Here is a 113,191-nt window from a genome sequence, read left to right on the forward strand (position 1 = left end):
ACTGCAGGGGGGACCCTGTGGGAGAGTAGGACGCCGCCGAACTCCTTTTACGGAGAAGCCCCGTGCCCTTGTGGCACGGGGCTTTTCTGCGTTCACAGCGTCTAGGCTCGAACCATGCGCTACGAACTGGTCATCTTCGACAACGACGGTGTGCTCGTGGACAGCGAGCCGATCTCCAACACCATCCTGTCCGAGTACCTCACGGAGCTCGGGCACCCGACCTCGTACCAGGAATGCCTTCGCGACTACATGGGGGCTGCCGTGCACCGGGTGCACGACCTCGTCGAGGAAAGGACCGGGGAGAAGCTGCCCGCGGACTTCGACGAGACGCTTCACTCGCGGATCTACGCGGCGTTCCAGCAGGAGCTGGAGCCGGTGGAGGGCGTCGATGACGTGCTGGGAAAGCTTGTCGCCGACGGCGTCGCCTACTGTGTCGCGTCCTCCGGCAACCACGAGCGGATCAGGGTCGGACATCGCAAGACCGGACTCGACCAGTGGTTCGAGGACGAGTGGATCTTCAGCGCGGAGGATGTCGGGCACGGGAAGCCGGCGCCCGATCTCTTTCTGTATGCCGCCGAACGGATGGGTGTTCCCCCCGAGCGGTGCGTCGTCATCGAGGACAGCCCGCTCGGCGTGGAGGCGGCCCGGGCCGCGGGGATGGATGTGTACGGGTTTACGTCGATGATGCCGGCGGACCGGCTCGCCGGGGTGACCGGGCACTTCTCCGACATGAGTCAACTGCGGGAATTGCTCGCCTGATCCATCTACCCATGGGTAGAGACTGGCCTTACGCTCGCGGCCATGACAGATGCTCGTTTGCGCCACGGCAGGGCCTCCCTCGCGTTGAGCTTCTTCGTACAGGGAGTCACCTTCGCTCTGCTCGTGACACGGATCCCCGCCATCCAGGACCGGTACGGGATATCCGACGGGCTGTTGCCGGTGTTCCTGGCCGCGGTGCCGATCCTGGCCGGTGTGGGCAGCGTGGTCACCGAGAAGGTGGTCGCGCGGGTTCGGCCGGCCGTCGTACTGAGGTGGGCGCAGCCCGTTGTGCTGCTCGCGCTGCTCGGTGTCGGGGCCGGGAGCACGTTGTGGGAGGCGGCGCTGGCGCTCGGGGTGTTCGGGCTTGCCGTCGGGTCGCTCGACGCCTCCATGAACATGATGGGGGTCAGCCTCCAGCGGGCGTACGGGCGTTCCATCATGCTCGGGTTCCATGCCACGTACAGTCTGGGCGGGATCGCCGGGGCGTCCATGGCGTGGGCCGGGGCGCACTGGGACCTTTCGCTGTTGGTCTCCTATCTGCCGGCGGTGGTCGTGCTGCTGCCCGTCGCGTTCATCGGGAGCCGGTGGTACGCCGAGGGCGTGTCGGCGGAGGCGGGCACGGGGGAGACGGCAGGGAAGGGGGCCGCGTCGGTCTCCTTCAAGTTGCTGATGCCGCTCTGCCTCGTGATGAGCTTCGCCTACATAGGGGACTCGACGGTCTCCAACTGGAGTGCCAAGTATCTGCAGGACGTGCTGGGGAGCTCGGAGCAGCTGTCGACGGTTCCGTACAACGTCTACATGGTGACCACGCTGCTGGGGCGGGCTGTGGGAGATCTCGGGGTGCGGCGGTTCGGGGCCGTGGCCGTGGTGCGGTCCGGGAGTGTGGTGGCCGCTGTCGGGTTCGCCGTTGTGGCGGTGGCCGGTGGGGCGTGGGTCGGGATGCTCGGGTTCACCCTGCTGGGTCTCGGGCTGTGTGTGATCGTGCCGCAGACGTTCGCCGCCGCCGGGCGGATGTTCCCCGGGGCGAGTGATACGGCCATCGCGCGGCTGAACGTCTTCAACTACGTCGGATTCCTGGTGGGATCGCCGTTGGTCGGGGCGCTCGGGGACGCCTGGAGCTACCGGGGCGCGATGCTCGTGCCGATGGTTCTGGTGCTTGCGACGCTCGTGTACGCCAGGTCGTTCGGCGCGGAGCCTGCCCGATACGGTGGCGGGCATGAGCGGCCGCGCACAGTTGATGTGGGATGACGCAGTAACGGGTTACGACTTCGGGGAAAGTCATCCGATGAACCCCGTCAGACTTGCTCTGACCATGGGGCTGGTGCGGGCGTTCGGGCTCGACGGTGCGGTGGACGTGGTGGCGGCCAGGCCCGCCGGGGACTCCACGTTGCGGTTGGTGCACCGTGAGGACTACGTGGCCGCCGTGCGGGCCGCCTCTGCGGATCCCCGGCACGCCGATCAGAAGTACGGGCTCGGGACGGTGGACGATCCCGCGTTCGCAGGGATGCACGAGGTGTCGGCGCTGATCGCCGGGCAGTCGGTGGCCGCGGCGGAGGCGGTGTGGCGTGGGGACACCGCGCATGCCGTGAACTTCGCGGGCGGGCTGCATCACGCCATGCCCGGTGGTGCGGCGGGGTTCTGCATCTACAACGATCCGGCGCTCGCCATCGCGCGGATGCTGGAGCTGGGTGCCGAGCGGGTCGCGTACATCGATGTGGATGTGCACCATGGTGACGGGGTGCAGGCGGCGTTCTGGGAGGACCCGCGGGTTCTGACCGTGTCGCTGCACGAGCACCCGCGGACGCTCTTCCCGCAGACCGGCTGGCCGGAGGAGACCGGCTCCGGGGCGGGCCAGGGCAGTGCGGTGAATGTGGCGCTGCCGGCCGGTACGGGGGACGCGGGGTGGCTGCGGGCATTCCACGCGGTGGTGCCGGAGCTGCTGGCGGACTTCCGGCCGCAGGTGCTGGTGAGTCAGCACGGGGCCGATACGCATTTCGAGGACCCCCTCGCCCATTTCGCGGTGTCGCTCGACGCGCAGCGCGCGGTGATGGCGGCCTGTCACGATCTCGCCCATGAGTACGCGGAGGGCGGGCGCTGGGTGGCGCTGGGCGGGGGCGGCTATGCGGTGGTCGATGTGGTGCCGCGGTCCTGGACGCATCTGGTGGGGATCGCCGCGCACGCGCCGGTGGACCCCGAGTCGGTGATTCCGTCCTCGTGGCGTGACGAGGTCTTTGCCCGGACCCGGCAGCTGGGGCCGGCCCGGATGACGGACGGGCGTACTCCCGCCTGGAAGTCGTGGGAGCTGGGGTACGACCCCGCGGACCGGCTGGACCAGGCGGTGTTGGCGACCAGGCGCGCGGCCTTCCCGTTGCGGGGGCTGCTGACCTGAAACGGGCGGGGACGGTCGTGGAGCGGCCGTTTCGTGTGCTGGTGAGGAACGGTTACGCCAACTGTGGGGCGTGACCGGGCTTCTGGCCCCCGTCCGGGTGATCGGGGGGAGCATCGGTGGGGTGTTGAGCACCGGAGCGCTGCGTGCGCATCTGCTGGCGGCCCGGCTGGCCGGGCCCGTGGCCACATCGAGGGAGGCGAGCCTGCGGAGCTATCGGCTCTTCGCGGCCCGCGACCCGAGGGTGACACTCGGTCTCTCCCCCGAACGGGGCTGGGAGGAGCAGGACCTTCTTCGCCTCATGGCCGACAAGTGCGGGGTTTCCGGCGATCCTGCTCATGTTTCCGGCCCTGACGTGATCGATCCGGAGCGCACCCTGGCAGGTCTGGAGGCTTTCGCCGAGCGGTTGTCGCATGCCGCGATGCGTCGGGCGCCGGTGCTGTTCGGGACCGGTCATCCGCATCGGCTGCTCGGTTTCTACGCAGAGTTGGCAGACGCCTTGTCGGCGGCCGGGTGTCCCGTACTCACTCCCGCGCAGGGGCGATGTATCGACATAACGACCCGGTTCGGCGTACGCATGTACCGCCTCGGCTACGTACGAGGAGTCGCGATGGTGCGCGAACCCGGCGTGCGGGGTGCCGGTGGTGACACCGGCGCACACACCCATTCACCGTTGCCGGTCCGGGTGGCGCTGGAGGCGGTGGCTGAGGGGGGTGGGAGGCTGCCGGAACTGGTCGTGGGGGACCACGGATGGGTCTGCGGGGCTGGTCAGCTGGGCATCGAGGCGATCGGGCTGGCGGATACGGACGATCCCGCGCTGTTCGTCGGGGAGGCCGAGGGGCGGGTGGCGGTCGCTGTTCCGCTCGACGACGCCGTGCGGTCCGCCTACTACCGGCCGCTCACGCGCTATGTACTCAATCGGGCGTGTCTGTCACAGTAGGCGGCCGATCGCCTCTCCTCTTCCCCACTCGCATCACCCGCCCCTAATCTGGGGAGTGAGCGCACAACGACGAAGAGTCACCGGAGGGGAAGCCGGTGGGCGTCTCGTGCGGAAGGTACAGGTGGGTCATGGCTGCTGGCAGCGAGAGGCCTCTCAACGAGGTCAAGTTTCTGACCGTGGCGGAAGTCGCCTCGGTCATGAGGGTGTCGAAGATGACCGTGTACCGCTTGGTGCACAGCGGTCATCTGCCGGCGATCCGGGTGGGCAGGTCCTTCCGGGTTCCGGAGCAAGCGGTTCACGAGTATCTCCGCGAGTCCTTTGTGGGGGTGGAGTCCGCCTGAGGTTCACCTCGGATTACGCCCCTCACGCGGTGGCGGGTAGGCTAGGCCGACGTAGGTCGTGTGGGCCCAGACGCCCCGCACCAGTGAAGAAGAAGTGAGCGAGGGTAGTCGTGGGCTCTGTTATCAAGAAGCGGCGTAAGCGGATGGCCAAGAAGAAGCACCGCAAGCTGCTCAAGCGCACGCGCGTTCAGCGTCGCAACAAGAAGTAAGCGAACGCGGTTCGTGCATCCGCAGCCCTCCCGCCGATACGGCGGGAGGGCTGCGGTGCGTTGTGCCGCGGCGGCGGCGCGCTGTGCGGTACCCGCATTCGGGCCAAAGACTCGGCGGAAGGCCGCCGTGCGGTCATCACAGGGCAACATCCACCCGCTACGGTGACGGCCAGGGGAAACCTTTCGACGGGAGGCGCTGATCTTGGGGAAGGTCGTGCTGGTCACCGGAGCCGCCCGGCAGCTGGGCGGCCGCTTCGTGCGGCGCGTCCAGCGTGATCCGGAGGTGGACCGGGTGGTCGCCGTCGACGCGGTCACGCCCGGACACCCCTTGGGCGACGCCGACTTCGTCCGTGCGGACATCCGCCAGCCCGCGATCGCCAGAGTCCTCGCCGAGCACTCCGTCGACACGGTCGTCCACCTGGACGTCTCCGCCAAGTCGGTCGGTACGGGAGGTCGGACGACGGTCAAGGAGACCAACGTCATCGGCACCATGCAGTTGCTCGGGGCCTGCCAGAAGGCGCCGAGCGTGCGGCGGCTGGTGGTCAAGTCCAGTACGAACGTCTACGGTTCCGCGCCCCGCGACCCGGCGGTCTTCACCGAGACCACCCCGCCCAAGTCCCTGCCGAGCGGGGGGTTCGCCAAGGACGTCGTGGAGGTCGAGGGGTACGTACGGGGCTTCGCGCGCCGCCGGCCGGATGTGGCCGTGTGCGTGCTCAGGTTCGCGAACATCCTGGGGCCGGAGGCGGATTCGCCGCTGGCGGACTATCTGTCGCTGCCCGTGCTGCCGACGGTGTTCGGATACGACCCGAGGCTCCAGTTCGTGCACGAGGACGATGTCGTCGAGGTACTGGGAATCGCCTCGCGCGAGCCGAGGCGCGGGACGCTGAACAGCGGCACCTTCAATATCGCCGGGGACGGCGTGCTGCTGCTCTCGCAGTGCTCGCGGCGGCTGGGGCGGCCGACGATGCCGTTGCTGCTGCCCGCTGTCACCTGGGTCGGCCAGGCGCTGCGCAGGGTCGGCATGACGGACTTCTCGCCGGAGCAGATCCGGCTGCTCACCCACGGCCGGGTGGTCTCCACCGTCCAGATGCGCGAGACCCTGGGTTTCCATCCGCGGTTCAGCACCGCGGGGACGTTCGCGGAGTTCGCGCGCAGTCAGGGGCCCGGACTGCTGCCGCCGGAGGCGGTGGGCAGGGCGGTGGACCGGCTGGCCGCCATGCCGTTCGCCGGGGCGGCCTGCGATGTTCCGGGGTTCACCGGGGCGGGTGGCACACACCCGACCTCCAGCGCCAGGTAGAGGAGCCACCGACGATGGCGGATGCCAAGGTCATTCCGTTCGACGACGACCGTTCGCGATCGGGCGGCTCACCGCGCTCCGCGCGACGCCGGACCACGGGGAGCGGCAGCCGGGGCCAGGGGCCCGTGGCGGCCTCCGTGGTCGGGACCGCGGCTGTCAGCGCCCTTCCCGGGCAGCAGGACGCCTCGTTGCCGCCCGAGGAGCCCCAGCGGACGGCGCCGCACTCGGAGGAGGCGGGGCGTGGTCACTGGGACCGGCGGATCGCCGGCGGGCTCGCGTTCCTGCGGCGGCGGGTCACCGGTGAGTACGAGGTCGATGAGTTCGGGTACGACAAGGAGCTGACCGATCAGGTCCTGATGTCGACGCTGCGGCCGCTGTACGAGAAGTACTTCCGGGTCGAGGTGAAGGGCATCGAGAACATCCCGTCCGAGGGCGGGGCGCTCATCGTGTCCAACCATTCGGGGACGCTGCCGCTCGACGGGCTGATGCTCCAGGTCGCCGTGCACGACAACCATCCGGCGGGCCGTCATCTGCGGTTGCTCGCCGCCGATCTCGTCTTCATGCTGCCGGTGGTCAACGAGCTGGCCCGCAAGGCCGGGCACACGCTGGCCTGCGCGGAGGACGCGGAGCGGCTGTTGCGGCGGGGTGAGGTCGTCGGGGTGATGCCGGAGGGTTTCAAGGGCATCGGCAAGCCGTTCGGCGAGCGGTACAAGTTGCAGCGCTTCGGGCGGGGCGGCTTCGTGTCCACGGCGCTGCGGGCCGGGGTGCCGATCGTTCCGTGCTCGATCGTGGGGGCGGAGGAGATCTACCCGATGATCGGCAACTCGAAGACGCTGGCGCGGTTGCTGGGGTTTCCCTACTTCCCGATCACGCCGACGTTTCCCTGGCTGGGACCGCTCGGGGCGGTGCCGCTGCCGACGAAGTGGACGATCCAGTTCGGGGAGCCGATCTCCACGAGCGGTTATCCGGTGGAGGCGGCGGAGGATCCGATGCTGATGTTCAATCTGACGGATCAGGTGCGGGAACAGATTCAGCACACGCTGTACAAGTTGTTGGTGCAGCGGAGGTCGGTTTTCTTCTGACCAAGGGCTGCCCGGTGGGTGTTCTGTCGCTGATCGGCGGACGGGCTCCGGGGAGCCCGTCCGCCGATGGAAGGTGCGCGAGGGTTTGGCCGGCCTGATCCGGCCCGGCCCGAGGGGACGGTCCCAGGTCCTAGTCGCGCAGATCCTCGCTGTTGATGCCCAGGCCCGGGAGCAGGCCGGGGAGGAGCGGGGGCAGGGTGACGTCCGGGGCGGGCGGGGGGCTGACCCGGGTGTCGGCGGAGGGTGTGGTGCCCTGGGGCGGGGGGCCGAAGAGGCCGTCGGCGCCGCCGATCAGGCCGTCGGACGGGGCGCTGCCGGAGCTGGACGGTCGGGGCGAGGCGCTGTCGCCCGTGTGGTCCTGCGAGGCTTGCGGGGAAGCGGGCGTGGAGTCGTGCGTGTCCGGCGATCCCGCGTTCCGCTCCGTGGCGCCCGAACGGTGGGAACCGCTTCCCCTGCCCGGGGTGGGGGGCAGCAGCGACTGCAGTGGTTCGACCTCTTCGTCTATGGCGTCGAAGACCGAACTGACCTGGTCGCCGACATCGGTCAGCTGTACGGGCAGCCGGTTGCGCAGACTGCTCCAGCTGTCCCGGTGCGAGCGGGAGAAGGATTCCAGGGTCCGGATCGGGCCGATGGCGCCGTCCCGCTGGTAGGCGGCGTGGAGCAGACGGTGGCCCTCGGTGGCGTCGTGCGTCATGCCGTTGAGCGTGCGCCTGACTTCGCCGAGCTGTTCGTGGTCCAGGTCGCCGGAGCGGGCGCGCTCCATCAGACGCCGGGCTTCGCTGAGACGGGTCGAGGCCTGGTCGAGATAGACCTCGCCGCGGTCGGCGTCGCCGTTGGCCATGCCGAGATGGATGTCCTCCATGCCGCGCTTGAGCCCGTACAGCGAATCACCCGGCAGGGCGTCGGAACTGGCAGCGGCCACTCCGCCGAAGGCTCCTGCCGCCACACCGACGGTGAGCCCGCCGGCCGCGAGCCCCTTCGTCCAGCGCGAGCGCGGACGCAATTTCCGGAGCGGGGAGGCCCGATGGGCTCCCTTGGTCCGTTGTTCGGGCACCGTAGGGTCCGTGGCCGCGCCGCCCTCGGCGAACATGGCCTCCATGGCGGCGACGAGCTGGGCTCGCTGCACCACTTTGACTTCGGGATCCATTTCCGGCCGCGGTAGCTCACCGAGGCCGTTCGCCAGGGCCAACAGCGGTCCGTGGTCGGCCGGTTCGGCCGGTTCCTCGGGCTGTACGGCCGCCGCACCGCGGAGCGACTGCTCCTCCAGGGCCTGGGCGAAGGCGTTCGCCCGCCGGTGTGCCGAAACGTTTGCGATCACTGGCGGCACCTCCTCTCGTCATGACGGTCGACTCCCCTGGTGGTCCGGAAGGTTGCACACCTTGAGCGCTTCCACACGAATGAGTGAGTGTCGGCGGACATGGGGTGACGACAGGGGGCCTGCAACCGGCACAACGAGGGGCGCGGCACTTGGGTTACGCACGAAGGATGATCGGACCAGTGCGTGAGGGACATGTCGCCGAGGGTGATTCGGCCGGGGGCGGTTCAGCGGGCATCGTCCGGCAGGAGCCGGGCCAGGGTGCGGACGGCGCGGTACTGCAGGGTCTTGATCGCGCCCTCGTTCTTTCCCATGACCCGGGCGGTCTCGGCGACCGAGAGGCCCTGCAGGAAGCGCAGGGTCACGCACTCCTGCTGCTGGGGGTTGAGGCGTCGCACGGCCTGGAGCAGCGCGGCGTTGGAGAGGGACTCCAGGACGGAGTCCTCCGGGCTGCGCTCGACCTCGTTGGCGTCGAGCATCTCGCCGGTGGTCACCTCCAGCCGGAAGCGGCTGGACTTGAAGTGGTCGGCGACCAGGTTGCGGGCGATGGTGACGAGCCAGGCGCCGAAGTCGCGGCCCTGCCAGGTGAAGGTGGAGATGCGGCGCAGGGCGCGGAGGAAGGTCTCGCTGGTGAGGTCCTCCGCCGTCGCCTTGCCGCCCACGCGGTAGTAGATGTACCGGTAGACGGTGTCGCTGTACTGGTCGTAGAGACGGCCGAAGGCGTCGGCCTCGCCGGCCTGCGCGCGCTCGACGAGTTCCATCATGCGCGCGCTGTCGCTGTCGGCGGTGGGCCGGCGAACGGTGGACGTAGTAGTTGCGCCGCGGTTGCTGCGTCTTCCGACCGCCGCACCGCGTTCGGCCATGGCGTAGCAAGGGCCGACAGGTGCAGGGGTGGCACATACGGGTACGGCGTACGCGGTGGGGACGAAGCCGCGCAAGCGGTCGGCGACCGTTGCGCGCAGCGTAGCCAGGCCCGAGGCGTCAACCCCGACGTGTGGGTACACGGGACTCCCAGAGGCAGAGCTTCCATCACGTTCAGTGCGGAGCCGTCACCCGTCGTAGTGAGTGGTGGGCTCCGGAATGCGTCTGAGGAGAATAACGCTTCGTACAGGCAGTGCTACACCCAGTTGCTCAAATCATCGATTCCGTCGCTTCTGTAGCGACTAATCGACGCATCAAGTAGCACATCGTGACCGTTTATTGATCGGATTACTTCGCGATCTGCCTGCGTGCGCGACGGATTGTGGTCGGGTGCGGGCAACCCGGCTGGCGGGAGCGGTGGCCGGGCAAGGGGTTCCGATCGGTGGCCGTCGTCCGGGCGTGGCTCGGCGGCCACCCGGCGGTGGGCGAACGGGTGTGCGTCAGCGGCGGCGGCGGTGCAGGGCGACGGCGGCCGCGGTGCCGCCCGCGATGGCGCCGACGCCGGCCGCGGCCGGGATGCCGACCCTGGCCGCCTTGCGGCCGGTCCGGTAGTCCCGCAGCCGCCAGTCGAGCGCGCGGGCGTGCTTGCGGAGCTTGGCGTCCGGGTTGATCGCGTAGGGGTGTCCGACCAGGGACAGCATCGGGATGTCGTTGTGCGAGTCGCTGTAGGCCGCGCAGCGGTCGAGGTCCAGGCCTTCGGCCGCCGCGAGGGCGCGGACCGCCTCGGCCTTCGCGGGCCCGTGCAGCGGCTCGCCGACCAGGCGGCCGGTGTAGACGCCGTCGACGGATTCGGCGACCGTGCCGAGCGCGCCGGTCAGGCCGAGGCGGCGAGCGATGATCGTGGCGGTCTCCACCGGGGCGGCGGTGACCAGCCAGACCCGCTGTCCGGCGTCGAGGTGGGCCTGCGCGAGGGCGCGGGTGCCGGGCCAGATGCGGTCGGCCATGTACTCGTCGTAGATCTCCTCGCCGATGGACATCAGCTCGGAGACGCGATGGCCCTTGACGATGGACAGGGCGCTGTCGCGGGCGTCCTGCATATGGCCCGGATCCTCGACGCCGGCCAGCCTGAACCATGCCTGCTGCCAGGCGAACCGGGTCAGCTCGCGGCGCTGGAAGAACTTCCGCTTGTACAGACCGCGGCCGAAGTGGAAGATCGCCGCGCCCTGCATGACGGTGTTGTCCAGGTCGAAGAAGGCGGCGGCCCGGTCGTCGCCGACGACGGGGAAGGCGGGTTCCTCGGCCTCCGTGCGGACCGAGGTGTCCTGGTCGGCGACGGAGGATCGGTCGTCGGGGAGTTCGGCGGGGAGGGCGGTCTTCCGCGCTGCCTCGGCTGCGGCCTCGCCTGCCAGCACGCTCCGTGCTGTCGCGGGGCGCCTACGGGGTGTGAGCCATCCAAGTGCGGCCATGTCGTGAGCATAGCCAGTCGGTCCGTCCGTTCCCGAGCTGCAGGGATGCCGTGCCGTGAACTCTTGGCTGCGGTTTTGTTGAACGGGCGTTTCGGGGCGTACCGGATCAAGGGGGGAATCGGCTCCCTTCCGGCCCGGGAGGCCGGTCGGCCTCGGCGCAGAATGTAGGCATGAGTGCACTGTTGCGACGTAGGACGAAGAAGCCCGCGGACCGGGTGGTGACCCTGGTGGGGAAGCCCGGATGTCACCTCTGCGACGACGCGAGGGCGGTGGTGCGGGAGGTCTGCGAGGAGACCGGTGCGTCCTGGGAGGAGAAGGACATCACTCAGGACGAGGGGCTGCACCGGGAGTACTGGGAGCAGATCCCGGTCGTCCTGATTGATAACGAACAGCACACGTTCTGGCGGGTGGACCCGGCGAGGCTGCGCAGCGCACTGCTTTCCTGAGTGAACCCGGCTACCATCGTGGGCGTTTTGAGTGGTCTCGGGGGAGTGGTTGTGAGGAGTGTGTACCGCTTTGCCCCCTTCGGCCCTGCAACGGGTTGATGCGATCCTTGGTTCCGGGATCGCACGACGAATGTGCGTGACCCCGGTCACTTTGACCGGACAAAACGGACACTATCTTTGTGCACGTGTTCACAAAGACATAGCCTGCATTCGACGGGGCGGTCTTGTGATGCACGGCCGCCTGCAGCCCCGCTCATCCCGCAGGAGCACCGTGGCAACTGGCCGAACTCACCGACCGGCGACCCGTAGCCGAGGAATTCCCGAGGCCACCGTCGCCCGGCTTCCGCTGTATCTACGCGCACTGACCGCGCTCTCCGAGCGCTCGGTCCCCACGGTCTCGTCCGAGGAGCTCGCCGCGGCGGCGGGGGTCAACTCTGCCAAGCTGCGCAAGGACTTCAGCTACCTGGGGTCCTACGGGACGCGCGGTGTCGGGTACGACGTCGAGTATCTCGTCTACCAGATCTCCCGCGAACTCGGGCTCACCCAGGACTGGCCGGTCGTGATCGTCGGCATCGGTAACCTCGGCGCCGCGCTCGCCAACTACGGTGGCTTCGCCTCCCGCGGTTTCCGCGTCGCCGCACTGATCGACGCCGACCCCGCGATGGCCGGAACGCCCGTCGCCGGGATCCCCGTGCAGCACGCCGACGACCTGGAGAGGATCGTCACCGACAACGGCGTGTCGATCGGTGTCATCTCGACCCCGGCCGGTGCCGCGCAGCAGGTCTGCGACCGGCTCGTCGCCGCGGGCGTCACCTCCATCCTGAACTTCGCGCCGACGGTGCTCTCCGTGCCCGACGGCGTGGACGTCCGCAAGGTCGACCTCTCCATCGAGCTCCAGATCCTCGCCTTCCACGAGCAGCGCAAGGCCGTCGACGACGCGGTCGAGAGCAGTCCGGATCCGGCCGCACCGCCCGTGCGCGCGACCACCGGCAATCGGAAGGGACCCGACGGGGACATGCCCGCCGTGATGCCGGCATGAGTCTTCTTGTCGTAGGGCTGAGCCACCGCAGCGCTCCCGTCTCCGTACTGGAGCGGGCCTCGCTGGCTGCCGAGACGCAGGCCAAGCTGCTCCAGGACACCCTCGCCGCGGAGCCCGCGGTCGAGGCCGCCGTGCTGGCCACCTGCAACCGCATCGAGCTGTACGCCGACGTGGACAAGTTCCACGCGGGCGTCGCCGAGCTGTCCACGCTCCTCGCCCAGCACAGCGGCGTCGGGCTCGACGAGCTCACTCCGTATCTCTATGTGCACTACGAGGACCGGGCCGTCCACCACCTCTTCTCGGTGGCCTGCGGACTGGACTCGATGGTCGTCGGCGAGGGCCAGATCCTCGGCCAGATCAAGGACGCGCTGGCGCTGGGGCAGGAGCTCCACACCGCCGGCCGGCTGCTGAACGATCTGTTCCAGCAGGCCCTGCGGGTCGGCAAGCGTGCCCACAGCGAGACCGGGATCGACCGGGCCGGGCAGTCGCTCGTCACCTTCGGCCTGGAACAGCTCTCGGCCGGTGCGGACGTCACCGGCTGGGCCCGGGGCAAGCGTGCCCTGGTGATCGGGGCCGGCTCGATGTCCTCGCTGGCCGCCGCCACCCTGGCCCGTGCCGGCGTCGCCGAGATCGTCGTCGCCAACCGGACCCGGGCCCGCGCCGACCGGCTGGTCGAGATCCTGCGCCAGCCCGGCGGCACGGGAGTGGCCGCCCGAGCCGTGGAGATGGCCGCGGTCACCGGCGAACTGACACGTGCCGACGTCGTCGTCTCGTGCACCGGGGCGACGGGTCTGGTGCTGACCGCCGAGGCCGTCGCCGGGGCGCTCGGCCTGGCCCTCGACCCCGCGTCCGAGGCGCCCGCCGCGTCCGTCCCCGCACCGCCCGCCGACCCCGACCGGCACGCCGCCTGGGTGGAGAACGGCTCCGCGGGAACGGTGCGCCAGGCCGTGCGCCGGGCCACGGTGCCCGCCCAGGGTGCCGGTCCCGTCCGCCTCGCCCTGCTCGACCTCGCCATGCCGCGCGACATCGACGGTGCCACGGCCCGTCTCGACGGTGTGCGTCTCGTCGACATCGAGTCGCTCGCCGAGGCGTCGGCGGACGCCCCGATGGCCGCCGATGTGGACCAGGTGCGCACCATCGTCGCCGACGAGGTCGCCGCCTTCGGCGCCGCGCAGCGTGCCGCCCACATCACCCCGACCGTCGTCGCTCTGCGCACGATGGCCGCCGGAGTGGTCGCGGGCGAGATCGAGAGGCTCGACGGACGCCTCCCCGACCTGGACGAGAAGCAGCGCGCCGAGATCTCGCAGACCGTGCGCCGCGTCGTCGACAAGCTCCTGCACGCGCCCACCGTGCGGGTCAAGCAGCTCGCCAGCGAGCCCGGCGGCGCCGGGTACGCCGATGCGCTGCGGGAACTCTTCGACCTCGACCCGCAGACGGTCGCCGCCGTCTCCCGGGCAGACCTGAACGACCCGAATCGAGGGCGGTCATGACCGACAACTCACCCCTGGGCGAGGGGACCACCGAGCCGCTGAGGCTGGGCACCCGGCGCAGCAAGCTCGCCATGGCGCAGTCCGGCCTCGTCGCCGACGCGGTCAGCGAGGTGACCGGGCGGGCCGTCGAGCTCGTGGAGGTCACCACGTACGGCGACATCTCCCGCGAGCACCTCGCGCAGATCGGCGGCACCGGCGTGTTCGTCGCGGCCCTGCGCGAGGCACTGCTGCGCGGCGACGTGGACTTCGCCGTCCACTCGCTCAAGGACCTGCCGACCGCCCAGCCCGAGGGCCTCGTGCTGGCCGCCGTACCGGTGCGCGAGGACCCGCGCGACGTACTGGTGGCCCGGGACGGGCTGACCTTCGAGCAGCTGCCGTCCGGTGCCCGTGTCGGCACCGGCTCGCCGCGCCGCATGGCGCAGCTCAACGCGTACGCCCGCAGCCACGGCCTCGACATCGAGACCGTGCCGATCCGGGGGAACGTCGATACGCGTATCGGATTTGTCCGAAGCGGGGAGCTGGACGCGGTGGTACTCGCCGCGGCCGGTCTCAGCCGCCTCGGCCGGACCGGTGAGGTGACCGACTTCCTGCCGGTCGACACCGTCCTGCCCGCTCCCGGCCAGGGAGCACTGGCGATCGAATGCGCTGCTACCAGCGCCGACCTCGCCGCCGCGCTCGCCGAGCTCGACGACCCGTACACCCGGGCCGCCGTGACCGCCGAGCGTGCCCTGCTCGCCGCCCTGGAGGCCGGTTGCTCCGCACCTGTGGGTGCGCTGGCCGACCTCCTGGTCGACGGACAGGCTGTCAACGAACTGCGCCTGCGCGGTGTCGTCGGTTCCACCGACGGTTCCTCGCTGGTACAGATGTCCACCACCGGTCCCGTCCCCACGTCGCACGACGACGCGGCGGCCCTCGGTCGCGAACTCGCGGCCGAGATGCTCGCCAAGGGTGCGGCCGGTCTTATGGGGGAGCGAGCACTTTGAGCCCCACCGGCCCCGCCGCATCCGACTTTCCGGCCCTGTCCGCCCAAGGGCACGTCACCTTCCTCGGCGCCGGTCCCGGCGACCCGGGGCTGCTGACCCTGCGCGCTGTCGAGGCGCTCGCGAGCGCGGACGTCCTTGTCGCCGAGCCGGAGGTTCTCGGCGTTGTTCGCTGCCATGCGCGGGCAGGGGTGAGCACGCCTGAGCTGGCGATTGTTGACGCGCAGTCAACAGCCGCCGGTGTTCCCGTTCTCAGGGATGCGGTCAATCTTGTCATGGAGGCAGCGAAGGGCGGCAGGCGGGTCGTCCGTGCCGTCTCGGGCGACCCCGGGCTGGACGGGAACGCCGGGGCCGAGATGCTCGCCTGCGCCACCGCCGGCATCCCCTTCGAGGTCGTGCCGGGTGTGGCCAACGTCGTGGGCGTTCCCGCGTACGCCGGTGTGCCGCTGCGTGACGCGCAGGGTGCCGACGTCCGGTTCGTCGACGCCCGTACCGCCTCGGACCGCTGTTGGACCGAGGTCGGCTCCAGCGATGCCACGGCCGTCGTCTCGACGACGCTCGACGCGGTGGCCTCGGCCGCCGGTGAGCTGGTCTCGGCCGGCCGCAAGCCCGACACCCCGCTGACCGTGACGGTGGCCGGCACGACCACCCGCCAGCGCACCTGGACGGCGACCCTCGGGACGATCGCGCAGGTGCTGAAGCAGGCGAAGATCCTGCCGTCGCCGGACGGGCACCAGCCCGTCATAGCCGTGGTCGGTGAGCGAAGCGCCGCCGCCCAGCGCGACCAGCTCGCGTGGTTCGAGTCCAAGCCGCTGTTCGGCTGGAAGGTACTCGTCCCGCGCACCAAGGAGCAGGCGGCGTCGCTCTCCGACCAGCTTCGTTCGTACGGTGCCGTGCCGCACGAGGTCCCGACGATCGCCGTCGAGCCGCCTCGTACGCCCCAGCAGATGGAACGCGCGGTCAAGGGCCTGGTCACGGGCCGTTACGAGTGGATCGCCTTCACCAGCGTCAACGCCGTGAAGGCCGTCCGGGAGAAGTTCGAGGAGTACGGGCTCGACGCCCGTGCCTTCGCCGGGATCAAGGTCGCGGCCGTCGGTGAGCAGACCGCCACCGCGCTCGTCGACTTCGGTGTGAAGCCGGATCTGGTGCCGTCCGGTGAGCAGTCCGCCGCCGGTCTGCTGGAGGACTGGCCGCCGTACGACCCGGTCTTCGACCCGATCGACCGTGTCTTCCTGCCGCGTGCCGACATCGCCACCGAGACACTGGTGGCCGGGCTCATCGAGCTGGGCTGGGAGGTCGACGACGTCACCGCGTACCGCACGGTCCGCGCCTCGCCGCCGCCCGCCGACACGCGTGAGGCCATCAAGGGCGGCGGTTTCGACGCGGTGCTCTTCACCTCGTCGTCGACCGTACGGAACCTCGTCGGCATCGCCGGCAAGCCGCACAACGTGACGGTCATCGCGTGCATCGGCCCGGCGACGGCGAAGACCGCCGAGGAGCACGGTCTGCGCGTGGACGTCCTCTCCCCGGAGCCGTCGGTGCACAAGCTGGCCGAGGCCCTCGCCGAGTTCGGTGAGCGGCGCCGGGAGGCGGCGAAGGAGGCCGGTGACCCGGTGACGCGGCCGAGCGAGCGGCGTCCGGGGGCGCGGCGGCGCCGTACGACCACCTGACCCGTGTGACGCGTGTGGACCGGGCGGTCCGGCTGCTTCGGCGGCCGGGCCGCCCGTTGTCCGTGGGACGCTTTTCCCGGCACCGGTGTCGGTAAGAAGGTGATGTGTACGGGTCTAGTCTCGAAGCATGACTGTGTACGGAAACTTCCCCGGTTCCCGCCCCCGGCGGCTGCGGACGACCCCGGCGATGCGACGCATGGTCGCCGAGACACGGCTCGACCCGGCGAACCTGATCCTGCCCGCGTTCGTACGCGAGGGCATCGGCGCCCCCGTCGCCATCTCGGCCATGCCCGGTGTCCAGCAGCACACCCTGGACACGCTGCGGAAGGCCGCCGTCGAGGCGGTGTCGGCCGGGGTTTCCGGGATCATGCTCTTCGGCGTTCCCCTGGACGAGAAGAAGGACGCCCGGGGCACGGCGGGCACGGACCCGGAGGGCATCCTCCAGGTCGGTCTGCGCGCGGTGCGCGAGGAGGTCGGTGACGAGCTCGTCATCATGTCGGACCTGTGCCTGGACGAGTACACCGACCACGGCCACTGCGGCGTCCTGACCGAGGACGGCCGCGTCGACAACGACGCGACGCTGGAGCGGTACGCCGAGATGGCCCAGGTCCAGGCCGACGCGGGCGCCCATGTGGTCGGCCCCAGCGGCATGATGGACGGCCAGGTCGGTGTCGTCCGTGACGCGCTCGACCAGACGGGCCACGAGGACGTCTCGATCCTCGCCTACACGGCCAAGTACTCCTCGGCGTTCTACGGGCCGTTCCGCGAGGCCGTCGGCTCGTCGCTCCAGGGCGATCGCAAGACGTACCAGCAGGACCCGGCGAACGCCCGTGAGTCCCTGCGCGAGCTGGCGCTCGACCTCGAAGAGGGCGCCGACATGGTGATGGTCAAGCCGGCCGGACCGTACCTCGACATCCTCGCGAAGGTCGCCGACTCGGTGGACGTGCCGGTCGCCGCGTACCAGATCAGTGGCGAGTACGCGATGATCGAGGCCGCCGCGGAGAAGGGCTGGATCGACCGGGACGCGGCGATCATGGAGAGCCTTACCGGGATCCGGCGGGCCGGTGCGCAGATGATCCTGACGTACTGGGCGACGGAGGTCGCGCAGCGGCTGGGGCGGCGCTGAGCAGAGGCGAAGCAGGCGTCGGGTGCCAGCCGTTCCCGCCTCTGCCCTCGGTCTTCCGTGCTCCACCACCGGTCGTCCTCGAAGTCGGCGTCAGCCTTTGAGCGATCGCTGTCCTGAGCGGTCGCTGCCGGTCCGGTGAGTCCCCGTCCGTCCCGATGCCGGGACGGACGGGGACTCTTTTTGGTTCAAGCCCTTGACGGTCATCCGACGTATTTATAGCTTGCGGCGCGGTAATCCCCGTACAACTCACAGAAGTTGGGCATAGACATTGGATGCCTGGCTTTCATGGAAGCCGATACGACGCGACCGTCGATGAGGAGTGCCCGTGCGCACCGTCCCAGGTTCGAGTTCCAGCCGCCCGACTCCGTCCCCGGTGCTGACCGCGCTCGTGGCAGCCGCGACGGGGGTCGGGCTGGCCGTCCTGCCCGTCGTCCCCGCCTCCGCCCACGACAAGGACGTGAAGCCGGTCGTCCTCCATGTGTCGGTCACCGGCAGCGACCGGGCCGACGGCTCGGCCGCCCGGCCGTTCCGGACGCTGGAGCGGGCCCGGAAAGCCGTCCGTACGTCGTCGCGCAAGGGGGTGGCGCAGCGAAGACCGGTCGACGTCGTGGTGCACGGTGGTACGTACCGGCTGCGGTCCGCCCTGAAGTTCACCACGGCCGACTCCGGTACGGCCGGGGCTCCGGTCCGGTACCTCGCGGCGCCCGGTGAGCGCGTCGTCATCAGCGGCGGCCGTTCGCTCGCGCCGCGTTGGAGGTCCTTCTCCGGTTCGATCAAGGTCGCGGACATCGGAGCCGGCCTCGACTTCGACGGGCTCTTCGTCGACGGGCAGCGGCAGACGCTCGCCCGCTACCCTGACCACGACCCGGACACGGCGATCCTCGGCGGGTACGCGCCGGACGCCATCTCCCCCGAGCGCGTGGCCCGTTGGAAGAACCCGACGACGGCACTCGTGCGCGGTCTGCACGACGGGATGTGGGGCGGGAACTCGTTCGAGGTCACCGGTGTGAAGGCGGACGGCACGCCCGAGCTGGCCTGGGTCGGTGACAACAACCGGGGCAGTGGGCTGCACGCCACGTACCGCATGGTCGAGAACGTCTTCGAGGAGCTCGACGCGCCGGGCGAGTGGTTCTACGACAAGCCTGCCGGGAAGCTGTACTTCTATCCCCCGGCCGGGGTCGACCCCGCACGGGCCCGGGTCGAGACGGCCGAGCAGAACGAGCTGATCCGGGTGGAGGGCAACGGGCCGGGCGACGCCGTCCGCGACCTGACCTTCTCCGGATTCACCTTCACCCGGACCCACCGCACCCTGTTCAACCAGCCGTACGAGAAGCTCCAGCTCGGCGACTGGGCCCTGGCGAGGGTGGCCGCCGTCCATCTGAGGAACACCGAGAACGTCTCCGTACGCGACTCACACTTCGACCAGCTCGGCGGCAACGCCCTCCTGATCGACGGGTACAACAGCCACGACATCGTCTCGGGCAACGAGTTCAGCCACTCCGGGGCCTCCGACATCGCGGTCATCGGCAACCCGGACGCGGTCCGTGAGCCGTCCACCTGGGACAGCATGCGCAGGACCATCAGCGACACCCGGCCCGGACCGAAGAGCGAGGACTACCCGCGCGACATCACCATCCGCGACAACCACCTCCACGACAACGGGCAGTTCGAGAAGCAGACCTCCGGTGTGCAGATATCGATGAGCCGCCGCGTCACCGTCGACGGCAACACCATCCACGACGGTCCCCGCGCCTGCGTCGACATCAACGACGGCACCTGGGGAGGCCACCTCATCGAGAACAACGACATCTTCAACTGCGTCAAGGAGACGTCCGACCACGGCCCCTTCAACTCCTGGGGCCGGGACCGCTTCTGGCCGCTGTCCGCCGACGACGCCACGAAGAAGTCGTACGCGAAGCTGGACGCGATGGAGACCACCGTCATCCGGCACAACCGGATCAGGCACTCCTCGCACTGGGACATCGACCTCGACGACGGCAGCTCGAACTACCTCATCGAGGACAACCTGCTGCTCAACGGCGGGGTCAAGCTGCGTGAGGGCTTCCACCGGACCGTACGCAACAACGTCTTCGTCAACGGCGGCGCGCACTTCCACGTCTGGTTCGCGGACAGCGGCGACACCGTCGAGAAGAACGTCTTCGTCACCGACACCCCCTACAGCCTGATCCAGGTCGACATGGCCAGGAGCAGGCCCGTCATCAACGACAACCTGTTCTGGAACAACGGCAGAGCCGTCCAGGGCATCGGAGACGCCTGGCGGGCGAACGGGCTGGACACCCGCTCGGTGATCGCCGACCCGAAGTTCACCGGCACTTCCCCGTTCGCCGATCCGGCCAAGCTCGACTACACCGTCCGGTCCGACTCGCCCGCCCTGGCCCTCGGCTTCCACAACATCGCGACGGGCGGCTTCGGCAAGGCCGGATCACCCACTCCGCCGCCGCTCACCTGGCCCACGGAGACTCCCGACACCGATACCCTCGACGCGCTCGGGGAACCGCTGCTGGGTGTGCCCGTCACCCGGATCTACTCCGACACGATCAAGTCCGCCACGGGACTGACCGACACCAACGGTCTGCACCTCGCTTCCGTGCCGAGCACCTCGGAGGCGTACCGGCAGGGGCTGCGCGCCAATGACGTCATCAGGGAGATCGACGGCCGGCCGGTCACCGACCGCGACAGCTTCTGGCTCGCGTACAACCGGACCGCTCCCGGGGCCGATGCCGTGCTGAAGGTCTGGCGCAATCAGGCGTCCGTCGAGGTGACCCTGCGCAAGCCCACCGGGGTTCAGCAGATCAACAACACCTCCGGTGTCGTCTACACCGGAAGCGGCTGGGACTGGAAGAACAGGTACCGGGGCGGCGCGGGCGGCTGGGTCGACGACGTGCACGCCACCCAGAACAAGGGGGACTCCTTCGCGCTCGCCTTCAACGGGACCGCGATCGATCTCGTCACCCAGGTCAACACCGACGAGGGCGAGGTCGAGCTCTTCATCGACGGCCGGTCCGTGGGCACGATCGACAACCACAACGCCACGCGCGTGCACCAGAAGACCGTCTTCAGTGCGGCCGGGCTCGCTCCCGGTGAGCACACCCTCAAGGGCGTGATGAAGACGGGTGACTACATGATCGTCGACAGTTTCAGGATCCAGTAGCGGCCACCGTCCGCACGGTCTTTCGTTCGGATCACGTCGGATCATGTCGAATCGCGCTCAATTGCGTCGGGAAACTCCGGCCCGGGTCACCGGGCGTCGGACTCCCGGCCCCACTCCCTGAGGGTGCGGGCCGCCGCCACGCCCAGGTCCGGGTCGTGGGCGAGGGCGCGCAGCAGGCCGGTACGGGCCTCGCTCGGGCCCGCCTCCTCGACGGCGGACAGGGCGTTGTGCCGTACGAGCGGGTCGTCGTCCTCCAGCACGGTGGCGGTCAGGGCCTCGTGGACCGATGGCTCGTCCGCGTAGGGGCCGAGGGCCGCGGCCGCGTACTGGCGGACCAGGTCCTCCTCGGGGTCGCGCAGTGCGGCCAGCAGCGCCTGGGCGGCGGTGCGGGCGGCGACCGGGTCGGACGGAGGCCACAGCCGCAGGAGCGTGGCCGCCTCGACGCGGGCGAGGTCGTACTCCTGCGGGTCCGCGACGACGGAGATGAGGAAGGGCAGCGCCTCGACGTCGCCGTCCAGTTTCGCGACGATCTCGCGTCTGCGGTCGCTGTCGGCGGGCAGGGCGCGGAACTCCTCGATCAGGTGCTGGAGGTGGTAGGGGCGGGGGTGGGGGTGGTCCGGGCTCGGGGCCGGGGGCATGCCGATTTTCCTCTCGGGGGTGTCGGGTCGGGGCCACAGACGTTACGTGGGTACATGTGCACGTGTGGGTCGAACGTGGTGCCGGGGTCCGGCGCTCGATGCCCGGGCCCCGGGCTTCGAGACCCGGGCCTGTCGGTTCACTCGTGCGGGGGACGAGGTGGGGCGCGGGGTGGTCGCACAGGGCGGTTGAGCTTCGGGACCCGAGCGTCGGGATTCGGGTGCCGGGCTTCGAGCCCCGGGCTTCGAGCGCCTTCGTCAACCGGTAGGGAGAGAAGGGTGGTTGGGACAACCTTCCCCACCTCCCCGCCCCGTCGCGGCCAGCAAGTATGACTAATCGTGACAGCTTGCGACGCGCCGACACGGCTGCTTACGGTGCCCACAACGAAACGACCCCAGCACGGTGTTAGAGCACCGGGCCGGGGTCTCACCTCCAAGATCGAAGAAAGCGATCCTGTGGCTACCCGGAACCTTAGCCCCGCCCTGCGAGGGCCCGCATCCTCCCCCGCCTACCCGATGGCCAACCCCGGCTACGGCAAGCGCTCCGCGCCGGACCAACAACCCCGCCGTCCCGATGACTTTGCGCTGCTGCCCGAGCGGGAGCGGTATGTCGCCGGGTTCGTCGACCATCTGCCCGACGGTGCGGCGATGAATGTGAAGGCCCTGGCCAAGCAACTGCCGCTGTACGGGCAGCAGGCCGTCGGCAGCGCCCTGACCGCCCTGGCGGTGGCCGGTCACCTGCGCCGCGTGCGTCGCCCGGTGGGCGAGGGTGACCAGGTCCGCTGGGTCTTCCGTACGTTCTGGTCCCGCACCGCGCGGGACAACGAATGGTGGAACGCCTATCTGGACGCGGAGGACGACCGCGCCGGGGCGGACGCCGGTGCCGGGGCCGACGACAACCGGGCCGGGGCGGACGCCGGAGCCGGAGTCGGGGCGGTCGGTATGGGTGCCGGGGCCGGGGCGGTGGGCGAACCGGCGGTGGGTACGTCCCCGCCGTCCTGGGCGCCCATGGAGCCCTCGGTGCCGGTGTCCCCGGCCGCCGTCGAAATGCCGTCCCCGGCCGCCGCTGTCGACTCCGCTGCCGACGCCGTGTTCGCCGGGGCCGTCGCGCCCGGCGCCGGGCCGGACGCGGGACATCCCTCGCCCGCCTACCTGGCGCTGGCCCAACTCGGGCGCAAGGACCATCGGTTGGCCCTGTCCGCCGCAGACTGCGCGGCGCTGGAGGGGCGTGCCGCCGAATGGCTCGCACGCGGCGTGAGCACGGACTACCTCACCCAGGCCCTCTCCGCCGGACTTCCCGCCCGGGTCGATTCGCCCGTCGGATTCCTGCGCCGTCGGCTCAATGACAAGATCCCGCCCGCTCTGCCCGCCGCCCGGGAAGTGTCGGCAGCACCCGTTCGCCGCGTGATGGTGGAATGCACCCGGTGCGGCATCCCTGGCCGCCCCGACGCGCTCCCCGACGGCGTCTGCCGCCCGTGCCGCCCGGTCGTCGACGGCACAACCGCCGGCCCGGACGCCACCACCGGCCCCGCCATCGCATCCGACGCCCGTGACCGTGACGTCCGCACCCACGTGAGCGAACTCCGAGACCTGCTCAAGGCCCCCTGACGCCGCAGGAAGCCCGGGGGCCGCTCGGGCCGATGCGGTTGCTTCCGGGCTGCGCAGGACGGGAAGCCGCGACCAGGAGGACGCCGCCCGCCCATGGCACACAGGGAGACCATGTCTTCGCCTACCTGATGAGGTCGAGCCAGTAGCGGTATGCCGAGGCGAAGGGTTCGGCGCCGTCACCGCCTCGACGGCCCACCGTCATCAACCACTCGCAGGTCTGTCGGGCCTTGCTGACGAGGCTCTCGGGGTAGCGGTACATCACCTGGTGTTCGGCGAACTCGTCTTCGTCCTCGATCCGGGCTTCGCCGCCACGGGGTCGCACGACATCGAGATCGAGGTCCACCATGCGCAGGACGGTCCCGTCCGTGTTCCACTCGGGCACCGTGCACACGTCGCAGTACATCTCGGGGCCCGGATCCACACAGAACGTGGCCGTCCACCACTCACCCCGCGGGACCGACATCACGTACGCGAACCGGCTTGTCCAGCCGCCGGTGGCCGAACCGACAAAGACTCCCTGCGCCGTGCCCAACCACACGCCGTGCTCGTCTTCACCGAGCCAGTCGGCAGTCCACCGCGCACTCAGGCTGCCGTCGTACTTCCGAATGTCGACCAGCACGGAGGTGCTCTCTGTGATCACACCAAGACGCTAACGCGACAGCGCCGACCAGGAACTCGGGATGGGAAGCATCACTGAGGCAACCGCATCGGGCCGCTCAGGCCCCAGGATTCGCACGCCGCTCAAGGCCAGTCGACCAGGGACATGAACACCACCCAGGTGAAAATCACCGTGCCGGGGGCGAGTACGGCGAGCACGACACAGGCCGGCGGTCTGCTCCGGTTGAGCGCCCAACTCGCGACCAGCGCGATCAGGGACAGGATCAGGCCGCAGCAGAGCACCGTCCACGCCGTGTCGAAGCCGGCGTCGAACCGGTCGGATTCGGCCTCCGAACAGGAGTCGCAGGCCATCGGCGAGAGCCCGCCGAAGACCAGCACGATGAACGCGAGCGGAAGCGTCACGATCGTGGAGAGCAGCGAGGCGACCCAGGTGCGCCGGGGGCGGCTGTCGATGACGTTGTCGGGCATGCGTGCGATTCAACCGGGCGGCCGAATATGGCACATGAGTCGCCGTACTCATCCGCCGGGCGCCGGAGCGTGAGGCATCGTACGGTGGCCCGCCCCGCGTCAGGACAGGGCGATGCGCAGGGCCTGCAACTCGGCCTCCGTGGCGCCGTGCGCCAGGAGGTAGCCGTGCGCGGACCCGTAGTGGCTGCGGATCCAGACCAGGGCGTGGAGCAGGTGAGTGGCGGTGACGGGGCGGGCGCCGTGTCCGGTCCGTGCGTCGGCCGAGGCGTCGGTGAGTCCCAGGGAAGTGTTCGAGCGGAGGAAATCCTCCGTGATCTCCGCTTCGGAGGCGTTCAGAAGAGTCTGAAGGACGGCGACGGTCACACCGGTGCGGTCCTTGCCGGAGGCGCAGTGGACAAGCGCGGGCAGGGCTCCGGGAACGATGAGCCGGCGGATGGTCGCGACGGTCGAACGCCCGGCGTGCTCGGCCATGGCCGGGTAGAGCTCTCGTTGGTCCTCGGGCCACCGCTGCTCGGCGAAGACGGGAAAGTGACTGTGCTCGTACCCGAGGTCGTGACGCAGGTCGGGCCTGGCTGCCAGCTCCGGCGTACTGCGCAGGTCGATCACACTGCGCAGGCCGAGTTGCCTCAGGTGCTGCGCGCCGTGCGGTGGCATGGCATCCAGGGCACCGGAGCGGTAGAGAACCCCGCGGCGGAGGGACCCGACACCACCCGCATCGCGGAAGTTCCGGACACCCGGGATGCCGTTGAACGTGCGATCGGGCTGGTCGGTACGTGTGGTCACAAAGCGAATATATGAGACCCGGTCCGGCGTTCTCCCGCCGCAGGGCGCTGCGCGACCCGCTACCGGTTCGTGCTCGGGGAACGACGCTTGCCCCGCTTGAGCGCTTGTGCGGTAGATCACGGTGACCGGTGCGCGTGACGCTCCATACGATGCGTGACAGATGCAGCTGTCCCATGTGTACCTGTATCCCATGTGCACCTGACCTGCCCAAGGAGACGGATCCTGTGACCGCAGGCGTCATCACGCGCGAGAGCTACTACGAGCGAACGGGCGAGCACCACTACAAACCCACGGCTCATGCAGGTGGTGCCTGGAACACCGACGAACAGCACTTCAGCCCGCTCGCGGGGCTCGTCGTGCACGCTGTCGAGCGGCATCTCGCGACGCGGCCGGGGAAGCTCGTACCGGCGAGGATCAGCTACGACATCCTTGGCCGGATCGCCCTCGACGAGTGCGAGATCACCGTCGACACCGTTCGTCCCGGCCGGACCATCGAACTCCTCGAGGCGACCGTGGTCATCGGCGGCCGTCCGGTCGTGCGTGCCCGTGCCTGGCTGCTGGCGGCACTGGACACCGAGGTCGTCGCCGACAGCCCCCACGAGCGGCTTCCAGCCCCCGAAGAGTGCACTGCCTGGGCGATGGACGAGGAGTGGGACGGAGGTTACGTCTCGTCCATCGACGTCCGTCGAGTGCCTCCGACCCGCAAGGGGCGGACGGCTGCCTGGGTGTCCTCGCCCGTCGACCTGGTCGCGGGCGAGCCGAGCAGCGCCCTTGCCTCGTACATCGCGCTCGTGGACACCGCGAACGGTATCGCCGTCCAGCAGGACCCCACCGCGTGGATGTTCCCGAACCTCGACCTGACGATCCACCTGCACCGGCAACCGGAAGGGCCGTGGACCGGGCTGGACACCACCGTCGCCTTCGGCCCGTCGGGGCAGGGGCTCACCAGCAGCGTCCTCCATGACCTCCGCGGGCCCGTCGGCCACGCCGAACAGATTCTCACCGTCCGCCCGCTGGAACGTGATTGAGCCGCGAGGGTGTCTGCTCGCTGTCCGTCACGGCGTACGGGGCCGCCGGAGGCACCGGTCGGTACGGGGTGCCGGGCGGCAGGGGAGCGCAGGTGAGGGGTCGGTCCGTGCCGGTTTGCCTCGGGGTCAGAGAGGCGCCGGCTGCACCCTGCCCGTGAACCGGCCACCCACTTGAGCGGCGAGCCAGTGGACACGAGCGGTCTGTGCACCGCTCCGGTCTCGAACGTGCACGTGGACGGTGTGATCCTGCGACGGCTCCTCCTGGTGGAGGTCCCGGGAATTCACCGTCAGCGTGAGGTACGCGTACTTCTGCGAGATCTCCTCCAGTCCCGCCTCAGGAACCGCGGGCCATGTGTCCAGATCCCACCGCACAGCCGCGAGGTCCGATCCCAGGGCGGCGATGAAGGGCTCGGCGCAATCCAGCGGACGCCACCAGTCGAATACGCGGATCGGCAGACAGTCCGCAGGGTCGTCGCCGGCCTCCGACGAGCCGTTCCCGCGCCGGGCGCGACCGGCCGTGCGCACTCGGCTTCGAGGGTGGCGAGGCGATCTTCACCCGCGAGCCCGGTGCCGACCCGCACGTCACGATGCAGCCGCTCGAGCACGGGAAGGGACGGCCGATTCACGGGCGCGATCAGCTCCGCGCGGAGGTGAGGCGCGTGGCGCGGGCGGTGAGGTGGCGTCGTTCCGTTGCGCTGGTGGCGCGTCGGGCGGCGTCGCGATAGCCGTCCGAGGCCGCGGTGTGGTCGCCGAGCAGTTCCAGCAGATGGGCGCGGGTGGCGAGCAGACGGTGGTGGCCTGCCATCCGCTTGTCGCACTCCAGGGCGGCCAGCAGTTCCAGCCCGGCGGCCGCCCCGTGCACCATGGCGACGGCCACCGCGCGGTTGAGGGTGACCATCGGATTCGGTGCGAGCTGCTCCAGGAGTCCGTACAGCGTGAGGATCTGTGGCCAGTCCGTGGCCTCCACGTGCTCGGCCTCGTCATGGACGGCGGCGATGGCCGCCTGCAGCTGGTACGGGCCGACCTGTCCCCGGGGCAGGACCTCGGTGAGCAGGGCGATCCCCTCGGCGATGAGCCCTCGGTCCCACCGGCCGCGATCCTGCTCGGCCAGCGGCACCAGGTCTCCGCCCGGCCCGGTGCGCGCGGGCCGACGTGCGTCGGTGAGCAGCATCAGCGCGAGCAGCCCGGCCACTTCGCCGTCGCCGGGCAGCAGACGATGCAGCAGACGGGTCAGGCGGATCGATTCGGCGGACAGCGCCGGCGCGGTCAGGTCGTTGCCGTCCGTTGTGACGTAGCCCTCGTTGAAGATCAGATACAGCACGTGCAGCACCGCCTGCAGCCGTTCCGCGTGGTCCGCCGCGTCCGGCATGCGCAGCGGCGCGCCGGAGGACTTGATGGTCTGCTTGGCCCGGCTGATGCGCTGGGCCATGGTCGACTCGGGAACCAGGAACGCCGCGGCGATCTGAGCGGTGGTCAGGCCGCCGACCGCGCGCAGGGTCAGCGCGATGCGGCTCGACGAGGTCAGCGCCGGGTGGCAGCACAGGAGGAGCAGCGCGAGGGAGTCGTCCCGGTCCGCGTCCGGTTCGGCGTCGGCGGCGCGGCTCAGCAGCTCCGCCTGCGGTGTCGCCAGGGCGATCCGGTCCTCCCGGCGCCGTCGTGCCTGCTCATTGCGCACGTGGTCCACCAGCTTGCGGGAGGCGATGGTGACCAGCCATCCCCGGGGATTGTCCGGCGTTCCTTCGGTGGGCCACTGGAGGGCGGCCGCGAGCAGCGCCTCCTGGACGGCGTCCTCGCACGTGTCGAAGACGCCGTACCGACGGACCAGCGCGCCGAGGACCTGCGGCGCCAGCTCGCGCAGCAGGTCCTCGACGTCACGATCCACGCTCACATGTCCGCCGCGGACTCGTGCAGGACCGGCCACAGCTCGACCGGATCCTCGGAAGCGAACGGCATGTCCGCCGCGATCTGCTGCGCACGCTCCTGGCTCTCGCAGTCGAGCAGGTAGAAGCTGGCGATGTACTCCTTGGTCTCCAGATACGGCCCGTCCGTGACCGCCGGAGCCCCGTTCTTGCGGCGAACCAGCTTGGCGTTGACCGCGTCCGCCAGCCCGTAGGCGCCCAGCAGCTCCCCGCTCTCGCGGTACTTCCTGTTGAACGCCTCCTGCTTGGCGATGGCCTCCGGCCACGCCTCGGCCGGGAAGGAGTCCCACTTCTCCTGGTTGCCGTAGATCATCGCGATGTACTTCATCTCGGGTGTCCTCCCGGTTCCGCGCGCCCCGTCGGCGCGCTTTCACCCCTCAGTCGAGGCGGGAGCCGGGCCCTCGACATCCGGCGACAAACTTTCTTCGACTTTTCTTCCGTGCCACCGACAACCGGCACCTCACGCACGCCCTGTCTCTACGTCGGCTTCAGGAGCCGACGACCCGACACGGCCCAAGGGCTGTCCCGTAATCCCTGGTCGATCAGCGCGCGGCGTCAGCTACGGCACCTCGCCGCGTTGTCGGAACGTCCACATACAGGACAGCCCTCAGTCCCACCAGAACGACCAGGTCTCCTGCTTCAGCACCATCTTCTCGGCGTAGACGTCCAGGTCGTACGGCGGGCTCTGGTCGATGTTGTCCGGGCAGAACGCGAAGTGCTCGGCGGCGAGCGCCCGTGCCTCCGCCAGGGTGGTGGGCGGCCGTCCCACCGAGACGGTCAGGGTGTCGAAGCCGATCACCACGATCCGTATGCCGAAGCGGTCCTCCCAGGAGCGCAGGACCGCGCAGAGCCGGGCCACGTCGTCCTCGTAGTTCACCGGGCCGGACCAGCCGATCGCCGCCGGGATGTCCGCACTGCGCCGGGCCGGGACGAGCGCCGCCCGGGTGCCGGGGTACCAGCCGTCCGGGCCGGTGCACTCGTCCGCTATCGCGGCCGCCAGATCGTCCGGCTCGTCGGGCCCGTCGGCAGCCGGGGAGGGTGCCAGCCCCGGCCACTCGGCGGCGGCGCCGAGTTCGTCGGGTGCGCAGTCCGCCCAGTACTCGCCGAGCACCTCCTCGGCGTCGTGGTCACCGGGGTACGACGCGCTGTCCGGCATGAGATCCCAGTCCTCGGGCCACTGGTCGCTTCTCCCGCCGTCGAGCAGCACGGGGAGCAGCCCGACCGGCCTTCCTGCGGCGCGCATCGCGGCCCATGTCCCGGGGGACGCGGGCTCGTCGGCGTACCAGAGCAGCGGCTCGTGCCACGGCCCGTCGATCGTCGCGTCGACCATTGCGCCGGGCGGGAGTTGGGCCCCGGAGGTGGCCAGGGAAGGAAGCGGATTCGGGAGCGTCGCCATGACCGCGACTCTAGACGCGGCCACTGACAGAGGCCGGGGCGCGGGTGGGCCTCCGGAAGACCACAGCCTCCCTACGGCCGCTCGTGGGCGGGCCGCAGGGACGGCAGGGCGGTTCGGACTAGGGGTGTGCGTGGACGACGACGAACGCGGTGCGTGCCGAAGTACCGTCGGGCAGCGGCACGTCCGCGGTCACGTGACCGAGCGCCTGCTCGTCGGTGTCCTGGCCGGGTCGGAGAACGCGGTTGATGTGGATGGTCAGCCGACGTCCGTCGGGTGCTGTCTCCACGAGGAGGTCCGTACCGTCCGGGTCGTCGGTCACGGTCGTGGAGACGAGCGCGGCCTTGATGCCGGTCTCCGCGAACCAACCGGTCACGGACGGGTCGGGGGTGTCGCTCGTGCTCTGCATCTGCGGCTCGGCCTCGCCGACGATCAGCGCGAACAGCTGAGTGACGAGGACCGGGTCACGCGTTCCGTCGTACGCCCACCGCTGCCCCAGCACCCCGTGCTCGGTGGTGCCGACGAGCGCTGCGTCGGCGCCCGCGATGGGTGCGCTCCGGTAGGTGAACGGCACGTGATAGGTGACCGGTTGGTCGCCCGATGTGTCGGTGACCGCCATGAACTCGATGCCGACTTCGCCCTCCGGGTCGTCCAGCCGGAATCCGCCGGACTTCACCAGCTCGGGCTGCTGTCCCGCCTTGCCGCGGTACCAGGGCTGCTCGGGCAGCCAGGTGGTGAGCAGTTCCAGCTTGGTGGGCGTCAGTGTGGTGCGGTGGATGACAGCCATGGCGGTGGTACCCCTTCCGTGGGCTCAGACGAGACGCCGGCCGGCGGCGAAACCGGCGAAGGCCGTCCAGGTGGTGGGCGCGACGGTGAGCGTGGGGCCTTCGGGGTTCTTGGAGTCGCGGACATGGACGGCGGAGGGGTGCGCGGCGATCTCGACGCACTGACCGCCCTCGCTGCCGCTGTAGCTCGACTTGCGCCATTCGTAGGCGACTTCGAGGCAGGCGCCGCCTTCGCTTCCGCTGTAGCTGGACTTGAACCACTCACGTGCAGTGCTCATTGCTCTCCCAGCAGACGGTCCAGCAGGCCCACGGTGTCTTCGGGGCTGAGGGCCTGGGCTCGCAGCATCGCATATTTCTGGGCGAGGATGCTGACCTCGTCGGGGTCGGAGACGAGCAGGCTGCCACGTTGTGTTTCGGAATACGCGACGTGTTGGTAGTCCGGTGTTTCCAACAGGATGAATGGGCCGTCGAGTCCGGCGTGGGTCCGGCTGTTCAGCGGCAGGACCTGGAGGCAGATGCCGGGGAGTGCGGCACACATCCGCAGGTGGCGTAGTTGCTCTGCGTGTTCATCGCCGTCCAGGAGTTGAAGCATCAGGACCGGTTCCCAGACGACGAAGCTGATGGTGGGGGGTGTGGTGCGGTGCAGGATCTCCTGGCGTTTCAGACGGCCCGTGGTCTGGATGGCGATCTCGTCCTCGGCGAAGACGGGGATTCGGTTGCGGAAGACGGCCCGTGCGTAGAGCTCCGTCTGGAGAAGCCCGGGGAGCACCTGGTTGTCGTACCAGGACAGGGCCAGGGCTTCCCGTTCCAGGTCCAGGTACTCCTCGACCCACGCCGGAATCAGGTCCACCTCCGGCATGTTTCCCACCGCCGTCTCCAGCGCCCCCTTGGTCGGCAGCAACTCGTCCAATCGACGGGCCAGGTCCGGCAGCAGCGCGCGTCTGCCCTGTTCGATGGAGGCGATCGTCTCCACCTGGTGGCCGACCCGGTCCGCGAGTTGGGCCTGGGTCAGACCGGCCGCAGTGCGGAACACGCCGACCAGCTTGCCCACGAGTTTCATTGCCGACGCGTTCTTGCGCTGCCGCTTTCTGGGGTGCATACGGATCGAACTCCCACCTACGTGCGTACGTCACGCGCGCACGACCCGTACAAGAAATCTGTACGGGTGTGCAAACTGCGGCAACGTGGTCACGGAGTGTGACTCTCGTCCCATGAACGAGACGATGCAACTCTCGCTGCTGAGTCAGCGGTTCTACCGGTCTGAACGCCGATCGGTGCCTGCGGCAAGGGAGTTCGTACGGGAGGCCGTCACCGACTGGGGGTTCGGTGTGCGGCTGGACGCAACAGCTTTGGCCGATGGCTGATCTCCGTTCTGGAGTACCACTTGGGCATGGGGGCCCGGCTGTTGTGTCGGGTGGCGAGGATTGGCTCGCGTGGCCGAAAATCATTTGAATTGACAGGTCGTGACGATCCCGCGCTCCGAATTCTTCATTTTCCGGTAAAGGGGCCCACTGGGGATGGAGAATTCCTTCATGAGCCCCTCACACACACGAGTGCCCGCGCGCAGGGCCATTGATCGTTTTGTCGAGGCGTGGGACGCCGTGGTCGTGGAGTCGCCCGACCGGCAGAACGCCGCCGTGCTGGTGCTGCTCACCGCGGAGGGAGCGACGGTTGCCACGCACTCTCTGCTGTACTCCCTGCGGGCCCGACTCGTGGCGGACAACACCGAATTGGCGCCGCACGCGCTGATCGAACCGGGGAGGGCGTACCACGAGGGGCCCCTGACCATGCTCTACGAGGACATCACGGAGGACCTCGCCAGAACGATGCCTGCCGGTACCGGAAGGCTCACGTTCCCTTCCTACTGGCTGCTGCGTGACATCGTCGCCGGCGAGGAGCCGGCCGAGAGCGGTCTCGGCCGGGCCAGGGCGGTGCGCCGGGCGGTGTACGCCGAACATCTGCGGCGGACCGGCCGGGGGCGGCTGCGCGAACAGTTGCGCGAGCAGGCGTCCGGGTGGGCGCAACCGGTCAAGTTCTTGGTCGAGCTGTGGATGGACTGGCTCGCCGAGCCCTGGTACGGGTACCGCATCGGCCACCGGATGCTCCGGGCCCGCAACCGGAATTGGTACGCGACCTGGGCCCGGCAGTTGCGCGGGACTCCGGTGCGGGACTTCTTCGCCTCGGTGCAGGATCTCGCGCCGGGCGGCCGGGACGCGGATTCGGAGGTGGTCGAGCAGGTGCTCTTGCGGGCGCTGCTCTCCGACCTGGACAACGCGTTGCGGCACCGGGTGCTGTCGCCGTGGCGCCGTCGCCGGGTCACTCGTTTCGTCCTGTTCGTCGAGGACGCGGGGCCGGTGGATCGCCGACCGCCGGATGCTCCGCCGGGCGGCCCGGAAGGAGCCCATCTGCGGCGCTTCCTCGCGGAGTACCTGGTGGCCGCGGAGGAGTTGCGCAGCAGGTCGACCCTGGTGGTCGGCTGTGTACAGCGGGAGTTCGTGGCGGAGCTGGAGGTGGCGGCGCAGGCGGACTTCGAGGCCGCAGCGGGGGAGCTTCGGTCCCGCATGCGGTCCCGGAGCGGACCGGTGGCCCTGGCGGTGCCGGTCCGCCCCGAGGCGGAGGTGACGGAGTGGTCGGCCGGGGACCACCGCAAAATCACGCCGAGGTTCTTCCGGTGGGGGCCGGTCGCGGGCCTCACGCTGCGCTGCGTGACGGTGGCGGCGGTAGGCGCGGCGCTGATCGGCGGGGGGTACTTCACGGGGGCTCTTCCCTTCACCGGGAGGTGCCCGTCCGGTCAGTTCGGAAATCCGTACGGCGCTGGATGCCTTGGACTGAGTGACGGAACCGGACCCCAGCGATTCGAAGGAATGCCGGAGGAGTTCGATCGGCTTTTTGGAAAGATCGCCGAAAACAACGGAGCGGTCGAAAAGAATTCGAAGGGACGCGATGCGGCGGTGGTCCGTACCGTCGTGTACTTCAGCCCGATGACCGCCGGTTCCGCGACCGATCCGGAGCTGGGTGGCTCACTGCCCGAGCTGCGTGGAGTGGCCCTCGCCCAGCACGACATCAATATCAACGAGGCGAAGAACAGCAACAAGGTGGTGCAGCTGAAAGTGCTGCTGGCCAACACTGGACCAGGGTTCAAGGGCGCGGAGCGGGTGGCTGAAGAGATCGTCGCACGAGCCGAGAAGGAAGACATCGTAGGTGTGATCGGCTTCGGGCAGAGTCAGCCGGGGACCTATGACGCGATGAAGGTTTTTGACGAGGCCAGCATCCCGATGATCGGTACCTCCGCGACCGCGGACGACATGCAGGACCAGTCCAACCAGTACTACCAACTGGCGCCGACCAACGACCGCGAGGCTCGCATCATGAATGCCTTCCTCCAGAAAGAGTCCATCATCCTGTCAGAGAACGGCAAGATGTCGCGGGCCAAAAACGCGATTGTGATGAGTGACCCGAAAGACAAGTACAGCAGTAATCTCGCCAAAGACTTCACCACGGCATTCGGGAAGAGCAACATCACGTCCATCGAGTACACGCCGTCACACGAGGGAAAAAGCCTGACGGATCAGGCGAATCAGGTCTGCAAAAAACTGACCGATGACCCGGAAACCGCAGTCGTCTGGGCCTCTCGTGCCAGAGAGCTGAAAGCATTCCTCGACGAGTATCGGGATACGAACTGTGACGGCAGAGTGACGGTACTCGGCGGGGACGACGTGACCAACTCGCTACTCGGTGACAATAAATCGATCATTGCCAACAACATCGGCCTCTCCCTCTACCACGTCACTCTTGCACTGCCCAAACTCACCCACACCAACAAAGCGAGCGAATTCGTCAACAAATACAATGCCTACTACAGCACGGAGACGGATAATGACGAGATGCTCCAGGACAGTCACTCCGCACTCGGTTGGGATGCCATGGCGGCCCTCTCGCACGCGATCGGGAAATCGTACAGCGACTCCGGGGACAAAAACTTCGGCAAGTCCACGGTAGCCAAGTCGCTGGATGGCGACTTCCGGGGAGCTGAGGTCCAGGGGGTCACTGGGATCATTGACTTCAGCGGAGAATCGCGGGTACCCACCAATAAACCCATGTACGTGCTGCATGACACCGAACCCAATTCGCCCGGCACCGACGGCAAGAGTAAGTATGCTCCCGTCGAGGTTCTGAAATGTGGGTATTTCGGCACCGGGACCCAAAACTTGAGTTGGTGGGGGCCCGGCTTTAAATACAGGTGCCCGGTGGACTCCGACTGAGCTCCGACCAGCAGGTACAGGTACCGGAGCGAGACCGGGCACTACCTGGAGAAGGCCTGCGAGATCCAGGTCACCGCCCAGGCGGGCGGCGCCTGCGAGGCGCTGCGAGGGCGGCGGGATCCTGTGAGGGGTGGCGGTCAGGGTGTGGCGTCGCACGGGTTGGATCGGACGAGTGGTGCCGCGTCCAAAAACCATCGACCACCCTTCTGTTTCACCTGCCAAGAAGTGCAGATTTTCCCGCCCTCTTTCGTTGTTCCTGAAAGGGTCAGCACGTGGACTCCTCGATGGTCACCGATGGACACTTCCAGCCGACTCGGCTTGGCGTCCTCAAGGTGAGCCAAATAGTCTTTCGTGTAGGAGTCGCCGACGCTGCTCTCGGTGAACAGGTCATTCAGGGCGTCTGAATTTCCCTCGTTCATGTATTCCCATGCCTGAGTTTTGAGGTCTCTCTGCGAAGGTGCCCCGGAAGGCGCTTCGCGAGAAATCTCGAACACGACCCCTCCGACCCATGCGAGGGTCACCCCGAACACGACGTACGGTATCCAGCGTCCCTTCTTCTTGTTGAGGGTCCGGGGCTGTGACTGAGGCATGTCGATGACTGATCCCTTTCCGAGCCGACGGCGGCGGGTCGTTGCCGGCAGCGGGCGGTGTGAAGTGGCGGAGCTCCCGGTGGACGGGTTCTCGACCGAGATCACCACGCCTCCCAGGAGCTTCGCGTGCCTGCCTACCCTTCCTCGACCGGTCTGTCCAGCCGACCCACATGCCATCTGGCCGCGCAACTCATGGCGCGGCGGGCGCTCGTGGAGGTGGCGACCACGGTTCGCGTGGCGGTCACTGCCGGGTGCCGGAGCGCTCCGACATGCGGGCGTACAACACCTGGCCGAGCGCCAGCATGCTCAGCCCGAACATCAGGACGCCCAGGGGGACATGGAGCGACGGCTTGTGCGCGATGCCCAGCACCACCTGCACCGAGGCGAGTACGAGGAAGCCGGACGCGTACAGAATGGGGCGTGGTGATCTGCCGCCCGGTCGCCATGCCAGGATCGCGGCGAGCACGTACAGCATCGACGCGCCGTACATCACGCGTGCGCCGACGCCGTGCAGTACCTCGCCGTGGGACGAGGAGAGCAGCAGTCCGGCGGTGACCGCCTGGAAGAAGATGGCCAAGGTCTGCAGGGCGATCGCGACCTGCAGGAACGAGAAGCTGCGCTGTTCTGCCGTCGTCTGTACGGCCATGGTGCGGTCCCCTCTTCTGCCTTGCGGCGGTGGATCGGTAGCGTCTCGCTGGTCCGACGACGTGGGCCCGCGAAATGTGAGGTGAGGGGCCGACCTCACAGTCCGGTGCGCTGTTTCGTCGTCATGACAGGAGCGGAAGCGGACGAGACGACGAGGGAGCGGTCGCGACCATGAACACCCCATCCGAGCCAGGGCATGACGGGGCCGAGCCGGACCTGAGCGTGATCGTCGGTGAGCGGCGTCAGCTGATCAACCTCGCCTATCGGCTGCTCGGTTCGCTGGCCGAGGCCGAGGACGCCGTGCAGGAGACCTACGCCCGCTGGTACACGATGTCGCGGCAGCAGCAGGAGGCCATCGAGTCGCCCGGTGCCTGGCTGACGACGGTGGCCACCCGCGTCTGCCTGGACCTGCTCGGCTCGGCGCGGGTCCGGCGCGAGCGCTATGTCGGCGCCTGGATACCGGAGCCGCTGCCCGACCGCACGGAGTGGATCAGCGCGCCGACGGGGGGCGGTGGGGCCGCTCAGGCCGACCCCGCCGACTGGGTCACCTTGGACGAGTCGGTGAACATGGCCTTCCTCGTCGTGCTGGAGTCGATGACACCGGCCGAACGAGTGGCGTTCATCCTGCACGACGTCTTCCGGTACCCCTTCGCCGAGGTCGCCGAGATCGTCGGCCGGACGCCGGCGGCCTGCCGGCAGTTGGCGTCCTCGGCCCGTCGACGTATTCGCGCCGCGCAGGCCCCGGCGGTTTTGACGGCCGGGCAGGCCGGTCTGGTGCGGCATTTCAAAGAGGCGTGGGAGGCCAGGGACATCGAGGCCCTCGTCGACCTCCTCGACCCCGACGCCACGATGATCGCCGACGGTGGCGGACTGGTCGGTACCGCCCTGCGCCCGGTCGAGGGCAGCGAACGCATCGCCCAGTACCTGATCCACATCGCCGACAAGGCCCCCGGGCTGACGCTCCTGGAGCGGACGGTCAACGGTCTCCCCGGCCTGGTCGCCCAGCACGCCGGTGTGACCATGACCGTGGCGGCGTTCAGCCTCACCGGCGGCCGCATCACTCGCATCTGGGCGGTCCGCAACCCGGAGAAACTCCGTCCGTGGACGGAGGACCCGGCCGGGCACCTGTCCTTGGGAACGAAGCCGAGCGGCTGATCGTGCGGTTGTCGATCCATCGGGCCTCGGCCCGGTCGTTGGTCCACCCCGGCCCATGGCCCGGTCGGTGGTCGACCGGGCCATGGGCACGCGCTTCGGCAGGAGGACGCGCCTGCGTCCTGCTCTTCGAGGTCTTCGAGGTCTTCGAGGCTCTTCGGGCGGAGGGGCCGGGTCAGAGCTTCTTGGCGCAGAGGACGCGGTCATCCTTGCCCGGGTGGGAGTCGAAAAGCGGGTTCTCGGCGAAGACCGCGTCGGCCCTGCCCTCGCACGGGTCGTCGAAACCGAACGCGAACTTGTTCTCGAGGATCTCGGTGATCTTGTGGGTGGCGCCGTTCTTCTTTCCCTTGGTCCGGCAGGCGACCTCCTCGATGGCGTCGCCCTTCTTCGGCCCGCTGTGCACACAGTCGCCGACCTCGATCCCGGGGCCGCCGCCCCCTCCGGGGTCGCCGGGGTGCGGAGGCTTCAGGTTGCGCATGCAGGCGTAGCCCTCGCCTGTCACCGGCCTGTTCTCCAGGAGGGCGAGACTGACCGGCACATTGATCGCGAAGTCGGTGTGCGGCGAACAGGAGGTGGCCGAAAAGGGCTCGGAGATGCCGATGTCGGCCCGGTCGATGACCTTGGCGACGGCCTCGGGATCCTTGCAGGGAACCTCGCGGTAGGCCTTTGGCTGGCCGGGCACGGGGGCCGCGCACTCGTTCTCGGCGAGGTACTGGGTGCCGTACGACGGGTTCACGCTCGGGGTCGGCGACGCGGTCGGGCTGCTGGATCCGGTGTCCGACGCGCGATGATCCGCTACCTTGCCGCACCCGCTGATCAGCACCAGCGAGACGGCCGCGGCGACGGCCGCGGTGGCTGCCGCCGCGGCCCGTATGCCCGATGCCGTCGACCTGTCACCACTTGTCGCCCGCACGCCGCCCCCTCAGGTCTCGATCGCAGAATTCTACGGTCTACTGCCCGCGAGGGGCAGTGAGTTGATGGCCCCGTGCGTGACGCGCGCTCAGTGGGTGAGGGCGTCGGTCATATGGCTCTGCCCGCAGGCCGGAGGGCGGCCGGGAGGACGGTCGCGGCGAGGGCGGTGGCGCGGATGCGGTTGCTGAGCATGGTGGTGCTCCCCGTGTGTGGTGTGGAGGTCGTTCGTTCAGTGGTGGCAGATCAGGACGATGACGACCGCTGTGGACACGATCACCACGCCGATGGCCACGACATCGATCAGCTCGATGCGGAGAAGGGTTCGCACTGCGTCGTCCCGGTGGTCTCTCGGTGTGTCCACAGCCTGTGGGGCGCGGTGTTCCGTCCGCAACGGCGATCGGGCCATTGGGGAAGCCGGAACGCGTACGTGTGCCGTGACCTGCGCAGATTCCAGGTCCCTGGAACGGTGTTCCGGGATGAACAAGGAAGGAGAACGTCGCGGTGGCGACGCCGGAGCCTCAGGAATTCGTGGCTCCGCCGAAGGAGCCGGCGGACCGAGGGCATGACGTCGGCCGGTACCTGGAAACGGACCGGAGCAGCGGTGGCCGTGAGGGGACGCCGCGCATCGCCGTCGGCGGTAGACCGTTCCGTACGAGCAGCGTCGAGGCACGGCCTCGCTGCACCCACCGGAACGAAACGGCCCGGTGGGCGACCGAGCAACGGTCACCCACCGGGCCGGATGATGCGTAGGGGCCTGGCCGGGGCTCAGAGGCGCTCGGGGGTCCTGATGCCGAGCAGCTCCATGCCCTGGTGCAGGGTGCGGGCGGTGAGGTCCGAGAGGAAGAGACGGTTCTCGGCCACATCGCCCGGCACCTCGGGCTTCAGCACCGGGCACTGGTCGTAGAACGTCGTGAAGAGCGACGACAGCTGGTACAGGTACGAGGCCAGCTTGTGCGGCTCGTACGCGGCGGCGACCTCGGCCACGACCTCGGCGAACTGGTCCAGGTGCAGGCCCATCGCGCGCTCGGCCGGGGCCAGCTCCAGCTCCGGGTGCGGCTGGGGCTTCAACTCGCCCGCCTTGCGCTTGATGGAGCGGGACCGGGCGTGCGCGTACTGGATGTACACGCTCGTGTCGCCGGTCAGCGACACCATCTGGTCCAGGTCGAACTTGTAGTCGCGGGCGGCCGACGTCGACAGGTCCGCGTACTTCACCGCGCCGACACCGACCTGCGCACCGCGCTCGGCGATCTCCTCGTCGGTGAGGTCCTGGGCCTTCTCGCGTACGACGGTGGACGCCCGGTCGATCGCCTCGTCCAGCAGGTCCTGCAGCCGGACCGTCTCGCCCGCACGGGTCTTGAACGGCTTGCCGTCCTTGCCGAGCACGGTGCCGAAGGCGAGCTGCACGGCCTTGACGTCCTCGTTCAGCCAGCCGGCCCGGCGGGCCGTCTCGAAGACCATCTTGAAGTGCAGGGACTGCCGCGCGTCCACCACGTACAGCAGGGTGTTCGCCTTGAGGTTCTGGACCCGGTCGCGGATCGCGGAGAGGTCCGTCGCCGCGTAGCCGTAACCACCGTTGGACTTCTTGACGATCAGCGGCACCGGGTTGCCGTCCGGGCCCTTCACATCGTCGAAGAACACGCAGAGCGCACCCTCGGAGCGGACGGCGACGCCCGACTCCTCCAGGATGCGGCAGGTCTCCTCCAGCATGTCGTTGTAGCCGGACTCGCCGATGATGTCGGGGTCGCGGATCTCCATGTCGAGCTTGTCGAAGACCGAGTAGAAGTAGATCTTCGACTCGTCGACGAAGCGCTGCCACAGGGCCAGCGTCTCCTCGTCACCGGCCTGGAGCGCGACGACCCGGTCCCGGGAACGGGCCTTGAACTCCTCGTCGGAGTCGAAGAGCGCCCGCGAGGCCTTGTAGAGCCGGTTCAGCGAGGACATGGCGGCCTCGCCGTCCGCCGCGCCGTCGTCGCCCTCGTGGGTCAGCTCGCCCGGGTGCTCGATCAGGTACTGGATGAGCATGCCGAACTGGGTGCCCCAGTCGCCGATGTGGTGCCGGCGGACCACGGTCTCGCCGGTGAACTCCAGGATGTGCACCATCGCGTCACCGATCACCGCGGACCGGAGGTGACCGACGTGCATCTCCTTGGCCACGTTCGGCTGCGCGTAGTCGATGACCGTCGTGCCCGCGGCGCTGTTGTACGGCACACCGAGCCGGCCCTCGTCGTCCGCGTCACGCGCGGCGAGGGTCTCGATGATCGCCCGGTCGCTGAGCGTGACGTTCAGGAAGCCGGGGCCGGAGACCTCGATCTCCTTGATCAGGCCGCCCGCCGGGATCGCGGCCGTGACCTGGGAGGCCAGCTCGCGCGGGTTGCCCTTGAGCTTCTTGGCCAGCGCCAGGATGCCGTTGGCCTGGAAGTCGGCCCGGTCGCTTCGTCGCAGCAGCGGGTCGGCGGCGCCGGCCTCCGGCAGAGCTGCCGTCAGGGCGTCCGCCAGCTGCTGCTGGAGCGTGGAAGCGAGGGAATTGACCGAGGCCATGGGCTGGCTGCCGTTTCCGTAGGGGTTCAGGGTCGCAGCACAGAGCTGCGAAGGATCACACCCAGTATTCCACGGCAGGTAAAGCCGTTTTCGCGCTGCCGGGGGGACCTGGGAGAATGGGCGGTGCCCCTACCAGTCCCCCAAGGGTCGTTCCTACGAGTCCCACAAGGCAGACAAGAGAGAAGGACGTGCAGACCGTGGCTCAGAGTCAGAGCAGCACCGAGACCGACTGGGTCTCCCGCTTCGCGGACGATGTCATCGCCGAATCGGAGCGTCGTGCGCCTGGCAAACCGGTCGTCGTCGCGTCCGGCCTCTCCCCGTCCGGCCCGATCCACCTGGGCAACCTCCGCGAGGTCATGACCCCGCACCTGGTCGCCGACGAGATCCGCCGCCGCGGGTACACCGTCCGGCACCTGATCTCCTGGGACGACTACGACCGCTACCGCAAGGTTCCGAACGGCGTCCCGGGTGTCGACGAGTCCTGGGCCGAGCACATCGGCAAGCCGCTGACCTCGGTGCCCGCCCCGGCCGGGTCCGCGCACCCGAACTGGGCCGAGCACTTCAAGGCCGCCATGACCGCCTCGCTGGCGGAGCTGGGCGTCGAGTACGACGGCATCAGCCAGACCGAGCAGTACACGATGGGCGCGTACCGCGAGCAGATCCTGCACGCGATGAAGCACCGCGCCGACATCGACGCCGTCCTCGACCGGTACCGGACGAAGAAGGACCCGGCGGCGGGCGGCAAGGGCGGCAAGAAGCCGCAGCAGCAGAAGAAGGTCGACGAGGCGGAACTGGAGGCCGAGGAGGGTTCGGGCGCGGCCGGTGAGGACGACGGCAGCGGCGGCTCGGCCGGCTACTTCCCGTACAAGCCCTACTGCGGCAACTGCGAGAAGGACCTCACGGCCGTCACGTCGTACGACGACGACAGCACCGAGCTGAACTACACCTGCACGGCCTGCGGCTTCGCCGAGACCGTCCGGCTGAGCGAGTTCAACCGCGGCAAGCTGGTCTGGAAGGTCGACTGGCCGATGCGCTGGGCGTACGAGGGCGTGATCTTCGAGCCGAGCGGGGTGGACCACTCCTCGCCGGGCTCCTCGTTCGTCGTCGGCGGCCAGATCGTCCGCGAGATCTTCGACGGCGTGCAGCCGATCGGCCCGATGTACGCCTTCGTCGGCATCTCCGGCATGGCGAAGATGTCCTCCAGCAAGGGCGGCGTGCCGACCCCGGCCGACGCGCTGAAGATCATGGAGGCGCCCCTGCTGCGCTGGCTGTACGCGCGCCGCAGGCCCAACCAGTCCTTCAAGATCGCCTTCGACCAGGAGATCCAGCGGCTCTACGACGAGTGGGACTCGCTGGCGCGCAAGGTCGCCGACGGGTCGGTGCTGCCGGCCGACGCCGCCGCGTACGCGCGGGCCATCGGCACGGCCGCCGGTGAGCTGGCGCGTACGCCGCGCCCGCTCCCGTACCGCACGCTCGCCTCGGTCGTCGACATCACGGCCGGGCACGACGAGCAGACGCTGCGCATTCTCAGCGAGCTGGACCCGGAGAACCCGCTGACCTCGCTGGACGAGGCCCGCCCCCGCCTCGACCGCGCCGAGAACTGGATCACCAGCCAGGTCCCGGCCGAGGCCCGCACCATCGTCCGCGACGAGCCGGACAAGGAGCTGCTCGGCTCGCTGGACGAGCAGGGCCGGGAGTCGCTGCGGCTGCTTCTGGAAGGACTGGACTCGCACTGGTCGCTGGACGGGCTCACCACGCTCGTCTACGGCGTGCCGAAGATCCTGGCGGGCCTGGAGCCGGACGCCAAGCCGACGCCCGAGCTGAAGACCGCGCAGCGGTCGTTCTTCGCGCTCCTGTACCGGCTGCTGGTCGGCCGGGACACGGGGCCGCGGCTGCCCACGCTGCTGCTGGCCGTGGGGGCCGACCGGGTACGGAAGCTGCTGGGCGCGTAGGGATTCCCGCGCGGAGGGCCGTCACCCGGTGATCCGGGTGACGGCCCTCCGTCGTTGCCGACCCCGTCCGTTCTCGGCAGCGGGACCGGCGTGGTGACGCGTGACGCGTGATTACGCGATGTGGTCCGCTTCGAGTGCCGCGTGGTAGCGGTTCTTGAACTCCGGCATCAGGCGGCGGATCAGTGCCGCGCTGCGCGGGTGCCTGATGTTGTGGCCGTCCGAGACGTGTATGTCCAGGGCCTCGACGCTCGGGAAGTCGTGGTGCTGGTTCACGAACGTCGCGAAAGCCTCGTACGCGATCTCGGCGAACTCCGCGTCCTCCTGCGCCCACTCGGCCGGGTCCTGGGCCGGGTCCTGGGCCGGGTTCTGCGCCGGGTCCTTCCCGGGCTCCTGCGGCTGCTGCTCGTCGGTGCGGGGCACCGGACCGGGCTCCGCGGCACGGGGGCCCGGGACGGCGCCGATCGTTCCGACGCTGCCCAGGGGGCGGGTGCGGCCGCCGGGGCCCAGGGGGACCATGACGGGGGTGGGCTCCAGGCCCTCGACGTACGTCGGGTCGTACGCACTCTCGTACGCGTCGTCGGGCACCTGGGGCGCCGCGAACCACGGGCTCTCGTGCGAGCCTGGGCCCTCCTGGGGCCACTGCTCGGCAGCGGCCGGGTCGGAGGGGTGCGTGTGCTGCTGCTGGTGCGGCCCGTACTGCTCCTGCTGTGCGTGCTGCTGCTCGGGGTGAGGCCCGGCGTACGGCAACTCGGGCTGGAACTCGTCGGCTTCGGCGGCGGCCAGGGCCGGGGCGGGCGGCAGCAGGGCCGGTTCGATGCCCGCGGCGGCGAGGCCGGCCGGACCGGTGTCGGCCAGCGGGACGCCGTACTTCGCCAGGCGCAACGGCATCAGGGACTCGACCGGTGCCTTGCGGCGCCAGCTGCGGCCGAAGCGGGCCTGGAGTCGGGCCTGGTAGATCAGCCGGTCCTGTTCGAGCTTGATGACCTGCTCGTACGAACGGAGCTCCCAGAGCTTCATCCGCCGCCAGAGCTTGAACGTCGGTACGGGGGAGAGCAGCCAGCGGGTGAGCCGCACCCCCTCCATGTGCTTGTCGGCGGTGATGTCGGCGATCCGGCCCACGGCGTGCCGGGCGGCCTCGACGGAGACCACGAACAGCACCGGGATGACCGCGTGCATGCCGACGCCGAGCGGGTCGGGCCAGGCCGCGGCGCCGTTGAAGGCGATCGTCGCGGCGGTCAGCAGCCAGGCCGTCTGGCGCAGCAGCGGGAACGGGATGCGCAGCCAGGTCAGCAGCAGGTCCAGGGCGAGCAGCACACAGATGCCCGCGTCGATGCCGATCGGGAAGACCAGCGAGAAGTTCCCGAAGCCCTTCTGCAGGGCGAGTTCGCGCACCGCCGCGTACGAACCCGCGAAGCCGATCGCGGCGATGAGCACCGCACCGGCGACCACGAGACCGATGAGTATCCGGTGGGTGCGTGTCAGCTGCATCGCGGCCACCCGCGTTCCCCTCCCCGTTTCCCGTATCCGACGTCGCGCGTCGACGCTCCGCGCCGATGTTCCGCTGCGACGTTCTGCGTCCGCGTTCTGCTTCGACGCCTTGGTGCGGCGTCCCGCTTCAACGTCCCGCTGCGACGTCCTGCTTCGACTTCTGGCGGGCACAGCCTGGCACATGAGGGCGCGGCATGTTGCGCGGGGAGGGGCGAAGCCCGGTACTCGGGGGAGCACCGGGCTTCGTGAATCCGCTTGCGAGCAGGGAAGTCGGGGGGCGCCTGGGGCCGTAGCTGACGCCGCGCGCCCGCCGGGGATTGCGGGACAGTCCTCAGCTCGTCTTCTTGTCCGTGGCCTTCTCGTCAGCCTTGAGTGACGCACCCGACTTGGGGGATTCGTCCTTCTTCGCCGACTCGTCGGGCTTGGCGGACCCGCTCGGTGCGTCCTGCTTGGCGCCGGTGGCGGCGACCGAGGCCACCGCATCCTTGGCCGCCTTCTCGGCGCCCTTCAGGATGTCGTCGGCGGACGGGGTCTTCGCGCCCGCGTAGCCCGCTCCGTTGTAGGTGAGGGTGATGACGACGTTCCCCGTGCGGGTGACGACGGTCGCGTACTTGAAGTCCTCACCCGTCTTGGTCAGGTCGTACGTGATCCTGGTGGCCTGCTCGCCGATGCCGTTGACCGGTGCCTCGGTGAGCTTCTTCGCCCCCTCGGCGGCCTTGACCTTGGTGATCTGCTTCGCGTAGTCCTGCTGCGCGCGCTTGGCGCCGCTGCCCAGGGACTGGTCCGAGTCGAAGCGGGTGAAGCCGACGTCGAGCCAGCGGTACTGGGAACCCTTCACGCCGTTGTCGTCGAGGCCGTTCCAGGAGCAGCCGGTGCGGTACGCGGTGTCGCTGGAGCCGGCGGGCGTGCCGCCCGGGGTCTTCGCCCCGGGGACCAGGGAGGTGACCGTCTTCTTGCTGATCGACTTGCACGGGTCGGGCAGCGCGGTGAATTTCGCCGGCTCGACGCTCGGTTCCGACTTCTTGGCATCCGGCGAAGCCGTGGACGACGAGGGCGAACCCGAGTCCTTCTTGTCGCCGGAGTCCGACGAACAGCCGGCGGCGACGAGCATCACCGGAACGGTGGCGCAGGCGAGTATGCGGGCGAGTCGCGGGGCTGAACGGTGCATGGTTCCTTCACTCGGGTGGCGCGGCGGGCGGGCTGCCCGGGGGCGGGCTGCCAGGTGGTCGGGCTGCCTGGTGGTCGGGGACGGGCGGACCTGCGAGGTGCCTGTGGTCGGGGCGGGCGGTCTGGCGCGGGCTGGTCGGTCCTCCGGTGGGCGTTCGTGAGCGTCCGGAAGGCTTCGGAGGGCCTTCCGGAGGGCCACGGTACGACGGACGGCGGCCGGGTGCGGCACGCGGCGGGTGTGGGCGCCGCCCTGCCCGGGGCGCCCCGCGCACGGTCATTCGCTGAACTTGTCGACCAGCTTCTGGGCCAGTGTCCTGGCCGTGTCCTGCAGTTCCTTGCTGTCGGGAACCACGGTGGAGGTGGTCGGCTGCTCGGTGTACGCGACAGTCACGATGACGTTCGATGTGCGGAACACCACGCTCACCGTGCGGTGCTGTGCGGTGGAACCTGCCCGAGTGAGCAGATCGTCCAGAAATGCACTGTCTCCGAGGTCGTCGAGCGTGCGGGGCGCAACGCTCTCGTCGGCGCCGTCGGACGAGCCGCCGTCGGTCGCGTCGCTGCTGCCGTCGCTGTTCCCGCCCGCGGCCTTGTCCTCGGAGGGCGGGCCGTGCAGGGCGTGCGAGGCGGAGCCGGAGGAGGTGGGCTCCGCCTTCTCCGTGCTGCCCGGTGAGGCGGAGGGGGAGGTCAGGCCGGCGGCGCTCTCCTTCTTCGTGTACACCTCGCGGGCGCGGTCGTCGTCGCTCACCGCGGGGTCGTACGACACGACACGCTCGAAGTCGACGAAGAGGGCGCGGGAGGAGTCGGGGGCCTCGGACTTCCAGCGGCAGCCGACGCGGCGGTCGGTGTCGTAGGTGACGGTGGCCGAGCCCTCGTACACCTTCTTCTGCTGGTCCTCGGGGAGTTCGGCCGCGCCCGGGAGCACGTCCTTCAGCGTGGACGACGTGATGGCCCGGCAAGGATCGGGAAGGGTGCGGTACTTACCGGGGGCCGCCGCGGTGACGGTTGCCTCGCCGGGCTTGCTGTCAGCGGCGGAGCCACCGGTTCCGGTGCTGGAACTGCAGCCGACGGCGAGCGCTGTCAGTAGCGCGGTGCCGAGTACGTACGCCATTCGTCGCACGGTCCTGGGCTCCCTTCGTGCGAAAAACGGTTGCCGCTCGATGGCGACCGGTGGACACAATGTGTATCGCACGCGCCGCTGTGAATGCCGGTCGGCCGACTCATTTGCCGACCTTGGCACCGGTTTTGCGCTTTCAGACTTTTCGGGGGAATAGAGGAACTATGTCGTATGTAGAGGTGCCGGGCGCGAAGGTCCCGATCCGCATGTGGGCCGACCCGGCCTCGGTCGAGGACGTCGCGATGCAGCAGCTGCGCAACGTGGCCACCCTGCCCTGGATCAAGGGGCTCGCCGTGATGCCGGACGTCCACTTCGGCAAGGGGGCGACGGTCGGTTCGGTGATCGCGATGCACGGCGCGGTGTGTCCGGCGGCGGTGGGCGTGGACATCGGTTGCGGAATGTCCGCGGTGAAGACCTCCCTGACGGCCAATGACCTGCCGGGCGACCTGTCCCGGCTGCGGTCGAAGATCGAGCAGGCCATTCCGGTGGGCCGCGGCATGCATGACGACGCCGTGGACCCGGACCGTGTGTACGGCTTCCGGGCTCCGGGCTGGGACGACTTCTGGGGGCGGTTCGACGGGGTGGCCGATGCGGTCAAGTTCCGTCAGGAACGTGCCACGAAGCAGATGGGAACGCTCGGATCGGGCAACCACTTCGTCGAGTTCTGTCTTGATGAGTCCGGGGTCGTCTGGCTGATGCTGCACTCCGGATCGCGGAACATCGGCAAGGAACTGGCCGACTTCCACATCGGGCAGGCGCAGAGGCTGCCGCACAACCAGGATCTGATCGACCGGGACCTGGCCGTGTTCATCGCCGACACCCCGCAGATGGCGGCGTACCGGAACGACCTGTTCTGGGCGCAGGAGTACGCGAAGTACAACCGCGCCATCATGATGGCGCTCTTCCAGAACGTCGTCCGCAAGGAGTTCAAGAAGGCCAAGGTCACCTTCGAACCGGTCATCTCCTGCCACCACAACTACGTGGCGGAGGAGCGTTACGAGGGCATGGACCTGCTGGTCACGCGGAAGGGCGCGATCCGTGCGGGTTCCGGTGACTTCGGGATCATCCCGGGCTCGATGGGCACCGGCTCGTACATCGTGAAGGGCCTCGGGAATGAGAAGTCCTTCAACTCGGCCTCGCACGGCGCCGGCCGGAAGATGAGCCGGAACGCCGCGAAGAGGCGCTTCTCGACGCGTGATCTGGAGGATCAGACGCGGGGCGTGGAGTGCCGCAAGGACTCGGGCGTCGTGGACGAGATCCCGGCCGCGTACAAGCCGATCGAGCAGGTCATCGAGCAGCAGCGGGACCTGGTGGAGGTCGTCGCCAAGCTCAAGCAGGTTGTGTGCGTGAAGGGCTGAGCCCCCTCACTCACGGTTGGACGGAGGGCCTCCCGGGCGGCAGGCCCTCTGAACGGGAGAGCCTCGGACGCGGGTGGTGCGTCCGAGGCTCTTCGGCGTCCGGCCGTGCCGGTGGAGTCCGTGGTGTCCGGCCGTGCCGGTGGTGTTCGCGTCCGGTTGTGGCGGTGCCGGTGCCGGTGCCGGTGCCGGTGCCAGTGCCGGGCGGTGCGGTCCGGTCAGGCCGGGCGGTGAGGTCAGATGGTGCGGTGGACCTTGGAATTGGAGGCCTGGGCGCGGGGCCGGACCACCAGGAGGTCGATGTTCACGTGGCTGGGGCGGGTGACGGCCCAGGTGATGGTGTCGGCCACGTCGTCGGCGGTGAGCGGGGCCTCGACGCCCGCGTACACCTTCGCCGCCTTCTCGGTGTCGCCGCGGAAGCGTGTGGTGGCGAACTCCTCCGTCTTGACCATGCCGGGGGCCACCTCGATGACGCGGACCGGGGTGCCGACGATCTCCAGCCGGAGCGTCTCGGCCAGGACGTGCTCGCCGTGCTTGGCGGCCACGTAGCCGCCGCCGCCCTCGTAGGTGGAGAGGCCCGCGGTGGAGGAGAGGATCACGACCGTGCCGTCCCCGCTTTCGGTGAGGGCGGGGAGCAGGGCCTGGGTGACATTGAGCGTGCCGATGACGTTCGTCTCGTACATCCGGCGCCAGTCGGCGGGGTCGCCGGTGGCGACGGGGTCGGCGCCGAGTGCGCCGCCCGCGTTGTTGACGAGGACGGCGAGGGTGCGGAACGCCGTGGCGAACTCGTCCACGGCGTCGCGGTCGGTGACATCCAGGGCATAGGCCGTTGCCTGGTGGCCCGCCTCGTTGATCTCGGCGGCGAGCGCCTCGATGCGGTCCTTGCGGCGGGCGGTCAGCACCACGCGGTAGCCGGCGGCGGCCAGCTGTCGGGCGGTCGCGGCGCCGATGCCGCTGCTCGCTCCGGTGATGACGGCGATCGGGGTGGCAGCCATGACGGACTCCTCGGGCAGCTGATCGGTACCGGGCCAGGATAGGCAGGCGGGTGGTCAGTGATCGCGGGGGGCGTACATGATCACGGCCATTCCCGCCAGGCAGACCAGCGCCCCGATCACGTCCCAGCGGTCGGGGCGGTAGCCGTCGGCGACCATGCCCCAGGCGATCGAGCCCGCGACGAAGACGCCGCCGTACGCGGCGAGGATGCGGCCGAACTCGGCGTCGGGCTGAAGCGTGGCGACAAAGCCGTAGGCGCCGAGCGCGAGGACGCCCGCGCCGATCCAGATCCAGCCGCGGTGCTCGCGCACGCCCTGCCAGACGAGCCAGGCACCGCCGATCTCGAAGAGCGCGGCGACGACGAACAGAGCGACAGAACGGGCGACGACCATGGACGAAGCCTGTCATGGAGTCCACCGCGCCCTGCCGGTGACGTTCCTCGCCCTCGCCCTGCCCGGCGCCGCCATGGCATCGACCGGCACGCTCGGCCGAGGAAGCGCGCTCGTACGGCCACCGAGAGCATCACTGCCCCGAACCCCATGGCGAGTCCGTGAGGGGAGCGATACGGAGGCACGCCGAACCGATCGGTATACGGATAATTCGGGGTGATCTGTATCTTCGGGGCATGGTAGTGACACGTAGAGCTGCGCCGGTGGTGCCCGCCACCTCGATGGTGGCGACGGCCGTGGTCGTTGTGGCGGCTGTGGTGCTGGGGTCGGGGCTGGGCGGCGCGGCCGCGGCGGCCGGGCGCGTCGCGCCCGAGGGCGTTGCCCCGGGCGGCCTTCTTCCGGGTGGCGGTACGCCCAAGGCCATCGCGCCCGAGGCGGATGTGTCGCTCCACGGGCACGTCTCGCTGTGGGGTACGGGGCTCGGGGTCTGGGTGCAGAGCCGGAACCGCGGTCCGTCGAACCTGCCGGGTATCACCGTGCGGGTGCGGACGTCGGTGCCGCTCTCCGGACGACAGGAACTTTCGGAGGGCTGTCTGCAGTCCGACCGGCTGACCGTGCTGTGCCGGACGGGTGCGCTGCGCACGGATGCGGAGGAGGGGCGACAGTTCGCCCTCGAACTGCAGTTGGCGGGGCGGCCGGACGAGGTCGTTGTGCGGGTCGACACCCTGTGGAACGGCGGCGCGACCGACCGGAACCCGAAGAACAACGACCACGAGGTGCTGGCTCTGGCCACCGGGGACGAATACGTGTTCTGACGCGCGATGGCCTGTGGTGCGGGCGCCACGGGTACGGGGCGCGTACTCATCGGGTGAGTGCGGCCTGCAGGGCGGCCGGGTCGGCGTGGTCGCTCGCCCAGGCGATGTAGCCGTCGGGGCGGACGAGCAGGGAGGTGGTGCGGCCGCCCGTCCAGTGAGCGTGCACCAAGGGGGTGGGGGTGGTCGGAGTGACGGCGCCGACAGGGGTGGCGAGGACGAATGTGCCGTCGCGCAGCAGTTGGTAGAGGCGGCCCTCCCGCAGGCTCAGGTCGGGGGCGCGCGTCGTGGTGAGGGGATGGGCGCCGCGTGGGGCGGTGTAGGCGATCGAGATGCCGGAGATCAGGCCCAGGGCCTTGTCGGAGGCGGGCCGGATCGTGGACAGCGTCGTGCCGGCGAGCGCCCGGACCGTCCGCTGGAGCGGTGTGCCGGCCATGGCGAGGCGGACGAGTGTGCCGCTGGAGCGGAGCACTCTCGCGCCGACCGGGTGCCGCTCGGCGTGATAGCTGTCGAGCAGCGCCTCCGGGGCGGCCGTGTGTCCGCGCAGGGCGGCCGCGAGCTTCCAGGAGAGGTTGGCCGCGTCCTGAAGTCCGGTGTTCATGCCCTGGCCGCCTGCGGGTGAGTGGACATGGGCGGCGTCCCCGGCGAGGAAGACCCGGCCGGTCCGGTAGGCGGGCACCTGGCGTTCGTCGCTGTGGAAGCGGGAGATCCAGCGTGCGTCGTGCATGCCGTGGTCGGTGCCGAGGGCGGAGCGGGTGATCTCGCGCAGCTCTTCGAGGTCGACGGGACGGCTGTCGGCGCACTGGTGCGCACGGTGCCAGCCCATCACGCGGTACCAGCCGTCACCGAAGGGGGCGATGAAGGCGAAGGCGTCCTTCTTGCCGTTGACCGTCAGGAGATCGGCGGGCTTCTCGGTGAGCCGGACGTCGGCGAGGACGATCGACCGGATGACGGATTCGCCGGGGAAGGGGAGGCCGAGTGCCTGTCGGACCCGGCTGTGGACTCCGTCGGTGCCGACGAGGAAGCGGGCGCCGAGTGTCGTCGGACTGCCGTCCGCCCCGTTCAGTTCGGCGGTGACGGTGTCCGACGCGTCGCTCTGGTGGAGCGCGGTCAGCTCCGTGTCGTACCGGAAACGGACCCCCGCCGCGTGGGCGCGCCGCTCCAGCAGACGCTCCACCTCGTACTGCGGGGTGATCAGCACGAAGGGGAAGCGGGTCCGCAGCCGGGAGAGGTCGAGCGAGACCTTGCCGAAGAAGCGCAGCGTGGTGCGGGGTGTGCCCGTCCTGACGAGCTCGTCGGCGAGGTCGCGTGCGTCGAGCAGTTCGAGTGTGCGGGCGTGTATCGCGAAGGCGCGCGTGATGTTGCTGATCTCGCGCGGGCGGCGCTCCACGAGTGTGACCGAAAGGCCCTGGGCGGCGAGGTCGCCCGCGAGCAGAAGGCCGGTGGGACCTGCGCCCACGACGAGTACGTCGACGGTGTCGGGTGCGGTGCTCGGGTTGGTGGTCATGTCTGCCTCCTGGGCCCGTCATCAGCGGTCACCTTCGTGCCAACAGGTGTTGGTCAACGCTTGTTGGCAACGGTAGCCATGGCTCGGCTGGCATGTCAACGGGTGTTGGCCTACAGTTGTTGGCATGACGACGAAGCCCGCCGAGTCCCGCCGCTCGGATGCCACCAAGGCCGCGATTCTCGACGCGGCGCGCGAGCGGTTCGCCACCGATGGCTATGAGCGGGCCACCATCCGGGCCATCGCCCGTGACGCGAACATCGACCCGTCGATGGTCATGCGCTACTACGGCAACAAGGAGGGGCTGTTCGCCGCCGCGTCCAGGATCGACGTGCGGATACCGGAGCTGGGGGCGCTGCCGAGCAAGCACATCGGTGCCGTCCTCGTCGCGCACTTCCTGGACCGCTGGGAGGGCGACGACGTGCTCACGGGCATGCTCAGGGTCGGTGCCACCAACGACGCCGGCGCCGAGCGGATGAGGACGGTCTTCGCCGAACAGCTCGGTGCGATGACGGCCGGCGTCTGCCCCGACCCGGCCGAGGCCCCGCGCCGGGCGGCCCTCGTCGCCTCGCAGATCCTGGGGATGGCGCTCGCGCGTTACGTCCTGCGGTTCCCGCCCGCTGTCTCGATGTCGCGCGAGGAAGTGATCGCCTGGCTCGCACCCACCGTCCAGCGGTATCTGACCGCCGAGCAGCCGTAGAGCGGAGGCGGGAGAGCGGGCGTGCGGGTGCGACGTCCCGGTGCGGGGCGGGTGCGTTGTACCGGGCCGATGACGTGCGATGCCCGGCGGTATCCGCTTCGTAGACTTTCCGCATGCCGCAGAAGTCCCCGGCCCGGCGCGGCGCGCTGATGGCCGAACTGACCGTCGAGTCGCGCCGCTACATGGCCGCGTACGCCCTTTTCAACCAGGCCGTCGCGGATCATCTGCGGCTCCACCCGACCGATCTGCAGTGCCTCAATCTGCTCGGTCTGGAGGCGATGCCGGTCACCACGGGCCGTATCGCGGAGCTGACGGGGCTCACGACGGGGTCGGCGACCCGGCTGGTCGACCGGCTTGAGCGGGGCGGCTATGTGACGCGCGAGCGTGACACGGTCGACCGGCGGCGGGTGCTCGTCGCCACCGTGCCGGAGCGGATGGCGGAGATCGGCGCGGTGTGGGAGCGGCTGGGCGGGGCGTGGGCGGCGATGTTCGAGGCGTACGACGATGACGAGGTGGCCCTGCTCATCGCCCATATGCGGCGAACGGTCGAGCTGAGCGCGCTGCAGGTCGAGGCCTTGCGGGAGTCCGGCCCGTCGGTCTCCGGCCCCAGTGGTGCCGGAGACCCCGGAAGCTCCGGAAGCCCCGGAAGTCCTGGGGATCGCGAAGGCTCCGGGCGGGACTGACGGTCTGCCGTCCCGGTCGTTCCCTCAGGCAGCGTCCGGTGGGGTCGGCGCGAAGTCGCGGAGTGCCCTCGTGACGATCGCGTCCAGATGGGTGTGGTGGGCGCCCCGCCAGTAGACGCGGTCGCACTCCGTGCACTGCGCGAAGACGTCGTACGAGCTCCGGGTGCCGTGCTCCAGCTGGTCGCTGACGGAGTCCTTGTCCGCCGCCTTCAGCGGCCCGTTGCAGGCGGTGCATCTGGTCCAGGGCGCCAGGATCGGTGTGAACCGCTCCAGCACGTCCCGCAGTTGGTCCTCGGGGCGGTCGCTGTAGACGTACGCCCCGGCCCAGAGCTCCCGCCGGTGCAGCAGCCCGCGGTCCCGGGAGAGCAGCACGCGGCGCTCGTCCGCCGAGCGGGTGGCCAGGGCGGCATCGCCGATGTCCTCGCTCTCGTACGCCGCATCGACACCCAGCAGCCGCAGGCGCCGGGCCAGCGTGCCGAGGTGGACGTCGAGCAGGAAGCGCAGGGGCGCGCCGGGGACGCGCTGGGGACGTTCCACGGCGCGCACCTCGACCAGTTCGCCCGCCCCCGGGATGTGCGAGACGGTTGCGGGACGGCCGTCGACCAGGATCTGTCCGGCCTCGGTGAGCGGGATGCCGAGCGACTCCACGACATGGCCGAGCGTGGAGAAGCCGTCGGTGGCCACGGTCGACCGTCCCCGGCGGCGTTCATGGGCGACGAAGAGTCGCAGCTCGGGGGCGACTTCGAGATGGATCTCCGGTCCGTTCACCTCGTCAGGATGTCATCGGGCGGGGTGCCTCGGCCAGGGAATTCGGTGCCGGACACGTCGCCGGGGATTCGCTGCCGGGGCCTCGCCCCGGGCTTCCGCTGCCGGGACGTACCGGGGGGCACGGGGCGTATGGGCGTGCGGAGCGCAGGGGCGGGCTCAGGGGCGGAAGGCGGCTGCGTGCTCCTCGGCCCAGATGGCGAAGGTGCGGGCCGGGTGGCCGGTCAGCTTCTCCGTGTCACCGGTCACCTCGGCCGGGGTGCCGTCCGTGGCGGCCATGTAGGCGAGCAGGGCATCGGCGACCGGCTCCGGCACGAAGGGTGCCACCGACTCCTTCCAGGCCGCTCCGGTCACGGTGTTGATGGTGATGGGATGCCCGGATGCCGCCGCCAGCAGGCCGACCTGTTCAGCGGCCGTGAGTGATGCGGGCCCGGTCAGGTGGTACGCCGCGCCCTGCAGCAGAGGGTCGGTGAGAACGGTGAGGGCCGCCTCGGCGATGTCCGTCCCGTGGATCGGGCTGGTGTGGCTGAGGGGGTGGGGGAGGTCGACGGAGCCACGGGTCCGTATCGACTCCGCCCACTGGTACGCGTTGCTCGCGAAGGCGCCCGGCCGGAGCAGCGTCGTCGTGAGGGGCGAGGCGAGCAGGGCCTGTTCCACCGCGTGGTGGGAGGCGGCGATCGGGTTGTCGTGGGCGTCCGGGGCATGGACCGCACTGGAGGACAACAGCACGACGTGGCCGACCCCGGCGGTCTCGGCCGCGGAGAGGAAGGCGTCGATGGCGGACGCCTCGGCGTAGAGGAAGACGGAGTCGATCCCGTCGAGAGCGGTCGCGAACGTGGCCGGATCACGGAGATCCAGGCCTACGACCGGTACACCGGCGGGCAGGCGGGCGGACCTCGCGGTGGCCCCCTCGGCGTGCTGTCGGGTGAGTTCTTCGGGGTTGCGAGAGGCGGCGCGTACGGCGCGGCCGCCCCGGTGCAGGAAAGAGACGAGCGTGGAGCCGACGTTTCCACGGCATCCGGTGACGAGAGTGGGCACGGGTGGGTCTCCTCGGAGGTGATTACCTGTGATGCGCATAAGCTGCGTGACGCAGATAAATATCCTCAAGCCGGCGGCGCTCGTCAAACGTTTTCCACCGGACTCCGAGTCGGACTCCGGGATGAGCTCAGGAATGAACGATGTCCTCAGGAACGAACGATGAGCCCCAGGGATTACGGGACAGCCCTCAGGAAAGAACGCCGGGATCGGAGGTCGGCGAGCGGCCCGGCGCCTACAGTTCCCACATGAAGATCCTCGACCTCGAACCCGGCGATGCCCGACTCGCCGCAGACCTGCTTCCGGTCCTGCGGGAACTCCGCCCGCACCTCACGGAGAACCTCTTCCGCGAGGTGTACGAGAAGGGGTACGCGCAGGGCCTCCGGTTCAGCGCCGCCTACGACGACGAGGACGGCTGTGTGGGCGTGGCCGGTTGGCGCGTCGTCGACAACACCAGCCAGATCCGGATGCTCTACGTCGATGATCTGGTCACTGCGGACGGCGCCCGTTCCACCGGCGTCGGCCGTCGGCTTCTCGGGTATCTCGAAGAGCGGGCCAGGGAGGCCGGCTGTCTGCACCTCAATCTGGACTCGGGCACGCAACGTACCGAAGCCCACCGCTTCTACCTGCGGGAACGGCTGAACATCGTCGCGTTCAACTTCGACAAGGCCCTTGATTCGGAGTGAATCGATCCGGTCCCGAGGTCAGCTTGCCCGGTCCGGAGCGAGATCCAGCCGCCAGTCGTTCGTCAGCAGCGCATGGCCGGGCGGGTACTCGAAGTCGCACGTACCGATCAGAGTGAAGCCCGCCTTGCGGCACACGGCGTTCGACGCGCCGTTGTCGACGGACGGATAGGCGTGCAGCCAGCGGTGCTTCTGCTCGGCGCGGGCCTGCTCCGCGACGGCTTTCGTGGCAGCCGTCGCGATGCCCAGGCCCTGGTGCCCGGGGAGGACGGCCCAACCCGTCTCGTACACCTCCCGGCCCTGCCAGGTCCGCTCCCAGAAGCCGATGGTGCCCACGGCCTCGTCCCCGTCGGCCAGAGCGATGCGGAACATCCTGCCCCTGCCCGTCCGGTCCGCGCTCATCGCCACATAGCGCTCGTGGCGCGCCATGAGCTGCTCCTCCGACTCGGAGCCGCCGAGATGGGCCATCAGTTCCGGTGCGTTGGCGCGGCGGAGCAGCTCCAGGTCGGTGTCCGACCAGGCCTCGATCCGTACGGGCGACGAAGCTGTGTGTTCCATGCCGGAACTGTAGGACGCGGCACTGACACCCGGGCGGTGTCGGTGACGGATCTCGCGGCGGCCTCGCTCGTCGACATCTGCATGAGCACGAAGTCCCGCGCTGAGAGCGCTTCGTCAGTGCTGGGCGAACGCCGTCGGAGGAACGCCGACCGTCGCCGTGAAGTCTCTGACCAGGTGGGCCTGGTCGCTGTAGCCGAGCTCCGCGGCAAGTGCCGCCCAGTCCACCTCCGGGTCCGACTCGGCCCGCTCCAGTGCCTCGTGGATGCGGTAGCGGAGGATGACCCACTTGGGTCCGACGCCGACGTAGGCGGCGAAGAGCCGTTGGAGCGAGCGCGGCGACAGCCCTTCGGCGCGAGCCAGTTGGTCGACACGGCGCACCGTTCGGTCCGTACGGACCAGGTCGACCAAGGCCATCGCGCGGTCGGCCGGCGGGTCCGGTTCCGGGGCGAGCGCCAACAGGTACGCGTCGAGGGCGGCCACCCTCGCGTCCTCGTCCACCGGGTCCAGCACGGTCGACGGCGGGGCGGGCGGGGCGGATGAGGTGGACGCGGCGAAGACCTCGTCCGCGGGCAGCCGTCGCCCCGTCCACCGGGAGACGGGCGGGCCCGGTGCGAACGGGCGGAATCCGCCGGGCCGGAACTGCACCCCGCAGACCCGTCCCCGGCCCTCCAGCTTCTGCGTGAAGAGTTCCAGGCCGATGCCCGAGACCTCCGCGAACCCGGTGTCGTGATCCCGGCCGTCCTCATACCGCTGGAAGACCAGGTTCACGGACGGGTGCGGCACCAGATGGGAGGCATAGGGCTCCCGCAGGTCCCAGTCGATGAACCAGTAGTGCTCCAGGTAGGGCCGCAGTTCGGGGCAGGGCTCGTGGCGGCGGAAACGTACCTGCGCGAAGAGTTCGGAGGCGTCGACGATGCCTCGGGTGTCACGTCGCGGACCAGCCATGGCGGCGATCCTAAGGTGTGCGGAACTCATCGGCGAGTCGCTGGAGAACGGTCGTCGGCGGGCCCGTTCCCGTGCCCGTGTCGGGCCTCCTCGCGGCGTGGGACCGACGGGGGTGCCGCGCCGCCCGGTCCGGAGTCAGTCCGGGCCCGCGTGGGGATCGGGTCCGGGGCGGCCGTACGTGTCGGGGACGACGGCGACCGGGCAGGGCGCGTAGTGCAGCATCGCGTGGTTCACCGGGCCCAGGTGAAGGCCGTGCCGACCACCGGTCCGCCGTGTGCCGACGACCAGCAGTTCGGCACCTTCGGCGGTTTCGAGCAATTCCTGGTGAGCCGGACCCTGCACCACCGAGCGGTGGATGACGACATCGGGGGAGCCGGTCCGGTCCAGCCCCGCCAGAACGTCATCGAGGTGCTCCTCGGCCCGTCGGCGGTGCGCGGCAGCCGGGGAGCCCGACAGGAGCGGATGACTCATGGCCTCGTGGGCGGGGCAGCGCCAGGCCCGTACGGCGATCAGCTCGCCGTTGCGCGCCGCCGCCTGGTCGAGGGCGAAGACCGCGGCCGCCGACGGCTGCTCGGCGTCGCTGATCCCGACGACGACACGGCCGGGCCGCGGCGGGGTGCTCGGCGTCCTCGCCGGGACCACCACGACCGGGCAGTGTGAGCGGTCGGCGAGCGCGAGGCTGACGGACCCCAGGAGCATTCCGGCGATCCGGCCCCGGCCGCGGGAGCCGAGGACGATCAGGGCTGCCTCGTGGCTCTCCCTGACGAGCGCTGCCACCGGGTCCTCGGGCTGCACCTCGGTCACCACGGACAGCTCCGGGCCGAGCCGCTGCGCGCGTTCCCGGGCGGCGGCGACGAGATGCTCGGCCAGGACCTGCTCGGTGGGGCGTTCGGTGTCGGAGTCGGGGCGCAGACCTTCGTAGCGCTCCCACAGCGACGCGTGGACGACGCGCAGGGGAAGCCGTGAGCGCGCCGCCTGGGCCGCTGCCCAGTCGAGGGCGCGCAGACTGCCCTCCGATCCGTCCACTCCGACCACTACGGGGAGCGGCATCGCTCCCACCGCCTTCCGTGCTGGGTGCTCGTTCCACCTCGGGGCTCGGGCGCATGGTTCCGGCGTACGCCGCCACTTCTACGGATCGATCGTCAGCACGTGGTCCAGCGGGCGGCGCGGCGTGCGCGGTCCCGTGGGCCCGTATCCCATGCGGACGACCATCTGTGCGTACCCCGTGCCGAAGATCGGGTCGCGCAGGAGCCATCGCAGGTCCGGCCATTCGAGGGGCTGCGTGGCGAACGAGGCGGACACATGGTGGAGCGTGGCGGTGAGCAGAACGCGCTCCAGCGCCTGGCCGGCACGCAGCCAGTCCGTCGCGTGGTCGCCCGGGGTGCTCAGCAGGCCGAGCTGCGGCTGCTTCTCGAACGGGATGCGTGCCCGGCCGGGGATGGTGCCGGGCCGCGCGAAATCGCGAGTGATCGCCCGTTCGGAGGTGTCGCGGGGGCCGAAGGCGTAGTCGGGGATCCCGTCCACGGGAGCCTCGGTCCTCGTGTTCCGGGTCCACCGCTCCTGTTCCGCCTTCCGCGCCGGATCCCCGCGGTCGTATCCCTCGGCGTCCTGGATCAGTTCGACCACGGTCTCCAGATGCGGCGGGGCCAGGAACGTGAAGTCCGCGCCCTCGGCGCGGGCCGCTTCGGTGAAGCGCGCGCGGACGTTCTCGGGGATCAGCTGTTCATCGAACGGGTAGCGACTGGTGTGGCGGTCCCGGATCGCGCGGTGGAGAGCGGCGAGGGCCCCGTCCTCGGGCCTTTGCGCGGTGTCGGGGCGGATCCCGAGGCGCACGGTGGCCAGTAGCGCCGGGTCCGACGGTTCGGGCAGCAGCGTGGTGACCGTGTCCAGACCGCGGTGGGCGGCGGACACCCGCAGATTCAGCAGGGCCGCGCCGCAGCCCACGTGCAGTGCGCGGTGCGTGGGGTCGGCCTCCGGTATCGCGCGGCCGAATTCCGCCAGAAGTGTGAGCGTGCGGCCCGCGCGTGTGTAGCGGAACCGCCAGGGCTGGGCGTTGTGCATGGACGGGGCGGCGCCGGCGTCGGCGACGAGGGCGGAGAGCGTCGCGTCGTCGAGTGACTGGCTGAGCATCGGAACTCCCGGAGGTCGGGAACGGTCGATGGTCTCTTCAGCATGTCAGCACGGAACGGACAGTGCCTCGATGCCATGGGTCTTTTATCCCTTTATTGTGACCTTTTATTGTGGCCTTGCTTGCCCTCTCACGGCCATGCCGGCCCATGTGCGGCTCTGCCGGCCCGCCGCGGGGCCTGTGCAGCGTGTACCGGCCCGCGGCCGCACCGGAACCGACGTTCATGCCGCGCCCGCAGGCCGGAACCGTGGTGCCATGAAGAAGAGCCCCTGACGAAGGGACCGCCCGGTCATGGCAGCCGCATCGCCCCTGGCATCGTGCCCCCGCTGCGTGCGGGCCGTGTTCTTCGACACCGATGGAGTGATCACCGACTCCGCCCGACGCCGCGCCGCGGCCTGGAAGAAGGCCTTCGACGCCTTCGAAGCCTTCGACGCCTGCGGCGCCGATGTCGTGGTGTCCGATCCGGAGGACCTGCTGACGGCCGGGGGCGGCGGATGACACGGGCCTGGACCTGGTCGTACGAGGGGTACGACCCGCAGGAGGAACGGCTGCGGGAGGCGCTCTGCACCCTGGGCAACGGCCGCTTCGCCACTCGTGGGGCCGCACCCGAGACGTCCGAGAGCCGTTCGCACTACCCCGGCACCTATGTGGCGGGCTGCTACAACCGGCTGACTTCGTCGGTCCGGGGTCGCAGGGTCGAGAACGAGGATCTCGTCAATCTGCCGAACTGGCTGCCGCTGCGCTACCGCATCCACCCCGCGGGCACGGCCCCCGGGCCATGGCTCACCCCGGACCACCCGTACCTCGTGGAACACGGCCAGTCACTCGATCTGCTCGGGGGCACGCTGTCCCGCCGGTCCGTCTACGAGGACGAGGCGGGCCGCAGGCTGAAAGTGGAGCAGTGCCGTCTGGTGCACATGGGCGATCCGCGCCTGGCCGCGCTGCACACGGTGTTCCGGGCGGAGGGATGGACGGGCGTGGTCGAGGTCGAGGCGGGGATCGACGGAGACGTCCGCAACTCCGGCGTCGCGCGGTACCGGGATCTGTCGAACCGGCACCTCGCCGGCTGGGTGACCGGCACGGAGGAGGACGGTGTGGTGTCGCTGCGGTGCCGCACGGTGGAGTCGGACGTCGGTGTCGCACTGGCGGCCCGCACGCTGGCGGGGTGCGGTGACGGGGGCGGACGGGACCCCGATCCCGGCCCCGAACCGGGTTCCCGTCCCCGCCTCGGTCCCCGCCCCCGCTTCCGGCAGACGGAGAAGGCGGTCTTCCGGCGGCTGGTGCTGCCGCTCGGCCCGGACTCCGACGCCGTCGTCGACAAGACGGTGGCCCTTCACACCACCCGAGACCCCGCGATCGGCAGCCCGCTGCGGGCGGCCGTCGCCGAGGTGCGGGACGCCCCCGACTTCTCACGTCTGCTGTCCTCGCACCAGCGGGCCTGGGCCGATCTGTGGCGGCAGGTCCGGCTGGAGGTACCGGGCGAAGCGGGTCGCGTTCTCCGGCTGCATCTCTTCCACCTGCTGCAGACGCTCTCCCCGCACACGGCCGAACTCGACGTGGGCGTGCCGGCGAGAGGGCTGCACGGCGAGGCGTACCGGGGCCACGTCTTCTGGGACGAGCTGTTCGTACTGCCGTTCCTGAACCTGCACCTTCCCGAAGTGTCCCGAGGGCTTCTCGACTACCGCTACAGGAGGCTGCCCGCGGCCTGTCGCGCGGCACACGAGGTGGGCAGGGCCGGGGCGATGTACCCGTGGCAGAGCGCCGACGACGGACGCGAGGAGACCCAGGAACTCCATCTCAATCCGCACTCCGGGCGCTGGCTGCCCGACCGCTCGCGGCTGCAGCACCATGTCGGCTCGGCCGTCGCGTACAACGTGTGGCAGTACTGCCAGGCCACCGGGGACACGGAGTACCTGCACTCCAAAGGCGCGGAAATGCTGCTCCAGATCGCCCGGTTCTGGGCGGACAGCGCCGAGTGGGACGAGTCGCTGGCCCGGTACCGCATCCGCGGGGTCGTCGGACCGGACGAGTACCACGACGCCTATCCGGACACCGGGGCCGCGGGCCTCGACGACAACACGTACACGAACGTGACAGCGGCCTGGGTCCTGTCGCGTGCGACGGAGCTGCACGACGCCCTGCCCGAGGCGCGACGACACCGGCTGCTCGACCGGATCCGGCTCGGCCGCGACGAACCGGAACGCTGGGAGGACATCTCCCGCCGGCTGCATGTGCCGTATCACCGGGGCGTCATCAGCCAGTTCGCCGGTTACGGGGAACTGGCCGAGCTCGACTGGGAGGGGTACCGCAGGCGGTACGAGGACATCCGTCGACTGGACCGCATCCTGGAGGCGGAGGGCGACACGGTCAACCGCTACCAGGCGTCCAAACAGGCCGATGTGCTGATGCTCGGCTACCTCTTCTCGCCGCAGGAACTGGCGGGCCTCTTCCGGCGGCTCGGGCATGTGCTGGACGACGACATCTGGCGCGCCACCGTCGACTACTACCTCGCGCGTACGAGCCACGGCTCCACGCTCAGCTCCCTGGTCCACGCATGGGTGCTGGCCCGAGCGCACCGCGAGGAGGCGTGGAAGTACTGCGAGGAAGCGCTGATCGGGGACGTGGCCGACATCCAGGGCGGCACCACCGAGGAAGGCATCCACCTGGGGGCGATGGCGGGCACCCTCGATTTCGTGCAGCGCGGGATGACGGGGCTGGAGACCCGCGACCGCGCACTGTGGCTCGCGCCCGCCACGCTGCCCCAGCTCTCGAAATTCGGAATGCGCGTCAGATTCCGCCGGCACTGGGACGTGGACCTGGGCTTCCGCGCCCAGCGCGTCCGGATCGCCGTACCCGGCTCGTCGCAACCGGCCGTCCGTGTCGTGCTGGGAGGCCACACCCATGTGATCGCCCCGGGCACGGCCCGATGGCTCGATCTGCCCCCGGCCGGGCACGGCTCCTTCCCGCCGGGCCACGCGAGGTGCGACTGCCCCGCTCCGTGACTGCCGGTCCGCACGGCCCTGCCCGATTCCGGCCGTGGTGGACCCGGACCACCCGTGAGACGCCGCTCGGACGGCCGTCGCTGCGGCTCGTCAGCGCCCGCCGTTCGAGGAATCGGGGTGGGCCCGGGACTCTCACCTGACACACAGGCGATCATTTCTTCGACCGGTTGTCCGAGACTTGCCTGTCCGGGACCTGACGGTCGAGTCGCGTCGGCAGTTCGGCAGTGGTGTGTGCCCGTTCGGGGGCTGTGTGATGACCGTCACCCAGGTCTCTTCGGGTCCGGTGTCGTCCGAACACGGGGTGCCGGGCGTATGCCCGGTAGAACGAGGAGATCCAGGAGCTGTTTTTGACCGTCGAGGAGTTCGAAGAGTTCTACGCGCAGACCGTTGCCCGGCTGACGGGGCAGCTGTTTGTGATGCTCGGAGACCAGCACGAGGCGCAGGACGTGGTGCAGGAAGCTTTCGTCAAGGGCTGGAACCGACGGCGTCAGCTCGACCGGGACGGGCAGCCCGAGGCGTGGATCCGCACGGTCGCCTGGCGCCTGGCGGTGAGTCGGTGGCGCGGTCGGCGTCGTACGGCGGACGCCTGGCAGCGCAGTGGCGCCCCACCGCATGTGGAGGCGCCGGGCCCGGATTCGGTGGCCTTCGTCGAAGTGCTGCGGGATCTTCCGCCCAACCAGCGCCGCACGCTGGCCTTGCACTACGTATGCGATCTGACCGTCGAACAGATCGCCGCGGAGACCGGTCTGGCGGCCAGCACCGTCAAGACGCATCTCGCCCGGGGGCGGGCCACGCTCTCGCACCGTCTGCAGGATCCGCGTACCGAGGAGGGGCCCAGTGTCTGAACCCCACGACCCGTTGCGGTCACTGTTCAAGGAAGCCGCCACCGCGGGCCAGTCCCGCGCCCTTTTCGCACCGCCCTCGTTCATCACCGAGCGCGGGGAGCGCGTGCACAGGCGCCGGATCGTCGCGCTGGCCGTCGGAGCCTGTCTGGTCTTCTCCGGCGCGGGCGCGGCCGCAGCCTCATTGCTGCCGGCGAGCCCCGACGCCTCCGTCCCGGCCACGACCCCCGCCACGCCCCGGCCCTCTCCTGCGTCCTCCCTGCCGGACTCGCCCCGCACCAGCTCGCCCCCGGCGAGTCTCCCCTCCCCCGGCCGGAGCGCATCGGGGGCACCGACCTTCCCCGGCCGGAGCGCGTCGGAGACACCGACTCTCTCCGGTTCGAGCCCTTCGCGGTCATCGAACACACCCACGCCGACCGACAGCTCGTCCGGCTGACCTCCACGCCTTCCGTGCCCCGACGGCGCCTGTCCGGCCGGTCCGGCAAGCGCACATTTGACCCAGGAGACCCTGTTGTGAGCCTTTCGTCCCCGCACCGGCAGAACGGGAGTCCGCCCGGTCCCACCGGGACCGCTTCCGGGCGGTCGCCCCTTGGGGCCATGTCATCGGGCACGGCCTTCCTCGACCGGCTGCTGATCCGGTTCAAGCCCGCCGACCGCGAGGTGCTGTGGCTGTACCTGATGACCCGGGCGGGCATCTGGGTCACCGCCTACTGCACCCGCTGGCTGTTCGCCGACGACCGCAAGGCCCACCACCCGGACTCGTTCTTCTCCCCGTGGCAGCGGTGGGACTGGTGGCACTACCTGCACATAGCCCAGGACGGTTACTTCCCCGGGGCGAGCGGCCCCTGGATGTCCGGCTGGGACAACAGAGAAGCCTTCTTCCCCGGCTTCCCGTTCCTGCTGCGGGCGGTCCACACCGTCGTCCCGAGCTGGCCCGCGGCCGGTGCGCTGATCTCCTTCGTGGCCGGTGGCGTCGCCGTACTGGCCCTGGCCCGGATCGCCCGGCTGCATCTGCCGCAGGACGACGCGGGGCAGCGTACGGCCCTGTTCTTCCTGCTCTCCCCCTGCGCGGTCTTCCTGGCCGCCGGGTACACGGAAGCGCTCTTCCTCGCCCTGGCTCTGCCGGCCTGGCTGGCGGCCCAGCGCCTCAACTGGCCGCTCGCGGCCGCTCTGACCTGCCTGGCCACCACCGTCCGTGTCAGCGGCCTCTTCCTCGCCGCGGCCGTCGCGGTCCACTTCCTGGTCACCGCCCGCACCCCGGCCCAGTGGCGCGCTCTTCCCTGGCTGGCGCTGCCCGCCCTCCCGCCCTTTCTCCACAGCTGGTACCTGCACGCGCACACCGGTGACTGGATGGCCTGGAAGCACGCCGAGGAACGCGGCTGGTACCGCGACTTCCATGCCCCGTGGGAGGCCTGGCGGAACACCTGGCACGCCGCGTTCGGGCATTCCCAGACCACCGGGTACGCCCTGATGTTCCAGGCCGAGCTCCTCGCCATGCTCGTCGGGGTCGGTCTGTGCGTCCTGCTGCTCCGGAGGCGTCGCTGGGCCGAGGCCGTGTACATCGGCCTCAGCCTGTGGGCCCTGGGGACTTCCTACTGGTACACCTCCATCCCCCGGGCGACCCTGCTGTGGTGGCCCCTGTGGACCGGTCTCGCCGCCTGGAGCCTGCGAAGTCCCCGTATCAGGACCGCCTATCTCGCCGTCGTGGCACCGGTGATGACGGTCCTGGCCGTCACGTTCTTCTCGGGACGCTGGGCGGGCTGACCCTCGTCCCGCCGGAACGGCGGTCCGCCCCGCAAAGGATCTCGTCACGGCTCACGGCTCACGACACGCGATCCCGTGGCGCGGCTCCTGACGTGGTCGCCGGGACCGCGAAATTGGCATATGCCAATCGGTAACTTTCGTTTCCGTGATCGGGCTTCGGTAACTAAAGTTGTCGACATGACGCGAACTCAGGCCACCGAAGCCGAAGTGGCAGTCCTGGAGAAGGCCCTCCACGACGCCCTGACCCCGCTTGCCTCGGCCATGCGCGCCCGGGAGACCGGACGTTCCGTGCAGCACATGTGGGATGCGGACTCCATCGATGTGACGCTGTCGATCCTCCGCTGCTGGAAGGTGGTGGACGAGACGGTCGAGCGGCTGACGGCGAATGCCGCACGGACCGCCGGCTCCTACGGCGCGAGCTACGAGCAGATGGGAGGCGCCTGGGGGATAACCAGGCAGGGTGCCCGCAAGAAGTGGCCCGGCGCGATCAGCAGGCCGACGGCCGCCGAGCCGGAGCCGAGCACGGTCGTACTGTTCGGTGGTTCCGCCGAGTTGTACTGGGAGCCGTCGTTGAGCGGCTGGCGATGGACCGGGCAGGGGGCCGACGGAACGCGCGGCGAAACCGACGGCTCGCTCTCCTTCGACGCGAAGGAGGAGGCCGCGGCCCACGCGGGCGCCTTCCTGAAGGAACACCTCGTCGAGCGACCCTGAGGATGCTCCCGGCTCGCCGCGGGACAGCGGCAGGGTGCCGGTGAGGACGACGCGCGGTGCCGATGCCGTGGCGTCCGGGCCGGCGGGGCGGCGGACCCGGTGACCGGGATGAGGGCGACGGTGCGGGGTCTCCACCGGTCTCCCGTCGGGCGGCGGAGCGCGGGGGAGGACGGTGCCGGGGCACCCGTCGCCACACCGTCAGTCGTGCAGGTCGCCGAGCAGGCGCAGGGCGGTCAGGCTCGGCAGGAAGCAGTACTCGCCTCCTCGGGTGACGACGAACCGCGGCAGTGGGGCAAGCCGTCGGCGCAGCGGCCGACGGGGAATGGTGAAGCCGGCGGAGCCGTCGTGGGATCCGGTGACGGGGTCCTTGGCGTCATTCCCGCCGAAGAAGACGCCGTCGTTCATCCATTGCGACTGGACGAACTCGAACTGCCGCCCCAGATGCGCGCCGATGAACGCGAACATGAGGCCGCGCTCGGCCCCGTCGTCCTCCAGCACACCCTCGGGGAGCGGCGGACCGTAGACCGCGCCGCGCCGGATCATGCGGTGCAGTCGCACCTCTCCCGCCACCGCGGCGTCGCGGGGGTTGGCCCGGCGGATGTGGCAGCCGCCGGGCGTCTTGAATCCCGCCGGATCGTCGCTCTCGTAGAGGAAGGTGTTACGGCGGTGCGGGTCGACGCCGAGCGCGGGATCGTCGTGGTGCGGAGCCAGCGCCAAGGGAGCGCCGCTGCGCCAGCGCCCCATGATCTTCGCGGCGATCAACTCCTCGTCCTCGGGCCCGGTGGAGTTGTCCTTCAGATAGCGCCGGAACCCGGCGACGTTCTGATGGAGCTTGCGGAAGACCGCGTAACTGCCGTTGCGCCCCAGCGCCGTCGGCTGCGGGCTCTGGACGCCGCCGATCTCGTCCCGGTGGCCGAGCACGAACTCACCTGCCTTCAGCGGCACTTCCAACTGATTGGATCCCGGTATGCCGCTGCCTTCGACGGCCGGATGGCTGACCCCGTCGCGATATCCGAAATGCTCGGTCTCGGTGGGAAGCGCGTAGCAGTCCTGCCGCCATATCGCCGTCACGCCAAAAAGCCCGTCGTACGCGGGGCGGGCGCGCTCGACGGCCGCTTCCAGCCGCGCGGGGTCGGGCGCGACCGCTGTGAACACCACATGGCCGTCGGGGCTGCCCAGCGGCGCTTCCCAGTGCTCCGGGCTGCTCTCGCCCACATCGCCCAGCGCCTTGGCACGGGCCGCCATCCCCTGCCGGAACTCCCACGCGAACGTGTCCAGCGAGGCGCGCGGCACCCCCAGCGCCTCCAGCCCGCGACAGGTGACGGCCACACTCACCCAGGTGTCCCCCAACGGGCTGACCGGGTCCGCCGCGGAGGTCACCGCCGTGCTCGCGCGCCGCATCAACTCCCGTCCGGCCCCCGGGTCATCGATGCGGAAGGCGAGATAGGTCGCCGCGTACGGCGTCGGCCGGGGGCTGAGAACCCCGCGCTGGATGTCGTCGAGCTCCAGCGGGACGTCCGTGTGCACGCTCACGGTTGACCTCCCGGGCCCTACTCGGAGACGAGGTTGCGCCAGAAGTTCCGCAGGCTTTCGTCCGCGCCGAACAAGGTGCTGAAGATCGTCGAGTCCGCCAGCAGGAGGTCGGCCGGGCGGTCACCGCCGGGAGGCATCCACAGGAACATGTTGAACTCCGTGTTGCCGGCCTCGGTGAACGGATGCGGCCTGGACATGTCGATCGGCTGCCTGGCCAGCACGCGGACGGCGTCGGGCTCGTCGGTCGTCACGTCGTAGTGCGGCAGATGCATGTGGAAGTTGAAGTTCGTCACCCCGTCCAGCCAGCCCTTCGGGTCCAGGTCCCCGACCGTGGACAGAGGAGCGATCCGGTTGCCCTCGAGTGTCGCCGGGCGCAGCCCGTACCGGTTCATGACCGGCACCCCGAGCCCCTGCATCAAGTCCCTGACGTAGGTGGCGAATCGCTGCTGCCGGGGCACCAGCGGATCGCCGTGATGGCGGTACTCCATCTCGCGGACCGACAGGTCGTCCGATGCGCCGACGTCGTGGTGCGGGCCCAGGACGAGGCAGGCGCCCTCCCGGCCGAGGAACGCCCGCAGGGCCTCGATCTCCCCGGGCCCGGCCTCCTGCTCGGTGACCGCGTGGTCCAGCCCGAACACGAACATCACGTCCGTGTCGTCGAGCACCCGCTCGTCGAGCGGGGTGTGGAAACCCGCCTGGTCGATGCGCTGATACACCGGGACGGGATGCCCCGTGACCTCCTCGACGAACTCCTGGAACGGCACCCATGCCCAGAAGAACAGCTCCAGTGACCCCGCGATGCCCTGCTGGAACCGATACGGATCCGACCACTTGGGATCCTCGTAGGCCGGCCATGTCACCCGCCTGACCTCGGTCATCGTGGAGAAGCGGTTGTCCAGCTCGGCCGTGTTCCGACCGGCCTCGGCCGGATAGCTCCACGAGACGTAGATGCTCACCCGCCGCCCACCAGGGGTGTGCTCCCGCGGAATGTGCCTCTGGTTGTACGTGCGCGCGGTCTTGACCTCGCTCATTTCGATCGTCTCACTGATCGTCTCACTGCATCTGGTCGAGCATCTCCGACAGGGCGTTCTTGACCTGCAGAGCCTTCTTGATCTCGTCCGACGTCACATACGGATACTCTCCGTACTCGATGAAGCTTGGACAGTGGTGCTGCCGCACGAAGCGGACGAACGCCTCCGGGTTCGTCCGCCAGTCCTCGGGAAACCCTTCGAGATTCTCGAAGGCGGTGCTGACGCCGGCTTTGGAGAACAGCGCGACGGCGTCCTCCGTGTACTTGTCGAAGTCCGTGTCGAAGATGCCTTGGTACATGAAGCGCGTGTCGTCGTCGAAGAGAACCCAGCGCAGATAGTGCAGCTTCAAAGGCGCGAGAAGATACGGATCCCGCTCCAGCTCCTCGGCCAGGGCGCGGCCGTACTCCCGTATCGCCTCGGCCCTGCCCGGTTTGACCTCCGCCACGATGGTGAACCCGTAGCAGGCGGGAGTTCTCGGAAAGACAGGACCGTACTTCCCCTGTTCCAGATGGTCGGTCTCCTTGGGGATGACGACGGCCCGCGGCTTGATCTCCATGTCCGCTCCTCTCCGCATTCCAGAGGTGGGGACTCACTTCCACCCTCGCACCCGATGCCTGGGCGTGCCTGCTGTGCGGGACGGCGCCGACGGCTCAGGTGCCGGCCACGGAAGCCGGGCGGATTGCGCGGCACAGCCGGGAGGGACCACCGGCGTGCGACGGCCGACCAACCCCGCCGACCGATGTTTCGGACCGTGGCGACGGACGACGTCAGTGCGTCAGGGCGACCTTGAGGAGCACGATGATCAGGCCGAGCACCAGGTTGACCGCCCCGGCGGTCAGTACCACGCGACCCGTGGCCCCGGCGCGCAGAGCGGCGACCGAGGCCCAGCCGACCTGACCGGCCAGCGCGACGCCCAGGGCCAGCCACAACGCCCCTTCCGGGCCGAGGCCCAGCAGCGGGGTGACGGCGACCGCCACGGCCGGTGGGACGGCCGCCTTGACGATGGGCCACTCGGTCATGCACACCCGCCGGATCTCCCTCCCGTCCAGAGGCGCGTACATGATCCGCTCCCCGAGCAGCCGGGTGAGCACATGGGCGGCCCAGAACACCACCCCGGTGCCCAGCAGCAGAAGGACGAGTTCCAGCCGCGGGAAATACCTGAGCGATCCGGCTCCGACCACCACCGAGGCGGCGAGCAGCGAGCCGTACACGGCGCCCGTGTAATCGCGCCGCTCCGTGGCGTCCACGTGCGAACCCTGTGCGGGAGGCCGACCGTCCATGATTCCAGTGTGGGCACGCCTGTTGCGCGTCGCACGGCAGCAGATTCTCCGGCGTCGGGACGCGTCCGGACTCCTGTCGGCGACCTTCCCGGGCATGACTGGGGGCGGGACCCGAAAGTCCCGCCCGCCCCGGCGAAACCTCGGGTCAGGGCCAGACCAGGCAGTACGCCTGGTGCCCCGCATCGTGCAGACGGTGGCTGAAATCCTGCCACTCGTGCAGCAGTTGGTAGACGTTGAACGCGTCGCGCGGGCCGCCCCGGTCCGGGACCGTGGACCAGATGAAGGCCGCGGCGCCCACCGACTCCTCGCCCACGCCGCGCAGCGGGTCGACGACCGTCATCGGAAGCTTGACCACCGCGTAGTCGGGGTGCAGCACGACCAGTTCCAGCGGGGGGACCCTGTGCAGGGGTATGCCCTGGATGCCGGTGAGGACCATCGCCGCGACCGTCTCCGGCTTGATCTTGGTGAACATGCCGCCCATGCCCAGTTCGTCGCCGCCGAGTTCCTCGGGACGCATCGAAATCGGCACGCGTGCGGCCGTGGCCCCGTCCGGGGCCCCGAAGTACTTGTAGGTCACCCCCACCCGGCCACCACTCCTGCTTCCGGCTCCGCCACCCTGCGCACCATTGGCCTGTGTGCCCTGTCTGCGCTCCGCCTCACGCCGGTGCCGACCCCGCCGGGCAGGCTCGGGCCCCAGGTCGTCGGTCCCTTCGCCCACTCCGCCACCGCGATGCATATCTCATCCACCCGACTACTACTTAGGAGACACAGCCCCCGCCGCGCAACCCGATCATCGTGTCAGTGACCTCCCCCGCGGGCGTGCGGTGAAACACCTGCCCGCAAGACCGTCCGTGACCCCGGCGCCATGGCGTGTGTGAGCTTTCCCCTTGAAGTCACCAGTTTCGCAGATGCGAGGGGGCCGGCGCCCGTTCGTCACGCGACGGATGTGCTCGCGGGGCTTTCGGTGGCCGGGATCTTCCGCTCCCGGCCGCTCGGGAGGGCTGACCTACCCTGGGGAGGTCACTAGCCCCCGGAGTCGGAGAAGTCGCAGGTCATGACCGAACTGCCTTATCGATATGAAGCCCCAGTTTCGCAGACGCTTTTCGACCGTGCGTCCCTCGTGACGCCCGGCGGCGTGAATTCTCCCGTCCGTGCCTTCCGGGCCGTGGGAGGCACGCCCCGCTTCATGGTGTCCGGTACCGGTCCCTACCTCACCGACGCCGACGGCCGGGAGTATGTCGACCTCGTGTGCTCGTGGGGGCCGATGATCCTCGGCCACTCCCACCCCGAGGTCGTCGCCGCGGTCCAGGAGGCCGTGGCCCGCGGCACCTCGTTCGGTACGCCCGGTGAGGGCGAGGTCGCGCTCGCCGAGGAGATCGTGGCCCGGGTCGAGCCCGTGGAGCAGGTGCGGCTGGTGTCGTCCGGCACCGAGGCGACCATGTCCGCGATCCGCCTCGCCCGCGGGTTCACCGGCCGCGCCAAGGTGGTGAAGTTCGCCGGCTGCTACCACGGCCACGTGGACGCACTGCTCGCCGCCGCCGGGTCAGGGGTCGCGACCTTCGGCCTTCCCGACACCCCGGGGGTCACCGGCGCGCAGGCCGGCGACACGATCGTGCTGCCGTACAACGATCTGGAGGCCGTACGGGAGGCGTTCGCCGCGCAGCCCGGCGAGATCGCCTGTGTGATCACCGAGGCGTCGCCCGGCAACATGGGCGTCGTACCGCCGCTGGACGGTTTCAACGCCGGACTCAAGGAGATCTGCGCCGCCAATGGTGCGCTCTACATCTCCGACGAGGTCATGACCGGATTCCGTACCTCGAAGGCCGGCTGGTTCGGCGTCGACGGAGTGCGGCCCGACCTGATGACCTTCGGCAAGGTCATGGGCGGCGGCTTCCCGGCCGCGGCCTTCGGCGGGCGTGCGGACGTGATGGCGCACCTCGCCCCGGCCGGTCCCGTCTACCAGGCGGGCACCCTCTCCGGCAATCCGATCGCCACCGCCGCCGGCCTCGCCCAGCTGCGCCTGCTCGACGACGCGGCGTACGCGAAGGTGGACGCGGTCTCCGCGGAGATCCGCGGCATGGTCGGCGAGGCGCTGACCAAGGAAGGCGTGGCGCACGTCGTGCAGGCGGCGAGCAACATGTTCTCCGTCTTCTTCACCGACCGGCCGGTGCGGAACTACGAGGACGCAAAGCAGCAGGAAGCTTTCCGCTTCACCGCCTTCTTCCACTCGCTGCTGTCGCAGGGCGTCTACCTGCCGCCGTCCGCCTTCGAGTCCTGGTTCGTCTCCACCGCCCACGACACGCAGGCCGTCGAGCGCATCGCCGCAGCCCTGCCCGCCGCCGCCCGCGCCGCCTCGGAGGCCACCGCATGAGCGAGAACAGAAGCCCCAAGGACGTCACCGTCGTCCATCTGATGCGGCACGGAGAGGTGCACAACCCCGAGGGCGTGCTCTACGGACGCCGTCCCGGCTACCACCTCTCCGAGCTCGGCCGGCAGATGGCCGACCGGGTCGCCGCGCACCTGGAGGGCCGTGACATCACCCATGTCGTCGCCTCCCCGCTGGAGCGCGCCCAGGAGACGGCCACGCCGATCGCCAAGTCGCACGGCCTCGACCTGGCCACCGACGAACGGCTCATCGAGGCCGCCAACGTCTTCGAGGGCAAGACCTTCGGTGTGGGCGACGGGGCGCTGCGCAAGCCGGACAACTGGAAGCACCTGACGAATCCGTTCCGGCCGTCGTGGGGCGAGCCGTACATCGAGCAGGTCGTGCGGATGATGGGCGCCCTGGACGCCGCGCGTGACGCGGCTCGCGGCCACGAGGCGGTGTGCGTCAGCCATCAGCTGCCGATCTGGATCGTGCGGAGCTTCGTGGAGCGGCGGCGGTTGTGGCACGACCCGCGCAAGCGGCAGTGCACGCTCGCGTCGCTGACGAGCTTCACGTACCAGGGCGACAAGATCGTGTCGGTCGGGTACACGGAGCCGGCGCGTGACCTGGTGCCCCCGCATCTGCGGGCGGGGGCGAAGCCGGTGAAGGGGAAGTCGAAGGCGTTCGGCGCGTAGCGGACCCTCGGCCGGTGGGGCGCGGTGTGCGTCCCCCCGGCCCGGGCGCGGTGTTCCGCGCCTGACGGGTCGTCCGGCCCCCGCCGGTCCTCCGTGCCCGACCGGTCTTCCGGTTCCTCCGCCGGCCCTTTGCGCCCCGGCCGCCGCCGGTCCTCCGTGCCCCGGGGCCTCCTGACGGCCGGCCGCGCCCCGGCCTCTCACCGGTGCGCCGCGCCCGACCGTTTCTCCGACCCCGCCCGGCCCTCCGCGCCCAGGGGCCTCTCACCGGTGCGCCGCGCCCGGGTTCCTCACCGGTCCGCCGCCGGCCCGTGGTCTTCTGCTGCCGTGCTGTCCTCGATCGCCGGACGGGCGTGATTCCTCCGCCCGTCCGGCGATCGTGCTGCCATGACGGGACCGGCGCCGCGGGACCGGGGACGGCGTGGCGATCGTGCCGCCGCCGCGGGTGACCTATCAGTCATACGTTCGTGTGCGTATCGCTCTGGTCACACACAGAAACATGTGCTAAATCGCGGAACCCCAGTGTTGTTTTCATCATCTAAGCCTTCGCCAGTTTGTATGGACTTGAGATGAAACGACCGCAGATGGGGAACGCATGCGCGAGATCAGTCGAAGGGGTTTGCTCGGAGCCGGGTTCGGGGCTGCGGCCACGATCGGTCTGGCGGGTTGCGGTTCCTTCGATACCGGTCGACCGGGGGAGCGCACGGGGACCGCGGGGGAGAAGGGCGCCGACGGACACACCCGGGGGACCGGACCCGCGAAGAAGGACGTCCGGAAGATCGGGGACGGTTCCACCGCCGATACCGGGAAGCAGCCGCACCAGCCTTCGGCGCCGGTTCCCCTCGAACCCGGGCAGACGCCGCCGCAGTTCGTGATCTTCTCCTGGGACGGGGCGGGCGAGGTCGGCAACGGGCTCTTCCCGCGTTTCCTGGAACTCGCCAGGAATCACGACGCGGCGATGACCTTCTTCCTCTCCGGTCTGTATCTGCTTCCCGAGTCGAAGAAGTCCATGTACCGGCCGCCCAACAACCCGATCGGTGCTTCCGACATCGGTTATCTGACCGATGACCACATCAAGCAGACGTTGAAGTACGTCCGTCAGGCCTGGCTGGACGGACATGAGATCGGCACGCACTTCAACGGGCATTTCTGCGGCGGCTCCGGATCGGTTGCGAACTGGTCGTCCGCCCAGTGGCGGAGCGAAATCGATCAGGCGGTCTCCTTCGTCACCGAATGGCGCACCAACACCGGGTGGACCGACCTCGATCCGCTGCCGTTCGACTACCGCAAGGAACTGGTCGGCAGCCGCGCTCCCTGTCTGCTCGGCCAGGACAATCTGCTGCCCACGGCAAGCAAGTTGGGCTGGCGCTACGACGCCAGCTCGCCCGGCGGTACCCAGGTGTGGCCCCAGAAGCGCCAGGGCATCTGGGATCTGCCGCTGCAGGGCATGCCGTTCCCGGGGCACAGCTTCGAAGTTCTTTCGATGGACTACAACATCCTCGCCAACCAGTCGCAGAATTCGACGAAGGGCATGCCCTCGCGCTATCCGGGATGGCGGGAGCAGGCCACCAAGTCGTATCTCGCCGGTTTCGACCGTGCGTACACGACGAATCGCGCGCCCTTCTACATCGGAAACCACTTCGAGGAGTGGAACGGCGGCATATATATGGATGCGGTCGAGGAAACGATCAAGAAAATAGCCGGGAAGCCGGATGTGCGGCTCGTCTCCTTCAGGCAGTTCGTCGACTGGCTCGACGTCCAGACCCCGGCCGTGCTCGACAAGCTCCGAACGCTGGGCGTCGGACAGTCGCCCGAAGGCGGCTGGAACACCTTCTTTAAACAGGCCTGACAACGGGCTTTACGGGCACCGAGGGGGGTGCCCGAGATCGCCGGAACCGTCATGCGAAACTTTTCACATGAGCTATGGCCGGGCATCTCGACGCCGCTTCACCCTGCTCGCCGCCCCCGCAGCGGTCGTCGCACTCGCTCTCACGCTGACGGCGTGCGGGGGCGACGACAACAAGGCGGGTGGCGGTGGCAATACGAACTTCGTCACGGGCAGTGGCGGAATCTCCACTGTGGACAAGGGCGACCGCAAGCCCGCCCCGAAGCTCGACGGCGAGACCCTCGAAGGCAAGCAGCTCGACGTCGCCGACTACAAGGGCAAGGTCGTCGTACTGAACATGTGGGGCTCGTGGTGCGGGCCCTGCCGCCTTGAGGCCCAGTACTTCTCGCGGGTGGCGAAGGAGACGAAGGACAAGGGCGTCCAGTTCGTCGGGATCAACACGCGCGACCCCCAGAAGGGCCCCGCGCAGAGCTTCGAGAAGGACTACGGAGTCCCCTACCCGAGCCTCTACGACCCGACCGGCAAGCTCATGCTCCGCTTCCCCAAGGGCACGCTGCGTCCGCAGGCCATTCCGTCGACCGTGGTGCTGGACCGGGACGGGAAGATCGCCGCCCGTTCCCTGACCGCCCTCGACTCCGACAAGCTGCACAAGATGATCGACCCGCTGATCGCGGAGAAGTGATTCCGTGCACACCCTTGCCGCGCTCCAGGGCGAGAACCTGACCATCGTGAACGGGGCGCTGATCGTCGCCCTGCCCGTCGCCGTGCTCGCCGGGCTCGTCTCGTTCTTCTCGCCGTGCGTCCTGCCGCTCGTCCCCGGTTACCTCAGTTACGTCACCGGGGTCAGCGGCACGGACCTGGCGCAGGCCCGGCGCGGGCGGATGGTGGCGGGTGCCTCGCTCTTCGTGCTCGGCTTCACCGCCGTGTTCGTCTCCGGCGGCGCGCTCTTCGGCTTCTTCGGTCAGACCCTCCAGGAGTACAGCGGGACGCTCACCAAGATCCTCGGCGTGCTGATGATCCTGATGGGGATCTTCTTCATGGGCCTGATGCCGTGGATGACGCAGCGCGAGTTCCGTATCCACAAGAGGCCGGTGACCGGGCTGGCGGGAGCACCGCTGCTGGGCGCCCTCTTCGGGATCGGCTGGACCCCGTGCCTCGGCCCGACGCTCAGTTCGGTGAGCGCCCTCGCGATGGAACAGGGCACCGCAGGCCGCGGGGCGATACTGACTGCCGCGTACTGCCTCGGGCTCGGCCTGCCCTTCGTGCTCGCGGCAGTCGCCTTCCGCAAGGCGCTCGGCGCCTTCGGCTGGGTCAAGCGCCACTACGCATGGGTCATGCGCGTCGGCGGCGTCATGATGATCGCGACCGGTCTTCTCCTGCTGACCGGCGCGTGGGGCACGATGATGCAGCAATTGCAGGGCTGGTCCAACGGCTTCACGGTGGGGATCTGAGTTCCATGAGCAACACCAAGTCCAACCCTGCCCCGCAGCGCGGGCGCCGCGACGAGCGGGAGACCCGGGACGAACAGGACCGGGAGAACGCCCGCGAGCTCGGTGCGGCCGGCTCCCAGCTCTCCACCGCCCCGCGCGAGGAGTCCGTGGCCAATCTGCCGGCCATGGGCGTCATCGGCTGGGCCCGCTGGTTCTGGCGGCAGCTCACCTCGATGCGGGTCGCGCTGATCCTGCTCTTCCTGCTGTCGCTCGGCGCCATCCCCGGCTCGCTGATCCCGCAGAACAGCGTGGACGAACTGAAGGTGCAGACCTTCAAGGAGGCCCACACCGTCGTCAGCCCGATCTACGAGAAGCTCCAGTTCTTCGACGTCTACAGCTCGGTGTGGTTCTCCGCGATCTACATCCTGCTGTTCGTCTCGCTCATCGGCTGCATCGTCCCGCGCACCGGCCAGTTCGTCGGCCAGCTGCGCAGCCGTCCGCCGGGCGCCCCCAAGCGCCTGACCCGGCTGCCCGCGTACACCACCTGGCGCACCGAGGTCGAGCCCGAGCAGGTCCGCGAGGCCGCGCTCGCGATGCTGCGCAGGCGCCGCTACCGCGCGCACACCGCGAAAGACGCCGTCGCGGCCGAGAAGGGCTATCTGCGCGAGGCCGGGAACCTGGTCTTCCACGTCGCCCTGATCGTGATGCTGGTGGCCTTCGCCTTCGGACAGCTCTTCAAGTCCGAGGGCGGCAAGCTGATCGTCGAGGGCGACGGCTTCTCCAACACACAGACGCAGTACGACGACTTCAAGTCCGGTTCGCTGTTCGACCCGGACTCGCTCGCCCCGTTCAGCTTCAAGCTCGACAAGTTCATCGGTACGTACGAGCGCAGCGGCCCCCAGATCGGTACGCCCCGGACCTACGAGGCCCATGTGACGTACGAGAAGGGCGCGTACGGCAAGCCGCAGAAGACCGTCATCAGGGTCAACGAGCCCCTCGTCATCGACGGCACCAAGGTCTACCTCAACGCGCACGGCTACGCGCCCGTCGTCTCCGTCAAGGACGCGAGCGGCAAGGAGGTCTACCGGAGCGCCGTGCCGCTGCTGCCCATCGACAACAACGTCACCTCGACCGGGGCGATCAAGGTGCTGGACGGCTACCGCGACAAGAACGGCAAGAAGACCCAGCTGGGCTTCCAGGCCTTCTTCGTGCCGACCTTCGCGGGCAGCGGCAAGGGCACGATGTTCTCGCAGTTCCCCGCTGCCGACATGCCCGTCCTCGCCCTCAACGGCTACCACGGCTACCTCGGGCCCGACTCCGGGCTGGCGCAGAACGTGTACCAGCTCGACAAGACCAAGATGAAGGCGTTCAAGGACAGCGAGGGCAACCCGCTCAAGCAGCGCCTGGCGGTCGGCGACACGATGAAGCTCCCCGACGGAGCCGGCTCGATCACCTTCGAGGGTGTCGAGGAGTGGGCCAGCTTCCAGATCTCCGAGCAGCCCGCCAGCGGCTGGGCGCTCACCGGGGCCATCGCCGCGATCGCCGGGCTCGCGGGCTCGCTGTTCATCCAGCGGCGCCGGGTCTGGGTGCGGGCCGTGCGCGGTGCGGACGGCGTCACCGTCGTCGAGATGGCGGGCCTCGGCCGCAGTGAGTCCGCGAAGCTTCCCGAGGAGCTGGCCGATCTCGCGGTCACGCTCAACGACGTGGCGCCCACGGCGCCCGGCTCTGACACCGACCCCGGATCCGATGCCGGTTCCGTCGGAGAATCCCCCGTAGAACCTGCCGAAGGGGCTGAGAAGTGAATCTCGCCGCCGCAACCAACGAGAACCTGGCGCACACCAGCAATGTGCTGATCTATTCGTCGATGGCCGTCTACACCCTGGCCTTCTTCGCGCACATCGCGGAATGGGTGTTCGGCAGCCGGAGCAAGGTCGGCCGCACCGCCGCCGCGCTGACCGGGGCCGATGCCGGGGCCGGTGCCTCGGTGAAGGTGCAGGTCGCGCAGAAGGGCGGCGGCACCGCCGTACTCGACCGTCCGAAGATCGTCACCCGCTCCGCGGCCGGTTCCCGCGACGTCCCGGACGGGCCCGGCGCGGCCGGCGGCACGTTCAAGGGCGATCTGTACGGACGCATGGCGATCTCCATGACCGTGCTCGCCTTCCTCGTCCAGGCCGGCGGAGTGCTCGCGCGTGCGCTCTCCGTGCAGCGTGCCCCCTGGGGCAACATGTACGAGTTCTCCATCACCTTCTCCACGGTGGCGGTCGGCGCCTACCTGGTCCTGCTGGCGCTGAAGAAGAACGTCCGCTGGATGGGGCTGCTCCTGGTCACCACCGTCCTGCTGGACCTCGGCATCGCGACCACGGTGCTCTACACCTCCAGCGACCAGCTGGTGCCCGCACTGCACTCGTACTGGCTGTGGATCCACGTCTCCACGGCCATCATCTGCGGTGCCGTCTTCTACATCGGCGCGGTCGCCACCCTGCTCTACCTCTTCCGCGACAGCTACGAGAGCAAGCTCGCGAGCGGCGCGCAGCCCGGTTCGTTCGCCCAGTCCGTGCTCTCCCGGCTGCCCGCCGCCGCGACGCTCGACAAGTTCTCGTACCGCATCAACGCCGCCGTCTTCCCGCTGTGGACGTTCACGATCATCGCGGGTGCCATCTGGGCGGGCGACGCGTGGGGCCGCTACTGGGGCTGGGACCCCAAGGAGGTCTGGTCCTTCATCACCTGGGTCGCGTACGCCTGCTACCTGCACGCCCGCGCCACCGCCGGCTGGAAGGGCCGCAAGGCCGCCTACCTGGCCCTCATCGCCTTCGGGTGCTGGCTGTTCAACTACTACGGCGTCAACATCTTCGTCACCGGCAAGCACTCCTACGCGGGCGTCTGACCGGCCCGTGCCCGTACGGGTGCGGATCGGGCACCGCCGGGCCACGCTGGAACCATGACCGACGCGACCCCCGTCATCGAGCGTGGTACCAGCGAGACCCATGGTGACCAGCACATTCTGCGGTTCACGCTACGGCTGCCCCACCCCGTTCCCCGGGTGTGGGCAGCCGTTGCCAGTTCCGAGGGACTGTTCGGCTGGCTCGCCGCCGCCGACCCGTTCGAACCGCGCGTCGGCGGTGCGGTCACGCTGCGCTGGCTGAACACCGACCGGGACGGGAACGCCACGGTCGCCTCCGGCACCGTCACCGCCTGGGACGTCGAGCGCGTCGCCGAGTACACCCTCGAAGGACTCCACGGCCGTATCCGCTTCCACCTGGAGCCACCGCGCGGCGACCATGTGCTGCTGCGCTTCACCAACGAGTTCCGCGGCGACGACGCGCTGCGGCTGGACTGCCTCGCCGGCTGGCACGACCACTTCCAGTACCTCGTGGACGCGCTCGACGGCTACCCCGCCGACTGGTCGAAGTGGACCCCGGTCCGGTGGGCGGGGCTGCGTGAGGAGTACGCCGCGCCCGAGCGGTGACACGACGTCACGGCATCACGGTGCCGAGGACGGCGGCAGGCACTTCGGGTCCGGCGGTGCGCCCTGCGGCCAGGCGATCGTCACGAACCGCTGACTGGCGTCCTCGGGCGCCAGCTCCACCACCGGCACCGCCTTGTTGTAAGGGTTTCCGTGGTTGTCCAGGCAGATCCAGCCGCTGGCCCCCGACACCCGCAGCGACCCCTTCACCCGTGGCCACTGTTCGCCCACGTCCGCGGGCTGCGGGAGCCGCCTGCCCTCCGGGGTGGCCTGCCGGATGCCGTGCACCGCCAGGGACATCGCGTCGTACGCGATGATGACCTGGCCGTCGGTCAGCTCCCGGTGACCGGTCGGACCGACCGGGCCCACGGGCTTCTTCCCGATCGTCGTCAGCAGATCCAGCAGGCTCCGGTAGTCCGCCGGGGAGCCGCCCGTCGCGGCCCCGCCCTTCGCCGCCGCCCAGGCGTCCGGGTGCGCCAGCGAGGCGTAGCGGACCGTGACCTTGCGGCGCAGCGCGCCCCGGTCGAGCTTCTTGTCGCTGCCGAGGTACGAGCCCTCGTCGCCGGTCAGGATCGTGAACGGGCGGCTCTGGCAGCCCCGGGCCCCGAGCGCGTTGATGAACTGCCGCAGCTGGGTGTGGCGTCCGGCGAAGAAGACCGTCTCCGCGTCCGTGTCACAGATGAGGTGCGTGATCTGCTGGAACGTATTGGCCGTGGTGCCCTCGTCGTTCGGGTCCTTGCGCGAGGTGAACAGCTGTGGCTCGTACCGCGTGCCCTTCGTCAGCGAGGTGAACGCGGCCCGCAGCGTGTCCGTGTAGTGGTCGCCGGTACGGGTGTCCTGCACCAGCAGCGCCTTGTCGGCCTTCACCTTCCCGAAGTGCGCCAGCGCCCGTGCCTCGTCCCGGTTGGTCGGCGACACCCGCGCCAGACCGGGGAACGGATCGTCGGCCGGCCCGTTGGCGATGTCGTCGGCGGTGATCGTGGTCCCGACGACCGCGATGTGCGCGGAGGTCAGCTCCTTGATGGCCGAGGCGACCTCCGGACTGCTGGTGGCGACCCCGGACACGGCCCGCAGATGGTCCGGGGCCCCGGTCATCTTCTTCAGCCGGTCCACCGTCGGCTGCCACAACAGGTTGTTCTTCCCCGTGTTGGCGAGCACCAGCCGGATCTTCGGCACCTGATCGTTCGACAGATGATTGGCCCGGTACTGCTCGGCGAACGCGCCCTGCAGCTCGCGCTGCATCTTCGTCTGCATGGCCTCGTCCGTCGACGTCAGCGGCAGCAGCAGTGCGACCGTCGCGTACCGGCCGGGCTGCAGGGTGTCGTTCTCCCGGGCGATGGCCGTGGCGACCTCGGTCAGCTTCGGCCGGCCGAAGTCGTAGGCGTCGCCGGAGACGCCCACGCACTCGTCGCTGCCCTGCGGCCGCTCCACCCCCGGCGCGCACGAGCGGTCCTCGGGAGCGGTGAGCCGGCCGATGCCGTACCAGCCGGACGTGACGACCAGGGCGCCCACCACCACGCTGGTGACGACCTTCTGCCTCGCCGTGTACCAGACGCGGTAACGCAGTGGATTACGCATGCGAACCACCGTCCGCCCGCCGCTGCCCGCTTCCGCCCGTGGCCGGTCCGTCCGTGCCCGGCGCCCCCGGCGGCATGGAGAGCTGCCGCCAGGCCCGGACGTCCCGCGGCCAGTGCGTCGCCGCGTCCCACAGCACGCTGTTGCCCGTCGGATGCCTGCCGGACAGCTGTCGCAGTTCGTGCGCCATCTTGTCGATCACCTCTTCGTCCGGCAGAGCCAGTGGATCGGACAGCAGCCATACGGCGTGCAGCAGTCGACGCAGCTGCAGCTGGAGCTCCACGGCCCGCTCGCCGAGCCCCGCGAGCCCCGTCTCCCCGTCCGGCAGCGAACCGGACGCCTCCCGGCCGAGCGCGACCGCCCGCCGGGGATCGGGGCCGGTGAAACCGGGCGGACGCGGATACGGGGCCGAGGCGATGAACCGCAGCGAGCCGAGCCACGCCGTCACGTCCGGCTCGGTGAACCGTTCCCGCAGATGCGTCACACAGTCCCTGGTCCTGCCCAGCACCAGCTCCTGGTGCAGCCGGTGCGGGACGCTCGGAAAGCGGCCCCCGGGCGTGTACGCCGTGCGCAGCGTCTCGTGCACCGCACGCCACACCGCGTAGTACGGATGGTCGTCGTCCTGGAACCGCAGCCGGTGCAGCAGCAGCGCGCGCAGCAGCGGATCGGCGACGAAGTGGTCCGGCCCGACCGGCCAGTCCTGCGCCCGCAGCTCATCGCGCACCCGCAACGCCACGTCGCCGTCCAGCGACCGGCCGCGCAGCCGGGCCGTGGCCAGCAGCCGCGCCGACTGCTCGCCGTGCGCGGCGGCCAGCACACTCAGTACGTCGAGCTGCTGTCCCGGCAGCAGCCGCGCCAGCAGTTCGTCCGCCACCCGCACCGGCGCCCGGTCCTCGCGCAGTTCCACCGTGCGGTCCAGCAGCGTCCCCGGTACCAGCGCGTCCGGTCGAGGCGTGCCCACGGCGGACGATCCCGGCCCCGACGCCTCGCCCGCCGCCTGGGCCAGCAGCGCCACACCCAGCGGGCGCCCGCCCGTCAGCCGGTGCACCCCGCGGGCCAGGCCGGCCGGGGCGCGGCCCACCGGATCGTGCCGGTCGAGCGCCGCCTGCACATCGGCCGGGCCCAGCGCGGTGAGCTCCACGGCCAGGATCCCGGACGTCACCTCCGAGCCGCGGACCCAGTGCGAACCGTGCGCCACCTCGGGCAGCCGTCGGCGCACCGCATGGCTCAGCCCCTCGTGACCACGGGCGCGCGACGAGGCGAACACGGCGATCCGGTCCCGCGCCCCGGCGGCCCGCTGCCGCAGCACCGGCTCGACCAGCTGCCGGCCCAGCCGCGTGTGCGCGTTGTCCAGCAGCAGTACCGGGCGGCCCCGGCGGGCACCGCGCGCCAGACCCCCGTACGCCCGTACCAGGTCCGCGACCAGTGCGAGCACCAGATGGTCCTCGGCCCGGCGGCGCAGATCGCCACCGCGCTCGAAGTCGACCGCCAGCTGCCGCAGCCCGATCCGTCCGTTGCCGCCCGCGTGCGGATAGCTCCCGTACCAGTCCGCCGAACGCCGCTGGAACCGGCTGAACGACTCCTCCAGCACCGTCTCGATCGTGGCCTCGGCGACCATCCCGGCCAACGGCACGACGGAGTCGAAGGCGCTCGCCGCCAGCTTCGTCAGCACCTTGGTGACCCAGCCCGTCGCCGCGTCCCCTCGCGTGTCGACGGTCGCCAGCACCGGGCCCAGCGACTGCAGGTCCCGCTGCGCCCGCGTCTCGTCCTCCCGCGTCCAGGAGATCGAGGCGACCGCCACCAGGCCGAGGCTCAGCCGGGGAAACCGCACCGGCCGCGCGGCACGCACCTTCGCGGTCAGCTGGGTGGCGAGCTCCGGCAGCGCCGCGGTGACCGGGGTCCAGCCGGGCCCGGGGTCCGCGGGCGGTACGACCGCCTCGCAGTCGACGAGGGCGACCGGGGTGATCTCCCGGTACAGATGGCGCAGTTGCTTGAGCACAGCCGTCTTGCCCATGCCGCGGCCCCCGGTCAGCACGGCGACCGGCGGATCGTCGTGGTGCTCGTAGGAGACCCCGGCGGAGCCGTGGGGAGCGAGACCTGTCAGACGCGCCGCAAGTCCGTCGTTGCCGAAGATCGCCTCGCGCCCGTACAGCTCCCTCTCCACAGCACCCCCAGCGCCGATGTCCGATCCGATCTGTCACATCGTCAACACCAGGATATCGGGAGGGTGTTGGAGCAAGGAGAAGATTTTCGAACGATGTGTGTCAAGGGGACGGTCCGAGCCACCGGGGCCGTTCGCAGGGAGTCACGAAGCGGAGCGGTGCCGGTGCGGCGCCGGTTCGGGGACGCGAACGACGACGGCCACCGCGTGTCGGCAGACAGGCGGTGGCCGTGCGGGGCGTGCGGCGGGTGGCCGGAGGCCGGACCCTCCCGGTCACAAGGTGGGCGGGGCCGACTCCTCCGGTCCCGACTCGCGCTCGCGGCGCTTGAGCTCCTCCTCGCGGCGGCGCAGATCCGCCTCCCAGTCCTTGAGGAGCGACTCGTCCTTCTTGTTCTCTTCCTTCAGCGCCTTCAGGAACTCCGGATTGTCGTCCGGTGCCACCCACTGCGAGCGGTGGTTGCGGTGCCATTCGGACGGCGTGCGGCCCCCCGCGGGCACGGTGCGCATCTTGCCGGCGGCCAGCCAGACGATCGGACCCACGATCCAGAACAGCAGGATGATGAAGACCCAGGCGATCTTCGGCAGGTGCTTGGCCTCGTCCTCCGGGGTGTTCAGGCAGTCGATGAACGCGTAGATCGTCAGCGCCAGCGGCAGGAGATAGATCAGGGCCCGGAACATGTTGGAAAGGTCCCCCTGAGGAGAGTTGGCGGGGCTTGTCCCGCCCCGGTGACGGGCCCAGAGTAGCCGGTGTCACCGACCTCCCAGAGGGAGCGGGGGGAACCGCCGACGAGCAGGTCCGGACAGGGGTCGGCCTGCGGGCCGCGGTCCGCGCGGCGGCGGACATCCTGGCGCCGACGCCTCGTGCGGCCGACGGAGAGGTGGGGCACCCCAGGTGATCGGCAGTGGTGATGACAAACTGGACGGCATGGCTTACGACGATCTTCGTTCCCTCCTCCGGGCCCTGGAGCGCGAGGGCGAGCTCAAGCGCATCAAGGCCGAGGTCGACCCGTATCTGGAGGTCGGCGAGATCGTCGACCGGGTGAACAAGGCGGGTGGGCCGGCCTTGCTCTTCGAGAACGTCAAGGGGTCCTCGATGCCCCTGGCCATGAACGTCTTCGGGACCGACAAGCGGCTGCTCAAGGCGCTCGGGCTGAAGTCCTACTCCGACATCAGCGACAAGATCGGCGGGCTGCTCAGGCCGGAGCTGCCGCACGGCTTCGTCGGGGTGCGGGAGGCCTTCGGCAAGCTCGGCTCGATGGTGCACGTGCCGCCGAAGAAGGTGAAGCAGGAGAGCGCCCCGGTGCAGGAGGTGGTCCTCACCGGCGACGACGTGGACCTGGACCTGCTGCCCGCCCTCTTCACCTGGCCCGAGGACGGCGGCTCGTTCTTCAACCTGGGCCTCACCCACACCAAGCACCCGGAGACCGGCGTGCGCAACCTGGGGCTGTACCGGCTCCAGCGCCACGACCGCCGCACCATCGGGATGCACTGGCAGATCCACAAGGACAGCCGCAACCACTACCAGGTCGCCGCCAAGCGCGGTGAGCGGCTGCCGGTCGCCATCGCGTTCGGGGCGCCGCCCGCGGTGACGTACGCCTCCACCGCGCCGCTGCCCGGGGACATCGACGAGTACCTCTTCGCCGGGTTCATCCAGGGCAAGCGGATCGAGATGGTCGACTGCAAGACCGTGCCGTTGCAGGTCCCCGCGCAGGCGGAGGTCGTCATCGAGGGGTGGCTGGAGCCCGGGAAGATGCTTCCCGAGGGGCCCTTCGGGGACCACACCGGCTTCTACACGCCGCAGGAACCGTTCCCCGCACTGACCATCGACTGCGTGACCATGCGGAAGCGCCCGCTGCTGCAGTCGATCGTGGTGGGCCGGCCGCCGACCGAGGACGGGCCGCTGGGGCGGGCCACCGAGCGGTTCTTCCTGCCGCTCCTCAAGATCATCGTGCCGGACATCGTGGACTACCACCTGCCGGAGGCGGGCGGCTTCCACAACTGCGCGATCGTCTCGATCGACAAGAAGTACCCGAAGCACGCCCAGAAGGTGATGAGTGCCATCTGGGGGGCGCACATGATGTCGCTGACCAAGCTGATCGTGGTCGTGGACTCCGACTGCGACGTCCATGATCTGCACGAGGTGGCGTGGCGGGCGCTCGGCAACACGGACTACGCGCGGGACCTCACCGTCACCGAGGGGCCGGTCGATCATCTCGACCATGCCTCCTACCAGCAGTTCTGGGGTGGCAAGGCGGGTATCGACGCGACGAAGAAGTGGCCCGAGGAGGGCTACACCCGGGACGGGGGCTGGCCGGACATGGTCGAGTCCGACCCGGAGACGGCGGCGAAGGTCGACCGCCGGTGGAAGGAATACGGACTGTGAGCGCGGCCGAAGCAGCACTGGGCTCGGGGCCCGTACAGCCGAGCAGCAAGGTCAAGGCATTTCTGCGGCTCGTGATGATCGAGCACTCGGTCTTCGCGCTGCCCTTCGCGTACATCGCCGCGCTGACCGCGATGTTCCAGGCGGACAAGTCCGTCCACTGGGTCACGCTGCTGCTCGTCACCATCGCGATGGTGGGGCTGCGGACGTTCGCCATGGCCTGCAACCGGATCATCGACCGTGAGATCGACGCCCGTAACCCGCGCACCGCGGGCCGGGAGCTGGTCACCGGCGCGGTCTCCGTGAAGTCGGCGTGGACGGGGGCGCTCGTCGCCGTCGTGGTCTTCCTCGGGGCGGCGGCGCTGTTGAACCCGCTCTGTCTGGCGCTCGCGCCGGTCGCGGTGGTGCCGATGGTGGTCTATCCGTACGGGAAGCGGTTCACCCACTACCCGCACGCCATCCTGGGGATCGCGCAGGCCATGGGGCCGATCGGTGCCTGGCTGGCGGTGACCGGCAGCTGGTCCTGGGACGCGGTGATCCTCGGTCTCGCGGTCGGGATCTGGATCGGTGGCTTCGACCTGATCTTCGGCTGCCAGGACGTCCAGGCGGACCGGGCGCACGGGGTGCTGTCGGTGCCGGCGCGGTTCGGGATTCCGGCCGCGCTGTGGGGGGCGCGGGTCTGCCACGTGGTGACGACCGGGCTGCTCGTCTGGTTCGGGCTGGCCGCGGAGACGGGGCTCTTCTACTGGATCGGCATGGTGATCGTCGCCGTCGCCTTCGTGTACGAGCACCGGGTCGTGCGTCCGCACGATCTGTCCCGGCTGAACCGCGCGTTCTTCTCGGTCAACGGGTTCATCGGCATGGCGCTGTTCGCGTGCGCCCTGCTGGATCTGCTGGTACGGGGACTGACGGTCTGAGCCCGCCCCGGGCCGTGTCCGGCGGATCCGGGATCCCGTCCTCGACGGGTTACCGCCCCGGGCGTGGGCGCGGCGGGTTGGTGACGCAGGTCACCCGCTGTGGTCAAGGACCGACGCGTTACGGGTCCGTCCCAGTGGGCTGCGGGCGTCGACAGGTGCGGAAGGACGGCGGGAACCACCGTCCCGGCCGGTCGACGGCGTGCCGTGTCCGGCCCTGTTTCCCGTGCCGGACAGCGGCAGGGAGGGGTGCGGCGGGGGCGGGTGCGGGCGGGGTGTGCCCGGTGGTGCTGCGCGTTGTGCCTGGCTGTGCGTGTAACAGGGGTGTATTAGCGGGTGGTTGGGCGGAACGGGTCGTCGGGCCGGTCGGCTCTAGGTGATCAGAAACGCTCGCCCGTGCCGACCGTGCCGAGCGGCCGAAACCCCCCACTGACACCGAGGAAGAAACGATGCGCGTACAGAAGCTCACCTTCGCCGCCCTGGCCGTTGTCGCAGGTCTCTCGCTCACGGCCTGCCAGAACGGCGAGGACGACATGGGACAGACCGCCCCGTCCTCCACGTCCTCCGCGTCTTCCGCGAGCGGCGGTTCGGGCTCGGGCGGTTCGGACCAGGGCGACGGGAAGGGTTCCGCCGGGAAGGACTCCGCCGGAAAGGGGTCCGGCGGGCAGGGCACGGCCACCGGGACCGGCTCCGACGCGAACGGCAAGGTCGGCAAGTGCCGCACCGACGACCTGGACATCACCGCGTCGGACAGCACCATCGACGGCGACACCGAGGGCACCGTCGCGGTGGAGTTCAAGAACGGCGGCGGCCGGGACTGCGTGCTCTCCGGGTACGCGGGCGTCGACCTGAAGACCAGCGCGGGGTCGCTGCCCGCGAAGCGCACCGGTGAGAAGGCCACCCCGATGACCCTCAAGGACGGGAAGTCGGTGTACTTCGGCGTCACCTACCCGCTCAACAAGTCGGGCGGCTCCGGCGTCCGCGTCACGGCCCTGGTGGTGACCCCGCCGGACGAGACGAAGTCGTTCTCCCTCGAATGGCCGGGCGCCGCCACGCTGCCCGTCACGGACGGTTCCGGCTCCCCGGTGAAGGTCGGCCCGATGGGAAGCGCCGGTCAGGGCGAGGGCTGAGCCGGACACCACGGGATCCGTCCGCGCTCTACGGTATGTACGGCCGGGCGGGCGGTACCGTGCTCCGGCCGCGCGCGGGGCGGCGGAAGACGAAGGCCGCCGCCACGCCCGCCGCCAGTCCGAACAGGTGGCCCTGCCAGCTGACCGAGGTGTTGGCGGGGGAGAGCCCCAGCAGGATCGACGAGCCCCATATCGCGCCGATCACCACGCCGACGCCGATGTCGAGCGGTCTGCGGTCCACGAAGCCGCGCACGAGCAGGTAGCCGAAGAGGCCGAAGACCAGGCCGGACGCGCCCGCGGTGTTGGAGTGGTCCGGCGCGACGAGCCAGACGCCGAGGCCGTCGACCACGATGATCAGCGCGGCCACGGCCGCGAAGCGGCGGATGCCGCCCAGCGCGGCCAGGAAGCCGAAGACCAGCAGCGGCACGCTGTTGGACGCGACATGGCCGAAGCCGAAGTGGATGAAGGACGCGGGTACGACGTCCAGCAGTTCGCCGGCCCGGCGCGGCTCGATCCCGTACGCGTCCAGGGAGTGGCCGGTCGCCACGTCGACGACTTCGAGGATCCAGAGGAACGCCACCCAGCCCACCATCAGCTTGGCCGCGGCCTTCGCGCGCTCGCCCGTGCTCCACGCCGACGCGAATCGATCCGACGTTGCGGCCACCGCTGCCCCCTGTCGTTCCGTGTCGCCCCTGTTCCTCCCTCAAAACGCCTGAGGCCCCTTACTCGGTTCCGGTTTCGTGCAGCCGGATAGGCTCGGGTGTGTGGAATCCGGGACTTCAGTGAGTCAGCAGCAGCGACAGCCTTGGATTGTCGGGGTTTCCGGCGCTTCGGGCACCCCATTCGCCGCCGCCGTGCTGCGCGGTCTGCTGGCCGCGGGGGAGAGCGTGGACCTGGTGGTGAGCCGGGCGTCGCGGCTGACGCTGCTGGACGAGACCGGGATCGCGTTCCGCGACGCGCACTGGCGGGAGGATCTGCGCGGCTGGCTGGCGCGCGGAGCGGACGGAAAGCCGCACACCTTCGACGTGGACGTCGAGGGCGTACGGCACTGGGCGGCCGGCGATCTCGCGGCGGGTCCGTCCTCGGGCTCGTACCCGGCGAAGGGGATGCTGATCGTGCCCGCTTCGACGGCGTGCGTGGCCGGGGTGGCGCTCGGGCTCTCGAAGGATCTGCTCCAGCGGGCCGCGAGCGTGACGCTCAAGGAGCGTCGGAAGCTGGTCGTCGCGGTGCGGGAGACCCCGCTGAACGGGCAGACGCTGAAGCATCTGGTGAGTCTGGACGAGGCGGGCGCCGTGGTGCTGCCCGCCTCTCCGGCGTTCTACGCGGGGGCGACGCACATCCAGGATCTGGTGGACTTCGTCGCGGGGCGGGTACTGGACGCGGCGGGCGTTCCGCACGACCTGTACCGCCGGTGGGAGGGAGAGCTCGGTGGCGGCTCTCGTGGCTCCGGGGGCTGAGCCTGTGGTCAGCGCTTCTTCGTGGCGCGCGGGGTGCGGGTCCTGTCGACCCGGTGCGCGGCGGCGGGCTGGTGGGCACGCGAGCGGTTGGCCAGGTCCTGCAGCTCGCGCATTCGGGCGTAGGCCATCTCGATCGTGTACACGGTGTTCTCACTCCTGAAGATTCGAAAGCGAATTTTGGATGTTCGGCAAGATTTGCAGGCCCTGAAGCCTGCATGCCTTAGATTCTACACGTAAACTCGCGATACTGCTGAACAATGGAAGGTTTCAGTCATATGGACGCGGTGGACAGGCAGCTCATCCAGGCCCTCAGGGAGAACGGCAGGGCCTCGTACGCCGAGCTGGGGCGGCTCGTCGGGCTCTCCGGGCCCAGCGTCACCGACCGCATCAACCGGCTGGAAACCGCCGGTGTCATCACCGGCTACCGCGCCACCGTCGACGCCGCGTCCCTGGGGCTCGGGGTCACCGCCCTGATCGGCATCTCGCTCTCCGACGCGGCCGACCACGAGGACGTGGCGCGCAGGCTGAAGGACCTCGCGGAGATCGAGGACGCCTGGTTCATCGCGGGCGACGACTCGTACATGCTCAAGGTGCGGGTCGGTGACGTGGACGGGCTGGAGAAGACGATCCGCCGGCTCAGCGGCACGAGGGGCGTCTCGCGCACACGCACCACGATCGTGCTCTCCACCAAGTGGGAGAACCGGGTCGGGGAACTTCCCGAAGAGGTGTAGGCGTAACGTGGTGGGGCCCCCGGGGGACCGGGGGTTTCGCCCGGTATCACCTGTCACCGGGATACGCACAGCACGTCGACGACTGGGAGGCAGCCGCATGGACGTTGGGCTCAAGCGCGAGCTGGAGGAGAAGGTCCGCGCGGGAGAGCGGCTGACCCGTGAGGACGGCATCGCCCTCTACGAGTCGGACGACCTGGCCTGGCTCGGCGGCCTCGCCCATGAGGTGCGCACCCGCAAGAACGGCGACGTGGTGCACTTCAACGTCAACCGGCACCTCAACATGACCAATGTGTGCACCGCGTCGTGCGCGTACTGCTCGTTCCAGCGCAAGCCGGGCGAGAAGGACGCGTACACCATGCGCATCGAGGAGGCCGTCCGCCTCGCGAAGGCGATGGAGGGCGAGAACCTCACCGAGCTGCACATCGTCAACGGGCTGCACCCCACCCTGCCGTGGCGTTACTACCCGCGCTCGCTCAGCGCGCTGAAGGAGGCCCTGCCGCAGGTCTCCCTCAAGGCGTTCACCGCCACCGAGATCCACCACTTCGAGACCATCTCCGGGCTCTCGGCCTCCGAGATCCTCGACGAGCTGATCGAAGCCGGTCTGGAGTCGCTGACCGGTGGCGGCGCGGAGATCTTCGACTGGGAGGTCCGTCAGCACATCGTGGACCACAACACCCACTGGGAGGACTGGTCGCGCATCCACCGCCTGGCGCACGAGAAGGGGCTCAAGACCCCGGCGACGATGCTGTACGGGCACATCGAGGAGCCCCGCCACCGTGTCGACCACGTGCTGCGGCTGCGTGAGCTGCAGGACGAGACCGGCGGCTTCCAGGTCTTCATCCCGCTGCGCTACCAGCACGACTTCGTGGACATGAAGGACGGCAAGGTCCGCAACAAGCTCCAGGCGCGCACGACGATGGCGACCGGCGCCGAGGCGCTGAAGACCTTCGCGGTCTCGCGGCTTCTTTTCGACAACGTCCCGCACGTCAAGGTCTTCTGGGTGATGCACGGCGTGCAGACCGCCCAGCTCGCGCTGCAGCACGGCGCGGACGACATGGACGGCTCGGTCGTCGAGTACAAGATCACGCACGACGCGGACAACTACGGCACGCCGAACAAGCTCGGCCGTGAGGATCTGCTCGACCTGATCCGCGACGCGGGCTTCCGGCCCGTCGAGCGCAACACCCGGTACGAGATCATCCGCGAGTACCCGGGTCCGGACGCCGAGCGGCGCGAGTCGCCGCAGCCGATGCGCGTCTGACACCCAGGCCGTCAGCGCCACCCCGTATGAGAGCCCCGGCCGACGGCCGGGGCTCTCTCGCGTACCGGACAGAGCTTGAGACTAAGGTTCGGTAATAGTTAATCTGCATCTATGGCACTTACTTTTGAGTTGGATCCCACGTTCGACCGCACCCTGCGGGACGGCATCACCGAGCTGTGGACCGATGTCTCCAACGCGGGTGGGGCGGTCGGCTTTGTGCCGCCCGTCACGACCGACGACGTCCGGCCCGAGCTGGTCAAGCACCTCGTCGCCATGGCCGAGGGGCGCACCCGGCTGCTGGTCGGTCACGACGAGGAGGGCGCCGTGGCCGCCACGGCGTTCCTGGCCCTCAACACCCACCGGCTGATGACGCACTGGATATGGCTCTACACGGTGATGGTCCACCCCCGGCACCAGGGCAAGGGGTACGGGCGCGATCTGATGGACGCCGCGGCCCGTGCCGCCCGGGAACTCGAAGGGGTGGAGGCCATCCGGCTCACCTGCCGGGGCGGCACCGGCGTCGACCGGTTCTACGCGTCGTGCGGATACAAGGAGGTCGGGCGGGTGCCGGACGCGATCCGGGTGGCGGACGGGGACGACCGCGACGACATCATCATGCTGCTGCCGCTCGGCTGAGCGCTTCCGGGCCGCCTCGCGGACCGGGCCCGCGGGGCTCGCCGGAACCCCTTTGACGCAGCCCTCCGAAGTGATCGATTCCGGGGCATGCTTCACTGGTCGGGCACGATCGCAGGACTGTCGTACGTAGAGAGAGAGGCCAACTGTGTCCGCTGCCAGGCCGAGCGCGACAATTCGGTACACCGCGATGCGCCTCAGCATCTTCGTCGGCTGCTTCTTCGTCGCAGCCGTGGCCGTTCACTTCGGCCTCCTGCCTTCCGGGGCACACGGCTCCAACCTCGTCTGGGTGATTCTGCTCGCTCTGGTCCTGTCCGCGCCGCTCAGCTACGTGCTGCTGCGCAAGCAGCGTGACGAGATGTCCGAGCAGATCGTGTCCACGGTCGACCGCACCAAGGCGAGGCTCGAGGCGAACCGGACCCGCGAGGACCACGTCACCCCGTGACGAACGGGTGAGGGCGACGTAAGGGCCGCGTAAGGTTCCTCACACCTGACACACCTTCCGTACCGAACCCCGGTGCCGGAGCAACCGCTCCCGTACTGGGGTTTTGTCGTTCCCGGCGGGGGTTCCGCCGTTTCCGCGGGCCTGTCGGCCGCTCCGGCGTGCGCGGTGCTGCCCAAAGAAGACCTTTGAGGTTCTCAAAGTTCAAGTGTTAACGTGTTCGGCATGGAGACAACTGTGCGCCCTCGGCCCGGCGCGAGCGTCGCGCTCGTGGGGCGCCTGCATGTCGACCTCTGCCGCTGTATGTCCGCGGTCTGTTGCCGCAACGTCTGAACCGGCACCATGCAGCGGCGCCGCCCCTGACGCGGGCGCCGCACCCCCGTCCCTCCGCACAACGTCCCCGTGCGCCCCGATGCGTCACATCAGGAGTGTGTCCGTGTCCGCGAATCCCGCGTCCACCGCCGCGACCGACAGCCCGTCCGGCTCCGGTTTCCGCATACCCAAGGTCCCGTTCTGGGCCCAGATCGTCGCCGGTCTCGTCCTCGGTGTCGTCCTCGGGTGGCTCGCCCGTACGTACGACATCAACTGGCTCTACACCACGCTCGACAAGGTCGGCCACATCTTCGTCCAGCTGCTGAAGCTGGCCGTCGCGCCGCTCGTCTTCTTCGCGATCCTGGTGTCGATCACCAACCTGCGCAAGGTCAACAACGCCGCCCGGCTGGCCACCCGCACCCTGCTCTGGTTCATGATCACCTCGCTGATCGCGGTCGCCATCGGCCTCGCGATCGGCCTGATCACCAACCCGGGGTCCGGCACCGGCCTCACGCCGAAGGACGGCAAGCTGCCGGAGCACGCGGGCTCCTGGCTGGACTTCCTCACCGGCATCATCCCGGACAACGTCATCACCCCGTTCACCGAGCTGAACGTGCTCCAGATCGTCTTCATGGCCGCCGTCGCCGGTATCGCCGCGCTGCAGCTCGGCGAGAAGGCCAAGCCGATCCTCACCCTCAGCGAGTCCGTCCTGGAGCTCCTCCAGAAGGCCCTGTGGTGGGTCATCCGCCTCGCCCCCATCGGCACCATCGGCCTCATCGGCTACGCGATCGCCGACTACGGCTGGGACCTGATCGGCAAGTACGCGACGTTCACCGTCGACATCTACGTCGGCTGCGCCCTGGTGCTGTTCGGTGTGTACCCGCTCCTGCTCGCCACCGTCGCCAAGCTCAGCCCGCTGCAGTTCTTCAAGGGCGCCTGGCCGGCGATCCAGCTGGCCTTCGTCTCCCGCTCCTCGGTCGGCACGATGCCGGTCACCCAGAAGGTCACCGAGCGCCTCGGCGTCCCGAAGGAGTACGCCTCCTTCTCGGTCCCGTTCGGCGCCACCACCAAGATGGACGGCTGCGCCGCGATCTACCCGGCGCTGGCGGCGATCTTCATCGCGCAGATCTTCGACGTCCAGCTGGGCGTCGGCGACTACGTCCTGATCGCGTTCGTCTCGGTGATCGGTTCCGCCGCCACCGCCGGTCTCACCGGCGCGACGGTCATGCTGACCCTCACGCTGTCGACGCTGGGTCTCCCGCTGGAGGGCGTCGGGCTGCTCATGGCCATCGACCCGATCCTGGACATGATGCGTACGGCTACGAACGTCGCGGGCCAGGCGCTGATCCCGGTGATCGTCTCGGCTCGCGAGAAGATCCTCGACCACGACGCCTACAACTCGGCCTCCTCGTCCCCGGTCGACGACGAGGTTCTCGACGCCGAGCCGGAGCGCGTGCCGGTCGCCGCGTGACGATCCTTGCGCCGAGCGCCCCCGGTCCGTCGACGGACCGGGGGCGCTCGGCGTTGCGCGGGGTTCTGGCCGGTGTCTCGGGGAGCGGTGCCCGAGGCGACGAAGAGGTCCGGGCCGGATCAGTGCTGGAACCCGACCTCGGGGTTGTCCGGTGTCGGGCCGTCCAGGAGCGGCTGGGGCGTGCCCCGCAGATGCAGATCGAAGAAGGCCGCGACATAGTCCCGGGTGATCCGCATCGAGCGTTCGCCGGAGAGCGGTACCTCGGGGTCGACGATGCCCAGCTGGTCTCCCAGTACGGGGACATCGGTGAAGGTGAAGTGGCCGGAGCCGGTGACGGTCAGCCAGCGCTTCCAGCCGTCCAGCCGCGCCCAGCCCTCGTCCCAGCTCCTGTCCTCACCGCCGGGACTGTGGTCGGAGGCGGTGCCGAGCATCAGGAACGGTCTGCCGTCGAGGCCGCCCGCGGGGAGCGGGTCGAAGAAGGTGCCGTCCATGTCGACCCCGGCGCGCACACGGTGGTCGGCGGCCATCGTCGAGGCGGTGGCGTTGCCGCCGATGGAATGGCCGGCCATGCCGATCCGGTCCGGGTCGATCATGCGGGCGTGACGCCAGGCCGGGTGACGGCCGGTCAGCCGGTCGAGTACGAAGGAGAGATCCTTGGCCCGCCCCGTGGCCACGGCCGCGATCCCCGTCGTCCCGGTCTGCTCGCAGGCGGCGCAGGTGAGCAGGCGCCCGCCGGGGAAGGCGGTGCCGGTGGACTCGTAGGCGTGGTCGACCGTCGCGACGACGTATCCACGGCCGGCCAGGTCCTCGGCCAGGCCGGTCAGCGTGGTCCGCGGTGTGCCGAAGCCGGGGGAGAGCACCACCAGCGGGAACCGTCCGGGTGCCGGGCGGGCGGCCGTCCGCGCGTGGGTGAGGGTGGCGCTGACCGTGGTCGCGGGGACCACGTCCTCCAGGCCGCGGGACGCCAGCATCAGCCGGGCTTCGTCCGTGGTCATGTACGGCGCGGTCGTCGTGCCGCTGCCGGGTCGGGCCGGGTAGTGGATCGACACCATCAACTCTCGGGCGCCCGCCGCCGGGACCCAGGGGTCCGGTCGGCTCCGGTCGGTCAGATGCAGGGTGTCGCGGCCCGTTGCGTACGGTCCGGTCGGCCGGGGGAGTTCGAGGGACGGTCCGGTGACGGCGTGCGCCGCGGGGACCGCATCGGGACGGGGCGCGGGGCCCGGGGCGGCTGATGCGGTCGTGGGCGAGGCGAGCAGGACGGCCAGGGCGAACGCCGTGGCCGTGGCCCGGCTGCGAGGACTGATCATGGTGAAGACGCTACGGATCCGGTCGTGCCGGAACATCGCACGCAGGGGGGAGCCGCTGTCCCACCACGGTGTGATCCCGGGGCCCGCTGTCGCACCGTGGTCGGACAGGTGGAGATGCCGGGGTCCGGGAGACATGGCTTCCGGTGGAGGTGCGACCGGCCGCGCGGCTCCTCTCCTGGCGACGGGCGAGGGGCCTGCGCCGTACTCTTGCCGAGGAGCGGGGCAGCGGGGCGGGAGGAAGTCGGACGTGGGTGCTGTGAAGAGCAAACGGATGCCGCGTGCCGTGCGCGAGCAGCAGATGATGGACGCCGCGGTACGGACGTTCGGGCAGCGCGGATACCGGGCCGCCTCGATGGACGAGATCGCGGAGCTGGCCGGGGTGTCCAAGCCGCTGGTCTATCTGTATCTGAATTCCAAGGAGGAGCTCTTCACCGCCTGCATCCAGCGCGAGGCGAAAGCGCTGGTCGCAGCGGTTCGGTCGGGGGTGGAGCCGGAGCTTCCGGCGGATCGCCAACTGTGGGCGGGACTGCGGGCGTTCTTCACGCACACCGCGGAGAATCCGGACGGCTGGGCGGTACTGCACCGGCAGGCGCGTACCCACGGGGAGCCGTTCGTCACCGAGGTCATGGTGATGCGCGACGAGATCGTTGCGTTCGTGACGGGTCTGATCGGTGCGGCGGCCCGTGAGGCCCACCATGATCCGGCACTGCCGGACCGTGATGTGGCGGGTCTGGCGCAGGCCCTCGTGGGGGCCGCGGAGTCGCTTGCCGGCTGGGCCAACGACACCCCGGGCGTCTCGGCGAAGGAAGCCGCGGCCACCCTGATGAACTTCGCCTGGGCGGGTCTGGGAAACCTCATGGAGGGGCGCCCGTGGCTGCCGCCGAACCAGTCCGCCGATCAGAGCTGAAGCCTCTTGTTCGCGTCACGCGGGGTCGTTCGCGTCGTGCCGGGCCGATCCGGACGAAAGACGCTGTGGCAGCGGCCGGTCATGCATCCGCTCCTCGACCGTCCCGCGACGTCGTCCCCGTGAGGTGGACCCGGTCGCCGCTGCGCAGCTGGAAGCCGGAGCCGTCCGCCGCGTACGTCACCGTCGCCGGGAGCAGGACCGGTGCCTTGAAGTCGGCGCGCACGGAACGGATCCGGCCCGGATCGTCGGCCTCGGCCAGGCAGCGGGCGACCGTCCACATGCCGTGCGCGATGGCCCTCGGGAAGCCGAACAGCTTGGCCGTCAGCGGGTACAGATGGATGGGGTTGCGGTCACCGGACACCGCACCGTAGCGACGTCCCAGATCGCCGGGGAGCCGCCACTCGGCGACGGCGGGGAGCTCGGTGGCAGGGGCTGCGCCGACAGTGCCGGGAGCAGCAGCGGTCGTGGCCGGATGGCGGGACAGATAGCCGCTGCGCGACTCCCAGACCAGCTCACCGCCCGAACGGGCCTCCGTCACCATCGTGACCTCGGTGCCACGTCGGTGCGGCGTCAATCCGTCCGCGTACACGGTCAGTTCGAGCGGATCCGTGACGGATGCCGCCCGGTGGCGGGTGATCCCGATCCAGGTGTGGACGAGTCCGACGACCGGCAGCGGGAACGTCCGGGCGGTCATCAGACGCATCGCGAGCGGGAAGCCCAGCACATGCGGGTAGGTGAGCGGCAGCGGGCCCGACTCGGGGAAGCCGCAGATCCGGTTGTACGAGGCGAGGGTACCGGGGGCGACGCGGACGTTTCCGGCCGACAGCCGGTCGGCGGTGAGCGTGGCACCGGACCGGCCGGCGCGCTTGAACGGGGAGGTGAGCGCACCCCGTACGAGTGACGCCGTCAGGGTCCGGGAGGGGGCGGCAGCCGTCATCGGGCGTCACGCCCCCAACAGGCTCTGGCCGCAGACCCGGACGATCTGGCCGTTGACGGCCGTCGACGCGGGCTGGGCGAACCAGGCGGTCGTCTCGGCCACGTCGACCGGGAGGCCGCCCTGCGAGAGGGAGTTCATCCGGCGGCCCGCCTCCCGGATGAAGAGGGGGACGGCCGCGGTCATCTTCGTCTCGATGAAGCCGGGGGCCACCGCGTTGACCGTGACGCCGTGGTCGGCGGCGGCGCGCGGGGCCAGTGAGCGGACCAGGCCGATGATGCCGGCCTTGCTGGCCGCGTAGTTCGTCTGCCCGTTGTTGCCCGCGATACCGGCGATGGACGCGGTGGCGACGATACGGCCGCCGCGCCGGACGGTGCCCGCCTCGAGCAGGGCGTCCGTGGTGCGCAGCACGCTGTCCAGATTGACGTCGACGACCGAGGCCCAGCGGTCGGCCGGCATGTTGGCGAGCCGGCGGTCGCGGGTGATGCCCGCGTTGTGGACGAGGACGTCGAGGCCGCCCGGGACCGCCGCGGCGATCCGTTCCGCGGCGTCGTCCGCGGTGATGTCCAGCGGCAGGGCCGCGGCACCGAGCCGGTCCGCGGTACGGGTCAGCTCGTCCTTCGCCTGCGGGACGTCGAGGCAGACGACTCGGGCGCCGTCCCGCGCCAGCACGGAGGCCACCGAGGCGCCGATGCCGCGCGCGGCGCCGGTGACCAGCGCGGTGCGCCCGGCGAGCGGGACCTCCCAGTCGGCCACGGGATCGGGGGCGGCCGAGGTCAGCTCGATCACCTGACCGCTGACGTACGCGGACCGGGGGGAGAGCAGGAAGCGGAGGGTGGAGCCGGCCGAGGCGAGGGCGTCCGGTGCGACACGGAGCAGTTGCACGGTGGCACCTCTGCCGATCTCCTTGCCCAGCGAGCGTACGAACCCTTCGAGGGCCTGCTGGGCGGCGGCCTGGTGATGGTCGTCGGCCGACGGCCGCACCCCCACGACCACGACGCGCCCGCCCGGCGCCAGCGAACGGATCACCGGATGCAGGGCCGCGTGGACGTCGGCGAGTGTGCGGGGGGTGTCGACGGCCGTCGCGTCCACCACCATCCCCGCAGGGCGTTCGGCGCGCGCGGTGACGTCGAGTCCGGTCGCCGTGAGAAGTGCGGCGAGTTCCTCCGTGGCGGCGGACTTTCCGGCGGTGAGGTGCAGCAACGGCCCGTCCAGCGACGGGGTCCCGGGCGACCAGCGGCGCAACGGGGCGGGCTGCGGGAGGCCGAGCCGCCGGGTCAGAAAGCGGCCGGGTGCTGTGCCGGTGAAGTGCAGATAGCGGTCGGCCATTGTCCAGACTCCCTGCTCGGTCGTAGATTTACTCCAGAGTAAGGTTACTCAAGAGTCAGGAGCTGGTCGAGATGATCCCCCTCGCACTCCCGCAGCCCCGCAGGGTCGCGGTCATCGGCGGCAGCCGCATTCCGTTCGCGCGCGCCGACGGCCCGTACGCACAGGTCTCCAACCAGCAGTTGCTCACCGCCGCGCTGGGCGGTCTGGTCGAGCGGTTCGGACTCCGGGGACAGCGGGTCGGCGAGTTCGTCGCGGGAGCCGTCCTCAAGCACAGCCGAGACTTCAACCTGGCCCGCGAGACCGTGCTCGGCTCGGAGCTCGACCCGCGCACCCCCGCGTACGACATCCAACAGGCCTGCGGCACCGGTCTCCAGGCCGTCATCACCGCCGCCGACAAGATCATGCTCGGCGCCGTGGACTCGGCGATCGCGGGCGGTGCGGACACCGCGAGCGACGCGCCCCTCGGCGTCAACGACGAGCTGCGCACCCTGCTGCTCTCCGCCCGCCGGGCCACGTCGGCAGGTGCCCGGATCAGGGCACTCGCCGGGATACGCCCCCGGCACCTCGTCCCGGACATCCCGCGCAACGCCGAACCCCGCACCGGACTCTCGATGGGCGATCACGCGGCGATCACCGCCCGCCGCTGGGGCATCGCCCGCGAGGAGCAGGACCTCCTCGCGGCCACCAGCCACCAACGGCTCGCGGCCGCGTACGAACGCGGCTTCCTGGACGACCTCGTCGTCCCGTTCCGGGGCCTGACCCGCGACCAGAACCTGCGCCCCGGCTCCACGGTGGAGAAACTCGCCGCGCTGAAACCGGTGTTCGGCACCGACCACCCCGACGCGACGATGACCGCGGGCAACTCCACCCCGCTCACGGACGGCGCCGCGACCGTACTGCTGGCGAGCGATGACTGGGCACGCGCCCACGGCCTGGAACCGCTGGCCCACCTCTCGTTGTACGAGACCGCGGCCGTCGATCACGTGGGCGGCGAGGACGGCCTCCTGATGGCCCCCGCGTACGCCGTACCGCGCATGCTGGAGCGCGCCGGGCTCACCATCGAGGACTTCGACCTGTTCGAGATCCACGAGGCCTTCGCCTCCCAGGTGCTGGCCACCCTCGCGGCCTGGGAGAAACAGGGCCTGGCCCCCGTCGACCGGGCGAAGCTCAACGTCGCCGGCTCCTCACTGGCCACCGGCCATCCGTTCGCCGCGACGGGCGCACGCATCGTCGCCACCCTGGCCGCACTCCTCGCCGAGCGCGAGGGGCCGGGCCGGGGCCTGATCTCCATCTGCGCGGCGGGCGGCCAAGGCGTCACCGCCATCCTCGAACGCGCGTGACCCCCGGAAACCCGACACGAGCCACCGGACGAAACGGCCGCCGGACGGACCCGGCACAGCCGCCCGACCCCACGTTCAGGAGCCGCACATGTCCACGCCACCCACCCCCGACGCCGTCCCCGCCCTCGTCGAGCCGACCAAGGTCAGATCCGCGGACGGCTCGGTGCGACAGGTCTCCGTACCTCCCTTCGCGCCCCCCGTCCGCCGCGGCTCACTGGCCGAGATCCCGTTCGACAACGCCCGCGAAGCCCCGGCCGACGCCGTCCTCAGCCGGAAGCGGCAGGACGGCAGTTGGCAGGACGTGACGGCCGCCGAGTTCGCCGACGACGTGCTCGCCGTCGCCAAGGGCCTCGTCGCGGAGGGGCTCGGCGCCGGGGACCGGATCGCGATCATGGCCCGGACGACCTACGAATGGACGCTGCTCGACTTCGCGGCCTGGGCCGCCGGGCTCGTCACCGTCCCCATCTACCCGACCTCCTCCGCCTTCCAGGCCCGCTGGATCCTCCAGGACTCCGGCGCCGTCGCGTGCGCCGTCGAGACCGCGGACCAGAGCAGGCTGATCAGCCAGGAACGCAAGCAGCTCGGCGCCCTCGCCCATCTGTGGCAGTTCGACACGGGCGCGCTCGGCCGGCTGAGGAAACGCGGCCGGGACGTCCCCGACGACGCGATCACCGCCCGCCGCGCCACGCTGGAACCGGAGACCCCGGCCACCCTCATCTACACCTCGGGCACCACGGGCCGCCCCAAGGGCTGCGTCCTCACCCACGGCAACTTCTTCGCCGAGGTCGACAACGCGATCGAACTCCTCCACCCGGTCTTCAAGTCGGTCAGCGCATACCCGGCGTCGACGCTCCTCTTCCTCCCGCTCTCCCATGTCTTCGGGCGCATGGTCGCGATCGGCTGTCTGCGGGCCCGGGTCCGCCTCGGCCATGCCCCGTCCATCCGGACCGAGGACCTCCTCGCCGATCTGGCCGGGTTCCGGCCGTCGTTCCTGCTGGCCATCCCGTACGTGCTGGAGAAGGTCTACAACACCGGCCGCGCCACGGCCGAGAAGATGGGCCGCGCCTCGTCGTTCGACCGTGCCGCACGGATCGCCCAGCGGTACGGACGGGCCGTCGAGGCCGCCGAACACGGCACGGGCCCCGGACCCGGCCCGGTCCTGAGGGCGGCCCGCGCGCTCTACGACCCCCTGGTCTACCGCCGGATCCGGGCCGCACTCGGCGGACACGTCCGGTACGCGATCTGCGGCGGCTCCCCGCTGGGCAGCCGGCTCGCCTCGTTCTACGCGGGCGCGGGCATCGAGATCTTCGAGGGCTACGGCCTGACGGAGACCACCGCGGCCGCCACCGTCACCCCACCGCTCAAACCGCGCCTGGGCACCGTCGGCTGGCCGCTGCCCGGCACCGCCGTACGGATCGCGGACGACGGCGAGGTGCTGCTCAGCGGTGGTCAGGTGTTCCAGGGCTACTGGGACGCCGAACGCGGCGAGGCCGTACCGGTGCGGGACGGCGGCTGGTTCGCCACCGGTGACCTCGGCGCCCTCGACGAGGACGGCTACCTCACGATCACCGGCCGCAAGAAGGACATCATCATCACCTCCGGCGGCAAGAACGTCACCCCGGCTCCCCTGGAGGACTGGCTGCGCGCCCACCCCCTGATCAGCCAGTGCATGGTGGTCGGCGACAACCGCTCGTTCATCGCCGCCCTGATCACCCTGGAGCCGGACGGACTGGCCCACTGGCGGCGGATGACGAAGAAGCAGCACATGCCGATCCGGGACCTCGTCGTCGACGACGAACTGCGCGCGGCCCTGCAGCGCGCGGTCGACGAGGCCAACCGGCTGGTCTCCCGCGCCGAGTCGATCCGCAGGTTCACCGTGCTTCCGGTGGACTTCACCGAGGACGGCGGGCACCTGACGCCGTCGCTGAAGCTGAGGCGCGACGCGATCGCGCGGGACTTCGAGGCGGAGATCGACGCGCTGTACCGGAAGTGACGCCGGTCTCGGCACAGCGTTGCCGAGACCGGCCCTCCGGGCCTCCGCGGGATTCCTCCCGGCAGTCCCGCGCGCGTGTCACGCGATCTTCGGACGGGCGAAAGCGGCGGGCGCCGGCCGGTCGGAGAGTTCGGCGACACGGTCGGCCGCGAATGTGCGGTTCATGAGGGTCTGATCGCGATGGGAGGCCGGAAGGTCGGGCAGGGCGAGGAGGCGATCGCAGGAGGCCAGTGAACCGCGCGGGTCGCCGGTCCAGTACGCGGTGATGGAGTGCTCGAAGAGCAGGCCCCAGCTGTAGATCCAGGGTTCCATGAACAGCCAGTCCTCGGGGGCGGGGCGGCCCAGGCCGGCGGTGGCGACGGCGTGAGCCGCCTGATAGCGACCCATCTTCCGCAGCCTGGAGGCCAGTTCGTAGCAGGCCTCCAGTCGTTGCGGCCGGTTCTCCCACGCACGGGTGAGAGCGTCCATCGCGTCGGGCCAGTCACCGTGGTCGGCCTTGAGCACACCCACCTGCAGCAGGGCGTAGTACACCTCCTCGTTCCACCCGCCCATGCCGGCCCGGCGCTCGTAGGCCGCGATCGCTTCTCGGGTCTCGCCCATGTCGCGGAGCGTCTGTGCGAGGTAGAAGACCGTGCGGGAATTGTCCGGATCGCGCTTGAGGTCCTCGCGCAGCAGCCGGGCGTCCCGGGTGAACTTGTCCCCGCGCGAGCCGCCGTCGGCGAAGTGCTCGATGCTGAGCGCCGAGAGATTGGCGACGATGTGCTGCTGATCGGCGGTCAGGTACTCATGGGTCGCGCCCTCGTAGCGCCACGGGAGATCGCCTCTGACCAGCCTGGGGATGCGGTACTCCATGGGGCCCAGATGGCGCACCATGTAGGAGTCGGCACTCAGTTCGGACAGTTCGGACAGCGGGCCGTCCCGCCGGACGGCCATGTCGGCGTCGACGAGCAGGAGATAGTCGGCCTTGCCGCGTGCCCGCTGGATGTTGAGGGTCCGGTTGTGGCCGAAGTTGGTCCATGGGTCCTCGTGGAGTTCCCCCGGAATCCCCTTCATCGTGGCGCGGATCAGTTCCTGCGTTCCGTCACATGAGCCGGTGTCGGAGATGACCCAGGTGTCCACCAGGTCGCGCAGCGAGTTCAGGCATCGCTCGATGACCTTGGCCTCGTCCTTGACGATCATGCACAGGCAGATCGACGGCTTTCCGTGCAGAGCGGGTGACCGTTCTTCAGTGGAACGATCGATCAGATTTGTCATATACATTTTCCGATCTGGCTTCGATGGAGCAGCACTCCAAGGGGAATTGGCGAGGTGTGCGGGAACGGCCGATCCGGTCACCGCGGAGAGCGACGCTAGTGCGCTGGAATCCGGTGGTCGCGACGCGACACGGGGTTGCCGGAGTGGCCCGTCCGGAATGCTCAGCGGATCAACGGTCATTTCCTGACGGCAGACGGCCGAAGGATTTCTCATCCGCACAGGGGGCTGTCGCACCCGGTCGGTAGAGCGGCGGCGTGGCGCATATGCCTTTTCTGTTTTGCTCCTGTCACAGTCGCGGCTCCGATCCACGCAGATCCGGTAAGGAATCCGAGATGCACAAATCGAGAAACTGGGACGCCCTGTCGCGTTCGGCCCTGGGTGCCATGTCGCTGGGGCTGACCCTGGCTCTGTGCCCCACGGACATCGCTCACGGTGCGCCAGGTCCCACGGACTCGCCGGCGGCCAACCGAGTGACGGCCGGCCGGGTGGCGGCCGACGTCTCCGGGACGGTGATCTCCCGGATCTCTCAGAACATCCGCAGCGGTCCCGCCACGGCATCGCCGATCGTGGGCAGCGTGCCGTCCGGCGGCACGGTGGCCATCGCCTGCAAGGTGGCCGGTCAGAACGTCAACGGAAACTCGCTGTGGTACCTGCTGTCCAACGGCAGCGGGTGGATGAGCGCCCGCTACATCGCGACGCGGACCACGGTGCCGTTCTGCGACGACTACCCGGGAACGGGCGCCACCGGCCCGACAGGTCCGACCGGCCCGATGGGGCCGACGGGGGCCCAGGGGACGACCGGTCCGACCGGTGCGACGGGTGTGCAGGGTGCGACCGGTGCCACGGGTGCGGCTGGTGTCAACGGCGCGAACGGTGCCACGGGTGCCACCGGTCCTACGGGGCCTGCCGGTCCGACGGGTGCCACAGGCGCTCTTGGTGGTCACGGTTCGACCGGTCCGACGGGGCCGACCGGTGCGACGGGTGTGCAGGGTCCGACGGGCGCGACCGGTGCCTATGGTGCTGATGGTGCTACGGGGCCGACCGGTCCGACTGGTGCCACAGGTGCAACAGGCGCCGCTGGTACCAACGGTGCTGATGGTGCTACGGGTCCGACGGGTCCGACGGGTCCGACGGGTGCCGCCGGTGCCAATGGTGCTGATGGTGCTACGGGTCCGACGGGTCCGACGGGTGCCGCCGGTGCCAATGGTGCTGATGGTGCTACGGGTCCGACGGGTCCGACCGGTGCCGCCGGTACCCATGGTGCTGATGGTGCCACCGGCCCGACGGGACCTGTTGGCCCGTCCCAGACCGCCACCAGCGCTGCCACGCTCGTGCCCGCGGGAGGCAGTGTTCAGGACGTCACGGCGGCATGCCCCGCCGGGACCGTGCTGACCGGCGGAGGAGCCGTGAGCCAGTTGCAGAACCCGGACATCATCTGGACCGGGAGCGCGCCGGACACCTCCACCAACACCTGGCACGTCTCCGCATACAACAACGGCGACTCCCCGCAGACCGTCCAGTCGTACGCGGTCTGCATCCCCTCCGGTTCGTGAAATGACTGGTTCCAAGGGGAACGAGCAAGAATCCGCTTGAGGCCGGACGAGTCCCTCGCGGTCGCTGTCGCAGCAGGTGAGGCGCCTTCTGCTGCGGCAGCTCCCTGTTCATTCCAGTGCATGCGGGTGCCGGTGGAGACCAGGTACCGCCCCGCTCCTCAGCAGAACCGTCCCTCCGGGTCGCCGGAGGTGGGCCTCATCGGCGATGCCGTTGAGCCGAAGAGAAACGGAAGAGCCGGATCACGGGATGCACCTCGTCGAAGGCGCGTGCGGCCCTGGTGGTGGTCGCTCTCGGCGCTCTCTGTCAGGGGCAGTTGACCATCGGCCGTGGCTGGGCCCATGCCCCCGACGGCGGAATGGAGACGCACCACGGACGTTCGTTGCCCCGAGGAGACCGGCTCCGGGGGCGCCCGCCGGGTCGGCCGACGCCGGGGGAGGCGGCGTTTGCGCGCCGGCCGCGCCGTGCGAGGGTGGGCCCGGGAGGGATGGGGTCATGGACGAGCCGCGAGGCGGGGGCACGGACCCCGACGGGCGTTTTGTGCTGCATCGGTTCAACGGCGACGAGGTGTACCGCTTCAGGTCGGCGGAGATGTGGTTGGGCCGCGCGACCGACGGCGGTCCGGACAGGGACGCGGTGCTCTGGTTCGAGCTCGCGGCCGACGACGACGCCATCCGGCAGTGCGAGGACACGGCAGGTGCGGGCACGGCGCCGGCCGCGGAAGTCGGCATCGCGCTGGCGGCGGCCGAAGCGGACGCCGATCGGCTGGTCGGGCGCACGTTCGTGATGCCGGGTGCGGCGGACGGCGAGGACTCGTGCATGTCGCTGCTCTACTACTACGAGCACGAGCCGCTGCGGGACAACCGGATCACGGTGCTCTCGCGCAACGGCGACCGCTTCCGGCTGCGTTGGACCGCGGTCTGCGAGGACGTGAACTTCTACGACGGGAGCAAGCCCCCGACCCGGGTGGAGATCGACGGCGAGTTCCTGTTCCGGGATGCCCGCGCCTGACACGGGCCCGTGCGCCCGCACCGGTGCCGCGCGCCCGGAGAACATCGCCCGCTTCGTCGACTCCGTCTCCGAGAGCATCGCCCGCGCCGCGGACCAGGCCCGTGAGGTCCTCCACACGAAACCCGGGACGACCTCGGACCGCGCTATCTGAGCCGTCCGCACCATGGGGGGCGGCCGGGAGCGCGGCGCTCGATGTGGCGGTGGTCGCCCCGGTGGTGCCGGGCGCCGCACCGGATCGCCCTCGCCCCCGCCTCTTGTCTGATGAGACGTCAGGTACGACGATGGCCCCCGCGCCGTCAGGTGACGATGCGTCAGATTCTTTCGGGAAGGAGGCCGTTCGGTGCCGATACTGCCCACCGGGCCGCTGTCGTACGGGATGCAGCTCCCGATCCAGTCGCAGAGCACCATCTACGCGGAGGGGTGGGAGGCCGCGGCCACCCCCGCCGACCTCGCCGAGATCGCCCGCACCGCCGACCGCACCGGCTTCGCCTACCTGGCGAGCTGTGACCACGTCGCGATCCCGCGGCGGCTGGCCGGGGTGATGAGCACCGTCTGGTACGACCCGGTCGCCACCCTCGCCTTTCTCGCCGGGATCACCGAGCGGGTCCTGCTGATGAGCCATGTCGCCGTCGTCGGCCTGCGGCACCCGCTGGTCACGGCCAAGCAGTACGCCACCCTCGACCACCTCTGCGGCGGCCGACTGATCCTCGGGGTCGGGGCCGGGCACGTGCCCGAGGAGTTCGGGGCGCTCGGGGCGGACTTCGAGGGGCGGGGCGGGGTCCTCGACGAGACCATCGACGCGCTGAAGGCGGCGCTGGGACCCGAGGAGTACCCGGAGTTCGCGGGGGAGCGGTTCTCCTTCGCCGGTCTCGGGCAGCGGCCCCGTCCGGCCCAGGAGCGGGTGCCGGTCTGGGTGGGGGGATCCTCGCCCGCCGCCGTGCGCCGGGCCGCGGTGCGGGGCGACGGCTGGCTGCCGCAGGGTGATCCGCGGGAGAAGCTGCCCACGCAGATCGCCCGGCTGAGGGAGCTGCGCGAGGCGGCCGGGATCGAGGATCCGATCGTCATCGGCGCGATCACCGAGCCGCTGTACATCGGCGAGCCGGAGTGGTCCGTCGGGCGGCGCGCCCTCAGCGGGAAGCCGGAGGCCGTCGCCGAGTCGCTGCGCGCGTACGGAGCCATGGGCGTCCATCAGATCCAGGTGCGGTTCCGCAGCCGGAGCCGTAGCGAACTGACCGACCAGATGGCGGCGTTCGCCGCCGAGGTCGCACCCCATCTCGACAGTTGAGGAGTCAGGACATGGGCAAGCTGGACGGGCGGGTCGTACTGATCAGCGGCGCGGCGCGCGGACAGGGCGAGCAGGAGGCGCGGCTCTTCGCCGCGGAGGGCGCGCGGGTGGTGATCGCCGACGTGCTCGACGAGCAGGGTGAGGCGCTGGCCGAGGAGCTGGGGGAGGACGTGGCCCGGTTCGTGCGGCTGGATGTGAGCCGGGAGGAGGACTGGCGGTCCGCCGTCGCCGCCGCGAAGGACGCCTTCGGGAAGATCGACGGGCTGGTCAACAACGCGGGGATTCTCCGGTTCAACGAGCTGGTGGCCACACCGCTGGAGGAGTTCCAGCAGGTGGTGCAGGTCAACCAGGTGGGTGCGTTCCTCGGGATCAAGAACGTCGCGCCGGAGATCGAGGCCGCCGGCGGCGGGACCATCGTCAACACCGCCTCGTACACGGGGCTGACGGGCATGGCGTTCGTGGGGGCGTACGCGGCCACCAAGCACGCGGTGCTCGGACTGACCAAAGTGGCGGCGGTGGAGCTGGCCGCGAAGGGCATACGGGTCAATGCCCTGTGCCCCGGGGCCGTGGACACCGCGATGACCAATCCGGCGGCGCTGGACCCGGCCGCGGACCCGGAGGAGTCCAGGGCGGCGGTGGCCGAGCTGTACCGCAAGCTCGTACCGCTGGGGCGGATCGGGCAGCCGGAGGAGGTGGCCGCGTTGGCGCTCTTCCTGACCTCGGACGACTCCTCGTACATCACCGGGCAGCCGTTCGTCATCGACGGGGGGTGGCTGGCCGGGGTCAGTCTGTTCTGAACGTTCCTGACGATGCGTCAGGTATTGACGGGTGCGAGTGCCGGTGGAACAGTCGGACACATCACGATCTGACGATGTGTCAGAAAACGATTGAGGACGGTGAATCCCCTTGGAATTCGGGCTCTTTGTACAGGGGTACGTGCCCGCCGCACGGGCCAGGACCGACCCCGGGGCAGAGCACAAGGCGCTGATCGAGGAGACCGAGTACGTCATCCAGGCGGACAAGTCCGGCTTCAAGTACGCCTGGGCCTCCGAGCACCACTTCCTGGAGGAGTACTCGCACCTCTCGGCGAACGATGTGTATCTGGGCTACCTCGCGCACGCCACCGACCGCATCCACCTCGGATCCGGCATCTTCAACCCGCTCGCCCCCGTCAACCACCCGGTGAAGGTGGCCGAGAAGGTCGCCATGCTCGACCACCTCTCCGAGGGCCGGTTCGAATTCGGCTCCGGGCGCGGGGCCGGCAGCCACGAGATCCTGGGTTTCATGCCGGGCATCACCGACATGAACCACACCAAGGAACTCTGGGAGGAGACCATCGCCGAGTTCCCCAAGATGTGGCTCCAGGACGAGTACGTCGGTTTCCAGGGCAAGCACTGGTCGCTGCCGCCGCGCAAGATCCTGCCCAAGCCGTACGGGAAGTCGCACCCGGCGATGTGGTACGCGGCCGGTTCGCCGTCCTCGTACGCGATGGCGGGCAGGAAGGGGCTCGGTGTGCTGGGCTTCAGCGTGCAGAAGGTCTCCGACATGGAGTGGGTCGTCGAGTCCTACAAGACGGCCGTCAAGGAGGCCGAACCCGTCGGGGACTTCGTCAACGACAACGTCATGGTCACCTCCACGGCCATCTGCGCCGAGACGCACGCCAAGGCCGTCGAGATCGCGGTGGGCGGCGGGCTGAACTACCTGCAGTCGCTGCTGTTCCGCTACCACGACACGTTTCCCCGGCCGGAGGGCATCCCGGAGTGGCCCGAGCTGCTGCCGGAGTACTCCGAGGAGATCATCGAGCTCCTGATCGCCGAGGAGCTGATGATCTGCGGCGATCCGGACGAGGTGCTGCGGCAGTGCAAGCGGTGGGAACAGGCGGGGGCCGACCAGCTGAGCTTCGGGCTGCCGATCGGGATCAGCCGTGAGGACACGCTGAACTCGATCAAGCTGATCGGTGAGCACGTGATCCCGAAGATCGACACGGACCCGGTGCACCGGACCTCGCGGTTCCGGGGGGCGGCGGGCCGCGCGTAGGGCGCGTCCCGGGGCGATGCGGGCGAGCGGGGGGACGGGTGCGGCGCATCCACGGGCCGGACACGCCTGTGGCGGGTCCGCTCCCCCGCCCGCCCCTGCCCGTGACGGGGGGCTCCGCCCCCGAACCCGCGCTCCTCGCTCGCCGCAGGGGCCGGAGAGAGACCAGCGGCGTCTTCCCGGACCGCCGCTCCGTGCAGCCGGGGTGCGTACCGCGGCCGTGCGCACCCCGGCCGCACACCCCCGCACTCACGACGGGAAACACGAACTCGCGGCAGAACACGGAAGGGAACCCCCGTCATGCTCGACCACCTCATCCGCGGCGCGACCGTCGTGGACGGCACAGGCGGACCCTCGTACCCCGCCGACGTCGGCCTGCGTGACGGCCGCATCGCCGTCATCGCCGAGCCGGGCACGCTCACCGAGGAAGCCGTCACCGCCGAGGACGCCACCGGCCTGGTCCTCGCGCCCGGCTTCGTCGACCCGCACACCCACTACGACGCCCAGCTCTTCTGGGACCCGTACGCCACCCCGTCCATGAACCACGGTGTCACCACCGTCGCCGGGGGCAACTGCGGCTTCACCCTCGCCCCGCTCCATCCCGGACGACCCGGCGACGCCGACTACACCCGCCGCATGATGGCGCGGGTGGAGGGCATGGCCCTCAAGGCCCTGGAGGAGGGCGTCGACTGGAGCTGGTCCAGCTTCCGCGAGTACCTCGACGCGCTCGAAGGGCGGATCGCCGTCAACGCCGGGTTCATGGTGGGCCACTGCGCCCTGCGCAGACACGTCATGGGCGCCGACGCGATCGGCGGGCAGCCCACCCCCGAGCAGCTCGACACGATGCTCGCCCTCCTCCACGACGCGATGGACGCGGGGGCCTGGGGGCTGTCCACCACCCAGTCCTCCACCCACTCCGACGGGGACGGACAACCGGTCGCCTCCCGGCACGCGCTCCCCGAGGAACTCCTCGCCCTCTCCCGCGCCGTCGGCGAACACGAGGGGACCCAGCTCGAAGCGATCGTCGCGGGCTGCCTCGACCAGTTCTCCGACGAGGAGATCGAGCTCCTCGTCGACATGACCGCCACCGCCGGACGCCCGCTGAACTGGAACGTCCTCACCATCGACGCCGCCGTGCCCGAACGGGTGCCGCGCCAGCTCGTGCCCAGCGAACGCGCCCGCCGGGCCGGCGGCCGGATCGTCGCGCTCACCATGCCGATCCTCACGCCCATGAACATGTCGCTGGGCACCTTCTGCGCCCTCAACCTGATCCCCGGCTGGGGCGAGATCCTCGCCCTCCCCGTCCCCGAACGCATCGAGCGGCTGCGCGACGCGGACACCCGCGCCGAGATGCTCCGCCGCGCCGACAGCAAGGAGGCCGGTGTCTTCCGCCGCCTCGCCGACTTCGGCCGGTACGTCATCGGGGACACCTACAGTGCGGCCAACGAAGGGCTCAGCGGCCGTGTCGTGGGCGACATCGCCGCCGAACGCGGACAGGACCCCTTCCACTGCCTCGTCGAGATCTGCGCCGAGGACGGGCTGCGTACCGTGCTGTGGCCCATGCCCACCGACAACGACCCCGGCTCCTGGGAGCTGCGTCGCCGCACGTGGGCGCACGAGGACGTCATGCTCGGCGGCTCCGACGCGGGTGCGCACCTGGACCGGATGTGCGGCGCCCCGTACACCACCCGCTTCCTCGGCGACTGCCTGCGCCGACGCAAACTCGTCCCCCTCGAACAGGCCGTCCGGATGCTCACCGACGATCCCGCCCGTCTCTTCGGGCTCCGCGACCGCGGCCGGATCGAGGAGGGTTTCCACGCCGACCTCGTCCTCTTCGACCCCGAGCGCATCGACGCCGGGCCCGCCACCCTCGTGCACGATCTGCCCGGCGACAGCCCCCGCCTCGACTCCAGGGCCATCGGCATCGTGTCGGTCCGGGTCAACGGTGTGGAGACCCTGCGCGACGACAAGGTGACCGGCGCGGTCCCCGGTACGGTGCTGCGCTCCGGCCGCGACACCCGGACGGTGAGCACCGTATGAGCGACGGAAGCCCGACGCGCGACAGGAAGCAACGTCTGTTCATCGGTGGGCGGTGGACCGAACCCGACCACGGCCACTACGAGGTGATCAACCCGGCCACGGAGGAGGTCGTCGGCCTCGCCCCCGAGGCGAGCCGCGAGCAGGTGTACGCGGCGGCGTCCGCGGCCCGCGAGGCTTTCGCCGGCTGGTCGCGCACCCGTCCCGAGGAGCGGGCCGCCGTCCTCGACCGGGCCGCCGACCTGATGCAGCGCGACCTCGTCGGCAACGCCGCACTCGCCCAGGCGGAGAGCGGTGCCACCACGGGGACGGCCAGGGGCATGCAGGTCGCCGTCGGCGCCGCGCGCTTCAGCCGGTACGCCAGAGGGGCCCTGGAGCCGGTCGAGGAAGCCGTCGCACCACAGATCAACGAGGCCGGTCCGATGGGGCGGGCCGGTGTCTTCGGGGCACTGGCCGTACGCCAGCCGGTCGGCGTCGTCACCTGTGTCACCTCGTACAACAACCCGTGGGCCAACCCGGCCGGCAAGGTCGCTCCGGCCCTGGCGATGGGCAACACGGTCGTCGTGAAGCCCGCGCCGCAGGACCCGCTCTCCGTCTACCGGATGGCCGAGGCGCTCGAAGAGGCGGGCGTTCCGGCGGGCGTGGTCAACGTCGTCACCGGGTCGGGTCCCGAGGCGGGCGAGGCCGCCGTCGGCTCACCGGACGTCGACATGGTCAGCTTCACCGGCTCCACGGCCGTCGGACAGCGCATCGCCGAGGTGTGCGGGCGCTCCATGAAGCGACAGTTGATGGAGCTGGGCGGCAAGGGGGCCGCCGTCGTTCTCGACGACGCGGACCTCGACTCCGCGGCGGCGGGCATCGGCACCACGTTCTCCTTCTACAGCGGCCAGATCTGTACGGCGCCGACCCGCGTCCTCGTCCAGCGCGCAGCCCATGACGCCCTGATCGAGAAGCTCACCGCGTACGCGGGGCACCTGAAGGTCGGGGACCCGACGGCGCGGGGCACGGTCGTCGGCCCGGTCATCTCCGCAGCCCACCGCGACCGTGTCGAGTCGTACGTCGAACTCGGCCGGAAGGAGGGGGCGAGGATCGTCACGGGCGGCGAACGTCCGGCCGGTCTCGACCGGGGCTTCTACGTGGCACCCACCCTTCTCGCCGACTGCACGAACGACATGCGCGTCGTCCGGGAGGAGATCTTCGGCCCGGTCGTCGTGGTCGTCCCCTTCGACGACGAGGAGGAGGGCATCGCACTCGCCAACGACAGCGACTACGGGCTGATCGACTACGTCTGGTCCTCGGACGTGGCACGGGCCTTCCGGGTGGCCCGGCGGCTGCGGGCCGGCGGGGTCGGCGTGAACACCATCGGGCGGAACATGGAGGCCCCGTTCGGAGGGTTCAAGAAGAGCGGTGTCGGGCGCGACGTCGGTTCGTACGCCCTGCACGCGTACAGCGAACTCCAGGCGATCGTCTGGCCCGGCTGAGGCGGCGCACCCCGTGGGTGTCCGCTGAGCGGACACTCACGGGAAAATTTTGAATCACCACAAAACGGACAGTGCTGCGATTCCCGTACGGCGTTGCGATCGGGCATCGACCTCTCATTGAAAGGGGGTTATTGAAAGTAGCCTTCAATTCAACCCTGTTTAACCGTCATGTTTCTTGAATGTTAAGGGTGAGTTGGCGGAGTCTCAGGCTCCGAATGTGGATATCGCAGCGCATACCGTCCTCTGCATGACACAGCTGGACGCGCGGCCGCGGGCCGGAGACCCGGTACGGGGCGCCGCCCCGGCCGACGGTGTACGCGGCAAGGGCCTCGGCGGGAACTCCGTCGGCCTGATGGGCAGCGCGGTCATCGGCATCTCCACCGTCGCCCCCGTCTACTGCCTCACCTCCACCCTCGGTTCCACCGCGGGTGAGGTCGGCGTGCAGATGCCCGCCGTCTTCCTGGCCGGCTTCCTGCCCATGCTGCTCGTCGCATTCGCGTACCGCGAACTCAACAAGGCCGTGCCGGACTGCGGCACGTCCTTCACGTGGACGGTGAAGGCGTTCGGCCCGCGCGTCGGCTGGATGTGCGGCTGGGGCCTGGTCATCGCGACGATCATCGTGCTGTCGAACCTGGCGGGTGTCGCCACCTCGTACTTCTGGCTCCTGGCGGGCGAGATCTCGGGCAGCGGCTCGATCGCCGCCCTGGACCACAACAAGCCCGTCCACATCCTCACGTGTCTGATCCTGATCGCAGTCGCCACGGCGATCAGCTATCGCGGGATGACGGCCACCAAGGGCATCCAGTACGCCCTGGTGGGGCTTCAACTCGTCGTCCTCGCACTGTTCGTGGTGATGGCCGTGCAGAAGGCGCACAGCGGGGAGTTCGCCTCGTCGCTGCACTTCTCCTGGTCCTGGCTCAACCCGTTCGCGGTGAAGTCGTTCGCGACGTTCACGGCGGGCCTGTCGCTGTCCATCTTCATGTTCTGGGGGTGGGACACCTGTCTGACCGCCAACGAGGAGACCGTCGGCAGCGAGAAGACGCCCGGACGCGCCGCGCTCATCGCGATGGTCGTGCTCGTCGGTTCCTACCTGGCGACCGGTGTGGCCGCCCAGATGGCCGTCGGTTCCGGCGGCTCGGGCCTGGGCCTCGCCAACCGGGACACCTCCGACAACGTCTTCGCCGCACTCGCGGGCCCGATCATGGGCCCCGGCCTCGGCGTCCTGCTCTTCATCGCCGTCCTGGCCTCCGCCGCCGCCAGCCTGCAGACCACCTTCATCCCGGTGGCCCGCACGGTCCTGGCGATGTCCACGTACGAGGCCCTGCCCGCCTCGTACGCCCGCGTCCACCCGCGCTTCAAGACGCCGGGGCGGGCCACCGTCACGGCGGGCGTGGCGACCGGTGTCTTCTACACGGTCATGACCCTGGTCAGCGAGCACGTGCTGGTCGACACGATCTACGCGCTCGGCCTCATGATCTGCTTCTACTACGCGCTGACGGCCTTCGCCTGCGCCTGGTTCTTCCGTGCCGAACTGACCCGTTCCGTCCGCGACCTGGTCTTCAAGGGCCTCTTCCCGGTCCTCGGCGGCATCCTGCTCGCCGCGGTCTTCGGCAAGACCCTCTACGACATGTGGAACCCGGCGTACGGCTCCGGTTCGTCCGTCTTCGGGGTCGGCTCGGTCTTCGTGATCGGTGTCGGGCTGCTGTTGCTCGGGGTGGTGCTGATGCTGGTGATGCAGCGCCGCAGTCCCGCGTTCTTCCGCGGTGAGGTGCTGACGAAGGAGACTCCGGCGCTGGTGGTGGAGGACTGAGGGCCGGACGCCCCCGGGCGCGTGGCGCTCAGTCCGTCGTCACCGCGGCCGGCAGGGGGAGCCTGCCGTTGAACCAGAGCTTGTGGACGGCGATCTCGGGGACCGCCTCGGTGTCCTCGACGCCGTCCAGCGGCCGGACCTTCTGCTGGAGGAAGTTCCACAGCTCGTTGTCGTCGGCGACCAGGACCTGGGCGAAGACATCGGCCCTGCCCAGCATCGTCGAGACGTAGCTGACCTCGGGGTGCCTGCACAGCGCGGCCACCACGGCCTCGTGGTGGGCCGGGGTGACCTTGAGGAACAGCAGGG

Annotated in this window: 104 protein-coding genes and 3 pseudogenes (1 of these 107 cut by a window edge); 62 read left to right on the top strand and 45 right to left on the bottom strand. The window is 69.9% G+C overall.

Annotated elements, in window-relative coordinates:
- Positions 1-114: 114 nt before the first annotated feature.
- The 8 genes from ACIRP2_RS22500 to ACIRP2_RS22535 all read left to right on the top strand — a co-directional run bounded on the left by ACIRP2_RS22500 (position 115) and on the right by ACIRP2_RS22535 (position 7,014).
- Positions 115-759 carry an HAD family hydrolase gene (locus ACIRP2_RS22500; protein ID WP_404252939.1) on the top strand — a complete coding sequence of 215 codons (645 nt, stop codon included), beginning with the start codon at positions 115-117 and terminating at the stop codon, positions 757-759.
- A 42-nt stretch (positions 760-801) separates the two neighbouring features.
- A complete protein-coding gene (locus ACIRP2_RS22505) occupies positions 802-2,007 on the top strand; it encodes an MFS transporter (RefSeq protein WP_404252941.1) in 1,206 nt (401 codons plus the stop codon).
- Positions 1,976-3,148: an acetoin utilization protein AcuC gene (locus ACIRP2_RS22510; protein ID WP_404252943.1), complete on the top strand. Its 1,173-nt coding sequence runs from the start codon at positions 1,976-1,978 to the stop codon at positions 3,146-3,148. Before ACIRP2_RS22505 ends, ACIRP2_RS22510 begins: the two co-directional genes overlap by 32 nt.
- 121 nt (positions 3,149-3,269) lie before the next feature.
- Positions 3,270-4,085, top strand: coding sequence for a phosphatase (locus ACIRP2_RS22515; protein WP_404252945.1), 816 nt, complete (start codon positions 3,270-3,272; stop codon positions 4,083-4,085).
- Between the two features lie 128 nt (positions 4,086-4,213).
- Entirely contained in the window at positions 4,214-4,426 is a 213-nt protein-coding gene (locus tag ACIRP2_RS22520) for a helix-turn-helix domain-containing protein (protein ID WP_014046653.1), read from the top strand.
- Positions 4,427-4,536: 110 nt separating this feature from the next.
- Positions 4,537-4,635 carry a 30S ribosomal protein bS22 gene (locus ACIRP2_RS22525; protein ID WP_003948845.1) on the top strand — a complete coding sequence of 33 codons (99 nt, stop codon included), beginning with the start codon at positions 4,537-4,539 and terminating at the stop codon, positions 4,633-4,635.
- A 202-nt stretch (positions 4,636-4,837) separates the two neighbouring features.
- Entirely contained in the window at positions 4,838-5,932 is a 1,095-nt protein-coding gene (locus ACIRP2_RS22530; protein ID WP_404252947.1) for an NAD-dependent epimerase/dehydratase family protein, read from the top strand.
- A 14-nt stretch (positions 5,933-5,946) separates the two neighbouring features.
- On the top strand, positions 5,947-7,014 hold the full coding sequence (locus ACIRP2_RS22535; protein WP_404252948.1) for a lysophospholipid acyltransferase family protein: 1,068 nt from the start codon (positions 5,947-5,949) through the stop codon (positions 7,012-7,014).
- A 130-nt stretch (positions 7,015-7,144) separates the two neighbouring features.
- On the opposite strand, the gene ACIRP2_RS22540 is transcribed toward ACIRP2_RS22535, so the two are convergent.
- The 3 genes from ACIRP2_RS22540 to ACIRP2_RS22550 form a co-directional block, all read right to left on the bottom strand.
- Complete coding sequence (locus tag ACIRP2_RS22540) at positions 7,145-8,332, bottom strand: DUF5667 domain-containing protein (RefSeq protein ID WP_404252950.1); 1,188 nt, start codon at positions 8,330-8,332, stop codon at positions 7,145-7,147.
- 224 nt (positions 8,333-8,556) lie between these two features.
- Positions 8,557-9,333, bottom strand: coding sequence for an ECF subfamily RNA polymerase sigma factor, BldN family (locus tag ACIRP2_RS22545; protein ID WP_404252952.1), 777 nt, complete (start codon positions 9,331-9,333; stop codon positions 8,557-8,559).
- A gap of 357 nt (positions 9,334-9,690) precedes the next feature.
- Positions 9,691-10,656: an HAD family hydrolase gene (locus ACIRP2_RS22550; RefSeq protein ID WP_404252954.1), complete on the bottom strand. Its 966-nt coding sequence runs from the start codon at positions 10,654-10,656 to the stop codon at positions 9,691-9,693.
- A gap of 170 nt (positions 10,657-10,826) precedes the next feature.
- Here ACIRP2_RS22550 and ACIRP2_RS22555 point away from each other — a divergent pair, with 170 nt between their 5' ends.
- The 7 genes from ACIRP2_RS22555 to ACIRP2_RS22585 all read left to right on the top strand — a co-directional run bounded on the left by ACIRP2_RS22555 (position 10,827) and on the right by ACIRP2_RS22585 (position 20,579).
- Positions 10,827-11,102 carry a glutaredoxin family protein gene (locus tag ACIRP2_RS22555; RefSeq protein ID WP_361457875.1) on the top strand — a complete coding sequence of 92 codons (276 nt, stop codon included), beginning with the start codon at positions 10,827-10,829 and terminating at the stop codon, positions 11,100-11,102.
- Between the two features lie 271 nt (positions 11,103-11,373).
- Positions 11,374-12,141, top strand: coding sequence for a redox-sensing transcriptional repressor Rex (locus ACIRP2_RS22560; protein ID WP_404252957.1), 768 nt, complete (start codon positions 11,374-11,376; stop codon positions 12,139-12,141).
- Entirely contained in the window at positions 12,138-13,631 is a 1,494-nt protein-coding gene (locus tag ACIRP2_RS22565; RefSeq protein ID WP_404252959.1) for a glutamyl-tRNA reductase, read from the top strand. The genes ACIRP2_RS22560 and ACIRP2_RS22565 overlap by 4 nt, the downstream gene beginning before the upstream one ends.
- Complete coding sequence (gene hemC, locus ACIRP2_RS22570) at positions 13,628-14,614, top strand: hydroxymethylbilane synthase (RefSeq protein WP_404252961.1); 987 nt, start codon at positions 13,628-13,630, stop codon at positions 14,612-14,614. The genes ACIRP2_RS22565 and hemC overlap by 4 nt, the downstream gene beginning before the upstream one ends.
- Positions 14,611-16,281, top strand: a complete 1,671-nt coding sequence (locus ACIRP2_RS22575; protein ID WP_404252963.1) for a uroporphyrinogen-III synthase — start codon at positions 14,611-14,613, stop codon at positions 16,279-16,281. Before hemC ends, ACIRP2_RS22575 begins: the two co-directional genes overlap by 4 nt.
- A 127-nt stretch (positions 16,282-16,408) precedes the next feature.
- Complete coding sequence (gene hemB, locus ACIRP2_RS22580; protein ID WP_404252965.1) at positions 16,409-17,407, top strand: porphobilinogen synthase; 999 nt, start codon at positions 16,409-16,411, stop codon at positions 17,405-17,407.
- A 325-nt stretch (positions 17,408-17,732) separates the two neighbouring features.
- Complete coding sequence (locus ACIRP2_RS22585) at positions 17,733-20,579, top strand: right-handed parallel beta-helix repeat-containing protein (protein WP_404252967.1); 2,847 nt, start codon at positions 17,733-17,735, stop codon at positions 20,577-20,579.
- Positions 20,580-20,665: 86 nt separating this feature from the next.
- On the opposite strand, the gene ACIRP2_RS22590 is transcribed toward ACIRP2_RS22585, so the two are convergent.
- Complete coding sequence (locus tag ACIRP2_RS22590; protein ID WP_404252969.1) at positions 20,666-21,217, bottom strand: HEAT repeat domain-containing protein; 552 nt, start codon at positions 21,215-21,217, stop codon at positions 20,666-20,668.
- A gap of 453 nt (positions 21,218-21,670) precedes the next feature.
- Between ACIRP2_RS22590 and ACIRP2_RS22595 the strand changes: the two genes are divergently transcribed.
- On the top strand, positions 21,671-22,822 hold the full coding sequence (locus ACIRP2_RS22595; RefSeq protein ID WP_404252971.1) for a MarR family transcriptional regulator: 1,152 nt from the start codon (positions 21,671-21,673) through the stop codon (positions 22,820-22,822).
- A gap of 121 nt (positions 22,823-22,943) precedes the next feature.
- Here ACIRP2_RS22595 and ACIRP2_RS22600 read toward each other — a convergent pair whose 3' ends face one another.
- The 3 genes from ACIRP2_RS22600 to ACIRP2_RS22610 all read right to left on the bottom strand — a co-directional run bounded on the left by ACIRP2_RS22600 (position 22,944) and on the right by ACIRP2_RS22610 (position 24,691).
- Complete coding sequence (locus ACIRP2_RS22600; protein WP_404252973.1) at positions 22,944-23,462, bottom strand: DUF402 domain-containing protein; 519 nt, start codon at positions 23,460-23,462, stop codon at positions 22,944-22,946.
- Positions 23,463-23,563: 101 nt separating this feature from the next.
- On the bottom strand, positions 23,564-23,908 hold the full coding sequence (locus ACIRP2_RS22605; RefSeq protein ID WP_404252975.1) for a hypothetical protein: 345 nt from the start codon (positions 23,906-23,908) through the stop codon (positions 23,564-23,566).
- A 99-nt stretch (positions 23,909-24,007) separates the two neighbouring features.
- The gene (locus ACIRP2_RS22610; protein ID WP_404252977.1) at positions 24,008-24,691 is read right to left on the bottom strand and encodes a tyrosine-protein phosphatase; all 684 of its coding nucleotides are present in this window, start codon (positions 24,689-24,691) and stop codon (positions 24,008-24,010) included.
- Positions 24,692-24,930: 239 nt separating this feature from the next.
- Here ACIRP2_RS22610 and ACIRP2_RS22615 point away from each other — a divergent pair, with 239 nt between their 5' ends.
- On the top strand, positions 24,931-25,719 hold the full coding sequence (locus ACIRP2_RS22615; RefSeq protein ID WP_404253719.1) for a thioesterase family protein: 789 nt from the start codon (positions 24,931-24,933) through the stop codon (positions 25,717-25,719).
- A gap of 126 nt (positions 25,720-25,845) precedes the next feature.
- Here the strand turns inward: ACIRP2_RS22615 and ACIRP2_RS22620 are convergent, their stop codons facing one another.
- The 7 genes from ACIRP2_RS22620 to ACIRP2_RS22650 form a co-directional block, all read right to left on the bottom strand.
- On the bottom strand, positions 25,846-26,244 hold the full coding sequence (locus ACIRP2_RS22620; RefSeq protein ID WP_404252979.1) for a hypothetical protein: 399 nt from the start codon (positions 26,242-26,244) through the stop codon (positions 25,846-25,848).
- 109 nt (positions 26,245-26,353) lie between these two features.
- Positions 26,354-27,607 carry an RNA polymerase sigma factor gene (locus ACIRP2_RS22625; protein ID WP_404252981.1) on the bottom strand — a complete coding sequence of 418 codons (1,254 nt, stop codon included), beginning with the start codon at positions 27,605-27,607 and terminating at the stop codon, positions 26,354-26,356.
- Complete coding sequence (locus tag ACIRP2_RS22630) at positions 27,604-27,966, bottom strand: YciI family protein (RefSeq protein ID WP_404252982.1); 363 nt, start codon at positions 27,964-27,966, stop codon at positions 27,604-27,606. Before ACIRP2_RS22630 ends, ACIRP2_RS22625 begins: the two co-directional genes overlap by 4 nt.
- Positions 27,967-28,245: 279 nt before the next feature.
- Positions 28,246-29,034, bottom strand: coding sequence for a DUF4253 domain-containing protein (locus ACIRP2_RS22635; protein ID WP_404252984.1), 789 nt, complete (start codon positions 29,032-29,034; stop codon positions 28,246-28,248).
- 118 nt (positions 29,035-29,152) lie between these two features.
- Positions 29,153-29,818 (bottom strand): 1,4-alpha-glucan branching protein, encoded by a 666-nt coding sequence (locus tag ACIRP2_RS22640; RefSeq protein ID WP_404252986.1) that lies wholly within the window; start codon positions 29,816-29,818, stop codon positions 29,153-29,155.
- Positions 29,819-29,842: 24 nt separating this feature from the next.
- Positions 29,843-30,094, bottom strand: a complete 252-nt coding sequence (locus ACIRP2_RS22645) for a DUF397 domain-containing protein (protein ID WP_404252988.1) — start codon at positions 30,092-30,094, stop codon at positions 29,843-29,845.
- Positions 30,091-30,876, bottom strand: coding sequence for a Scr1 family TA system antitoxin-like transcriptional regulator (locus ACIRP2_RS22650; RefSeq protein WP_404253721.1), 786 nt, complete (start codon positions 30,874-30,876; stop codon positions 30,091-30,093). Before ACIRP2_RS22650 ends, ACIRP2_RS22645 begins: the two co-directional genes overlap by 4 nt.
- 151 nt (positions 30,877-31,027) lie before the next feature.
- On the opposite strand from ACIRP2_RS22650, the gene ACIRP2_RS22655 reads away from it, so the two are divergent.
- Positions 31,028-31,180, top strand: coding sequence for a hypothetical protein (locus tag ACIRP2_RS22655; protein ID WP_404252990.1), 153 nt, complete (start codon positions 31,028-31,030; stop codon positions 31,178-31,180).
- Positions 31,181-31,333: 153 nt separating this feature from the next.
- Positions 31,334-34,078, top strand: coding sequence for an ABC transporter substrate-binding protein (locus ACIRP2_RS22660; RefSeq protein WP_404252992.1), 2,745 nt, complete (start codon positions 31,334-31,336; stop codon positions 34,076-34,078).
- Between the two features lie 137 nt (positions 34,079-34,215).
- Here ACIRP2_RS22660 and ACIRP2_RS22665 read toward each other — a convergent pair whose 3' ends face one another.
- Both ACIRP2_RS22665 and ACIRP2_RS22670 read right to left on the bottom strand, forming a co-directional pair.
- Entirely contained in the window at positions 34,216-34,773 is a 558-nt protein-coding gene (locus ACIRP2_RS22665) for a hypothetical protein (protein ID WP_404252994.1), read from the bottom strand.
- 136 nt (positions 34,774-34,909) lie between these two features.
- The gene (locus ACIRP2_RS22670; RefSeq protein WP_404252996.1) at positions 34,910-35,314 is read right to left on the bottom strand and encodes a hypothetical protein; all 405 of its coding nucleotides are present in this window, start codon (positions 35,312-35,314) and stop codon (positions 34,910-34,912) included.
- 170 nt (positions 35,315-35,484) lie between these two features.
- Here ACIRP2_RS22670 and sigJ point away from each other — a divergent pair, with 170 nt between their 5' ends.
- Positions 35,485-36,468: an RNA polymerase sigma factor SigJ gene (gene sigJ / locus ACIRP2_RS22675; RefSeq protein WP_404252999.1), complete on the top strand. Its 984-nt coding sequence runs from the start codon at positions 35,485-35,487 to the stop codon at positions 36,466-36,468.
- 172 nt (positions 36,469-36,640) lie between these two features.
- Here sigJ and ACIRP2_RS22680 read toward each other — a convergent pair whose 3' ends face one another.
- Together ACIRP2_RS22680 and argS are read right to left on the bottom strand one after the other, a co-directional pair.
- Positions 36,641-37,378: a hypothetical protein gene (locus tag ACIRP2_RS22680; RefSeq protein ID WP_404253001.1), complete on the bottom strand. Its 738-nt coding sequence runs from the start codon at positions 37,376-37,378 to the stop codon at positions 36,641-36,643.
- Positions 37,379-38,142: 764 nt separating this feature from the next.
- Positions 38,143-39,915 (bottom strand): arginine--tRNA ligase, encoded by a 1,773-nt coding sequence (gene argS, locus ACIRP2_RS22685; RefSeq protein ID WP_404253003.1) that lies wholly within the window; start codon positions 39,913-39,915, stop codon positions 38,143-38,145.
- 188 nt (positions 39,916-40,103) lie between these two features.
- On the opposite strand from argS, the gene lysS reads away from it, so the two are divergent.
- On the top strand, positions 40,104-41,867 hold the full coding sequence (gene lysS / locus ACIRP2_RS22690) for a lysine--tRNA ligase (RefSeq protein ID WP_404253005.1): 1,764 nt from the start codon (positions 40,104-40,106) through the stop codon (positions 41,865-41,867).
- 111 nt (positions 41,868-41,978) lie between these two features.
- Here the strand turns inward: lysS and ACIRP2_RS22695 are convergent, their stop codons facing one another.
- From ACIRP2_RS22695 to ACIRP2_RS22705, 3 genes are all read right to left on the bottom strand, one after another.
- A complete protein-coding gene (locus ACIRP2_RS22695) occupies positions 41,979-43,355 on the bottom strand; it encodes a DUF2637 domain-containing protein (protein ID WP_404253007.1) in 1,377 nt (458 codons plus the stop codon).
- Positions 43,356-43,686: 331 nt separating this feature from the next.
- Positions 43,687-44,523, bottom strand: a complete 837-nt coding sequence (locus tag ACIRP2_RS22700) for a DUF3558 domain-containing protein (RefSeq protein ID WP_404253009.1) — start codon at positions 44,521-44,523, stop codon at positions 43,687-43,689.
- Between the two features lie 273 nt (positions 44,524-44,796).
- Positions 44,797-45,630: a DUF3558 domain-containing protein gene (locus ACIRP2_RS22705; RefSeq protein ID WP_404253011.1), complete on the bottom strand. Its 834-nt coding sequence runs from the start codon at positions 45,628-45,630 to the stop codon at positions 44,797-44,799.
- 170 nt (positions 45,631-45,800) lie between these two features.
- Here ACIRP2_RS22705 and ACIRP2_RS22710 point away from each other — a divergent pair, with 170 nt between their 5' ends.
- Positions 45,801-46,994 (top strand): RtcB family protein, encoded by a 1,194-nt coding sequence (locus ACIRP2_RS22710; protein ID WP_404253013.1) that lies wholly within the window; start codon positions 45,801-45,803, stop codon positions 46,992-46,994.
- 233 nt (positions 46,995-47,227) lie between these two features.
- On the opposite strand, the gene ACIRP2_RS22715 is transcribed toward ACIRP2_RS22710, so the two are convergent.
- Both ACIRP2_RS22715 and ACIRP2_RS22720 read right to left on the bottom strand, forming a co-directional pair.
- Entirely contained in the window at positions 47,228-47,986 is a 759-nt protein-coding gene (locus tag ACIRP2_RS22715; RefSeq protein ID WP_404253015.1) for an SDR family NAD(P)-dependent oxidoreductase, read from the bottom strand.
- 54 nt (positions 47,987-48,040) lie between these two features.
- Entirely contained in the window at positions 48,041-48,376 is a 336-nt protein-coding gene (locus ACIRP2_RS22720; protein ID WP_404253017.1) for a YnfA family protein, read from the bottom strand.
- A 233-nt stretch (positions 48,377-48,609) separates the two neighbouring features.
- Here ACIRP2_RS22720 and ACIRP2_RS22725 point away from each other — a divergent pair, with 233 nt between their 5' ends.
- Positions 48,610-49,188, top strand: a complete 579-nt coding sequence (locus ACIRP2_RS22725) for a hypothetical protein (protein WP_404253019.1) — start codon at positions 48,610-48,612, stop codon at positions 49,186-49,188.
- 46 nt (positions 49,189-49,234) lie between these two features.
- Here the strand turns inward: ACIRP2_RS22725 and ACIRP2_RS22730 are convergent, their stop codons facing one another.
- Positions 49,235-50,692: an FAD-dependent monooxygenase gene (locus ACIRP2_RS22730; RefSeq protein WP_404253020.1), complete on the bottom strand. Its 1,458-nt coding sequence runs from the start codon at positions 50,690-50,692 to the stop codon at positions 49,235-49,237.
- Positions 50,693-50,816: 124 nt separating this feature from the next.
- On the opposite strand from ACIRP2_RS22730, the gene ACIRP2_RS22735 reads away from it, so the two are divergent.
- Together ACIRP2_RS22735 and ACIRP2_RS22740 are read left to right on the top strand one after the other, a co-directional pair.
- On the top strand, positions 50,817-51,389 hold the full coding sequence (locus tag ACIRP2_RS22735) for a TetR family transcriptional regulator (RefSeq protein ID WP_404253022.1): 573 nt from the start codon (positions 50,817-50,819) through the stop codon (positions 51,387-51,389).
- Between the two features lie 113 nt (positions 51,390-51,502).
- On the top strand, positions 51,503-52,072 hold the full coding sequence (locus ACIRP2_RS22740) for a MarR family winged helix-turn-helix transcriptional regulator (protein WP_404253024.1): 570 nt from the start codon (positions 51,503-51,505) through the stop codon (positions 52,070-52,072).
- A gap of 24 nt (positions 52,073-52,096) precedes the next feature.
- On the opposite strand, the gene ACIRP2_RS22745 is transcribed toward ACIRP2_RS22740, so the two are convergent.
- Together ACIRP2_RS22745 and ACIRP2_RS22750 are read right to left on the bottom strand one after the other, a co-directional pair.
- Positions 52,097-52,840, bottom strand: coding sequence for a Mut7-C RNAse domain-containing protein (locus tag ACIRP2_RS22745; RefSeq protein ID WP_404253026.1), 744 nt, complete (start codon positions 52,838-52,840; stop codon positions 52,097-52,099).
- A gap of 156 nt (positions 52,841-52,996) precedes the next feature.
- Positions 52,997-53,875 (bottom strand): NAD(P)H-binding protein, encoded by an 879-nt coding sequence (locus ACIRP2_RS22750; protein ID WP_404253028.1) that lies wholly within the window; start codon positions 53,873-53,875, stop codon positions 52,997-52,999.
- 245 nt (positions 53,876-54,120) lie between these two features.
- Between ACIRP2_RS22750 and ACIRP2_RS22755 the strand changes: the two genes are divergently transcribed.
- On the top strand, positions 54,121-54,558 hold the full coding sequence (locus ACIRP2_RS22755; protein ID WP_404253030.1) for a GNAT family N-acetyltransferase: 438 nt from the start codon (positions 54,121-54,123) through the stop codon (positions 54,556-54,558).
- A gap of 18 nt (positions 54,559-54,576) precedes the next feature.
- On the opposite strand, the gene ACIRP2_RS22760 is transcribed toward ACIRP2_RS22755, so the two are convergent.
- The 4 genes from ACIRP2_RS22760 to ACIRP2_RS22775 form a co-directional block, all read right to left on the bottom strand.
- Complete coding sequence (locus tag ACIRP2_RS22760; RefSeq protein WP_404253032.1) at positions 54,577-55,113, bottom strand: GNAT family N-acetyltransferase; 537 nt, start codon at positions 55,111-55,113, stop codon at positions 54,577-54,579.
- A gap of 114 nt (positions 55,114-55,227) precedes the next feature.
- On the bottom strand, positions 55,228-56,058 hold the full coding sequence (locus ACIRP2_RS22765; protein WP_404253034.1) for a DUF6597 domain-containing transcriptional factor: 831 nt from the start codon (positions 56,056-56,058) through the stop codon (positions 55,228-55,230).
- 135 nt (positions 56,059-56,193) lie between these two features.
- Positions 56,194-57,108, bottom strand: a complete 915-nt coding sequence (locus ACIRP2_RS22770; RefSeq protein WP_404253036.1) for a universal stress protein — start codon at positions 57,106-57,108, stop codon at positions 56,194-56,196.
- Positions 57,109-57,186: 78 nt separating this feature from the next.
- Positions 57,187-58,188: an Acg family FMN-binding oxidoreductase gene (locus ACIRP2_RS22775; RefSeq protein WP_404253038.1), complete on the bottom strand. Its 1,002-nt coding sequence runs from the start codon at positions 58,186-58,188 to the stop codon at positions 57,187-57,189.
- A 289-nt stretch (positions 58,189-58,477) separates the two neighbouring features.
- On the opposite strand from ACIRP2_RS22775, the pseudogene ACIRP2_RS22780 reads away from it, so the two are divergent.
- The 6 genes and pseudogenes from ACIRP2_RS22780 to ACIRP2_RS22805 all read left to right on the top strand — a co-directional run.
- Positions 58,478-58,606: pseudogene (locus ACIRP2_RS22780) on the top strand (hydrolase); the annotation flags it as partial.
- A 74-nt stretch (positions 58,607-58,680) separates the two neighbouring features.
- Positions 58,681-61,188, top strand: coding sequence for a glycoside hydrolase family 65 protein (locus ACIRP2_RS22785; protein WP_404253040.1), 2,508 nt, complete (start codon positions 58,681-58,683; stop codon positions 61,186-61,188).
- 347 nt (positions 61,189-61,535) lie between these two features.
- Complete coding sequence (locus tag ACIRP2_RS22790) at positions 61,536-62,033, top strand: SigE family RNA polymerase sigma factor (RefSeq protein ID WP_404253042.1); 498 nt, start codon at positions 61,536-61,538, stop codon at positions 62,031-62,033.
- Positions 62,026-62,466 carry a hypothetical protein gene (locus tag ACIRP2_RS22795; protein ID WP_404253044.1) on the top strand — a complete coding sequence of 147 codons (441 nt, stop codon included), beginning with the start codon at positions 62,026-62,028 and terminating at the stop codon, positions 62,464-62,466. The genes ACIRP2_RS22790 and ACIRP2_RS22795 overlap by 8 nt, the downstream gene beginning before the upstream one ends.
- Before the next feature lie 161 nt (positions 62,467-62,627).
- Positions 62,628-63,794 (top strand): mannosyltransferase family protein, encoded by a 1,167-nt coding sequence (locus tag ACIRP2_RS22800; RefSeq protein ID WP_404253046.1) that lies wholly within the window; start codon positions 62,628-62,630, stop codon positions 63,792-63,794.
- A gap of 177 nt (positions 63,795-63,971) precedes the next feature.
- Positions 63,972-64,505: a hypothetical protein gene (locus ACIRP2_RS22805; RefSeq protein ID WP_404253048.1), complete on the top strand. Its 534-nt coding sequence runs from the start codon at positions 63,972-63,974 to the stop codon at positions 64,503-64,505.
- Between the two features lie 198 nt (positions 64,506-64,703).
- Here the strand turns inward: ACIRP2_RS22805 and ACIRP2_RS22810 are convergent, their stop codons facing one another.
- The 5 genes from ACIRP2_RS22810 to ACIRP2_RS22830 all read right to left on the bottom strand — a co-directional run bounded on the left by ACIRP2_RS22810 (position 64,704) and on the right by ACIRP2_RS22830 (position 69,085).
- A complete protein-coding gene (locus tag ACIRP2_RS22810; RefSeq protein ID WP_404253050.1) occupies positions 64,704-66,038 on the bottom strand; it encodes a Dyp-type peroxidase in 1,335 nt (444 codons plus the stop codon).
- A 17-nt stretch (positions 66,039-66,055) separates the two neighbouring features.
- Positions 66,056-67,069: a hypothetical protein gene (locus tag ACIRP2_RS22815; protein ID WP_404253052.1), complete on the bottom strand. Its 1,014-nt coding sequence runs from the start codon at positions 67,067-67,069 to the stop codon at positions 66,056-66,058.
- A 22-nt stretch (positions 67,070-67,091) separates the two neighbouring features.
- A complete protein-coding gene (locus ACIRP2_RS22820; protein ID WP_404253054.1) occupies positions 67,092-67,625 on the bottom strand; it encodes a hypothetical protein in 534 nt (177 codons plus the stop codon).
- Positions 67,626-67,836: 211 nt separating this feature from the next.
- On the bottom strand, positions 67,837-68,349 hold the full coding sequence (locus ACIRP2_RS22825; protein WP_404253056.1) for a hypothetical protein: 513 nt from the start codon (positions 68,347-68,349) through the stop codon (positions 67,837-67,839).
- Between the two features lie 145 nt (positions 68,350-68,494).
- The gene (locus ACIRP2_RS22830; protein WP_365691220.1) at positions 68,495-69,085 is read right to left on the bottom strand and encodes a hypothetical protein; all 591 of its coding nucleotides are present in this window, start codon (positions 69,083-69,085) and stop codon (positions 68,495-68,497) included.
- A 327-nt stretch (positions 69,086-69,412) separates the two neighbouring features.
- Between ACIRP2_RS22830 and hemL the strand changes: the two genes are divergently transcribed.
- From hemL to ACIRP2_RS22870, 8 genes are all read left to right on the top strand, one after another.
- Positions 69,413-70,720, top strand: coding sequence for a glutamate-1-semialdehyde 2,1-aminomutase (gene hemL / locus ACIRP2_RS22835; protein ID WP_404253723.1), 1,308 nt, complete (start codon positions 69,413-69,415; stop codon positions 70,718-70,720).
- Entirely contained in the window at positions 70,717-71,409 is a 693-nt protein-coding gene (locus ACIRP2_RS22840; RefSeq protein ID WP_404253058.1) for a histidine phosphatase family protein, read from the top strand. Before hemL ends, ACIRP2_RS22840 begins: the two co-directional genes overlap by 4 nt.
- 592 nt (positions 71,410-72,001) lie before the next feature.
- Positions 72,002-73,255: a hypothetical protein gene (locus tag ACIRP2_RS22845; RefSeq protein WP_404253060.1), complete on the top strand. Its 1,254-nt coding sequence runs from the start codon at positions 72,002-72,004 to the stop codon at positions 73,253-73,255.
- A 67-nt stretch (positions 73,256-73,322) separates the two neighbouring features.
- Complete coding sequence (locus ACIRP2_RS22850) at positions 73,323-73,934, top strand: TlpA family protein disulfide reductase (protein WP_404253062.1); 612 nt, start codon at positions 73,323-73,325, stop codon at positions 73,932-73,934.
- 4 nt (positions 73,935-73,938) lie between these two features.
- Positions 73,939-74,703, top strand: coding sequence for a cytochrome c biogenesis CcdA family protein (locus tag ACIRP2_RS22855; RefSeq protein WP_404253064.1), 765 nt, complete (start codon positions 73,939-73,941; stop codon positions 74,701-74,703).
- 5 nt (positions 74,704-74,708) lie between these two features.
- Positions 74,709-76,484, top strand: coding sequence for a cytochrome c biogenesis protein ResB (locus ACIRP2_RS22860; protein ID WP_404253066.1), 1,776 nt, complete (start codon positions 74,709-74,711; stop codon positions 76,482-76,484).
- Positions 76,481-77,566 carry a c-type cytochrome biogenesis protein CcsB gene (gene ccsB, locus ACIRP2_RS22865; RefSeq protein ID WP_404253068.1) on the top strand — a complete coding sequence of 362 codons (1,086 nt, stop codon included), beginning with the start codon at positions 76,481-76,483 and terminating at the stop codon, positions 77,564-77,566. The genes ACIRP2_RS22860 and ccsB overlap by 4 nt, the downstream gene beginning before the upstream one ends.
- 54 nt (positions 77,567-77,620) lie before the next feature.
- Positions 77,621-78,148, top strand: coding sequence for a hypothetical protein (locus ACIRP2_RS22870; protein ID WP_404253070.1), 528 nt, complete (start codon positions 77,621-77,623; stop codon positions 78,146-78,148).
- Between the two features lie 15 nt (positions 78,149-78,163).
- On the opposite strand, the gene ACIRP2_RS22875 is transcribed toward ACIRP2_RS22870, so the two are convergent.
- The 3 genes from ACIRP2_RS22875 to ACIRP2_RS22885 all read right to left on the bottom strand — a co-directional run bounded on the left by ACIRP2_RS22875 (position 78,164) and on the right by ACIRP2_RS22885 (position 82,559).
- The gene (locus ACIRP2_RS22875) at positions 78,164-79,723 is read right to left on the bottom strand and encodes a hypothetical protein (RefSeq protein ID WP_404253072.1); all 1,560 of its coding nucleotides are present in this window, start codon (positions 79,721-79,723) and stop codon (positions 78,164-78,166) included.
- Entirely contained in the window at positions 79,716-81,884 is a 2,169-nt protein-coding gene (locus ACIRP2_RS22880) for a hypothetical protein (RefSeq protein WP_404253074.1), read from the bottom strand. The genes ACIRP2_RS22875 and ACIRP2_RS22880 overlap by 8 nt, the downstream gene beginning before the upstream one ends.
- Before the next feature lie 270 nt (positions 81,885-82,154).
- Positions 82,155-82,559 carry a PLD nuclease N-terminal domain-containing protein gene (locus ACIRP2_RS22885; RefSeq protein ID WP_404253076.1) on the bottom strand — a complete coding sequence of 135 codons (405 nt, stop codon included), beginning with the start codon at positions 82,557-82,559 and terminating at the stop codon, positions 82,155-82,157.
- A gap of 247 nt (positions 82,560-82,806) precedes the next feature.
- Here ACIRP2_RS22885 and ACIRP2_RS22890 point away from each other — a divergent pair, with 247 nt between their 5' ends.
- From ACIRP2_RS22890 to ACIRP2_RS22900, 3 genes are all read left to right on the top strand, one after another.
- Positions 82,807-84,264 carry a menaquinone biosynthesis decarboxylase gene (locus ACIRP2_RS22890; protein ID WP_404253078.1) on the top strand — a complete coding sequence of 486 codons (1,458 nt, stop codon included), beginning with the start codon at positions 82,807-82,809 and terminating at the stop codon, positions 84,262-84,264.
- Positions 84,261-85,178, top strand: coding sequence for a menaquinone biosynthesis prenyltransferase MqnP (mqnP, locus tag ACIRP2_RS22895; protein ID WP_404253080.1), 918 nt, complete (start codon positions 84,261-84,263; stop codon positions 85,176-85,178). Before ACIRP2_RS22890 ends, mqnP begins: the two co-directional genes overlap by 4 nt.
- A 446-nt stretch (positions 85,179-85,624) precedes the next feature.
- Positions 85,625-86,305 (top strand): DUF4232 domain-containing protein, encoded by a 681-nt coding sequence (locus tag ACIRP2_RS22900; protein WP_404253082.1) that lies wholly within the window; start codon positions 85,625-85,627, stop codon positions 86,303-86,305.
- Positions 86,306-86,333: 28 nt separating this feature from the next.
- Here ACIRP2_RS22900 and ACIRP2_RS22905 read toward each other — a convergent pair whose 3' ends face one another.
- Positions 86,334-86,897 carry a rhomboid family intramembrane serine protease gene (locus tag ACIRP2_RS22905; RefSeq protein WP_404253725.1) on the bottom strand — a complete coding sequence of 188 codons (564 nt, stop codon included), beginning with the start codon at positions 86,895-86,897 and terminating at the stop codon, positions 86,334-86,336.
- Positions 86,898-87,087: 190 nt separating this feature from the next.
- Here ACIRP2_RS22905 and ACIRP2_RS22910 point away from each other — a divergent pair, with 190 nt between their 5' ends.
- On the top strand, positions 87,088-87,762 hold the full coding sequence (locus tag ACIRP2_RS22910; protein WP_402284202.1) for a UbiX family flavin prenyltransferase: 675 nt from the start codon (positions 87,088-87,090) through the stop codon (positions 87,760-87,762).
- Between the two features lie 8 nt (positions 87,763-87,770).
- Here ACIRP2_RS22910 and ACIRP2_RS22915 read toward each other — a convergent pair whose 3' ends face one another.
- Positions 87,771-87,905, bottom strand: a complete 135-nt coding sequence (locus ACIRP2_RS22915) for a hypothetical protein (RefSeq protein WP_404253084.1) — start codon at positions 87,903-87,905, stop codon at positions 87,771-87,773.
- A gap of 132 nt (positions 87,906-88,037) precedes the next feature.
- Between ACIRP2_RS22915 and ACIRP2_RS22920 the strand changes: the two genes are divergently transcribed.
- From ACIRP2_RS22920 to ACIRP2_RS22940, 5 genes are all read left to right on the top strand, one after another.
- Complete coding sequence (locus ACIRP2_RS22920; RefSeq protein WP_404253086.1) at positions 88,038-88,493, top strand: Lrp/AsnC family transcriptional regulator; 456 nt, start codon at positions 88,038-88,040, stop codon at positions 88,491-88,493.
- A gap of 97 nt (positions 88,494-88,590) precedes the next feature.
- Entirely contained in the window at positions 88,591-89,754 is a 1,164-nt protein-coding gene (gene mqnE, locus ACIRP2_RS22925; protein ID WP_266360700.1) for an aminofutalosine synthase MqnE, read from the top strand.
- A gap of 111 nt (positions 89,755-89,865) precedes the next feature.
- Positions 89,866-90,390: a GNAT family N-acetyltransferase gene (locus ACIRP2_RS22930; RefSeq protein WP_404253089.1), complete on the top strand. Its 525-nt coding sequence runs from the start codon at positions 89,866-89,868 to the stop codon at positions 90,388-90,390.
- Between the two features lie 145 nt (positions 90,391-90,535).
- The gene (locus tag ACIRP2_RS22935; protein WP_404253091.1) at positions 90,536-90,832 is read left to right on the top strand and encodes a DUF4229 domain-containing protein; all 297 of its coding nucleotides are present in this window, start codon (positions 90,536-90,538) and stop codon (positions 90,830-90,832) included.
- 433 nt (positions 90,833-91,265) lie between these two features.
- The gene (locus ACIRP2_RS22940) at positions 91,266-92,612 is read left to right on the top strand and encodes a dicarboxylate/amino acid:cation symporter (RefSeq protein ID WP_404253093.1); all 1,347 of its coding nucleotides are present in this window, start codon (positions 91,266-91,268) and stop codon (positions 92,610-92,612) included.
- Between the two features lie 119 nt (positions 92,613-92,731).
- Here the strand turns inward: ACIRP2_RS22940 and ACIRP2_RS22945 are convergent, their stop codons facing one another.
- Positions 92,732-93,919, bottom strand: a complete 1,188-nt coding sequence (locus tag ACIRP2_RS22945) for an alpha/beta hydrolase family protein (protein WP_404253095.1) — start codon at positions 93,917-93,919, stop codon at positions 92,732-92,734.
- A 271-nt stretch (positions 93,920-94,190) separates the two neighbouring features.
- On the opposite strand from ACIRP2_RS22945, the gene ACIRP2_RS22950 reads away from it, so the two are divergent.
- Positions 94,191-94,826 carry a TetR/AcrR family transcriptional regulator gene (locus ACIRP2_RS22950; protein ID WP_404253727.1) on the top strand — a complete coding sequence of 212 codons (636 nt, stop codon included), beginning with the start codon at positions 94,191-94,193 and terminating at the stop codon, positions 94,824-94,826.
- A gap of 79 nt (positions 94,827-94,905) precedes the next feature.
- On the opposite strand, the gene ACIRP2_RS22955 is transcribed toward ACIRP2_RS22950, so the two are convergent.
- Entirely contained in the window at positions 94,906-95,763 is an 858-nt protein-coding gene (locus ACIRP2_RS22955) for a MaoC/PaaZ C-terminal domain-containing protein (protein WP_404253097.1), read from the bottom strand.
- Between the two features lie 6 nt (positions 95,764-95,769).
- Positions 95,770-97,089, bottom strand: a complete 1,320-nt coding sequence (locus tag ACIRP2_RS22960; protein ID WP_404253099.1) for a 3-oxoacyl-ACP reductase — start codon at positions 97,087-97,089, stop codon at positions 95,770-95,772.
- Between the two features lie 71 nt (positions 97,090-97,160).
- Between ACIRP2_RS22960 and ACIRP2_RS22965 the strand changes: the two genes are divergently transcribed.
- Both ACIRP2_RS22965 and ACIRP2_RS22970 read left to right on the top strand, forming a co-directional pair.
- Positions 97,161-98,429 carry an acetyl-CoA C-acetyltransferase gene (locus ACIRP2_RS22965; protein WP_404253101.1) on the top strand — a complete coding sequence of 423 codons (1,269 nt, stop codon included), beginning with the start codon at positions 97,161-97,163 and terminating at the stop codon, positions 98,427-98,429.
- Between the two features lie 88 nt (positions 98,430-98,517).
- Positions 98,518-100,422: an AMP-dependent synthetase/ligase gene (locus tag ACIRP2_RS22970; protein ID WP_404253103.1), complete on the top strand. Its 1,905-nt coding sequence runs from the start codon at positions 98,518-98,520 to the stop codon at positions 100,420-100,422.
- A gap of 78 nt (positions 100,423-100,500) precedes the next feature.
- Here the strand turns inward: ACIRP2_RS22970 and ACIRP2_RS22975 are convergent, their stop codons facing one another.
- Entirely contained in the window at positions 100,501-101,676 is a 1,176-nt protein-coding gene (locus ACIRP2_RS22975) for a glycosyltransferase (protein ID WP_404253105.1), read from the bottom strand.
- 383 nt (positions 101,677-102,059) lie between these two features.
- On the opposite strand from ACIRP2_RS22975, the pseudogene ACIRP2_RS22980 reads away from it, so the two are divergent.
- From ACIRP2_RS22980 to ACIRP2_RS23025, 10 genes and pseudogenes are all read left to right on the top strand, one after another.
- A pseudogene (locus ACIRP2_RS22980) lies at positions 102,060-102,356 on the top strand (SH3 domain-containing protein); the annotation flags it as partial.
- A 726-nt stretch (positions 102,357-103,082) separates the two neighbouring features.
- On the top strand, positions 103,083-103,229 hold the full coding sequence (locus tag ACIRP2_RS22985) for a hypothetical protein (RefSeq protein WP_404253775.1): 147 nt from the start codon (positions 103,083-103,085) through the stop codon (positions 103,227-103,229).
- 493 nt (positions 103,230-103,722) lie between these two features.
- A complete protein-coding gene (locus ACIRP2_RS22990; RefSeq protein WP_404253107.1) occupies positions 103,723-104,238 on the top strand; it encodes a hypothetical protein in 516 nt (171 codons plus the stop codon).
- A 25-nt stretch (positions 104,239-104,263) separates the two neighbouring features.
- Positions 104,264-104,389: pseudogene (locus tag ACIRP2_RS22995) on the top strand (MarR family transcriptional regulator); the annotation flags it as partial.
- A gap of 189 nt (positions 104,390-104,578) precedes the next feature.
- Positions 104,579-105,523, top strand: coding sequence for an LLM class F420-dependent oxidoreductase (locus ACIRP2_RS23000; protein WP_404253109.1), 945 nt, complete (start codon positions 104,579-104,581; stop codon positions 105,521-105,523).
- Between the two features lie 11 nt (positions 105,524-105,534).
- Positions 105,535-106,320 carry an SDR family NAD(P)-dependent oxidoreductase gene (locus ACIRP2_RS23005; protein ID WP_404253111.1) on the top strand — a complete coding sequence of 262 codons (786 nt, stop codon included), beginning with the start codon at positions 105,535-105,537 and terminating at the stop codon, positions 106,318-106,320.
- A gap of 109 nt (positions 106,321-106,429) precedes the next feature.
- Positions 106,430-107,560 (top strand): LLM class flavin-dependent oxidoreductase, encoded by a 1,131-nt coding sequence (locus ACIRP2_RS23010; protein WP_391742530.1) that lies wholly within the window; start codon positions 106,430-106,432, stop codon positions 107,558-107,560.
- Between the two features lie 297 nt (positions 107,561-107,857).
- Entirely contained in the window at positions 107,858-109,597 is a 1,740-nt protein-coding gene (locus ACIRP2_RS23015) for an amidohydrolase family protein (protein WP_404253114.1), read from the top strand.
- A complete protein-coding gene (locus ACIRP2_RS23020; protein ID WP_404253116.1) occupies positions 109,594-111,075 on the top strand; it encodes an aldehyde dehydrogenase family protein in 1,482 nt (493 codons plus the stop codon). The genes ACIRP2_RS23015 and ACIRP2_RS23020 overlap by 4 nt, the downstream gene beginning before the upstream one ends.
- A gap of 247 nt (positions 111,076-111,322) precedes the next feature.
- Positions 111,323-112,885 carry an APC family permease gene (locus tag ACIRP2_RS23025; RefSeq protein ID WP_404253118.1) on the top strand — a complete coding sequence of 521 codons (1,563 nt, stop codon included), beginning with the start codon at positions 111,323-111,325 and terminating at the stop codon, positions 112,883-112,885.
- Positions 112,886-112,913: 28 nt separating this feature from the next.
- Here the strand turns inward: ACIRP2_RS23025 and ACIRP2_RS23030 are convergent, their stop codons facing one another.
- On the bottom strand, positions 112,914-113,191 hold the 3' portion of the coding sequence (locus tag ACIRP2_RS23030; protein WP_404253120.1) for an Lrp/AsnC family transcriptional regulator. The gene runs 199 nt beyond the window's last position; only the last 278 of its 477 coding nucleotides appear in the window; its start codon lies off the right edge, out of view; the stop codon is at positions 112,914-112,916.

Source organism: Streptomyces sp. NPDC101194, assembly GCF_044767885.1.
Lineage (GTDB): Bacteria > Actinomycetota > Actinomycetes > Streptomycetales > Streptomycetaceae > Streptomyces.

Excerpts from the sequence above, each read along its gene's own strand:
- ACIRP2_RS22500 (WP_404252939.1), top strand. The coding sequence starts at position 115 with ATGCGCTACGAACTGGTCATCTTCGACAACGACGGTGTGCTCGTGGAC.
- ACIRP2_RS22505 (WP_404252941.1), top strand. The coding sequence starts at position 802 with ATGACAGATGCTCGTTTGCGCCACGGCAGGGCCTCCCTCGCGTTGAGC.
- ACIRP2_RS22510 (WP_404252943.1), top strand. The coding sequence starts at position 1,976 with ATGAGCGGCCGCGCACAGTTGATGTGGGATGACGCAGTAACGGGTTAC.
- ACIRP2_RS22520 (WP_014046653.1), top strand. The coding sequence starts at position 4,214 with ATGGCTGCTGGCAGCGAGAGGCCTCTCAACGAGGTCAAGTTTCTGACC.
- ACIRP2_RS22535 (WP_404252948.1), top strand. The coding sequence starts at position 5,947 with ATGGCGGATGCCAAGGTCATTCCGTTCGACGACGACCGTTCGCGATCG.
- ACIRP2_RS22550 (WP_404252954.1), bottom strand. The coding sequence starts at position 10,656 with ATGGCCGCACTTGGATGGCTCACACCCCGTAGGCGCCCCGCGACAGCA.
- ACIRP2_RS22555 (WP_361457875.1), top strand. The coding sequence starts at position 10,827 with ATGAGTGCACTGTTGCGACGTAGGACGAAGAAGCCCGCGGACCGGGTG.
- ACIRP2_RS22565 (WP_404252959.1), top strand. The coding sequence starts at position 12,138 with ATGAGTCTTCTTGTCGTAGGGCTGAGCCACCGCAGCGCTCCCGTCTCC.
- hemC (WP_404252961.1), top strand. The coding sequence starts at position 13,628 with ATGACCGACAACTCACCCCTGGGCGAGGGGACCACCGAGCCGCTGAGG.
- hemB (WP_404252965.1), top strand. The coding sequence starts at position 16,409 with ATGACTGTGTACGGAAACTTCCCCGGTTCCCGCCCCCGGCGGCTGCGG.
- ACIRP2_RS22590 (WP_404252969.1), bottom strand. The coding sequence starts at position 21,217 with ATGCCCCCGGCCCCGAGCCCGGACCACCCCCACCCCCGCCCCTACCAC.
- ACIRP2_RS22605 (WP_404252975.1), bottom strand. The coding sequence starts at position 23,908 with ATGCCCGACAACGTCATCGACAGCCGCCCCCGGCGCACCTGGGTCGCC.
- ACIRP2_RS22630 (WP_404252982.1), bottom strand. The coding sequence starts at position 27,966 with ATGAAGTACATCGCGATGATCTACGGCAACCAGGAGAAGTGGGACTCC.
- ACIRP2_RS22635 (WP_404252984.1), bottom strand. The coding sequence starts at position 29,034 with ATGGCGACGCTCCCGAATCCGCTTCCTTCCCTGGCCACCTCCGGGGCC.
- ACIRP2_RS22640 (WP_404252986.1), bottom strand. The coding sequence starts at position 29,818 with ATGGCTGTCATCCACCGCACCACACTGACGCCCACCAAGCTGGAACTG.
- ACIRP2_RS22645 (WP_404252988.1), bottom strand. The coding sequence starts at position 30,094 with ATGAGCACTGCACGTGAGTGGTTCAAGTCCAGCTACAGCGGAAGCGAA.
- ACIRP2_RS22650 (WP_404253721.1), bottom strand. The coding sequence starts at position 30,876 with ATGAAACTCGTGGGCAAGCTGGTCGGCGTGTTCCGCACTGCGGCCGGT.
- ACIRP2_RS22655 (WP_404252990.1), top strand. The coding sequence starts at position 31,028 with ATGAACGAGACGATGCAACTCTCGCTGCTGAGTCAGCGGTTCTACCGG.
- ACIRP2_RS22660 (WP_404252992.1), top strand. The coding sequence starts at position 31,334 with ATGGAGAATTCCTTCATGAGCCCCTCACACACACGAGTGCCCGCGCGC.
- ACIRP2_RS22670 (WP_404252996.1), bottom strand. The coding sequence starts at position 35,314 with ATGGCCGTACAGACGACGGCAGAACAGCGCAGCTTCTCGTTCCTGCAG.
- sigJ (WP_404252999.1), top strand. The coding sequence starts at position 35,485 with ATGAACACCCCATCCGAGCCAGGGCATGACGGGGCCGAGCCGGACCTG.
- argS (WP_404253003.1), bottom strand. The coding sequence starts at position 39,915 with ATGGCCTCGGTCAATTCCCTCGCTTCCACGCTCCAGCAGCAGCTGGCG.
- ACIRP2_RS22695 (WP_404253007.1), bottom strand. The coding sequence starts at position 43,355 with ATGCAGCTGACACGCACCCACCGGATACTCATCGGTCTCGTGGTCGCC.
- ACIRP2_RS22700 (WP_404253009.1), bottom strand. The coding sequence starts at position 44,523 with ATGCACCGTTCAGCCCCGCGACTCGCCCGCATACTCGCCTGCGCCACC.
- ACIRP2_RS22705 (WP_404253011.1), bottom strand. The coding sequence starts at position 45,630 with ATGGCGTACGTACTCGGCACCGCGCTACTGACAGCGCTCGCCGTCGGC.
- ACIRP2_RS22710 (WP_404253013.1), top strand. The coding sequence starts at position 45,801 with ATGTCGTATGTAGAGGTGCCGGGCGCGAAGGTCCCGATCCGCATGTGG.
- ACIRP2_RS22715 (WP_404253015.1), bottom strand. The coding sequence starts at position 47,986 with ATGGCTGCCACCCCGATCGCCGTCATCACCGGAGCGAGCAGCGGCATC.
- ACIRP2_RS22720 (WP_404253017.1), bottom strand. The coding sequence starts at position 48,376 with ATGGTCGTCGCCCGTTCTGTCGCTCTGTTCGTCGTCGCCGCGCTCTTC.
- ACIRP2_RS22725 (WP_404253019.1), top strand. The coding sequence starts at position 48,610 with ATGGTAGTGACACGTAGAGCTGCGCCGGTGGTGCCCGCCACCTCGATG.
- ACIRP2_RS22730 (WP_404253020.1), bottom strand. The coding sequence starts at position 50,692 with ATGACCACCAACCCGAGCACCGCACCCGACACCGTCGACGTACTCGTC.
- ACIRP2_RS22735 (WP_404253022.1), top strand. The coding sequence starts at position 50,817 with ATGACGACGAAGCCCGCCGAGTCCCGCCGCTCGGATGCCACCAAGGCC.
- ACIRP2_RS22740 (WP_404253024.1), top strand. The coding sequence starts at position 51,503 with ATGCCGCAGAAGTCCCCGGCCCGGCGCGGCGCGCTGATGGCCGAACTG.
- ACIRP2_RS22755 (WP_404253030.1), top strand. The coding sequence starts at position 54,121 with ATGAAGATCCTCGACCTCGAACCCGGCGATGCCCGACTCGCCGCAGAC.
- ACIRP2_RS22760 (WP_404253032.1), bottom strand. The coding sequence starts at position 55,113 with ATGGAACACACAGCTTCGTCGCCCGTACGGATCGAGGCCTGGTCGGAC.
- ACIRP2_RS22765 (WP_404253034.1), bottom strand. The coding sequence starts at position 56,058 with ATGGCTGGTCCGCGACGTGACACCCGAGGCATCGTCGACGCCTCCGAA.
- ACIRP2_RS22770 (WP_404253036.1), bottom strand. The coding sequence starts at position 57,108 with ATGCCGCTCCCCGTAGTGGTCGGAGTGGACGGATCGGAGGGCAGTCTG.
- ACIRP2_RS22775 (WP_404253038.1), bottom strand. The coding sequence starts at position 58,188 with ATGCTCAGCCAGTCACTCGACGACGCGACGCTCTCCGCCCTCGTCGCC.
- ACIRP2_RS22785 (WP_404253040.1), top strand. The coding sequence starts at position 58,681 with ATGACACGGGCCTGGACCTGGTCGTACGAGGGGTACGACCCGCAGGAG.
- ACIRP2_RS22800 (WP_404253046.1), top strand. The coding sequence starts at position 62,628 with ATGTCATCGGGCACGGCCTTCCTCGACCGGCTGCTGATCCGGTTCAAG.
- ACIRP2_RS22805 (WP_404253048.1), top strand. The coding sequence starts at position 63,972 with ATGACGCGAACTCAGGCCACCGAAGCCGAAGTGGCAGTCCTGGAGAAG.
- ACIRP2_RS22815 (WP_404253052.1), bottom strand. The coding sequence starts at position 67,069 with ATGAGCGAGGTCAAGACCGCGCGCACGTACAACCAGAGGCACATTCCG.
- ACIRP2_RS22820 (WP_404253054.1), bottom strand. The coding sequence starts at position 67,625 with ATGGAGATCAAGCCGCGGGCCGTCGTCATCCCCAAGGAGACCGACCAT.
- ACIRP2_RS22825 (WP_404253056.1), bottom strand. The coding sequence starts at position 68,349 with ATGGACGGTCGGCCTCCCGCACAGGGTTCGCACGTGGACGCCACGGAG.
- ACIRP2_RS22830 (WP_365691220.1), bottom strand. The coding sequence starts at position 69,085 with ATGCATCGCGGTGGCGGAGTGGGCGAAGGGACCGACGACCTGGGGCCC.
- ACIRP2_RS22840 (WP_404253058.1), top strand. The coding sequence starts at position 70,717 with ATGAGCGAGAACAGAAGCCCCAAGGACGTCACCGTCGTCCATCTGATG.
- ACIRP2_RS22845 (WP_404253060.1), top strand. The coding sequence starts at position 72,002 with ATGCGCGAGATCAGTCGAAGGGGTTTGCTCGGAGCCGGGTTCGGGGCT.
- ACIRP2_RS22850 (WP_404253062.1), top strand. The coding sequence starts at position 73,323 with ATGAGCTATGGCCGGGCATCTCGACGCCGCTTCACCCTGCTCGCCGCC.
- ACIRP2_RS22860 (WP_404253066.1), top strand. The coding sequence starts at position 74,709 with ATGAGCAACACCAAGTCCAACCCTGCCCCGCAGCGCGGGCGCCGCGAC.
- ACIRP2_RS22870 (WP_404253070.1), top strand. The coding sequence starts at position 77,621 with ATGACCGACGCGACCCCCGTCATCGAGCGTGGTACCAGCGAGACCCAT.
- ACIRP2_RS22875 (WP_404253072.1), bottom strand. The coding sequence starts at position 79,723 with ATGCGTAATCCACTGCGTTACCGCGTCTGGTACACGGCGAGGCAGAAG.
- ACIRP2_RS22885 (WP_404253076.1), bottom strand. The coding sequence starts at position 82,559 with ATGTTCCGGGCCCTGATCTATCTCCTGCCGCTGGCGCTGACGATCTAC.
- ACIRP2_RS22890 (WP_404253078.1), top strand. The coding sequence starts at position 82,807 with ATGGCTTACGACGATCTTCGTTCCCTCCTCCGGGCCCTGGAGCGCGAG.
- ACIRP2_RS22900 (WP_404253082.1), top strand. The coding sequence starts at position 85,625 with ATGCGCGTACAGAAGCTCACCTTCGCCGCCCTGGCCGTTGTCGCAGGT.
- ACIRP2_RS22905 (WP_404253725.1), bottom strand. The coding sequence starts at position 86,897 with ATGGTGGGCTGGGTGGCGTTCCTCTGGATCCTCGAAGTCGTCGACGTG.
- ACIRP2_RS22920 (WP_404253086.1), top strand. The coding sequence starts at position 88,038 with ATGGACGCGGTGGACAGGCAGCTCATCCAGGCCCTCAGGGAGAACGGC.
- mqnE (WP_266360700.1), top strand. The coding sequence starts at position 88,591 with ATGGACGTTGGGCTCAAGCGCGAGCTGGAGGAGAAGGTCCGCGCGGGA.
- ACIRP2_RS22930 (WP_404253089.1), top strand. The coding sequence starts at position 89,866 with ATGGCACTTACTTTTGAGTTGGATCCCACGTTCGACCGCACCCTGCGG.
- ACIRP2_RS22945 (WP_404253095.1), bottom strand. The coding sequence starts at position 93,919 with ATGATCAGTCCTCGCAGCCGGGCCACGGCCACGGCGTTCGCCCTGGCC.
- ACIRP2_RS22950 (WP_404253727.1), top strand. The coding sequence starts at position 94,191 with ATGCCGCGTGCCGTGCGCGAGCAGCAGATGATGGACGCCGCGGTACGG.
- ACIRP2_RS22955 (WP_404253097.1), bottom strand. The coding sequence starts at position 95,763 with ATGACGGCTGCCGCCCCCTCCCGGACCCTGACGGCGTCACTCGTACGG.
- ACIRP2_RS22960 (WP_404253099.1), bottom strand. The coding sequence starts at position 97,089 with ATGGCCGACCGCTATCTGCACTTCACCGGCACAGCACCCGGCCGCTTT.
- ACIRP2_RS22965 (WP_404253101.1), top strand. The coding sequence starts at position 97,161 with ATGATCCCCCTCGCACTCCCGCAGCCCCGCAGGGTCGCGGTCATCGGC.
- ACIRP2_RS22970 (WP_404253103.1), top strand. The coding sequence starts at position 98,518 with ATGTCCACGCCACCCACCCCCGACGCCGTCCCCGCCCTCGTCGAGCCG.
- ACIRP2_RS22975 (WP_404253105.1), bottom strand. The coding sequence starts at position 101,676 with ATGACAAATCTGATCGATCGTTCCACTGAAGAACGGTCACCCGCTCTG.
- ACIRP2_RS22990 (WP_404253107.1), top strand. The coding sequence starts at position 103,723 with ATGGACGAGCCGCGAGGCGGGGGCACGGACCCCGACGGGCGTTTTGTG.
- ACIRP2_RS23005 (WP_404253111.1), top strand. The coding sequence starts at position 105,535 with ATGGGCAAGCTGGACGGGCGGGTCGTACTGATCAGCGGCGCGGCGCGC.
- ACIRP2_RS23015 (WP_404253114.1), top strand. The coding sequence starts at position 107,858 with ATGCTCGACCACCTCATCCGCGGCGCGACCGTCGTGGACGGCACAGGC.
- ACIRP2_RS23020 (WP_404253116.1), top strand. The coding sequence starts at position 109,594 with ATGAGCGACGGAAGCCCGACGCGCGACAGGAAGCAACGTCTGTTCATC.
- ACIRP2_RS23025 (WP_404253118.1), top strand. The coding sequence starts at position 111,323 with ATGACACAGCTGGACGCGCGGCCGCGGGCCGGAGACCCGGTACGGGGC.